Source organism: Clostridia bacterium, assembly GCA_024653205.1.
In the GTDB taxonomy this organism is placed as follows: domain Bacteria; phylum Bacillota; class DSM-521; order Neomoorellales; family SLTJ01; genus JANLFO01.
The window spans coordinates 1-112,357 of the sequence record JANLFO010000005.1 but is presented as its reverse complement, the minus strand read 5'-3'; the positions used below and the strand labels follow the sequence as shown (position 1 = coordinate 112,357).

At 65.3% G+C, this 112,357-nt stretch carries 118 protein-coding genes, 5 tRNA genes and 6 pseudogenes (1 of these 129 cut by a window edge); 101 read left to right on the top strand and 28 right to left on the bottom strand.

Features of this window, described 5'->3' with window-relative positions; genetic code table 11:
• Positions 1–66, top strand: the 3' portion of a protein-coding gene (locus tag NUV99_04185; GenBank protein ID MCR4419320.1) for a type II toxin-antitoxin system RelE/ParE family toxin. The gene continues 243 nt to the left of window position 1, outside the view; only the last 66 of its 309 coding nucleotides appear in the window; its start codon lies off the left edge, out of view; it ends in the stop codon at positions 64–66.
• 579 nt (positions 67–645) lie between these two features.
• On the opposite strand, the gene NUV99_04180 is transcribed toward NUV99_04185, so the two are convergent.
• A complete protein-coding gene (locus tag NUV99_04180; protein MCR4419319.1) occupies positions 646–1,092 on the bottom strand; it encodes a type II toxin-antitoxin system VapC family toxin in 447 nt (148 codons plus the stop codon).
• Positions 1,082–1,348 (bottom strand): type II toxin-antitoxin system Phd/YefM family antitoxin, encoded by a 267-nt coding sequence (locus NUV99_04175; GenBank protein ID MCR4419318.1) that lies wholly within the window; start codon positions 1,346–1,348, stop codon positions 1,082–1,084. Before NUV99_04175 ends, NUV99_04180 begins: the two co-directional genes overlap by 11 nt.
• A 915-nt stretch (positions 1,349–2,263) precedes the next feature.
• On the opposite strand from NUV99_04175, the pseudogene NUV99_04170 reads away from it, so the two are divergent.
• Together NUV99_04170 and NUV99_04165 are read left to right on the top strand one after the other, a co-directional pair.
• A pseudogene (locus NUV99_04170) lies at positions 2,264–2,425 on the top strand (chitin-binding protein).
• Positions 2,426–2,451: 26 nt separating this feature from the next.
• On the top strand, positions 2,452–3,096 hold the full coding sequence (locus NUV99_04165) for a hypothetical protein (GenBank protein MCR4419317.1): 645 nt from the start codon (positions 2,452–2,454) through the stop codon (positions 3,094–3,096).
• 120 nt (positions 3,097–3,216) lie between these two features.
• Here NUV99_04165 and NUV99_04160 read toward each other — a convergent pair.
• Both NUV99_04160 and NUV99_04155 read right to left on the bottom strand, forming a co-directional pair.
• Positions 3,217–3,292 (bottom strand) — tRNA-Val (locus NUV99_04160).
• Between the two features lie 11 nt (positions 3,293–3,303).
• Positions 3,304–3,379 (bottom strand) — tRNA-Ala (locus tag NUV99_04155).
• A gap of 437 nt (positions 3,380–3,816) precedes the next feature.
• Between NUV99_04155 and NUV99_04150 the strand changes: the two genes are divergently transcribed.
• The 13 genes and pseudogenes from NUV99_04150 to NUV99_04090 all read left to right on the top strand — a co-directional run bounded on the left by NUV99_04150 (position 3,817) and on the right by NUV99_04090 (position 13,976).
• A complete protein-coding gene (locus tag NUV99_04150) occupies positions 3,817–4,128 on the top strand; it encodes a hypothetical protein (protein ID MCR4419316.1) in 312 nt (103 codons plus the stop codon).
• A complete protein-coding gene (locus tag NUV99_04145) occupies positions 4,103–4,402 on the top strand; it encodes a hypothetical protein (protein ID MCR4419315.1) in 300 nt (99 codons plus the stop codon). The genes NUV99_04150 and NUV99_04145 overlap by 26 nt, the downstream gene beginning before the upstream one ends.
• Positions 4,389–4,772, top strand: a complete 384-nt coding sequence (locus NUV99_04140) for a hypothetical protein (GenBank protein MCR4419314.1) — start codon at positions 4,389–4,391, stop codon at positions 4,770–4,772. The genes NUV99_04145 and NUV99_04140 overlap by 14 nt, the downstream gene beginning before the upstream one ends.
• A 169-nt stretch (positions 4,773–4,941) precedes the next feature.
• Complete coding sequence (locus NUV99_04135; GenBank protein MCR4419313.1) at positions 4,942–5,364, top strand: EamA family transporter; 423 nt, start codon at positions 4,942–4,944, stop codon at positions 5,362–5,364.
• 58 nt (positions 5,365–5,422) lie between these two features.
• A complete protein-coding gene (locus tag NUV99_04130; protein MCR4419312.1) occupies positions 5,423–7,033 on the top strand; it encodes a hypothetical protein in 1,611 nt (536 codons plus the stop codon).
• 15 nt (positions 7,034–7,048) lie between these two features.
• Positions 7,049–7,402, top strand: a pseudogene (locus NUV99_04125) (copper ion binding protein).
• Positions 7,403–7,750: 348 nt separating this feature from the next.
• Positions 7,751–9,544: a copper-translocating P-type ATPase gene (locus NUV99_04120; GenBank protein ID MCR4419311.1), complete on the top strand. Its 1,794-nt coding sequence runs from the start codon at positions 7,751–7,753 to the stop codon at positions 9,542–9,544.
• Positions 9,545–9,707: 163 nt separating this feature from the next.
• Positions 9,708–10,028, top strand: a complete 321-nt coding sequence (locus NUV99_04115; GenBank protein MCR4419310.1) for a hypothetical protein — start codon at positions 9,708–9,710, stop codon at positions 10,026–10,028.
• Between the two features lie 172 nt (positions 10,029–10,200).
• Positions 10,201–10,866, top strand: coding sequence for a nitroreductase (locus NUV99_04110; GenBank protein MCR4419309.1), 666 nt, complete (start codon positions 10,201–10,203; stop codon positions 10,864–10,866).
• Positions 10,867–10,991: 125 nt separating this feature from the next.
• Positions 10,992–11,465, top strand: coding sequence for a hypothetical protein (locus tag NUV99_04105; protein MCR4419308.1), 474 nt, complete (start codon positions 10,992–10,994; stop codon positions 11,463–11,465).
• Positions 11,462–12,076, top strand: coding sequence for an accessory gene regulator B family protein (locus NUV99_04100; protein ID MCR4419307.1), 615 nt, complete (start codon positions 11,462–11,464; stop codon positions 12,074–12,076). The genes NUV99_04105 and NUV99_04100 overlap by 4 nt, the downstream gene beginning before the upstream one ends.
• A gap of 5 nt (positions 12,077–12,081) precedes the next feature.
• Entirely contained in the window at positions 12,082–12,216 is a 135-nt protein-coding gene (locus NUV99_04095) for a cyclic lactone autoinducer peptide (protein ID MCR4419306.1), read from the top strand.
• 77 nt (positions 12,217–12,293) lie between these two features.
• Entirely contained in the window at positions 12,294–13,976 is a 1,683-nt protein-coding gene (locus NUV99_04090; GenBank protein ID MCR4419305.1) for a diguanylate cyclase, read from the top strand.
• On the opposite strand, the gene NUV99_04085 is transcribed toward NUV99_04090, so the two are convergent.
• Both NUV99_04085 and NUV99_04080 read right to left on the bottom strand, forming a co-directional pair.
• Complete coding sequence (locus NUV99_04085; GenBank protein ID MCR4419304.1) at positions 13,973–15,547, bottom strand: benzoate-CoA ligase family protein; 1,575 nt, start codon at positions 15,545–15,547, stop codon at positions 13,973–13,975. The genes NUV99_04090 and NUV99_04085 overlap by 4 nt on opposite strands.
• A 128-nt stretch (positions 15,548–15,675) precedes the next feature.
• Entirely contained in the window at positions 15,676–17,013 is a 1,338-nt protein-coding gene (locus tag NUV99_04080; GenBank protein MCR4419303.1) for an NCS2 family permease, read from the bottom strand.
• A gap of 271 nt (positions 17,014–17,284) precedes the next feature.
• Between NUV99_04080 and NUV99_04075 the strand changes: the two genes are divergently transcribed.
• From NUV99_04075 to NUV99_04065, 3 genes are all read left to right on the top strand, one after another.
• A complete protein-coding gene (locus tag NUV99_04075) occupies positions 17,285–17,833 on the top strand; it encodes a flavodoxin family protein (protein MCR4419302.1) in 549 nt (182 codons plus the stop codon).
• Positions 17,834–18,091: 258 nt separating this feature from the next.
• Positions 18,092–19,252, top strand: coding sequence for an FIST C-terminal domain-containing protein (locus NUV99_04070; GenBank protein MCR4419301.1), 1,161 nt, complete (start codon positions 18,092–18,094; stop codon positions 19,250–19,252).
• Positions 19,253–19,256: 4 nt separating this feature from the next.
• Complete coding sequence (locus NUV99_04065) at positions 19,257–21,494, top strand: diguanylate cyclase (protein ID MCR4419300.1); 2,238 nt, start codon at positions 19,257–19,259, stop codon at positions 21,492–21,494.
• Positions 21,495–21,536: 42 nt separating this feature from the next.
• Here the strand turns inward: NUV99_04065 and NUV99_04060 are convergent, their stop codons facing one another.
• Positions 21,537–23,609, bottom strand: coding sequence for a molybdopterin-dependent oxidoreductase (locus NUV99_04060; GenBank protein ID MCR4419299.1), 2,073 nt, complete (start codon positions 23,607–23,609; stop codon positions 21,537–21,539).
• Positions 23,610–23,965: 356 nt separating this feature from the next.
• On the opposite strand from NUV99_04060, the pseudogene NUV99_04055 reads away from it, so the two are divergent.
• The 10 genes and pseudogenes from NUV99_04055 to NUV99_04010 all read left to right on the top strand — a co-directional run bounded on the left by NUV99_04055 (position 23,966) and on the right by NUV99_04010 (position 33,296).
• A pseudogene (locus NUV99_04055) lies at positions 23,966–24,331 on the top strand (ATP-binding protein).
• A pseudogene (locus tag NUV99_04050) lies at positions 24,328–25,167 on the top strand (4Fe-4S binding protein). Before NUV99_04055 ends, NUV99_04050 begins: the two co-directional pseudogenes overlap by 4 nt.
• A gap of 317 nt (positions 25,168–25,484) precedes the next feature.
• Complete coding sequence (locus NUV99_04045; protein MCR4419298.1) at positions 25,485–25,637, top strand: hypothetical protein; 153 nt, start codon at positions 25,485–25,487, stop codon at positions 25,635–25,637.
• Positions 25,638–25,646: 9 nt separating this feature from the next.
• Complete coding sequence (locus NUV99_04040) at positions 25,647–25,997, top strand: DRTGG domain-containing protein (protein MCR4419297.1); 351 nt, start codon at positions 25,647–25,649, stop codon at positions 25,995–25,997.
• An 8-nt stretch (positions 25,998–26,005) separates the two neighbouring features.
• On the top strand, positions 26,006–26,749 hold the full coding sequence (locus NUV99_04035; GenBank protein MCR4419296.1) for a PHP domain-containing protein: 744 nt from the start codon (positions 26,006–26,008) through the stop codon (positions 26,747–26,749).
• 355 nt (positions 26,750–27,104) lie between these two features.
• Entirely contained in the window at positions 27,105–27,578 is a 474-nt protein-coding gene (locus NUV99_04030; GenBank protein MCR4419295.1) for an NAD(P)H-dependent oxidoreductase subunit E, read from the top strand.
• Positions 27,578–28,135 (top strand): ATP-binding protein, encoded by a 558-nt coding sequence (locus NUV99_04025; protein MCR4419294.1) that lies wholly within the window; start codon positions 27,578–27,580, stop codon positions 28,133–28,135. Before NUV99_04030 ends, NUV99_04025 begins: the two co-directional genes overlap by 1 nt.
• Positions 28,128–28,490 (top strand): (2Fe-2S) ferredoxin domain-containing protein, encoded by a 363-nt coding sequence (locus NUV99_04020; protein MCR4419293.1) that lies wholly within the window; start codon positions 28,128–28,130, stop codon positions 28,488–28,490. The genes NUV99_04025 and NUV99_04020 overlap by 8 nt, the downstream gene beginning before the upstream one ends.
• A gap of 22 nt (positions 28,491–28,512) precedes the next feature.
• Positions 28,513–31,548 carry an NADH-quinone oxidoreductase subunit NuoF gene (gene nuoF, locus NUV99_04015; protein MCR4419292.1) on the top strand — a complete coding sequence of 1,012 codons (3,036 nt, stop codon included), beginning with the start codon at positions 28,513–28,515 and terminating at the stop codon, positions 31,546–31,548.
• A gap of 23 nt (positions 31,549–31,571) precedes the next feature.
• A complete protein-coding gene (locus NUV99_04010; protein MCR4419291.1) occupies positions 31,572–33,296 on the top strand; it encodes an NADH-dependent [FeFe] hydrogenase, group A6 in 1,725 nt (574 codons plus the stop codon).
• A gap of 443 nt (positions 33,297–33,739) precedes the next feature.
• Here NUV99_04010 and NUV99_04005 read toward each other — a convergent pair whose 3' ends face one another.
• Positions 33,740–33,994: an iron-only hydrogenase system regulator gene (locus NUV99_04005; protein ID MCR4419290.1), complete on the bottom strand. Its 255-nt coding sequence runs from the start codon at positions 33,992–33,994 to the stop codon at positions 33,740–33,742.
• Between the two features lie 260 nt (positions 33,995–34,254).
• On the opposite strand from NUV99_04005, the gene NUV99_04000 reads away from it, so the two are divergent.
• The gene (locus NUV99_04000; GenBank protein MCR4419289.1) at positions 34,255–34,641 is read left to right on the top strand and encodes a hypothetical protein; all 387 of its coding nucleotides are present in this window, start codon (positions 34,255–34,257) and stop codon (positions 34,639–34,641) included.
• Between the two features lie 147 nt (positions 34,642–34,788).
• On the opposite strand, the gene hydE is transcribed toward NUV99_04000, so the two are convergent.
• The 5 genes from hydE to NUV99_03975 form a co-directional block, all read right to left on the bottom strand.
• Positions 34,789–35,874 (bottom strand): [FeFe] hydrogenase H-cluster radical SAM maturase HydE, encoded by a 1,086-nt coding sequence (hydE, locus tag NUV99_03995; GenBank protein ID MCR4419288.1) that lies wholly within the window; start codon positions 35,872–35,874, stop codon positions 34,789–34,791.
• Complete coding sequence (hydF, locus tag NUV99_03990) at positions 35,855–37,165, bottom strand: [FeFe] hydrogenase H-cluster maturation GTPase HydF (protein ID MCR4419287.1); 1,311 nt, start codon at positions 37,163–37,165, stop codon at positions 35,855–35,857. Before hydF ends, hydE begins: the two co-directional genes overlap by 20 nt.
• A gap of 222 nt (positions 37,166–37,387) precedes the next feature.
• Complete coding sequence (hydG, locus tag NUV99_03985) at positions 37,388–38,791, bottom strand: [FeFe] hydrogenase H-cluster radical SAM maturase HydG (protein ID MCR4419286.1); 1,404 nt, start codon at positions 38,789–38,791, stop codon at positions 37,388–37,390.
• 506 nt (positions 38,792–39,297) lie between these two features.
• Entirely contained in the window at positions 39,298–40,662 is a 1,365-nt protein-coding gene (locus tag NUV99_03980) for an SLC13 family permease (GenBank protein MCR4419285.1), read from the bottom strand.
• A 235-nt stretch (positions 40,663–40,897) separates the two neighbouring features.
• Positions 40,898–42,025 carry a hypothetical protein gene (locus NUV99_03975; GenBank protein ID MCR4419284.1) on the bottom strand — a complete coding sequence of 376 codons (1,128 nt, stop codon included), beginning with the start codon at positions 42,023–42,025 and terminating at the stop codon, positions 40,898–40,900.
• A 220-nt stretch (positions 42,026–42,245) separates the two neighbouring features.
• On the opposite strand from NUV99_03975, the gene NUV99_03970 reads away from it, so the two are divergent.
• The 5 genes from NUV99_03970 (at position 42,246) to NUV99_03950 (ending at position 46,683) form a co-directional block, all read left to right on the top strand.
• Positions 42,246–43,550, top strand: coding sequence for a nodulation protein NfeD (locus NUV99_03970; protein ID MCR4419283.1), 1,305 nt, complete (start codon positions 42,246–42,248; stop codon positions 43,548–43,550).
• A gap of 41 nt (positions 43,551–43,591) precedes the next feature.
• Positions 43,592–44,353 (top strand): slipin family protein, encoded by a 762-nt coding sequence (locus NUV99_03965; protein ID MCR4419282.1) that lies wholly within the window; start codon positions 43,592–43,594, stop codon positions 44,351–44,353.
• Between the two features lie 119 nt (positions 44,354–44,472).
• A complete protein-coding gene (selD, locus tag NUV99_03960) occupies positions 44,473–45,516 on the top strand; it encodes a selenide, water dikinase SelD (GenBank protein ID MCR4419281.1) in 1,044 nt (347 codons plus the stop codon).
• Positions 45,517–45,623: 107 nt separating this feature from the next.
• Complete coding sequence (gene trxA, locus NUV99_03955; protein ID MCR4419280.1) at positions 45,624–45,971, top strand: thioredoxin; 348 nt, start codon at positions 45,624–45,626, stop codon at positions 45,969–45,971.
• A 142-nt stretch (positions 45,972–46,113) separates the two neighbouring features.
• On the top strand, positions 46,114–46,683 hold the full coding sequence (locus NUV99_03950) for an HDIG domain-containing protein (GenBank protein MCR4419279.1): 570 nt from the start codon (positions 46,114–46,116) through the stop codon (positions 46,681–46,683).
• A 42-nt stretch (positions 46,684–46,725) separates the two neighbouring features.
• Here NUV99_03950 and NUV99_03945 read toward each other — a convergent pair whose 3' ends face one another.
• Complete coding sequence (locus tag NUV99_03945; protein ID MCR4419278.1) at positions 46,726–48,222, bottom strand: glycosyltransferase; 1,497 nt, start codon at positions 48,220–48,222, stop codon at positions 46,726–46,728.
• Positions 48,223–48,653: 431 nt separating this feature from the next.
• On the opposite strand from NUV99_03945, the gene NUV99_03940 reads away from it, so the two are divergent.
• The 14 genes from NUV99_03940 to NUV99_03875 all read left to right on the top strand — a co-directional run bounded on the left by NUV99_03940 (position 48,654) and on the right by NUV99_03875 (position 56,547).
• Positions 48,654–49,622 carry a zinc ABC transporter substrate-binding protein gene (locus NUV99_03940; protein ID MCR4419277.1) on the top strand — a complete coding sequence of 323 codons (969 nt, stop codon included), beginning with the start codon at positions 48,654–48,656 and terminating at the stop codon, positions 49,620–49,622.
• A 5-nt stretch (positions 49,623–49,627) separates the two neighbouring features.
• A complete protein-coding gene (locus NUV99_03935; protein MCR4419276.1) occupies positions 49,628–50,341 on the top strand; it encodes an ATP-binding cassette domain-containing protein in 714 nt (237 codons plus the stop codon).
• Positions 50,320–51,183 (top strand): metal ABC transporter permease, encoded by an 864-nt coding sequence (locus NUV99_03930; GenBank protein MCR4419275.1) that lies wholly within the window; start codon positions 50,320–50,322, stop codon positions 51,181–51,183. Before NUV99_03935 ends, NUV99_03930 begins: the two co-directional genes overlap by 22 nt.
• Positions 51,167–51,610 carry a transcriptional repressor gene (locus NUV99_03925; GenBank protein MCR4419274.1) on the top strand — a complete coding sequence of 148 codons (444 nt, stop codon included), beginning with the start codon at positions 51,167–51,169 and terminating at the stop codon, positions 51,608–51,610. The genes NUV99_03930 and NUV99_03925 overlap by 17 nt, the downstream gene beginning before the upstream one ends.
• Positions 51,611–51,654: 44 nt before the next feature.
• Positions 51,655–51,730, top strand: a tRNA-Ala gene (locus NUV99_03920).
• A 221-nt stretch (positions 51,731–51,951) separates the two neighbouring features.
• Entirely contained in the window at positions 51,952–52,077 is a 126-nt protein-coding gene (locus NUV99_03915; protein MCR4419273.1) for a hypothetical protein, read from the top strand.
• A gap of 92 nt (positions 52,078–52,169) precedes the next feature.
• A complete protein-coding gene (locus NUV99_03910; protein ID MCR4419272.1) occupies positions 52,170–52,385 on the top strand; it encodes a hypothetical protein in 216 nt (71 codons plus the stop codon).
• Positions 52,363–52,803, top strand: a complete 441-nt coding sequence (locus NUV99_03905; protein MCR4419271.1) for a PIN domain-containing protein — start codon at positions 52,363–52,365, stop codon at positions 52,801–52,803. Before NUV99_03910 ends, NUV99_03905 begins: the two co-directional genes overlap by 23 nt.
• A gap of 43 nt (positions 52,804–52,846) precedes the next feature.
• Entirely contained in the window at positions 52,847–52,978 is a 132-nt protein-coding gene (locus NUV99_03900) for a hypothetical protein (GenBank protein MCR4419270.1), read from the top strand.
• Between the two features lie 95 nt (positions 52,979–53,073).
• On the top strand, positions 53,074–53,553 hold the full coding sequence (locus NUV99_03895; GenBank protein MCR4419269.1) for a helix-turn-helix domain-containing protein: 480 nt from the start codon (positions 53,074–53,076) through the stop codon (positions 53,551–53,553).
• A complete protein-coding gene (locus NUV99_03890) occupies positions 53,490–53,867 on the top strand; it encodes an IclR family transcriptional regulator C-terminal domain-containing protein (GenBank protein MCR4419268.1) in 378 nt (125 codons plus the stop codon). The genes NUV99_03895 and NUV99_03890 overlap by 64 nt, the downstream gene beginning before the upstream one ends.
• 87 nt (positions 53,868–53,954) lie before the next feature.
• Positions 53,955–54,539 carry a 2-oxoacid:acceptor oxidoreductase family protein gene (locus tag NUV99_03885; protein ID MCR4419267.1) on the top strand — a complete coding sequence of 195 codons (585 nt, stop codon included), beginning with the start codon at positions 53,955–53,957 and terminating at the stop codon, positions 54,537–54,539.
• Complete coding sequence (dctP, locus tag NUV99_03880; GenBank protein ID MCR4419266.1) at positions 54,442–54,999, top strand: TRAP transporter substrate-binding protein DctP; 558 nt, start codon at positions 54,442–54,444, stop codon at positions 54,997–54,999. The genes NUV99_03885 and dctP overlap by 98 nt, the downstream gene beginning before the upstream one ends.
• Positions 55,000–55,617: 618 nt before the next feature.
• Positions 55,618–56,547 (top strand): TRAP transporter large permease subunit, encoded by a 930-nt coding sequence (locus NUV99_03875; GenBank protein MCR4419265.1) that lies wholly within the window; start codon positions 55,618–55,620, stop codon positions 56,545–56,547.
• A 156-nt stretch (positions 56,548–56,703) separates the two neighbouring features.
• Here the strand turns inward: NUV99_03875 and truD are convergent, their stop codons facing one another.
• Complete coding sequence (gene truD, locus NUV99_03870; protein ID MCR4419264.1) at positions 56,704–57,921, bottom strand: tRNA pseudouridine(13) synthase TruD; 1,218 nt, start codon at positions 57,919–57,921, stop codon at positions 56,704–56,706.
• Positions 57,922–58,074: 153 nt separating this feature from the next.
• On the opposite strand from truD, the gene NUV99_03865 reads away from it, so the two are divergent.
• The 6 genes from NUV99_03865 to NUV99_03840 all read left to right on the top strand — a co-directional run bounded on the left by NUV99_03865 (position 58,075) and on the right by NUV99_03840 (position 62,599).
• On the top strand, positions 58,075–58,782 hold the full coding sequence (locus NUV99_03865; protein ID MCR4419263.1) for a GntR family transcriptional regulator: 708 nt from the start codon (positions 58,075–58,077) through the stop codon (positions 58,780–58,782).
• 25 nt (positions 58,783–58,807) lie between these two features.
• On the top strand, positions 58,808–59,479 hold the full coding sequence (locus NUV99_03860; GenBank protein MCR4419262.1) for a cobalamin-dependent protein: 672 nt from the start codon (positions 58,808–58,810) through the stop codon (positions 59,477–59,479).
• The gene (locus tag NUV99_03855) at positions 59,476–60,891 is read left to right on the top strand and encodes a DUF1638 domain-containing protein (GenBank protein ID MCR4419261.1); all 1,416 of its coding nucleotides are present in this window, start codon (positions 59,476–59,478) and stop codon (positions 60,889–60,891) included. Before NUV99_03860 ends, NUV99_03855 begins: the two co-directional genes overlap by 4 nt.
• Before the next feature lie 295 nt (positions 60,892–61,186).
• Positions 61,187–61,402, top strand: a complete 216-nt coding sequence (locus tag NUV99_03850; protein ID MCR4419260.1) for a hypothetical protein — start codon at positions 61,187–61,189, stop codon at positions 61,400–61,402.
• A gap of 61 nt (positions 61,403–61,463) precedes the next feature.
• A complete protein-coding gene (locus NUV99_03845) occupies positions 61,464–61,877 on the top strand; it encodes an RDD family protein (GenBank protein MCR4419259.1) in 414 nt (137 codons plus the stop codon).
• A gap of 101 nt (positions 61,878–61,978) precedes the next feature.
• Complete coding sequence (locus tag NUV99_03840; GenBank protein ID MCR4419258.1) at positions 61,979–62,599, top strand: YckD family protein; 621 nt, start codon at positions 61,979–61,981, stop codon at positions 62,597–62,599.
• A gap of 189 nt (positions 62,600–62,788) precedes the next feature.
• Here NUV99_03840 and NUV99_03835 read toward each other — a convergent pair whose 3' ends face one another.
• The 5 genes from NUV99_03835 to NUV99_03815 all read right to left on the bottom strand — a co-directional run bounded on the left by NUV99_03835 (position 62,789) and on the right by NUV99_03815 (position 66,843).
• Positions 62,789–63,967, bottom strand: coding sequence for a class I SAM-dependent rRNA methyltransferase (locus NUV99_03835; GenBank protein ID MCR4419257.1), 1,179 nt, complete (start codon positions 63,965–63,967; stop codon positions 62,789–62,791).
• On the bottom strand, positions 63,900–64,865 hold the full coding sequence (locus NUV99_03830; protein ID MCR4419256.1) for a PHP domain-containing protein: 966 nt from the start codon (positions 64,863–64,865) through the stop codon (positions 63,900–63,902). The genes NUV99_03835 and NUV99_03830 overlap by 68 nt, the downstream gene beginning before the upstream one ends.
• A gap of 69 nt (positions 64,866–64,934) precedes the next feature.
• Positions 64,935–65,669 (bottom strand): IclR family transcriptional regulator, encoded by a 735-nt coding sequence (locus tag NUV99_03825; protein ID MCR4419255.1) that lies wholly within the window; start codon positions 65,667–65,669, stop codon positions 64,935–64,937.
• An 84-nt stretch (positions 65,670–65,753) separates the two neighbouring features.
• Positions 65,754–66,113, bottom strand: coding sequence for a YbjQ family protein (locus tag NUV99_03820; protein MCR4419254.1), 360 nt, complete (start codon positions 66,111–66,113; stop codon positions 65,754–65,756).
• A 40-nt stretch (positions 66,114–66,153) separates the two neighbouring features.
• Positions 66,154–66,843, bottom strand: a complete 690-nt coding sequence (locus NUV99_03815; protein MCR4419253.1) for an MBL fold metallo-hydrolase — start codon at positions 66,841–66,843, stop codon at positions 66,154–66,156.
• Positions 66,844–67,290: 447 nt separating this feature from the next.
• Here NUV99_03815 and NUV99_03810 point away from each other — a divergent pair, with 447 nt between their 5' ends.
• The gene (locus tag NUV99_03810) at positions 67,291–67,446 is read left to right on the top strand and encodes a hypothetical protein (GenBank protein MCR4419252.1); all 156 of its coding nucleotides are present in this window, start codon (positions 67,291–67,293) and stop codon (positions 67,444–67,446) included.
• Here the strand turns inward: NUV99_03810 and NUV99_03805 are convergent.
• Entirely contained in the window at positions 67,443–68,072 is a 630-nt protein-coding gene (locus NUV99_03805) for a hypothetical protein (GenBank protein ID MCR4419251.1), read from the bottom strand. The genes NUV99_03810 and NUV99_03805 overlap by 4 nt on opposite strands.
• Before the next feature lie 406 nt (positions 68,073–68,478).
• Here NUV99_03805 and queG point away from each other — a divergent pair, with 406 nt between their 5' ends.
• Complete coding sequence (queG, locus tag NUV99_03800; protein ID MCR4419250.1) at positions 68,479–69,540, top strand: tRNA epoxyqueuosine(34) reductase QueG; 1,062 nt, start codon at positions 68,479–68,481, stop codon at positions 69,538–69,540.
• 46 nt (positions 69,541–69,586) lie between these two features.
• Here queG and NUV99_03795 read toward each other — a convergent pair whose 3' ends face one another.
• Positions 69,587–70,324 (bottom strand): glucose-6-phosphate isomerase, encoded by a 738-nt coding sequence (locus tag NUV99_03795; protein MCR4419249.1) that lies wholly within the window; start codon positions 70,322–70,324, stop codon positions 69,587–69,589.
• A gap of 228 nt (positions 70,325–70,552) precedes the next feature.
• Between NUV99_03795 and NUV99_03790 the strand changes: the two genes are divergently transcribed.
• From NUV99_03790 to NUV99_03695, 20 genes and pseudogenes are all read left to right on the top strand, one after another.
• Positions 70,553–72,520 carry a protein prkA gene (locus NUV99_03790; protein ID MCR4419248.1) on the top strand — a complete coding sequence of 656 codons (1,968 nt, stop codon included), beginning with the start codon at positions 70,553–70,555 and terminating at the stop codon, positions 72,518–72,520.
• Positions 72,435–73,580: a DUF444 family protein gene (locus NUV99_03785; GenBank protein MCR4419247.1), complete on the top strand. Its 1,146-nt coding sequence runs from the start codon at positions 72,435–72,437 to the stop codon at positions 73,578–73,580. The genes NUV99_03790 and NUV99_03785 overlap by 86 nt, the downstream gene beginning before the upstream one ends.
• The gene (locus NUV99_03780; protein ID MCR4419246.1) at positions 73,571–74,836 is read left to right on the top strand and encodes a SpoVR family protein; all 1,266 of its coding nucleotides are present in this window, start codon (positions 73,571–73,573) and stop codon (positions 74,834–74,836) included. The genes NUV99_03785 and NUV99_03780 overlap by 10 nt, the downstream gene beginning before the upstream one ends.
• 28 nt (positions 74,837–74,864) lie before the next feature.
• Positions 74,865–75,962, top strand: coding sequence for a histidinol-phosphate transaminase (gene hisC, locus NUV99_03775; GenBank protein ID MCR4419245.1), 1,098 nt, complete (start codon positions 74,865–74,867; stop codon positions 75,960–75,962).
• A 137-nt stretch (positions 75,963–76,099) separates the two neighbouring features.
• Positions 76,100–76,720: a GerMN domain-containing protein gene (locus NUV99_03770; GenBank protein ID MCR4419244.1), complete on the top strand. Its 621-nt coding sequence runs from the start codon at positions 76,100–76,102 to the stop codon at positions 76,718–76,720.
• Between the two features lie 416 nt (positions 76,721–77,136).
• Positions 77,137–78,153, top strand: a pseudogene (locus tag NUV99_03765) (SH3 domain-containing protein).
• Between the two features lie 153 nt (positions 78,154–78,306).
• Positions 78,307–78,741, top strand: a pseudogene (locus tag NUV99_03760) (N-acetylmuramoyl-L-alanine amidase).
• A gap of 479 nt (positions 78,742–79,220) precedes the next feature.
• Entirely contained in the window at positions 79,221–79,802 is a 582-nt protein-coding gene (locus tag NUV99_03755) for a DUF1850 domain-containing protein (GenBank protein ID MCR4419243.1), read from the top strand.
• A 132-nt stretch (positions 79,803–79,934) separates the two neighbouring features.
• Entirely contained in the window at positions 79,935–80,723 is a 789-nt protein-coding gene (locus NUV99_03750; GenBank protein ID MCR4419242.1) for an IclR family transcriptional regulator, read from the top strand.
• A 212-nt stretch (positions 80,724–80,935) separates the two neighbouring features.
• Positions 80,936–82,834 carry a TRAP transporter permease gene (locus NUV99_03745; protein MCR4419241.1) on the top strand — a complete coding sequence of 633 codons (1,899 nt, stop codon included), beginning with the start codon at positions 80,936–80,938 and terminating at the stop codon, positions 82,832–82,834.
• Between the two features lie 45 nt (positions 82,835–82,879).
• Entirely contained in the window at positions 82,880–83,911 is a 1,032-nt protein-coding gene (locus NUV99_03740) for a TAXI family TRAP transporter solute-binding subunit (GenBank protein ID MCR4419240.1), read from the top strand.
• A 238-nt stretch (positions 83,912–84,149) separates the two neighbouring features.
• Positions 84,150–85,085 (top strand): CoA transferase subunit A, encoded by a 936-nt coding sequence (locus tag NUV99_03735; protein MCR4419239.1) that lies wholly within the window; start codon positions 84,150–84,152, stop codon positions 85,083–85,085.
• Positions 85,086–85,108: 23 nt separating this feature from the next.
• Positions 85,109–85,978 carry a glutaconate CoA-transferase gene (locus NUV99_03730; protein ID MCR4419238.1) on the top strand — a complete coding sequence of 290 codons (870 nt, stop codon included), beginning with the start codon at positions 85,109–85,111 and terminating at the stop codon, positions 85,976–85,978.
• A 155-nt stretch (positions 85,979–86,133) separates the two neighbouring features.
• A complete protein-coding gene (gene murI / locus NUV99_03725; GenBank protein ID MCR4419237.1) occupies positions 86,134–86,976 on the top strand; it encodes a glutamate racemase in 843 nt (280 codons plus the stop codon).
• A gap of 14 nt (positions 86,977–86,990) precedes the next feature.
• A complete protein-coding gene (locus tag NUV99_03720; protein MCR4419236.1) occupies positions 86,991–87,785 on the top strand; it encodes an MBL fold metallo-hydrolase in 795 nt (264 codons plus the stop codon).
• A 319-nt stretch (positions 87,786–88,104) separates the two neighbouring features.
• Positions 88,105–88,890: a ribonuclease PH gene (rph, locus tag NUV99_03715; protein MCR4419235.1), complete on the top strand. Its 786-nt coding sequence runs from the start codon at positions 88,105–88,107 to the stop codon at positions 88,888–88,890.
• Positions 88,853–89,497, top strand: a complete 645-nt coding sequence (gene rdgB / locus NUV99_03710) for an RdgB/HAM1 family non-canonical purine NTP pyrophosphatase (protein MCR4419234.1) — start codon at positions 88,853–88,855, stop codon at positions 89,495–89,497. The genes rph and rdgB overlap by 38 nt, the downstream gene beginning before the upstream one ends.
• Before the next feature lie 160 nt (positions 89,498–89,657).
• Complete coding sequence (locus NUV99_03705) at positions 89,658–90,224, top strand: Uma2 family endonuclease (protein MCR4419233.1); 567 nt, start codon at positions 89,658–89,660, stop codon at positions 90,222–90,224.
• Between the two features lie 446 nt (positions 90,225–90,670).
• Positions 90,671–90,744 (top strand) — tRNA-Gly (locus tag NUV99_03700).
• A 61-nt stretch (positions 90,745–90,805) separates the two neighbouring features.
• Positions 90,806–90,883, top strand: a tRNA-Arg gene (locus NUV99_03695).
• A 64-nt stretch (positions 90,884–90,947) separates the two neighbouring features.
• On the opposite strand, the gene NUV99_03690 is transcribed toward NUV99_03695, so the two are convergent.
• Positions 90,948–91,040, bottom strand: a complete 93-nt coding sequence (locus NUV99_03690; GenBank protein MCR4419232.1) for a hypothetical protein — start codon at positions 91,038–91,040, stop codon at positions 90,948–90,950.
• Positions 91,041–91,144: 104 nt separating this feature from the next.
• Between NUV99_03690 and NUV99_03685 the strand changes: the two genes are divergently transcribed.
• Together NUV99_03685 and NUV99_03680 are read left to right on the top strand one after the other, a co-directional pair.
• Entirely contained in the window at positions 91,145–91,384 is a 240-nt protein-coding gene (locus NUV99_03685; GenBank protein ID MCR4419231.1) for a DUF433 domain-containing protein, read from the top strand.
• Positions 91,381–91,740, top strand: a complete 360-nt coding sequence (locus NUV99_03680; protein ID MCR4419230.1) for a DUF5615 family PIN-like protein — start codon at positions 91,381–91,383, stop codon at positions 91,738–91,740. The genes NUV99_03685 and NUV99_03680 overlap by 4 nt, the downstream gene beginning before the upstream one ends.
• A gap of 105 nt (positions 91,741–91,845) precedes the next feature.
• Here the strand turns inward: NUV99_03680 and NUV99_03675 are convergent, their stop codons facing one another.
• Positions 91,846–93,126: a M20/M25/M40 family metallo-hydrolase gene (locus NUV99_03675; protein ID MCR4419229.1), complete on the bottom strand. Its 1,281-nt coding sequence runs from the start codon at positions 93,124–93,126 to the stop codon at positions 91,846–91,848.
• Positions 93,127–93,553: 427 nt separating this feature from the next.
• On the opposite strand from NUV99_03675, the gene NUV99_03670 reads away from it, so the two are divergent.
• Complete coding sequence (locus tag NUV99_03670; protein MCR4419228.1) at positions 93,554–94,363, top strand: GNAT family N-acetyltransferase; 810 nt, start codon at positions 93,554–93,556, stop codon at positions 94,361–94,363.
• Between the two features lie 14 nt (positions 94,364–94,377).
• Here NUV99_03670 and NUV99_03665 read toward each other — a convergent pair whose 3' ends face one another.
• On the bottom strand, positions 94,378–95,820 hold the full coding sequence (locus NUV99_03665; GenBank protein MCR4419227.1) for a sigma 54-interacting transcriptional regulator: 1,443 nt from the start codon (positions 95,818–95,820) through the stop codon (positions 94,378–94,380).
• 422 nt (positions 95,821–96,242) lie between these two features.
• Here NUV99_03665 and NUV99_03660 point away from each other — a divergent pair, with 422 nt between their 5' ends.
• The 4 genes from NUV99_03660 (at position 96,243) to NUV99_03645 (ending at position 99,692) form a co-directional block, all read left to right on the top strand.
• Positions 96,243–97,619, top strand: coding sequence for an NAD(P)/FAD-dependent oxidoreductase (locus NUV99_03660; protein ID MCR4419226.1), 1,377 nt, complete (start codon positions 96,243–96,245; stop codon positions 97,617–97,619).
• 32 nt (positions 97,620–97,651) lie between these two features.
• Positions 97,652–97,987, top strand: a complete 336-nt coding sequence (locus NUV99_03655) for a 4Fe-4S dicluster domain-containing protein (protein MCR4419225.1) — start codon at positions 97,652–97,654, stop codon at positions 97,985–97,987.
• Between the two features lie 40 nt (positions 97,988–98,027).
• Positions 98,028–98,273 (top strand): hypothetical protein, encoded by a 246-nt coding sequence (locus NUV99_03650; GenBank protein ID MCR4419224.1) that lies wholly within the window; start codon positions 98,028–98,030, stop codon positions 98,271–98,273.
• A gap of 255 nt (positions 98,274–98,528) precedes the next feature.
• The gene (locus NUV99_03645) at positions 98,529–99,692 is read left to right on the top strand and encodes a geranylgeranyl reductase family protein (protein MCR4419223.1); all 1,164 of its coding nucleotides are present in this window, start codon (positions 98,529–98,531) and stop codon (positions 99,690–99,692) included.
• 616 nt (positions 99,693–100,308) lie between these two features.
• Here NUV99_03645 and NUV99_03640 read toward each other — a convergent pair.
• Together NUV99_03640 and NUV99_03635 are read right to left on the bottom strand one after the other, a co-directional pair.
• Positions 100,309–101,055 carry a DUF1287 domain-containing protein gene (locus NUV99_03640; GenBank protein MCR4419222.1) on the bottom strand — a complete coding sequence of 249 codons (747 nt, stop codon included), beginning with the start codon at positions 101,053–101,055 and terminating at the stop codon, positions 100,309–100,311.
• A gap of 107 nt (positions 101,056–101,162) precedes the next feature.
• On the bottom strand, positions 101,163–101,849 hold the full coding sequence (locus NUV99_03635; protein ID MCR4419221.1) for an MBL fold metallo-hydrolase: 687 nt from the start codon (positions 101,847–101,849) through the stop codon (positions 101,163–101,165).
• Between the two features lie 285 nt (positions 101,850–102,134).
• On the opposite strand from NUV99_03635, the gene NUV99_03630 reads away from it, so the two are divergent.
• From NUV99_03630 to NUV99_03550, 17 genes are all read left to right on the top strand, one after another.
• Entirely contained in the window at positions 102,135–102,638 is a 504-nt protein-coding gene (locus NUV99_03630) for a Na+/H+ antiporter subunit E (protein ID MCR4419220.1), read from the top strand.
• Complete coding sequence (locus NUV99_03625) at positions 102,635–102,892, top strand: monovalent cation/H+ antiporter complex subunit F (protein ID MCR4419219.1); 258 nt, start codon at positions 102,635–102,637, stop codon at positions 102,890–102,892. The genes NUV99_03630 and NUV99_03625 overlap by 4 nt, the downstream gene beginning before the upstream one ends.
• Positions 102,893–102,941: 49 nt before the next feature.
• Positions 102,942–103,274, top strand: a complete 333-nt coding sequence (gene mnhG, locus NUV99_03620; GenBank protein ID MCR4419218.1) for a monovalent cation/H(+) antiporter subunit G — start codon at positions 102,942–102,944, stop codon at positions 103,272–103,274.
• A complete protein-coding gene (locus tag NUV99_03615) occupies positions 103,271–103,516 on the top strand; it encodes a DUF4040 domain-containing protein (protein MCR4419217.1) in 246 nt (81 codons plus the stop codon). The genes mnhG and NUV99_03615 overlap by 4 nt, the downstream gene beginning before the upstream one ends.
• Positions 103,517–103,786, top strand: coding sequence for a hypothetical protein (locus NUV99_03610; GenBank protein MCR4419216.1), 270 nt, complete (start codon positions 103,517–103,519; stop codon positions 103,784–103,786).
• A gap of 5 nt (positions 103,787–103,791) precedes the next feature.
• Entirely contained in the window at positions 103,792–104,286 is a 495-nt protein-coding gene (locus NUV99_03605; GenBank protein MCR4419215.1) for a sodium:proton antiporter, read from the top strand.
• Positions 104,273–104,623 carry a sodium:proton antiporter gene (locus NUV99_03600; GenBank protein MCR4419214.1) on the top strand — a complete coding sequence of 117 codons (351 nt, stop codon included), beginning with the start codon at positions 104,273–104,275 and terminating at the stop codon, positions 104,621–104,623. Before NUV99_03605 ends, NUV99_03600 begins: the two co-directional genes overlap by 14 nt.
• A 1-nt stretch (position 104,624) precedes the next feature.
• Positions 104,625–106,196, top strand: coding sequence for an NADH:ubiquinone oxidoreductase (locus tag NUV99_03595; GenBank protein ID MCR4419213.1), 1,572 nt, complete (start codon positions 104,625–104,627; stop codon positions 106,194–106,196).
• Complete coding sequence (locus NUV99_03590) at positions 106,197–106,529, top strand: hydrogenase (protein MCR4419212.1); 333 nt, start codon at positions 106,197–106,199, stop codon at positions 106,527–106,529.
• Positions 106,530–106,541: 12 nt separating this feature from the next.
• Complete coding sequence (locus NUV99_03585; GenBank protein ID MCR4419211.1) at positions 106,542–106,988, top strand: NADH-quinone oxidoreductase subunit B family protein; 447 nt, start codon at positions 106,542–106,544, stop codon at positions 106,986–106,988.
• Between the two features lies 1 nt (position 106,989).
• The gene (locus tag NUV99_03580; GenBank protein ID MCR4419210.1) at positions 106,990–107,511 is read left to right on the top strand and encodes an NADH-quinone oxidoreductase subunit C; all 522 of its coding nucleotides are present in this window, start codon (positions 106,990–106,992) and stop codon (positions 107,509–107,511) included.
• 9 nt (positions 107,512–107,520) lie between these two features.
• A complete protein-coding gene (locus NUV99_03575) occupies positions 107,521–108,774 on the top strand; it encodes a nickel-dependent hydrogenase large subunit (GenBank protein MCR4419209.1) in 1,254 nt (417 codons plus the stop codon).
• Entirely contained in the window at positions 108,753–109,766 is a 1,014-nt protein-coding gene (locus NUV99_03570; protein ID MCR4419208.1) for an NADH-quinone oxidoreductase subunit H, read from the top strand. Before NUV99_03575 ends, NUV99_03570 begins: the two co-directional genes overlap by 22 nt.
• Positions 109,767–109,785: 19 nt before the next feature.
• Positions 109,786–110,184 (top strand): 4Fe-4S binding protein, encoded by a 399-nt coding sequence (locus NUV99_03565; protein ID MCR4419207.1) that lies wholly within the window; start codon positions 109,786–109,788, stop codon positions 110,182–110,184.
• A gap of 232 nt (positions 110,185–110,416) precedes the next feature.
• Positions 110,417–110,953 carry a hydrogenase 3 maturation endopeptidase HyCI gene (locus NUV99_03560; protein MCR4419206.1) on the top strand — a complete coding sequence of 179 codons (537 nt, stop codon included), beginning with the start codon at positions 110,417–110,419 and terminating at the stop codon, positions 110,951–110,953.
• Between the two features lie 48 nt (positions 110,954–111,001).
• Positions 111,002–111,238 (top strand): AbrB/MazE/SpoVT family DNA-binding domain-containing protein, encoded by a 237-nt coding sequence (locus NUV99_03555; GenBank protein ID MCR4419205.1) that lies wholly within the window; start codon positions 111,002–111,004, stop codon positions 111,236–111,238.
• Positions 111,210–111,653 (top strand): type II toxin-antitoxin system VapC family toxin, encoded by a 444-nt coding sequence (locus NUV99_03550; GenBank protein ID MCR4419204.1) that lies wholly within the window; start codon positions 111,210–111,212, stop codon positions 111,651–111,653. The genes NUV99_03555 and NUV99_03550 overlap by 29 nt, the downstream gene beginning before the upstream one ends.
• A gap of 300 nt (positions 111,654–111,953) precedes the next feature.
• Here the strand turns inward: NUV99_03550 and NUV99_03545 are convergent.
• The coding region (locus NUV99_03545; protein ID MCR4419203.1) for a transposase at positions 111,954–112,357 on the bottom strand (404 nt) is incomplete at its 5' end.

Below are 112,357 nucleotides of genomic sequence, written 5' to 3'. Positions count from 1 at the left end.
GATGTCTATTGGGCAAGAGCCGCTAAGCCGTCTATCCGGCCAAGGAAGAGCCACCGAAACTGTTAGGGGGAGAGGAGTAGGGTGGCCCAGGTATAAAGGCCGTTAGTTAATCTTCTTAAGTCAAGGTGGACATAAGGGAAGCAGAAGGACGTGGCGAAACAGGGAATACTGCTCAAGAACGTTAAGGCGGTGACGCGCAATATCGCCATTGCCGGTAAGCAGCGCTCACCGTAGCCAAGGCGCAAGTGTGTCACCAGGCTGGCACCCTGGCGGTCTTTTTATTGCGGGTTAGAAGGGTTGCGGCCCCGGGGCTTTCGGTTCCGGTTGCATCACGGTTGCATCAAACCGGCTCCTGGGGACTGTTGGCAAACCCGCAAGCCCTTGACTTTCCTGGTGGGGCTGACAGGATTTGAACCTGTGACCTCCTGGATGTGTAAATTCCCCCTGGTATAATTTCCTGCCTGCTGGGACGCCGGCCGAGGCCGCTACCGCTACTCCGGCCCCGCCGCCCGGCCCGCGACCTGCCCCACTCCCTCCCGTCCTGGGGCGGCGGTTTGGGCACGCCCTACCTGGACTGGGCCCGCCCCACCTGGAAAGGCCAAGATTGGGACGCCATCCGGCGCGGGGGGAAGTAACATCCTATCCCTACCTCCATTCTTCGCCGTAACGTTCCAGAGGCACGACAAACGGGAGGCCGTTTCTCACGGCGTTGTAGAGCCCGCGGTCGCCGGTGACCATCCTGCACCCCAGGATTTTCGCCGCGGCCACGTAGGCGGCGTCGTAGGACGTAAGGCCGTACTCCTTCGCGAGCGCAAGCACCTGCCGGGCGTTCTTTTCCACGCCGACCCAACGGATTTCCAGGGCGAGGAAGTGGTCAACCAGGTTGTCGAGGAGGGGGTCACCGATGCGGCTTCGTCTTCTGGCGACCAGGCAGGCGTTGATAAACTCCAGAGCCAGCAGCCTCGGCGCCCAGAGGTCCACCCTGCCGGTGGCGTAGTCTTCCATCAGCCGCAAGGCCTGGGGAGCCTTTTCGTCGGGGAAGCAGGCGGCCAGGATCACGCTGGCGTCTACTACCAAGTCTTTAGTGCTCATGGGTGCCTCTGGTTTCAAGCTCGCGCCGGGACTCCCGGTAGATTTCCTCCGCCGTCAGCCCCGTGCCCGCGGCGATCCGACGGAGCCTGCGCAGGGCCAGGTAGCTCTGGATTCGCCTCATTCTGGCGTATTCCCTGTAAGGAACAACGGCGGCCACCGGGACACCCTTCTTTTCGACGATGGCACCCTCGTTATTCTCGGCGCGCCGGACAAGCTCCAGAAACCTCGCTTTCGCCTGGCTTACGCTTATGGTCATCACGGATGACCACCTCCAGTAAAGGCATTATACCCTAACTTTCAGGCAAAAGCAAGCGCGCTAAGTGGAACCGGCGGTTACAGGTGTTACAGCTTCCTCCAACAACGTCAAGGCGGTCACGGTCCCCCTGCGGGAGACGGCCCCCGTCCCCATAACTGAACACCTCATTCGCGTCTTCGTGCCCTACCCGGACCGGCTTTCCCGGTCCGGTCCGAATGGGCAGGTTAAGCGGTCCTGAAGGACCGCCGGACACACGCGCGGCAGTGCCGCGCGCAGCTTAGTTAATTTAGGGCGGACATTTTACCGGAATATAAGTCATGCGGGCGGGAATTTGACCGGACAGTATTCCGACACGTCCTGCCGTTTTTCGATATTCATCTCCGGAGGTGATACCGGACATGCGGCAACATGGGAGGTTTAAGCGCCGCCTAGACATCTGGATGACCGACGACCTTTACGTTGCGCTTCAGGCCGAAGCTACCCGCCGGGGTTTATCGGTGGCGAACCCAGCGCGGGATTTTCTCGCCCAAGGCCTGGCGGAGCGCGCCGTAATAGAAGGACGGGACGCGTTGGACCGTGCCATAAGGAGGGCGATTAAACCACCGAAGACACCCTGCGGCAGGGCAACCAGGAGGAGCTGGCCCAAAAGCTTGCCGCTTTGGCCGCCGCCATGCCGGGGAAGGGCCGCGCAGCCCTGGCCTACATGCCCGAGCCGGTCAAAGCCCGGGCCAGGGAGATCGCGGACTGGCTGCTCCGGCAACCCGGCTTCGCCAAGTCTGCCAACCGGTACGCGGAGCTGGCCCGCGAACTCGCGTCGCACTACTCCCGGAAGCCTCAGACTTTGGATCAGGCGGCCGAAAAAGCCTATACCGACCTTCGGAATCGGGTGGCGCAGAGCGTAGTCCGGGCCGCTGCGGCCCTCAACCGGGCGGGCCGGGAGGACCGGGCGGCCCAGGAGCCAATCAGCCGGTCCCTCTGGCGCGCCGCCTGGCGCGGGATCGAGCGGGAGCGGCTGCGCGCGGAGGCCCAGGCGGAGCTGGCAAGCGCTCGCGAGGCGGCCCGGGCGGAGGAGAGGGCCCGGGAAGAAAGAGGGAGGTGAGGATATGCCTTTCGTGTTACCGTTTTTGCTTTGGCCGTTCGCCCTGCTTTTCCTTCTGGTATGGCTGGTCAGGCGCAAGGTGCTGACCTGGCAGCGGGTCCTGGTACTATGGCCGATCTTTGCGATCATGATAGCGGACCTGGCGCTCACCCCTGTTTTGTATCTGCTTCCGAAAACCGTCTGGCCGCCGTTGAAACCCGCCATGCGCTACCCGGAACTCCTGGCCTATCTGGCCAAACCTTTGGCCGACGGCCGGATGCGCATATGCCACATGGTATGGGATCTATGGCGGGAGCACCCGCCTGGCTTCTGGTTCACCCAGATTCCCTGGGCGCTGGTCGCCTTCCCTCTCCTGCGCTGGGCCTGGCGGAGCGGCTGGCCCGCCAAGCGCGGGGAACCCGAGGCGGCTAAAGTGGCCACGCACGGGTCCGCCCGCTGGGCGGCGGCCCAACGAGCTCCGCGATACGCTGCAGCAGGTGAGCTGGGACAAGCCCGCCGCGGCGGGTGTAGTAGTGGGCTCAAAGATCGGCCGGGCCTGGGTGACCCGTTGGTTTATCACCACTACATCCCGGAGAGGATCGACCAGAAGGAGGCGGAACGCCTCAACGCCTACCTCTTCGGCAGGTCTTCCAAAAAGAAAACCCGGTAGGTGCGTTCCACCGGGCAAGCGGGCTTTGCGGATTTCGGTGACGAAAATGTGACGAATTCCCAGTTTTTACCTTTATCACGATCTACCGAAACCGCGAAGCCTTGACATTGCTGGCTTTCCTGGTGGGGCTGACAGGATTTGAACCTGTGACCTCCTGAATGTGAGTCAGGCGCTCTCACCACTGAGCTACAGCCCCGTGTGCCTTCCTGGTGGACGTGACGGGATTCGAACCCGTGACCTCTAGAGTGCGATTCTAGCGCTCTCCCAGCTGAGCTACACGCCCACCGCGCAGCTTCATTATAGTGCACTGCTCAGGCCGAGTCAAGCTTTCCCGCCTACGAGCGGCCAAGGCTTCTTCCTCGGAGGTGAGCTTCCGGCCGGCCGAGCGGTAGCCAGCCCGCTACTGTAGGCCTACTCACTCTATTCCCTCTTGGGCGCAGGCTTCGGCTCAGGCGGCTTCAGTAGGGGGGCGCTTCTGCCATTATCCTAATCTGTCCTAGATGACCCTGGAAGAAGCGGACGGATCATACTTAAAAGGGTCCCATTATGGTTTCGTAGGTCTTGGTGGCCAGCAGCAACTCCCGTATCGTATCGTGGTTGAGGGCCGCACCAAAGGCATCCCGGTTCATGGCCGACCACCTTCGGCCGGTCCGAAGCAGGAATACCCCCTAGCACAGGGAATAAGAAGGACAGAAGAATCTTTTGAAGGGGGTTACAGCCTTGGATATCCGGGAGATAAGGGCCGCCATGGACGAAAGAAGGCTGGCCGCTTTGGAAACCCTGGGCGCCGTGGTCAAGTGGCTTAAGGAGACCAAGCCTTCCGAGATCTTCTACATCGAAGGCGAGGGCAAGGGCAAGACGCCGGCACCCACCATGAGCGACGAGCACCTGCGGGTGATCTGGCAGCGCTGGGTAGCCAAGGCCAGCGACGTGCTGGAGCGCAGTGCCGTCATTCCCGACCTGCTGTTGGGTGATTTGGAGAAGCTTTTCAAGGAGAAGGATTCCGGTGCCCCGCCGACAGGAGCACCTTAAGGCGGCCCGGGCCCTCCTGGGTCACGCTGACCCCTTGGTCCACCTTCTGATGGACCGGGCCATCGAAAGGCTGGGGCCGCGGCACCGGTACGTCAGCCATAACGCCGAATACGTCCGGATGATCCGGCACCTCCTGGGTGAAGAAGCCGCCTTGGAGGCCACCTTGCACCTCCTCCAGGACTGGGGTTTGGTGGATCCCCAGGACTACGCCTTCTTCTCTCCGCCGCGCCGCCGCAGCCTTGCCGGGCACCGAACTCGGGGTGGGCGAGGGTGAAGACGGGCCGAAGGCCACGGGGCGGAAGCCGCGACGGCGCCGTCACCCACGGCGGGAACTGTTCGGTCCCCGGAGCGGGAACGGTTACGCCGACCTGGCCGCCTACGATGCCGACGGTAACGGGTGGATAGACGAGGCCGATCCGGTGTTTACCCGGCTGCGCCTCTGGTGCTGGGACGGCACGGGAGAGGCCAGGTTCCTGGCCCTGGGAGAAGTGGGGATAGGGGCCATTTACCTCGCCTACGCGCCCGGCGCCTTTAACCTCCGGGACGGCCAGAACCAGGTACAGGGAAGAATCCGGCGAACCGGCATCTTCTTCCGGGAGGACGGCACCGCCGGCACCACCCACTGCCTGGATCTCATAGTATAGGACGGGGTTAGACGAGGTGGCGGGGACCTCCTTTCCCTTCTCCCCATCCGTTCGCCACAGGTTCCTGAGGGTTTCCGTGGTCGGCCTTTTAACCTTTGAGGGGTCTGAGAGCCGTTGTTCGTCGCCGGCCCCCCGTTTCCGAAGATTCTAGTGCGGGGTGAGGCGGAAAGTGACTTGGTTTACGTGGGCGATACTGGCCGCGTTCTTTTGGGGTCTGGGGCCGGTTTTTGCCAAGATGGGCTTGGTCAAGAGCGACCCGTTCGCCGCCCTATTCGTGCGGACCTTGGCGGTCCTGGCGGCCCTATCGGTGGTCGGCGCGGCCACGATGAGCCTCGGGGGCCTGAAGAACCTTGATTGGCGCATCTGGGCCTTGCTGGCGGCAGAGGGGTTGGCCGCGGCGCTGGTGGGGCACTTTGCCTACTTCCAAGCCCTCAAGGTGGGGCAGGTGGCGAACGTGGCCCCGGTGGTGGCCGCCTACCCCCTAGTAGCTATGATGTTGGCGGTGCTGTTGCTGGGCGAGAAGATAACCTTAGGCCGGGGCCTGGGAGCGGCGCTGATCGTTCTGGGTATATGGCTGATCGGGAGGGGCTAGGCCGGGGAGGCCTGGAAGTGGTGCCAGGCATCAGAAGAACTGGGCAGGGGGGTTTTTCATGACCAAGGATACCGGCGGTACTTTGGGGCCTACGGCGGGCGGGAGCCGGACAGGCCGGCGAGATTGGCTTTGGCGGCGGCGGGCCTGGCTGGTAGCCCTAGAAATAGCGGTCCTTGCGCTGCTGCTCTGGTACCTGCGTACCTGGTGGCACGCGCCGCTCATGTTCTGTTATACCCATCCGGCCGTTTTCGAGGCCCTCGCCATCTGGCTGGCGCTCCACTTCCTCTGGTTTCGCCGGCGCTGGACCGGCGTCAAGATTTGGGAGTACGAAAAGAAGGACGATAAAGGCCGGAAGACCGGGGAACGGGGACAGATGCGCTTCCGCACCCTCTGGCTTTCCTACTGGGTAGTGCTGCCGGTCTTGTTGATTTTTCTGCCCCTGCTGGCCCAGGTGGCCCGGCAGTTGGACATCGTTTCCCGGGTGGAGTATCACCGGATCGAGCGGTTGCCCGACGCCACCGCGAACCTGCGGCTCATGCCCGAGGTGGTGGCCCGCCGTTACGCCCGCGACGCCCTGCAGTTGAGCCAGTACAAGCTGGGGACCGAGCACATAGCCCGGATCAACGGCAAGCTTTGCTATACCTTTCCGCTGGTGCCGGACGGCCTGGTGCTGGTATTCACCGCCAAGAACGCCGGCATGGCCTACGTGGACGCCACCACCCAGGAGCGCAACTCGCAAATGGTTTGGAAGCAAATGCGGATCGGCGAGGGGATGAAGGTCACCGACAGCCTCTGGTGGAACCTATTCCGGGTGCGCTACTGGGTCAACACCGAGGAGACGTACTATATTCCTAAGGACGGCGAGATCTATACCGTAGCTCCCGCCATCGCCTATGACTACGGCTTCCGGTGGGGGCTGGTCTACGCGGTGCCGGTTTTCGCCGGCTCCTTTGTGGTGGATACCCAGGGCCACATCGCCCTGGTGCCGCCGGCGGAGGCGCTCTCCCACCCGGTGCTCCAGGACAACTTGATTTTCCCCGAGCATCTGGCCCGCACTTACGTGGATGCCTACCAGTACAAAAACGGGGTTATCAACCGCTTCTTCCTGCACCGGGACCAGATTGAGATCCAGGACGTGGGGGAGAACAAGCAGCCCTTCCTCCTGGATACCGCGGAGGGCCTGAAGTGGTTCATAAGCACCGAGCCCTACGGCCAGAGCCACGGCATTTTCAAGATCTTCCTGGTGGACGCGCGCACCGGCCGGATCGAGCTTTTCGAGCTGCCCGAGGACCAGGTGCTCACCGGCCCCATTCGGGCCCTGGACTACGTGCGCCGGGCCAACCCCCTGGTGGACTGGAGCCTCTTCAACATGGTGGAGCCGCTGCCCGTGGTCAAGGAGGGCGTGCTCTATTGGAAAACGGCGGTTATCCCCCAGGACTACGCGGGCGTGGCCTATCAGGCTTTTGTGGACAGCCGGAACAACAGCGTGGTGGAGCTAGAAACCGATGCCGAGGTGGCCGCCTTCCTGGCCGGAAGGCCGGTGCCGCCCTCCGGTCCGGCCGGGGCGGTGCCGGAGGCCCGAGAGGATTTGGTGCGCCAGATACAGCAAAAGCTAGAGGAGATAGAGCGGTTGCTCGAGCAACTGAAAGCGAGAGAGGATGAACGCTGAAAGCAGGTGAGCTATATGGCCGAACCCCGTAAGGTGATCGTTCCCGTGCAGGGGATGCACTGCGCCGCCTGCGCCGCCCGGGTGGAGAAGGCCCTGGCCAAGCTGGAGGGCGTGGAGGAGGTCAGCGTTAACCTGGCCACCGGCAAGGCGGCCCTGACCGTCGATCCCCGCCGTCTCGAGACCGGCCGACTGGTGAAGGCGGTGGAAGAGGCAGGCTACCGGGTGCCCGAGGAGACGGTGGTGCTTAACATCGGCGGGATGCACTGCGCCGCCTGCGCCGCCCGGGTGGAAAAGGCCCTGGCCGGGCTGCCGGGAGTGGTGCGGGCGGGGGTGAATCTCGCGGCGGGTAAGGCGGCGGTGAGCTTTGTTCCCGGAGCGGTGGCAGATGAAGACCTGCGAAGGGCGGTGACCGAAGCCGGCTACCAGGTGTTGGAGGCTCCTTCGGCGGCTTCGGCGGAAGGGGGTAGGGAGGGAAAAGCGGCGGAGGATGAGGCGGAGCTTAGGATGCGGGAGGCCCGCTTCCGCCTGCTGGCGGCCTGGGGCTTCACCCTTCCGCTGATAATCTGGATGCTCCCGGAAATGTTCTGGGGGATCGCCTGGCCCAGCGAGGCCGCCTTTCGCCTGGGCATGATCCTGCTCGCCCTGCCGGTGCTGGTCTGGGTGGGCCGGGATACCTACCGGCGCGGTTTCGGGGCCCTGCGGCGGGGCTACGCCAATATGGATACTCTCATCGCGCTGGGCACGTTGGTATCCTGGCTGACCGGTCCGGCCTCTTTCTTCTTCCCCGTGGCCAGCTACGCCGGGGTGGCGGCCATGATCATGGCCTTCCACCTCACCGGCCGCTACGTGGAAGAGGTGGCCAAAGGCCGCTCCTCCCAGGCCATCCGCCGGCTGCTGGAGGTCGGGGCCAAGACCGCCCGGGTGCTCCGCAACGGGTCGGAAGTGGAAGTGCCCGTGGAAGCGGTGGCGGTGGGCGATCTTATGGTAGTGCGGCCGGGGGAGAAGATCCCCACCGACGGGGTGGTGGCGGAGGGCGAGGGCGCGGTGGACGAATCCATGGCCACCGGCGAGCCCTTACCGGTCTACAAAAAGCCGGGGGATGAAGTCATCGGCGCCACCATCAACCGGGAGGGGCTGCTTAAGGTGCGGGCCACGCGGGTGGGCCGGGATACCTTCGTGGCCCAGGTGATCCGGCTGGTGGAGGAAGCCCAGGGCTCCAAGGTGCCGGTGCAGGAGCTGGCCGACCGCATAACCGGGGTTTTCGTCCCCGTGGTGCTGATGCTGGCGGCGGCCACGCTGGTTCTCTGGCTGGCCTTTCCCCAGGGCATGTCCTGGTTTGCCCGGGCGGGGGCCTTTCTTCCCTGGGTCAACCCGAGTCTGGGCACGGTAACTTTAGCGGTAGTAGCGGCGGTGGCGGTGCTGGTCATCGCCTGCCCCTGCGCCCTGGGCCTGGCCACCCCCACGACGCTCTTGGTGGCCACGGGGCTGGGGGCGCAGCACGGCATACTCTTTCGCTCCGGGGCCGCCCTCCAGGCCCTCAAGGGGGTTAAGGCGGTGGTCTTCGACAAGACCGGCACCCTCACCCGGGGCGAGCCCGAGGTGACGGACCTGGTTCCCCTGCCGGGCGGGGACGAGGCCTCCCTCTTGCGTCTCGCCGCCTCGGCCGAGGGTGGTAGCGAGCACCCCCTGGGCCGGGCGGTGGTGAGGCGGGCCCATTCTGAGGGGCTCAGCCTGTCCGAGCCCACCGAATTCCGGGCCTTTCCCGGCAAGGGCGTGGCGGCCCGCCTGGAGGATCGCCGGGTAGTGGTGGGCTCCCGGCCGTTTCTGGAAGAGCAGGGAGTGGAGGTTGGCGAGCTCCTGCCCCGGGCGGAGGCTCTGGAGGCCGAGGGAAAGACGGTGCTGTTTGTGGCGGACCTGGACCCGCAGCCGCGGGCGCTGGGCCTGGTGGCGCTGGCCGATACCTTGAAGGAAGACGCCGCCGCCGCGGTGGCCGAGCTGCGCCGCCTGGGCCTGGCCGCGGCCCTGGTCACCGGCGATAACCGGCGTACCGCCGAGGCCGTGGCCCGCCGCCTGGGGATCGAGCGGGTAGTGGCGGAGGTGCTGCCGGACGGCAAGGTGGCGGAGATAAGGAAGCTGCGGGAGGAGTTGGGCCCGGTGGCCTTTGTGGGCGACGGCATTAACGACGCCCCCGCCTTAGCCCAGGCGGAGGTGGGCATTGCCCTCGGCACCGGCACGGACGTGGCCATCGAAGCCGGGGAGGTGACCCTGGTCCGGGGAGAGCTTTCCGGGGTGGTGGAGGCCTTAAACCTTAGCCGGGCGGCCTTCCGCAAGATCAAGCAGAACCTCTTCTGGGCCTTCTTCTACAACCTAATAATGATCCCCCTGGCGGTCGTCGGCTGGATGCACCCGCTCTTGGCCGAGGCGGCCATGGCGGTTTCTTCGGTAACGGTGGTGACCAACGCCAACCGCCTGCGCCGGGTCGACATCCGCCCCGCCTATTTCCGGCGGTAGATCCGCCTGGCCGGCCTTGCTTTCACTCGGCCGGCGGGGCAGGCATGAGAAGGGGATGACGGAGCCGGCCTGCGGCCGCCGCGAGCTGGGGTCCGGTGCTGTCGACACGGGAGGGCACCGTTCCCGCCGGGCTGGCATATTAATCCAGCGGGGAGGTGCGGCTGTGGGCTGGTGGAGGAAACAGGCCGGCCGGCGGCGAGACCGGTCCCCGCAGCCCCCGGTGGGCGTGGCGGTGCCGGAGCCGGGCGGGGAGGCCAACTGGGACGAGGTGGCCATCCGGGTGGGGGAGGTGTGCCTGCTCCTGCGGCGCCGGATCGTTCGCGACCTGCCCCACGAGGTTTCCGCCTACGTGCCCCGGGCGGAAATCCGCCACCGCCGCTACGCCGACGGCAAGCTGGTGTCCGAAGAGGAACTGGTAGTAAACAGCCTGACCATCGTTCACGCGCCCCGGCACCCTCCCGCCGGCTCCCCGCAAGAGCAGTAGCCCGCGCGACCCGGGCCCCTCGGCCCGAAAACGCCCGACGAACCGAGCATGACCCCGAATCGAATAGGAAAAGCTTGACAAGACCCCTTGAAGGATTTATCTTATTATTAAGGCAGTAAGGAGCGAAGCCGACGAACGCCGTCAAAGGACGGCAACCGGGAGGAGGAAAGCCGTGAACGTCGTCGAGGCCATTCTTTCCCGGCGAACTATCCGGGCCTTTCGGCCCGATCCGGTGGACAAGGATACCGTGATGCGGATTCTGGAGGCGGCCAACCAGGCACCCTCTTGGGCCAACACCCAGCCCTGGGAGGTCTTCGTGGCCACGGGCGAAGTCCTGGAAAGGCTGCGGGCCGGCTATCTGGCCCGGCTGGAGCAGGGAGTAGCGCCCAGGTTCGATCTGGAGCCGGTGCAGCACTGGCCGGCCGCCCACCAGAAGCGGATAGAGGCGCTCCAGGGTACGCGGTTAAAGCTCCTGGGGCTCGACCCCGAGGCCCCGGAAACCAGGCAGGCCATAGCCCGGTACAACTACTCCTTTTTCGGGGCTCCGGTGGTGGTCTATCTCTGCATGGACCGCAGCCTCAACCCGTGGTCCCTCTTCGATTTGGGGTCTTTCGCCCAGAGCCTGATGCTGGCCGCGCGGGAGTACGGGCTGGATTCCGCCCCGGCGGTCAACCTGGTAGCCTACCCGGATCTGATCCGGGCCGAGTTGGGCATTCCGGAAGAGCTGGCCGTCGTGATCGGCGTGGCCCTCGGTCGGGCCGATGCCGACGCGCTCATCAACCGCTTCCGCAGCACCCGGCGCCCCCTGGCGGAGGTGGTGCGGCTCTTCGGCTGGTAAGCCGGGCGCGGCCCGGCCGGACATGGAAAATGCCGGCGATGGAGGAGGAAATTCTGCCCTGTCCGTCGAATGTACCGGAAGGAAGGCGCCCGTATCGGTGCCGTTGCCCGACGGGCAGGGCGGAGGTGCAGGAGTTGGTAGAAGAGCGCTTTCCAGGCTTGCTCTACGCACTGGCGCTGCAGGATTTTCCGGAAAGTTTGGTTATGACCCTGGTTGTGCTCAGCTTCCTCAACTATCGCCTGCTGAGGCCCCGGACCTTCTACATTGCCCTGTTGCAGACCGCCACCAATCTGGTGCGCCTGTTGCCCGTAGTGCATACGGTGGTGTTGGTGGTTTCGTTGGCCCTATACACTTGGGCCTTTACCAGGGCACGGATGGCGCGAGTCCTTTACGCTGTCCTACTCTGCTTTGCCATCACCATCGGGACTGAGTTCTTATATTTGAAACCCCTATTGAGCGTGACCAAAATGACTTATCAGGAAGTATTTGTCAACCCCTTCTATCGGGCTCTCTTTGCCGCACCCTACGAGGCGGTGCTCCTGGCCGTGGCCCTGGCGGTCAATGCTTACAACCGGAGGCGGGGTACGTTGGTGCCGTGAAGCTGGAGTTCGTGCGGCCGGCGGCCTCCGGCCTGGCGCGGAGGCTGGAGCTGTCCCCGGCGGAAGAAGAGGTTATCCGTTACGGGCTCCAGGTGCTGGTGTATACGGCCGCAGACTGGGCGGCGGTGGCCCTGGCCGGTTGGCTGGCCGGCGCCCTGGCGGGCGCTCTGGTGGCCACGGTGGGGACGAGCACCCTGCGCCTCTTCAGCGGCGGCGCCCACAGCCGCTCGCCCCTGGTCTGCTGCCTGGTGGGAGCGGTCGTGGCCGCGGGACTGGGGCGGACGGCCCGGGAACTGGCGGATCTGCCCCCGGCGGCGATTGCGGCAATCGTGGGCGCGGCTCTGGTGTGGACGGCGGTAGTGGTGGCCACGCTGGCGCCCGTGGATACGCCCGCCCATCCCGTAAGGTCGGCGGAAAGGCGGCGCCGCCTGCGGCGGCTGTCGCTCTCGGCGCTCGTCCTGCTGGGCGTCGCGTCCCTGGCGCTGCTCCCGTGGCGCGCGGATCTGGCCTTGGCCCTCGGCGGCGGCCTCTGGTGGCAGGGCCTAACCCTTACCCGGGCCGGCCACCGGCTGGTCGCGGCCGTGGATAATCTTGCCATGGGAAAGGGGTGATAGGGTTGAAGAGGCTGTTGGCGCGCCTGCTGCCGGTAGTGGGCTCCATGCTGGCGTTGGTGGCGGTGATCGGGGTAAGACCTGCGTGTGTCATGTTGTTGTATCAGCCGGAAGTGCCCTCCGCTCTGGTGGAGGAATAAGGGGCTTCTGGAACGTCTGGGCCCCCACCGAGGAGGTGGCTGGGCCCAGACGCCTCTGGCAGGAGGGGAGGCCAGCCATGGGCAACTGGATAAAGAGAAGGGGCCGCGAGGTTTCCGACATCCTGGTAATCTTCAATGCTTTTTGTTTTCTGTTCTTTGCCTGGATGCTGGGGAGTCTCTATGGCACTCGCCTCGGTGGCAACATAGACTATCCAAGCTATGTTTCCAGCTACATTAGTCTTTTGCCATTCCTAGCCGTGGCCGCCCTGTACGTCGGTCGGAAGCTCCTGATCCAGGTTCCCTCCCTGGGAGCGCCGCGCGTGGACGAAATCCTGTTGCTGGTGGTGGTGCTTCCGCTCGCTGCGGCGCTGCTGTGGCACAGCCACGGCTACGAGGGCGCCAAGGTGGTGCTGATCGTTCCCGCCGTGGTTTCCGGCGTGGTCCTGGGGCCGGTTTGGGGAACCCTGGTGGCGGCCCTGGCCGGCAGCCTGGTTTTCTGGGTGGACTACCGGGCCCTGGGAGGCATCTCCCCCGAAGTATTCCGGGTGGACGCCATAGTCCTCGGCGTGACCGTGCTGCTGGCCTGGCTGGTGGCCAGCCTCATCCGGGTGGAGCGCCGGACCCAGGCGGAGCTGGCCACCCTGGCCGACCGCGATCCTCTCACCGGCCTGCTCAACGACCGTCGCCTCCTGGAAGCCCTGGGCCGCTCCCTGGCGGAGGCCGGCCCCCTGGGAAGTCCCGTAGCCCTGTTGCTTCTGGATCTCGACCAGTTCCGGCATTACAACGCCCGCCTGGGTTTCCAGAGGGGCGACGAGATGCTCACCCTCATGGCGGAAGTGGTTAAGCGCGCGTTACCGGCCGGAGCTTACGCCGCCCGGTCAGGTGGAGCCAGGTTTGCCGTGGTGCTCCCGAAAACGGCGAAGATGGAGGCGGTGGAAGTGGGCGAGGACCTATGTCTCCAGGCCGAACAGGTGCTCAAGGAGTACCTGGCCCGCCAGGAACCCGAGGCCCTCGTCCTGCGGCCGGCGGTGAACTACGGCCTGGCTGTTTATCCCACCGATGCCGCCGAAGCCGGGGCCCTCTACCAGGCGGCAGATGACGATCTCTTCCGCGTTAAGTACAGCCGGGGCAAGACCTACCTCTACAAGTCCATCCTGGGGCAGCTCGACACGCTACGGCGGGAGGACGCCTTCGGCGCCCTGCAGGCTTTCGTGGCCCTGGTAAACCTGCGCGACCGCTACACCTTCGGCCACTCCGAGCGGGTGGTGGTGTACACCCTGGCGCTGGCGGACAAGCTGGGTCTTTCGGAGGAAGACAAGACCGTCCTGCGCCACGCCGCTTACCTGCACGACATCGGCAAGCTGGAGGTCCCGCACGAGATCCTCACCAAGCCCGGCCGGCTGGACGACGAGGAATGGGAGGTCATGAAGCGTCACCCGGTATGGGGCAGCGAGATGCTGGGAGTTCTCCCCGCCTTCCGGCGGGCGGCGGAAGCGGTGCGCTCTCACCACGAGAACTACGACGGTTCCGGCTACCCGGACGGGCTGCAGGGAGAGAGCATAAGCCTCCTGGCCCGTATCATCAGGCTGGCGGACAGCTTTGACGCCATGACCAGCAGCCGGCCCTACCGCCGGGCCCTGACCACCTCCGAAGCCCTGCAGGAGATAATCCGCAGCGCCGGCACCCTGTACGACCCGCAGCTGGTGCCGGCTTTCGTCGGCGCGGTGCGGGAGCGCGAGCGCGCCGGGCTGCTGGCCTAAGCCTCCGCCCGCGCGGCCGCAGCCTCGTCGCGCAGCCGGAAGCGCTGGATCTTCCCGGTGGCGGTTTTCGGCAGGTCGGAAACGAACCGGATCCAGGTAGGAACCTTATAACCGGCCAGGCGGGAGCGCACGAAGGCCCTGAGCTCATCCGCCAGGGTTTCCGAGGCTGCGAAGCCCGGCTTCAGCACCACGAAGGCCATGGGTTTGAGCAGCCCGTCCCTGTCCTCCACTCCCACCACTCCGCTTTCCAGCACCGCCTCGTGCTCGATGAGCACGTTCTCTATCTCCACCGGTTCCACCCATTCTCCCCGGGACTTGAAGGCATCGTCCGACCTTCCGGCATACCAGAAGTAACCTTCTTCGTCCCGGTGCCACCGGTCGCCGGTATTGTACCACTCCCCAACGATTTGCGCCTTGGTCTTCTGGTGCTTGTTCCAGAAATACGGGGTAACGCTCTCCCCCCGCACCCACAGGGTCCCGGTTTCGCCCAGGCCCAGTTCCCGCCCACGGTCGTCCAGGATGCGCACGTCGTAGCCTTCCACCGGCTGGCCGCAGCTTCCGGGCTTTACCCGTCCCGGCCGGGAGGAAATATAGATGTGCAAAACCTCCGTGCTGCCGATTCCGTCGAGGATTTCCACCCCGAAGCGCTCTTTCCAGCGGGTGTACACCGCTGCGGGCAGGGGCTCGCCGGCGGAAACGCAGAGCCTCAGGTGGCGGAGGGGATACTTCTTCTCTATGTCCGGGATGGCCAGCGCCAGGGCGAAAAAGGTCGGCACCCCGTAAAAGAGGCTGACCCGGTTGCGCTCGGCGGCGGCCAGGAAGGGCTCGGGGCGGGGTACGTCCGGGTAGAGCACGGTGCAGCCGCCGACGTAGAAGGGAAAGATGAGCACGTTGCCCAGCCCGTACGCGTGAAAGCACTTCGAGACCGAAAGGGAAACGTCCTCGGGCGTAATTCCCAAAACCCCTTTGGCGTAGAACTCGCAGCAGTGGATCCAGTCGTGGTGAAGGTGTACCACTCCCTTGGGAAGCCCGGTGCTGCCGGAACTGTACAGCCAGAAGGCCACGTCGTCGCGGTGGGTGTCGGCGGGGTCCAGGTCCGGCGAGGCGGCGGAAAGAAGCTCGTGGAAGCCGAGGTAGCCCGGCGGGGCCGGGCCCACCACCAGGGCATGCTTGAGGTACTTGAGCTGCGGGCGGATGGATTCTATGGCGGGGAGCAGTGCCTCGGCGAGCACCAGCACCTTGGCCCGGCTGTCGTTGAGGATGTACAGGTAGTCCTGGGCGGTGAGGCGATTGTTCACCGGCACGGGCACGGCCCCGATTTTCATGGCGCCGAAGAAAGCGTAGACCAGCTCGGGAGAGTCGGGCAGGAGCAACAGGACGCGGTTCTCCATCTCTACTCCCAGGGAGAGGAGGACATTTCCGCAGCGGTTGACCATGGAATATACCCGGCCGTAGGTGATCTCCTCATCACCGTAGCGTATGGCCACCCGGTCGGCACGCCCGGCCTCCACGTGGCCGTCCACAAAGGTGGTGACCGCATTGTACCTTTCCGGCAAGTCCAGGGTGATCATGGCGAGAATCCCTCCTTAGTCTAGGCGACGAGAAGCTTGACCGGAAAGAAGCCGGACACGGCGGGCGAAGGGCACCGCCCGTGCCGGAAGAACCGCTCCCGAACCCACGCAAGGGCCGCTTTTCTCCCCTAGCGCACGAAGGCAAAGTAGAGGGCAAAAAGCACGGCCAGCGCGTACATGAGCCAGTGTACTTCCCGGGCCCGGCCCACCAGGAGGTTGACCAGGGCGTAGGCTATGAAACCTACGGACAGGCCCAGGGAAATGCTGAAGGTCAGGGGCATGAGCAGGGCGGTTAGGAAGGCCGGGAAGGCCTCGCGGAAGTTGCGGAACTCGATCTCCACCAGGCTGGCGGCCATGAGCACGCCCACGATGATCAGCGCCGGCGCGGTGGCCTGGCCGGGAACCGCCAGGGCCAGGGGTGAGAAGACCAGGGCCAGCAGGAACAGCGCTGCCACCACCAGTGAAGTCAGGCCGGTGCGGCCCCCGGCGCTCACCCCGGCGGCACTCTCCACGTAGGTGGTGGTGTTGCTGGTGCCCAGCAGGGAACCGAAGATGGTGCCCAGGGAGTCGGCGAACAGGGCCCGGTTGCCGCGCTTGAGCCGTCCCTGCTCGTCGATCATACCGGTCCTGCCGGCCACGCCCACGAAGGTGCCGATGGTATCGAAGAGGTCGGCGAAGAACAGGGAGAAGATGGTGGGGAGCAGCGCGACCTTGAGCGCCCCCACCACGTCCAGCTTGAACAGGGTGGGGTCAAGACTGGGAGGCAGGCTCATGACCGCCTCCGGGACCTTGGTAGCGCCCATGGGTATACCGATCAGGGCGGTGATGATTATTCCCAGGATGATACCGCCTTTGACCTGCCGGGCCACCAGCACGGCGGTGATGACCAGGCCTATGGTGGCCAGGAGTACGCCGGGATCGCGGAAGTTGCCCAGGTCGACCAGGGTATTGGGGTTATCCACGATGATTCCCGCGTTCTTGAAGCCGATAAAGGCGATGAACATGCCGATGCCGGCTCCCACCGCGTGCTTGAGCGGGGCGGGAATGGCCTTGATAAGAAGCTCGCGCAGTCCGGTCAGGGTGACGATTACCGCCACCACGCCGGAGAGGAACACCGCTCCCAGGGCCACGGTCCAGGGCAGCCCCATGGCGCCGCACATCACGTAGGCGAAAAAGCTGTTCAGGCCCATACCCGGCGCCAGCGCAAAGGGGTAGTTGGCATACAGCCCCATGAAGGCGGTAGAGATGACCGTGGCCAGGATGGTGGCCACGAACACCGCACCCTGGTTCAGACCCGCGTCTTTTAGGATCAACGGGTTAACCAGGATAATGTAGGCCATGGTAACAAAGGTAGTGAGCCCCGCCAATACCTCGGTGCGGACGTTGGTACCATTCTCCGCCAGGTGGAACCATCTTTCCCACAGACCTTCTGCACTTACTGCCGCCGTTTCGCCTTCTCTCGACACTTGCCACCCTCCTCGTGTCAATATCCTACCCAGTTCGTCTCTAATTCTGCTTTGCCCCAGGCAATTCCTTCCCGCTTGCCGGGCAGAAGACCCGAAGGACTCCGGCCGGGCGGGGGCCGGACTACGAGCGGTCGAAGTAACCTCCCTGAATGCCGGTTTTTTGGCGACCGCGCCCGCGGGGAAGGCACCAGGGGTCTTCCACATCCTGGGGACAGGAGTTATATTAGAAACGTCCAAATCGTTCCCGGTAGAGAAAGGAGAGGGTAGCAGGATGAAGGTGGTAGGAGTTGTAGGCAGCCCGCGCCGGGGTGCCAACTGCGAGACCCTGGTACAAAAGGTGCTGGAGGGAGCCGCCGCGGCGGGAGCCCAGACGGAATGTTTCATTCTGAACGAGATGAACGTCCGCGGCTGCCAGGCCTGCAACTACTGCAAGGAGCACAATCGCTGCCGGCAGGAGGACGACATGCAGCGGATCCTGGACGCGCTCCTGGGCTGCGACGGCCTGGTTCTGGGCACTCCGGTGTACATCGACTACGTGAGCGCCCAGACCAAGCTCTTCATGGACCGGCTCTTCGTCTTCCTCCGGCCCGGAGTGGGGAGCACCTTCCCCAGGGGCAAGAAGATGGTCATGGTATACTCGCAGGGCATGGGAGAGAGCCGGCAGATGGTCGAAGACGTGGCCCGGCACGTGGCCCGGGCGCTGAACATGGAGCTCAAGGGAGTTGTGGGCGGCAACCAGATGAACGATCCCAACACGGTGAAGAGCCGCCCGGCCCTGCTGGAGGAGGCGTTCCGCCTGGGCAAGGAACTCCTGGCCTAGAAAGGCGGAACCGGTTCCCGCAGCCACCCCGGCGGCGCGCCCCGGCACCGACCGGCCGCGCCGCCGGCTGCGCACCCTGCCCGGTTGGGCCTCCTGAGGGCGGTGCCGGGCCCTCGGAGCGTCGAATTGCCTCGAGAAGGAGGTTGCCGCGAGCGCAGGGAAGAAATTTGGCGCCTGGAAGCCGCCCAAAGCAGGGTTTTGGCGGGTGTGCGCCGAAAGAATCTCGCCTGTTTGCGGGCAGCGCAGGGGAGGGCGAGCATGTCGGCAAAAGCCACACCCGACCTAAAGGTAGGCATCGGCTTCGGCGACCACCCGGAGCCGGAGCCGGCGGTCCGGATCGCCCTGGAGCAGGCGCTGGCTTCCGCCGGACCGCCGGTCCTGACCGTAGTACTGGTGGCGGGCGAATACAATCCGGAGGCAATCCGAGCCGCCGTCTGCAGCCTCCTGGGCGATCGGCCGTTCGTGGGTACCTGGGCGGCGGGTATAATCATCGGTTTCAAGGTCCATGACCGGGGGGTAGGGGTTCTGACCCTTGGGGGAGGAGCGGTCGATGCCGCCACTTACCTGGAACCGGGTGCGGCCGAGGATCCGTTCCGCAAGGGCGTGGAGGCCGGTCGGGCGCTGGCGGCCGCAGCTGCGGCCGGGGGGAGGCCGGGCACGGTGCTTGTTTTTCCGGACGCCCGCTGCGCTAACGTTTCCGAACTGCTGCGGGGCCTGTACGACGCCCTGGGGCCGGACTACGCCTACCTCGGCGGCGGCAGCGGAGACCACCGGCGGCTGCCCTGCGGCTTTCAGTTTACCCAGGCCGGGTGGGCGAGCGGGGCCGCGGCTGTGGCCCTGCTCGGCGGGCTGCGGACAAGCCAGGGGCTGGAGCACGGCTGGATTCCCACCGGGGAGCCGCTGGCCGTAACCAGAGCCGAGGGTCGGCGGGTCTACGAAATCGACGGCCTGCCGGCATTGGTGCGCTACACCGAGGTGGTGGAGGGATGCACCCGCGAAGCCTTCCCCTGGTGGGGGATGCGCTATCCCCTGGGCCTTCCCGCCGTGGGAGGGGAATTCATCATCCGCGATCCGGTGGAGGCGGGAGAGGACGGGAGCCTACTATTTGTGGCCGAGGTCCCGGAGAACAGCATCGCCACGGTAATGAAGGCCGATGCCGCAGGGATTGTGGCTGCGGCCCGGCGGGCGGTGCGGACGGCCCTGGCGGCTTCTCCGGGCCCGAGATTGCTTCTGGTTTTGGATTGCGTGTCCCGCCTGCGGCTGTTGGGCCAGGAGGCACAGAGGGAAATCGCCGCCGTGGCGGAGCAGGTGGGGCCGGGCCTGCCGGTTTTCGGCATGCTTACCTTCGGTGAAATCAGCAGCCTCTGCGGGGTGCCCCTGTTTTACAACAAGACCGTGATAGCGGCGGCGGGGTGGTAGGGCGGTGGGTTTCGACCTTTGGGAATTACTTGCCATTTATGAGCTGGCCAGCTTTTCTTTTCCCCCTACCTATCAGGATTTGGTGCGGGAAGCGGTGGAAAAGGGAGCCCGGATATTGGGCCTTCGCCGACTGGCCATAACCTTGGAGGATAACGGGAGGGCGGTCGACCTGGGGCACTGGGGCTTCGCGGGCCGCGCTCCTACGCCGGAACAAATCCGACAGGTAGGGGAAGAGGCCCTGGTCCACGCGATGTCCCGCGGGGTGAAGGGGATGGTATACCTGGAGCCGGCCCACCGGCCGTCGGCCCGGGAACGGCGGCTCTTAAAGCTCTTCGCCCGTCGCCTGGAGGACGTGATCGCGGTAAAGGAGATGGAGCGGAAAACCCGGCAGTCGGAGCGGGCTTTCCGCGCCATCCTTAATAACGTACAGGAAGCGGTTTTCATTTTCGAGCCCGGCGGCCGGGTCCTGGAGATAAACCGCTCGGTGTTGCGGCTGTACCGGCTGGCCGACCGGGAGGGGGCTTTGGGCCGGTGCTTCTGGCAGGATTATTCCGGCCCCGGCTGCCCTCGGGAGGACGTGGACCGATGGTGGGCGGAGGAGGCGGAGGAGGAGAGCCTCTACCTGGAATGGCCGGCCCGGCGCCCGGCCGACGGGTCTACCTTCGACGCTGAGGTCTACTTTACCAAGATGGTCTTCTCCGGCCGGGAGGCCCTGCTGGCCACGGTGAGGGACGTGAGTGAGCGTCGGCGCCGCGAGGACCTCCTGCGCAGCACCTTCGAGCACACGCCCATCGGCATGTACATAGTCAGCGGAGGCAAGTTCGAGACGGTAAATCCCCAGTTCGAGCAGCTTTCCGGCTACACGCTGGAGGAATTGGTCGGCCGGGACTCTCTGAGCCTGGTTTTTCCCGAAGACCGGGAGAAGGTGCGTCAGGAGGCGGTGCGCATGCTCAAAGGCGGCGAGGCCCGGCCTTACGAGTTCCGGCTGGTCACCAAGGGCGGCGGCCTGCGCTGGGTAGAAGAAACCGTCGCTTCCTGGGAGCACGAGGGCCGGAGGGTTACCCTGGGCAGCGTGATCGACGTCACCGAGAAAAAGCGCTTCGCGGAAAGGCTGGAGTACATAAGCCTTCACGATCAGCTTACCGGTCTCTACAACCGGGCTCACTTCGAGGAACAGCTTGGTCGGTTGGCTCGGCCGGAAGACTTCCCGGTGAGCGTGATCATGGCCGACGTGAACGGGCTGAAGCTGGTCAACGACAGTCTGGGCCACCACCGGGGGGACGAGCTCTTGGTGGCCTGTGCCCGGATTCTGCAGCACACGCTCCGGCGCTCGGACGTGGTGGCCCGGGTAGGGGGAGACGAGTTCGTGGCCCTTCTGCCCAACACCGACGAGGCCACCGGAGCGGCAATAGTAAGGCGGTTGCAGGCGGCAATAGAGGAATACAACCGACGGCATACCGATCTGCCCTTAAGCGTCTCATTTGGGCTGGCTACGGCGCATACGCCGGGAGAATCGCTGCGGCAAGCCTATCGTCAGGCCGACGACCGGATGTACCGGGAGAAGCTCTCCCAGGGAACCAATGCCCGCAACCAGATCGTGGATGCTCTGCTGGCGGCGCTGGCAGAGCGGGATCGTTTCGCCGAGGGCCACGCCCGCCGCCTGGCCTACTGGTGCCGGCTCCTGGCGGAACGCCTGGGGCTACCCGCACGGCAGAAGGACGACCTGGCCCTCCTGGCCCAGGTGCACGACATAGGCAAGGTGGGCATTCCGGACACGGTGCTGCTTAAGCCCGGGCTTCTCGGCGAGGACGAATGGAAGGTTATCCGCCAGCACCCGGAAAAGGGCTACCGCATCGCCCTGGCCACTCCGGAACTGGCCGGAGTGGCGGACCTTATCCTCAAGCACCACGAGCGATGGGACGGTTCGGGCTACCCGTTGGGGCTGAAGGAGCAGGAGATCCCCCTCGAATGCCGTCTCCTGGCGATTGTGGACGCCTTTGACGCCATGACCAGCGATCGTCCCTACCGGAAGGCCAAGAGCGTGGCCGAAGCCGTCGAGGAGATCCGCCGCTGCGCGGGCACCCAGTTTGACCCCGACCTGGCGGCGCTTTTCTTAGAGGTGCTCTCCGAGCGGGGATGGACGGAGGTAGCCGCCGAGGCCGAGAGGGGGGCGCCGGCGGCGAAATCTAGGCCTCAGGAGAGAGGACAGATCAGCTGTGCGTCTGGCTTGCAGATAAGCTGAGGGGCCCCGTTACCGCACGGGGCCCCCTGCTTGGCTACTTCCCTACTCCTGATACGGAATGATCGGCTCCACCCGGCAGAGCAGGGCCTTGAAGTCGGGATAGCCGGTGATGGGGTCGCGGTCCTGCATGTCGGTGAGCAGGTTGACGTTGGCCTGCGCCCAGCCGTGAGGCAGGCTCACGATGCCCGGCAGCATGTCCGGGGTGGTCTTTACCCGCACCCGGAGGCTGCCATTGCGGGTGGAGAGCTTGGCCCAGTCGCCGTCGGCCAGGCCGTAGCGGCCGGCCGTGGCCGGGTGCATCTCCGCGAAGGGCTCGGGTCTGGCGCTGCGCAGCCCGGGTATGTGCCGCATCTGGGTGTGGGTGAACTCCTGGGTGCGCGCGCCGCTGATGAGGATGAGCGGGAACTGCTTGGCCAGCTCGGGGGTGCTTACCGGGCTCTGGGCGGGTTCCACGTACTTGGGCAGGGGATCGTAGCCGTGCTCCTCCAGGGTCTTGGAGTAGATCTCGAACTTGCCGCTGGGAGTGTAGACCTTCTTGGTCTTGTAGGCGTAGTACTCCTTGGTCTTGTCTGCGTAGTACGCGCCGATTTCCGCCTCTTTGAGCTGCTGCAGCACCCCGCTGGGCTCGAGCAGGTGATCGATCACTTCCTCCTCGGTCTTCCAGGGGAAGTACTCTTCCAGGCCCAGGCGCTTCGCGATCTCGGTCCAGATCCACCAGTCGGGCCGGGACTCGCCCACCGGCTCGATTACCTGGCGGTGCAGCATGGCGTAGGTCTCGCCGTGCACCACGCCGTATACGTAGCCGACGCCGCCCTTCTCCAGGAAGGTGCAGGCCGGCAGCACCACGTCGGCGAGTTCCGCGGTCTCGGTCATGAAGGGGTCGATTACTGCCATGAAGTCCTGGGACTTGAAGGCTTCGGTGAAGGCCTGGGCGTCGGGGAAGGACACCACCGGGTTGGCCGCGGCCACGATGCTGGCCCGGATGGGATAGGGCTTGCCCTCCAGCGCCGCCTGGGGGAAGAGGGTGGCGATGCCGTAGGGCGATACCCGGCCCCAGAGCTCGTAGAACAGCGGGTACTGGTCGGCGCCGATGGGCTTCTCCTCGATGGGGATGCGCAGGTCGGCCAGCCGGATGTAGGGGATGGTCACCCAGCTTCCGGGCTTGTCGATGTTGCCGGTCACGATCTGGAGGATGGAGAGCAAACGGGAGTTCTGCAGCCCGTTCACGTGCTGGTCCAGGGTGTTGATGCCCTGGACGATGCAGGCCGGGCTGGCCTGGGCGTAGATGCGGGCGCAGGCCTTGATGTCCGAAGCCGGCACCCAGGTTACCTGCTCCGCCCACTCCGGGGTGTACTGCTGCACGTGCTGCTTCAGTTCCTCGAAGCCCACGGTGTAGTTCTCAACGAACTCGCGGTCGTAGAGGCCTTCATTGATGATAACGTTCAGCATGGCCAGGCCGATGGCCGCGTCCGTGCCCGGCCGCGGTGCCAGCTGCAGCGCCTTCTCCGACAGCCGGATGCGGCGCGGGTTGATCACGATGAGGGTGGTTTCCTTCTTGTCCACCTGCTCGCGGATCATGTCCGCCAGCATGCCCTTGGAGCCGTCGGGGTTGTGGCCCCAGAGGACGATGCACTTCGCCCCTCTCGGGCTGTCCATGGGGTAGCGGCCGAAGGTCATCTGCCGGGCCAGGATGCGCGTGCGGTAGCAGATGTTCTCCACCGAGAGCAGGTTGGGGGTGCCGAACGCGCCCTTGAAACGCTGGGCAAAAGCCGCCACCTCGATGTTCTCTACCCCTACCGAGCCGCAGAAGATGGCCAGCGACCTGGCCCCGTACTTCTCCTTCACCTTGGCCAGCTGCTCGGCGGTGAAGTCCAGGGCTTCATCCCAGCTCACCCGCCGCCAGCCGCCGTCGGTGCGGCGCATGGGGTAGAGCAAGCGGTTGGGGGAGTAGACGTACTCCGGCAGGTTGGCTCCCCGGGGGCAAATGTAGCCCTTGCTTATGGGGTGCTCAGGTAGGCCCTGCACCTCGACCAGCCTGCCGTCTTCCACCCGGGCCTTAATCCCGCAGTCCCAAACGCACAACATGCAGTCGCTGATGACCGTTTTGCTAGCCATTGGCGCTCCTCCTCGCAGCGGTTTCTGCGGCGGCCGGCAAGAAAAGGGACCAGGGGCGGGTTTCCGCCGCGAAACTCCTCCTTTGGAACATAAATATACCATAAGCATGACGAAGTAAGTGTTAATTAAATTACCGACAATAGGTAGCAAAGACTACGCAAGAATTTTAGCCGCACCGGTAGCAGGTGTTAGCAGGAGACGGTTGCCCGACGACGAATAGAAAACAACAGGGTAAATAAGCGAAAGATTTCACATGCACTTTTTCACGGGGGTTAGGAGGGTCTGGCTCGCTAGAGTTCCGTTTCTCCCTCAAGCGCGGAGAGTTCCGCGCCGCCGGAGACGCGGCGACGCATGTCCGCCGAACCTTGCACCAGGCCGGGTTGCCCCCGGATTTGGCCCGGCGGGTAGGAGTGGCGGTCTTTGAGGCCGCCCTGAACATCGTCATTCACGCCTACACGGGCGAGGTATGGGTTAGGGCCCGGCCGGGTCAGCTAGAAGTGGAAGCAGTGGACCGGGGGCCGGGCATAGCCGATATTGAGTTGGCCATGCAGGAGGGTTACAGCACCGCCCCCCCGGAGGTACGGGAAATGGGCTACGGCTCGGGTATGGGTTTGCCCAACATCGCCCGGAGCGCGGACGACTTAGAGGTGACTTCGGTAGAGGGTGAGGGCACTACCGTCCGCGCCCGTTTTTTCTGGGAGACGGGGACGCGATCACAGTGACCGCCTACTTTCATTCCGTTCGGCTGGACCGCGACAAGTGCAAAGGCTGCACCAACTGCATCAAGCATTGCCCGACGGAGGCCATCCGGGTCAGGGAAGGCAAGGCGCGGATCACCGAAGAGCGGTGCATAGACTGCGGCGAGTGTATCCGGGTCTGCCCCAACCATGCCAAGGTGGCTTCGGGCGACGCCCTGGAAGACATCCGCCGGTTTACCTACCCGGTCGCCCTCCCGGCTCCCTCGCTTTACTCCCAGTTTCCCGGACGGGGGATAGACCGGGTGCTCGGCGGCCTCGTGGGGCTGGGGTTTGCGGCGGTATTCGAAGTGGCCCTGGCCGCCGAGGTGGTTTCCTGGGCGACCGGGCGGTTTCTGGCCGAGTACACCGGGCTCCGGCCCTTGATCTCCAGCGCTTGCCCGGCGGTGGTGAGCCTCATCCAGGTGCGGTTCCCCGCCCTGACCGAACAGGTTTCGCCCGTGGAGCCGCCGGTGAACCTGGCCGCCCGTCTGGCGCGCTTGGAGGCCTACGAGCAGGGCCGCTCCAAAGAGGAAGTGGGAGTTTTCTTCCTTTCTCCCTGCCCCGCCAAGATCACCGCCGCCCGGCAGGCCCAGGCGGCGGGCGAGGCCGTACTGGACGGGGTAGTCCCCGTGGCCTCGGTCTACGCCGAACTCCGGGCCGCCATAAAGCGTGCGGACCCGCTGCCTCCCCGGGCCGGCCGGGCCGGCGTCGGTTGGGGAAGGAGCGGCGGCGAAGGGGCGGCGCTGGGCGAGGCAAGGGTGCTGCGGGTGGACGGCATCCACCACGTGATCGGCGTTCTGGAAGCGATCGAGAGAGGAGAGCTGGAGGGGTTCGACTTCGTGGAGGCCCAGGCTTGCCCGGGCGGTTGCGTGGGCGGGGCGCTGATGGTGCAGAATCCCTTTGTTGCCGGCGAGGCCCTGCGGAATCTCCTGGGGCAGTTGCCGCCCGCCGGTCTGGCGGAAGCCGAGCTGGCTACCCTGGCCGAGCGCGGCCAATGGCGGTCCCGGCATAAGCTCGAGCCTCGTCCGGTCTTCCGCCTGGCCCCGGACGCCGAGACCGGTCTGGTTAAGGTGCGTCAGGTGGAAGAGACCCTGGCCACGCTGCCGGGACTGGACTGCGGGGCCTGCGGTTCCCCTACCTGCCGGGCTTTGGCCGAGGACCTGGTGCAGGGAGAGGCCGCGGAAACGGACTGCATTTTCCTGCTCCGGGAAAAGGTGCGGGTGCTGGCCGAAGAGGTGGCCGATTTGGCCAGGAAGTTGCCGCCGCCGCTGGCGGGGCCGGAAAGGAGTAACAACGGGGAATGACGGTTGCGGAAATCGCCCAAGCCCTCGGGCTGCGCCTGCTGGCCGGGGCCGGGGGACTGGACCGAGAGGTTAGGTACGGCTACGCATCGGATTTGCTGAGCGACGTGGTGGCGCGGGCGCCAAAGGGCTGCCTGTGGCTGACCCTGCAGACCCACGAGAACGTGGTGGCGGTGGCCCTGCTGGTAGACGCCGCCGGGGTGGTAATCACCGGGGGCCGGGAACCGGGGGCAAACATCTGCTCCCGCGCGGAGGCCGAGGGGCTTCCCCTGTTTGCCTCGCCCGCCTCTACCTTTGAGCTCAGCGGGCGCCTTTACGCTTTACTGGCCGGAGAGAAGCGGGGCGCCTGACCCGGGCCATGCGCTGGTATGCGGCCGACCTCCACCTGCACACCGCCCTGTCGCCCTGCGCCGCGGAAGATATGACGCCGCTGAAGATCCTGGCCGCGGCCCGGCGCGCAGGATTGGACCTCATAGCGGTAACCGATCATAACAGCGCCGGCAACGTCGCAGCGGTGCAGGAGGCCTCCTTCCGGGAGGGCGGCCCGGCGGTCCTGGCGGGAATGGAGGTACAGACCCGGGAGGAGGTGCACGTGGTCTGCCTCTTCGGGGGGGTTGAGGAGGCTCTGGCCTTGGAGAGGGTAGTCTTCGCGCACCTGCCTCCGCTCGGCAACCGCGAAGACCTGTTCGGACCGCAGATCCTGCTCTCCGGCCGGGACGAGGAGATCGGCCGGGAGGAACGCCTGCTGCTCCAGAGCACCGATCTGGCCCTGGAGGAAGTGGTAGAGCGGGTGGAGCGGCTGGGAGGCGTCGCTATCCCCGCCCACGTGGACCGGCCGGCCTACGGTCTGCTGGGGGTGCTGGGAGTACTTCCCCCGCGGCTTGCGGTGCCGGCCCTGGAGATCAGCCGGCCCGAGCGCAGGGACGAGGTGAGGCGCGCGCTGGGAGGAAGCGATATCACCCTGATTTGCTCCTCCGACGCCCACTACCTGTCCGATATCGGGCGCTGCCGCACCCGGTTCTTCCTTAAGGAACCTGCCCTGGCCGAGGTCCGTCTGGCTCTGGCCGGGGAGGGCGGCCGGAGGGCGGTGATAGATGGCTAGCCGGTCAGACGGGCTAAGGCCCGAGTTGGCCCTCGGTTTCCGCCGGCGGTCCTGGTTTCCCCTCGTACCGGTCGCTTAGCCGGCCGAACTAGGGCTCGAGCTTCGGGCTCCGGCGGGCTCCCCGCTTAGGCGCCTTCCATGGCGCCGGCGCGGCTCCGGCCATCCATGGCCTCCGGCCCGCCTTCACCCTCGCTCTCGCCGAGTTCGGTGCCCGGCACGCTTTAGGTACTCGGTGAAACCAGGACCGCCGGCGGAAAGCGGGGATAAGTCGAGCTAATATCGGGAGGCGAGAGTTGGGTATGGCCGGGAGAAGCCCGAGGATGACGGAAATCTTGGCGTAGGGGAGGAATGAAAAGTGGAAGCCTGCAAGTGCGAGGAGATTTGGAACCAGCTAGAGAGAATAATCGCCGCCCACCGGGGGCAGCCCTCGGCGCTCATTGAGGTGCTCCACCAGGCTCAGGACCTGATCGGGTATTTGCCCAAGCCGGTCCAGGTGGCCATTGCCGAGGGCCTGGGAGTCTCTTTAAGCGAGGTCTACAGCGTGGTATCCTTCTACGCCCGCTTTACGGTAAAGCCCAAGGGGAAGTACCAGGTGTCCGTGTGCAAGGGCACGGCCTGTTACGTTAAGGGCTCTCCGGAAATCCTGGAGCGGCTTTCCAGAGAACTGGGAATCAAGCCCGGCGACAGCACCGACGACGGCAAGTTTTCCCTGGACGTGGTGCGCTGCCTGGGCGCCTGCGGTTTGGGACCGGTGATGACCATAAACAACCGGGTGTACGGATTGCTCAAGCCGGAAACGGCGGTGGCGGTACTCCAGACCTACGACTGATGGACGAGTTGGCCCTGTACCTCTTAGAGCTGATGGAGAACTCGCTTACCGCGGGGGCCACGCGGCTGGAGCTGGAGATTGAGGAGGATCCCCAGGCCAACCTGCTGACGGTTCGGCTTAGGGATAACGGGCGGGGAATGACCCCGGAGGAGGTAAGCCGGGCCACCTCCGCCTTCTACACCACGCGGACTACCCGGCGGGTGGGGTTGGGTCTTTCCATGATCAAGGCTTTGGCCGAAGAGTGCGGCGGGAGTTTCGAGCTCGGTTCGGAACCGGAAAAGGGAACGGCGGTCGTATTTGCCGTGCCCCTGAATCACCTCGATTGCCCGCCGCTGGGGGACATGGGGGCTACGGTTGCCGCCTGCTTGAGCCGGGATCAACCGGTGGACCTGCTTTACCGGCACCGCCGGGGAGGGCAGGAGTTTTGCTTTTCCAGCCGTTGGCTTAAAGAGTTTCTGGGAGAAGTGCCCGTAAACCTGGCCCCGGTGCTGGCCTGGGTGAGGGGCTACGTTAACGCCGGCCTAGAGAAACTGGCGGGAGGGAAGGAAGTTGGTTAAATCGCTGGAGGATTTAAAGAGACTTAAGGAGGAAGCCCAGCAGTCGCTCGCCCTCAGAGAAGGGGGGGAAAAGGTAAAGGTAGTGGTGGGTATGGGCACCTGCGGCATTGCCGCCGGGGCGCGGGAGGTCATGGCCGCCATCCTGGATGAGCTGGAAAAGAGGCGCCTCACCAACGTGGCGGTCACCCAGACCGGCTGCATCGGTCTTTGCGCCCAGGAGCCGCTGGTAGACGTTTATCTCCCCGGCCGGCCGCGGGTTACTTACGGCAAGGTGAACGCCCAAAAGGCACGACAGATTGTTGCCCAGCACATCGTCAACGGCCTACCGGTGGCCGAGTGGATCATAAACCGTTAGGGGCCTGGGGAGGGACGGTCAGATGCAAATATATCGCGCCCACGTCTTGGTCTGTGCCGGCACCGGCTGCACGGCGGCGGGAAGTCAGGCCACGCGGGAGGCCCTGGTCCGGGAGGTAGCGGCCAGAGGGCTGGAGCGAGAGGTAAGGGTGGTGGAGACCGGGTGCTTCGGTTTCTGCCGCTTTGGTCCTAACATGATGATCTACCCGGAGGGCGTATTCTACTGCGGCGTCAAGCCCGAGGACGTGCCGGAGCTGGTAGAGGAGCACCTGGTCAAGGGCCGGGTGCTGCAGCGCCTGCTGTACCGCTGGCCGGAAACCGAGGTTACGGTGGCCGAACTGGAGGAGATCCCCTTCTTCCGGCACCAGCTGCGCATTGCCCTGAGGAACTGCGGGCTTATCAACCCCGAGGTCATCGACGAGTACATCGCCCGGGACGGCTACCTGGCCCTGGGCAGGGTGCTAACCGAAATGAAGCCGGAGGACGTCATAAACACCATCAAGAAGTCGGGCCTGCGGGGCCGCGGGGGCGGCGGGTTCCCCACGGGAGCCAAGTGGGACTTTGCCTACCGGGCGCCCGGCAAACCCAAGTACGTGGTCTGCAACGCCGACGAGGGCGACCCCGGCGCCTTCATGGACCGAAGCATCCTGGAGGGCGACCCCCACGCGGTGCTCGAGGGCATGGCCATTGCCGGCTACGCCATCGGCGCCAACCAGGGATACGTGTACGTCCGGGCGGAGTACCCCATTGCCGTGCGCCGGCTGCGCATCGCCATCGAGCAGGCCCGCGAGAAAGGCCTGCTGGGCCAGAACCTGTTCGGCACCGGCTTTGACTTCGATATCGACATCCGTCTCGGGGCGGGAGCCTTCGTCTGCGGAGAGGAGACGGCGCTTCTGGCCTCCATCGAGGGCCGGCGCGGCGAACCGCGTCCCCGGCCGCCCTTCCCGGCCCAGAAGGGGCTCTGGGGTCAGCCCACGATAATCAATAACGTGGAAACCATGGCCAACGTGCCCACCATCATCCGCAACGGGTGGGAATGGTTCGCCTCCATCGGCACGGAGAAGAGCAAGGGCACCAAGGTATTCGCCCTGGCGGGCAAGATCAACAACAACGGTCTGGTGGAGGTGCCCATGGGCACCAGTCTGGGCGAGGTCATCTACGACATCGGCGGCGGCATCCCCGGGGGCAAAAAGTTCAAGGCGGCCCAGACCGGCGGTCCCTCCGGGGGATGCATCCCGGCCGAGTACCTGAACGTGCCCATCGACTACGAATCCCTTACCGAGCTCGGCACCATCATGGGGTCCGGCGGTCTCATCATCATGGACGAGGACACCTGCATGGTGGACCTGGCCAAGTTTTTCCTGGACTTCGTCAAAGACGAGTCCTGCGGCAAGTGCACGCCCTGCCGCATAGGCACCACCCGCATGCTGGAGATCCTGGACCGGATCACCAGGGGTGAGGGACGGGAGGGCGACATCGAGCTCCTTGAGGAGATGGGCCAGCAGATCAAGGATGCCGCCCTCTGCGGCCTGGGACAGACCGCGCCCAACCCGGTATTGAGCACCATCCGCTACTTCCGGCACGAGTACGAGGCCCACATCCGCGACAAGCGCTGCCCGGCCTCGGTATGCGCGGCGCTTTTCACCTCCCCGTGCCAGAACACCTGCCCGGCCAACGTGGACGTGCCCATCTACGTGGACCTCATCCGGCAGCGCCGTTTTGCCGAGGCCTACGAGGTGGTGCGTCAGGAAAACCCCTTCCCGGTGGTGTGCGGCCGGGTGTGCCATCACCCCTGCGAGGGTAAGTGCAACCGGGGCAAGCTGGACCAGCCCATAGCCATTCGCGAGCTCAAGCGCTTTGCCGCCGACTACGCCCTCTCCCTCAACGGCCGGCGGCCTAAGCCCTCGCCCGCTCCGGCTAACGGCCACAAGGTGGCGGTAGTGGGCTCCGGTCCGGCGGGACTGACCGCAGCCTACTACCTGGCCCTGAAGGGCTACGCCGTGACCGTGTTCGAGGCCCTGCCGGTGGCGGGCGGCATGCTGGCGGTGGGCATTCCCGAATACCGGCTGCCCAAGAAGCAGCTGGCGGCGGAGATCGATACCATCGCCGAGGCCGGGGTGGAGATCCGCACCAACGCCGCCCTGGGCCGCGACTTCACCCTGGAGGACCTGCAGCAGCAGGGCTACGAGGCGGTATTCGTGGCCGTGGGCGCCCACCGGGACCAGAAGCTGGGCGTGCCGGGCGAGGAGCTGGAGGGAGTGTACTCCGGCATCACCTTCCTGCGGGAGCTCAACCTGGGCCGGCCGGTGGACGTGAAGGACAAGGTGGTGGCCGTGGTCGGCGGCGGAAACGTGGCCATGGACGCGGCGCGTTCGGCCCGTCGGCTGGGCGCCAAGGAAGTGCGCATCCTCTACCGCCGCACCCGGGACGAGATGCCCGCCCTGCGGGAGGAAGTGGAAGAGGCGGAGAAGGAAGGCATCATCCTGGACTGCCTCACCAACCCGGTGGAGATCTTGGGCGAGAACGGCCGGGTCCGGGCGGTAAAGTGCCGGCGGATGCGGCTGGGCGAGTTCGACCGTTCGGGCCGGCGCCGGCCGGTGCCGGTTGAGGGCTCGGACTACGTCCTGGAGGCCCAGGTGGTGGTGGCGGCCATCGGGCAGGCGGTGGACGAGGCCGGGCTGGCCGGAAAGGTCTCCTTCACCCGGGGCGGCACCATCGCCTGCGACGAGAAGACTCTGGCCACCGACCTGCCCGGCGTGTTTGCCGGCGGCGACTGCGTGAGCGGGCCGGCCACGGTGGTGGAGGCCATTGCCATGGGCAAGCGGGCGGCGTCGGCCATCGATAGTTACCTGGGCGGCGACGGCCGGGTGGTCCCGGTAGTACCGGTGGAGCGGCGGCGCACGGCGCCGGTAATCGAGGAGCGGACCGCCCGCGAGGAGGCCGCCAGCCTGCCGGTGGAGGAGCGCCTGCGCGGCTTTGCCGAGGTGGAGCTGGGCTACGACGAAGACCAGGCGTTGGCGGAGGCGGCGCGCTGCCTGCGCTGCGACGTGCGGGAGTAAGGCGAAGGATGGGGGGCAGACACATGGGCGACAAGGTAGCCTTGACCATTGACGGCCTGAGGGTGGAAGTGGAACCGGGCACTACCGTGCTCAAGGCGGCGCAGCTGGCGGGCATCCACATCCCCACCTTGTGCTATCTGGAAGGGATTAACGAGATCGGCGCCTGCCGCATATGCCTGGTGGAGATAGAGGGAGCGCGCAATCTTTCCGCCTCCTGCGTCACCCCGGTGAGCGAGGGAATGGTGGTGCGCACCAACACCCCGCGGGTGAGGGCGGCGCGGAGGTTCAACCTGGAACTGTTGCTTTCTAACCACAAGATGGAGTGCCCCACCTGCGTGCGCAACCTCAACTGCGAGCTGCAGGACCTGGCCCGCGCGCTGGGAGTGCGGGAGGTGCGCTTCGAGGGCGCGCGGGTAAGCTACCCGCCCGACACCTCTACTCCGGCCCTGGTGCGGGACCCGGAGAAGTGCATCCTGTGCCGCCGGTGCGTGGCGGTATGCGAGAAGGTCCAGGGCGTGCGGGCCATCGCTCCCCTGGAGCGCGGCTTTGAAGCCGTCATCGGGCCTGCCTTCCAGGCCCCGCTGATGGACGTGGCCTGCGTGCAGTGCGGGCAGTGCATCCTGGTGTGCCCGGTGGGCGCCCTCTACGAGAAGGACTATACCGAGGAGGTCTGGGCGGCGCTGGCCGACCCGGACAAGTTCGTGGTGGTGCAGACCGCGCCCGCCACCCGGGTCTCCATTGGGGAGGAGTTCGGCCTTTCTCCGGGCGCCATCAGCACCGGCAAGATGGTGGCCGCGCTGCGGCGCCTGGGCTTCGACCGGGTTTTCGATACCGACTTTGCCGCCGACCTCACCATCATGGAGGAAGGAAGCGAGTTCATCGAGCGCTTCAAGAAAGGAGAAAGGCTGCCGCTTCTGACCTCCTGCAGCCCGGGCTGGATCAAATTCATCGAGCACTTCTACCCCGAGCTTTTGCCCAATCTCTCCACCTGCAAGTCGCCGCAGCAGATGTTCGGGGCTATAGCCAAGACCTACTACGCCTCTAAGGTGGGAATAGATCCTTCCCGGATGGTAGTAGTCTCCATCATGCCCTGCACGGCCAAGAAGTTCGAGGCCCAGCGTCCGGAGATGCGCTCCAGCGGCTACCAAGACGTGGACTACGTTCTCACCGTCCGCGAGCTGGCGCGCATGATCCGGCAGGCGGGAATCGACTTCGCCCGCCTGCCTGAGGAGCAATACGACGACCCCCTGGGCGAATCCACCGGCGCGGCGGTGCTCTTCGGCGCTACCGGCGGCGTCATGGAAGCGGCGCTGCGCACGGCCTACGAACTGCTCACCGGCAAGGAACTGCCCACCCTGAGGTTCGAACCCGTGCGCGGGCTGGAGGGCATCAAGGAGGCGACGGTGGAGATAAACGGCACCCCGGTGCGGGTGGCGGTGGCCCACAGCCTGGGTTACGCCCGGCAGTTGCTAGAGCGGGTAAAGGCGGGCGAGCAATTCCACTTCATCGAGATAATGGCCTGCCCCGGCGGCTGCCTGGGCGGCGGCGGCCAGCCCATCCCCACCAATACCGAGATCCGGGCCCGGCGCATGGCCGGCATCTACACCGCCGACGAGCGCATGGTGATCCGCAAGTCGCACGAGAACCCGTCCGTCCAGGCCCTGTACCGGGAGTTCCTGGGCCGGCCCCTGGGCGAGAAGTCGCACCACCTGCTACACACCCACTACACGGCCCGGAGCAGGTACTAGAGGAGCCGGGAATCCCGGTTGCCCCGGCCGGCCGGGGAGGCCAGGTTAGAAGATTAGGCGTTGCCGTCCCCAGTTTCTGTCGGCAGGGCAAACTGGGATCCGCCAGATCGGACAGGACTTGACGCAGGAAGAGGCGGCAAACGAAAGGAACGGGCGCCGGTCGGGATCTGCCCCGGGCCGGCGCCCGCCTTCGCTTGTCCGGTCGTCAGGCACTTGTCCGGCCATCATTTCAGGGCTTGGGGTTATCACCGGTTGGTTCGGGCGGGCCGGGTTTCCGCTTTCGTCACCCTGCGGGCAAGAGTCGGAGCGGTGCTGGGTCTTACGGCGGGCTTTCGGTGCGGCCCGTGGCGCCATGAGGTCGGCGGCCCTCCTGAGTTCCGGGGCCCGCGGCGAACTCGCCTAGGTTCGGTGTTCTCGGTCCCTAAGGTGTGTCCGCCAGCGAGCTAGTCTAGTTCTCCGGCCAGGGCCGCCCGCACCTTCACCCCGGGCAGGCTGCCCAGCTTGCCGGTCATGGCGCCGATGGTGTCGCTGTCCCCGTCCACGATCAGGGCGATCACCGCCACCCCTCTTTCCCGGTAGGGCACGCCCAGCCGGCCCACGATGACGTCGGCGTAGCTGCTGAGAATGGAATTAACCTGAGGCGCCACTCTTTCTCGGTCGGTGATGATTATGGCCACCACCCCTATGCGTTTCTCCACTCTTCCTTCACCCCCTTTCCCCTTGCCGGGGGTAGATTGTACTCTTGCGGGTTCTGTCCGCGGGTATACCCGCCAGGGCGCGATGTTCTCCACCAGAGGGGAAACTTCCTGCCCGAGCTTAACAGGTGGGAGCGCCCGCCCGAGCCGGGTGCGCGGACCGCTGAGTTCGGGCCAAACCAGTGTGGGCGGGCCGGCGGGCAGGTAAGCATTGCCTGCATTGCTGTGAAAGTAGTACAATAGGGCCGGGGAGGGGAGGTAGAGTGGTTATGGTTGAAGACGAAACCAAGAAGCAAGTGGCTGCCGGCAGTGAGGAGCAAGGGTTCACCTTCCGCACCTCTTTTGACCCGTTTAATCTCATCATGCAACAGCTGGCCCGGTTAGATGATAAGCTGGGACGGTTGGACGAAAAGCTGGACGCCAGGATTGATAAGCTGGACGCCAGGATTGATAAGCTGGACGCGAAGATCGAAGACCTGCGCAAAGAAACCGACGCCAAGATACAGAGACTGGAGGCTCGGATCGACCGACTAGACGTTAAGACCGAGGCCCTGCACCAGGAGCTGCACAACACCACCCGCTGGATAATCGGTACTATCGTGGCCGTGGCCGGGGTGGCCGTAGGCCTGGCCTCCTGGCTGGTCCGGTGAACTTGGTGGCCTTTCCTCTTTAGACGGCCGACTCAACCACCTCTCGTAGCCGGCCACGCAGACGGACGTGACGCCGCACCTGACCAGCGCCGGCCGTTCTCGGCAGCCTGAGACCTGGCGCCCGTTCTTCCCTCGCCGTGGCCGAGCTCAGTTCCTGGCGAACTCCCAAAGGGCTGTACTCGTCCTTCCCCGGCCGGGGGCGTGGCCCGGGCCGCTGGCGATCCGGCGGCCCAAGGACAGTATCATTTCCTTTACCGCCAGGACCGCCTCCTCCACCTCCCGGTAGCCGCCGGCCTTGCCGGGGTAGATCTGGTAATAGTAGCGATAGGGAGCCGGAGTAATGTCCGGCATGATCACGTTGGCGCCGAAGCGCAGGCCTAAGCTGCGGCCCTGGGGGTGAACGGTGCCTAGGGCGGTGGTGGCCGGCAGGTGCGCGGTGGGAAGCAGGAGCCTGGCCACGGCCAGGACTTTCAGGGTGAGCTCCGGCGTGCCGCCGGCTTCACCCGCCAGGGGGGTTTGGGGATGGGGGATGAAGGGGCCGATGCCCGCCATCTCCACCTCTAGTTCCTTCAACAGCAGAAGGTCCTCGGCCAGGCTCACCAAGCTCTGTCCCGGGAGGCCCACCATGTTGCCCGAGCCCACCTGGTAGCCCAGCTCCCTTAGCCACGCCAGGCACTGCAGGCGGCGGCGGTAGCCGGTGCCCGGCCGCAGGCGGGCGAAGAGCTCCTGGTCGGCGGTCTCGTGCTTCAGAAGGTAGCGGTCCGCCCCGGCCTGCCGCCACAGGGCATAGTCCTCCCGGGACCGCTCGCCCAGGGAAAGGGTGACCGCCTGTACCCCTATCTCCCTTTTCAGACCGGCCACGATCTCGCCTATGACCGGCCCGCCGTAATGAAGGTCCTCTCCGGATTGCAGCACCACCGTGGGCAGCCCCAGCTCCACCGCCTTTTTGGCCACCGCCAGGATTTCCTCCGGCTCCATACGGTAGCGCGGCAGGTCGCGGTTGTCCCGCCGCAGGCCGCAGTAGAGACAGTTGCGGCGGCAGTAGTTGGAGAACTCGATAATGCCGCGCAGGTGCACCTCCGGACCCAGGTATTGCTCGCGCACCTCGTCTGCGGCGCGGCCCAGGGCCCTCATTTCCTCGCCCTCGGCGGACAGCAGAGCAACTATCTCCTCCCGGGTGAGGTCGTGGGTTTCCCGGGCTTTGGCCAGGGCGTCAAGAAACTCGCGGCGCATGCCGGCCTCCCGCTTCCCGTTCCGGCAGCCCCTGCTCCGCCGGCGGCCCGTCTTCGGTTTGGGTGCCCTCTTCCAGCAGGGCCTGTACCGCCGGAAAGGGGGAGAGCGCCCGCTTCAGTATGCCCTGCAGGTAGGCTATGATCACCCCGTAGTTCACCACCGGCACCCCGGCCTGGCGGGCCTGGAGCAGCCGGTAGAGCATTTCCCGGCGGTTGAGCATGCAGGCCCCGCAATGCACCACCAGCCGGTAGTTGGTCAGGTTCTCAGGCAGGGGTCCGCCGCCGGCCACCGTGTCTATGACCAGATCGCCGCCTACCCTCTGCTGCAGCCACCGGGGGATCTTTACCCGGCCGATGTCGTCCTCCAGCGGGTGATGGGTGCAGGCCTCGGCGACGAGTACGCGGTCGCCCGGTTTCAGGCGCTCTACCGCCATGGCCCCCTCTACCAGGGTGAGCAGGTCGCCCTTGTAGCGCGCGAACAGGATGGAGAAGGAGGTGAAGGGGATATCCGCCGGGGTATCCTCGGCCGCCTTGCGGAACACCGAGGAGTCGGTTACCACCAGCGCCGGCCGGGTGGTGAGGCCGGCCAGAACCCGCGGCAGTTCCCGCTCCTTGGCCATGACGGCCACGGCGTCGTGATCCAGCACGTCCCGGATCACCTGCTGCTGGGGCAGAATGAGGCGGCCCTTGGGCGCGGCCTTGTCGATGGGTATGACCAGCACCACTGCCTCCCCCGGCCGTATGAGGTCGCCCACGATGGTAGGCAGGGCCCAGTCCCTGGGCGCGTGCTGCACCAGGGTCATCTTCAGCTCATCTATACCCCGGCCCAGCCGGGCGCTGACCGCCACCCACGGGACATCGAGTTCCCGGCGCCAGGGCCGCTCGGCGGCCTCGGGAAAGAGGTCGGTCTTGTTGATCACCCCTACTACCGGCACCCCGGTCTGTCCCGCCCGCCGCACCACCTCGCGCTCGTACTCTCCCAGGCCCTGGCCCGGGTCTACCACCAGGACCGCCAGGTCGGTGCGGGTGAGCACCCTTAGGGTAGCCTTGATTCGCAGCTCGCCCAGCGGGCCGGTATCATCTAGGCCGGCGGTGTCGATGATCATCACCGGGCCAAGGGGATGCAGCTCCATGGCCTTGCCCACCGGGTCGGTGGTGGTGCCGGGCACCTCGGAGACGATGGCCACCTCCTGGCCGGTCAGGGCGTTGATAAGGCTGGACTTGCCCGCGTTGCGCCGGCCGAAGAGGGCAATATGGAACCTTTCTCCCCGTGGTGTAGCGTTGAGGCTCAACCGAATCACCTTCTCGCTTTAGAAGACCCTGCGGATTATGATCGGCGCCGGGCCCTGACTCATCCCCACCTTTCGGAGGGCAGTCCCGGTTTCCCCGAGTACCTAAAGCGTGCCGGTCGCTAAGCGACCGGTACGAGGATGAACCAGGACTGCCCCGGGGCTAATAGGGGATAAGTCAGTACTGGGCCGCGTTGGCCGACAAGCCCGATCGCCGACTGAGACTCAGAAGTACAGGTCGCGTTCACCCTGTCGGATGCGCTCCAGGCGTTCCTCGGTCTGCCGCCGCACCGTGGGGCTGGGGATGCTCTCCAGTTGCTCCGCCAGCATTCTCTCCCCCGCCTCCCGGGTGGCCGGAGAAGCGTAATCCAGGAGGTATTCTTCGAAGGTGAGGATGGCGTTGGGCTGGCACACGTTCTGGATCTGGCCGGTCTTGGCCAGAGCCATGAAGCGCTCGCCGGTGCGCCCGCGGCGGTAGCAGGCGGTGCAGTAGCTGGGCAGGAATCCCCGGCGGCAGAGGTCCAGGATCACCTCGTCCGGCGAACGGGTGTCCTCCAGCTCGAACTGCGGCGCCCGCTCTTCGGCCGCCTGGGCCCGGCGCCGAGAGTAGCCGCCCACGCCGGTGGAGGAGCCGGCGCTGAGCTGCGAGATGCCCAGACCGAAGAGTACGGACCTCAGCTCCGGGGACTCCCGGGTGGAGATGATCATGCCGGTGTAGGGCACGGCAAGGCGTATTACGGCCACTATCTTGAGGAAGTCCTCGTCCGGCACCAGGTGGGGGAAGTCCTCCAGCGAGACTCCCAGGGCGGGCCGCAGCCGGGGCACGGAGATGGTGTGCGGTCCCACGCCGAAGGTTTCCTCCAGGCTGCGGGCGTGGAAGAGCAAAGCCAGCACTTCGAACTTGTAATCGTAAAGGCCGAACAGCACCCCCAGACCCACGTCGTCCAGGCCCGCCTCCTGGGCGCGGTGCATGGCGGTGGTGTGCCACTCGTAATCGGACTTGGGCCCGGAAGGGTGCATGTAGGCGTAGGTGGCCCGGTGGTAGGTCTCCTGGAAAAGGATGTAGGTTCCGATCCCCGCCTTCTTCAGTTCTCGGTAGGCGTCCACGGTGGTGGCGGCAATGTTCACGTTCACCCGGCGGATGCTGCCCTGGTCCTGGGTGATGCGGTAGATGCGGCGGATGGTTTCCACCACGTAGTCCAGGGGGCAGTGCACCGGGTCCTCACCGGCCTCCACGGCCAGCCGCTTGTGACCCAGGGATTCCAGTATCCTTACCTCTTGCTCCAGTTCCTCCCAGCCCAGCCGGCGGCGGGGAAACCGATTGGAGCGGCGGTAGCCGCAGTAGCGGCAGTCGTTGACGCAGTAGTCGCTGATGTATAAGGGCGCGAAAAGCACCATGCGGCGGCCGTAGATCTTCTCCTTCACCTCCCGGGCCGCGGCAAAGGCCTGCTGCCAAACTCCCGGGTCCTCGGTCTGCAGCAGCACCGCCGCCTCGTAGGGCTCCAGGCCCCGGGCCCGGCGGGCTTTCTCCACTATTCGCTCTGCCTGCTCCGGCCCGGCTTGCGCGGCCTCGGCCAGCAACCCCTCGATTTTCGCCTCGTGGATAAAGTCGGCCCGGTAAGTACTCACGTTCTCACCCCCCGAAAACAAAGCGGCCGCCCGTCGGGATGGCACTACTTTCGACGAACGGCCTTGGCATGCCCGCCTGATTACCTCCCCCGGCTGCGGGCTTGAACCCCCAGCCGCAGTCTCTTTTCGCCCCCGGCCGGACAGGCCTTACCTCCCCGGTCGGGCCAGGAACGTATTCTTTTGTTCCGTATATATCATCCTCCAGAGCTTGCTTTCTGTCAAGCCTCTGGAGCCGGTGTTCTTCCACCTTAATCCTTACCGGCAGCCCCGGTCCCACCTGGTACCGATCGCCTTGCCGGTCGAGACGGCCTTGCTAAGGCCGCCGGCACCGCCGGCCCGGGAACCCGCCCGTGATGTGATGCCGGCGCGGTTCCGCCCGTCCCGCCGGCCGCCGCCCCTCATTGCTGCGGCCCCGCCCGGTTCGGTACCCGGCAAGGCTTGACGCACTCGATGAAACCGGGGTTGCCGGTTACGCGCTGCACTGCCCCGGCCCGGCACCGGGACGGCTACTTGGCGAAAGGTAGAACCCAGACAACCACCGCCAGGACAAAGCAAATGGCCAGGGATGAAAGCACAAAGGGCCCGCTCCATCCGAGGAACTCCTTAAAGTCCACCTTGCGCCCGTCTTCCTTTTCGGCCATGTTCACGGCCACGAAGAGCGCCGGGGCTCCGGCCACGGTGAGGTTGCTGCCCAGGGTTCCCGCCCACAGCAGGGCCCAGTAAAGGGGCCAGGGGTTTAGCTGGGTGGTGGCGGCCAGATCGCGAATCACGTAGAGCATGGTAAGGATGTAGGCATCGTGTTCGACGATGCCCACGATAGGGGCCGTGACCCAGTAGAGCAGGGTTGTCCCCAGCAAGAGGCTCTGGTGCAGGTAGGGAACGAGGGCGTCGGCAATAGCTTTGATAATGCCCGCGTGCTCCAGCCCGCCCACCAGGGCAAACAGGGCGGCGTAAAAGAAGATGGCGTCCCACTGCAGCTCGGCCAGGAGTTCCTCCAGGCTGGGAACATTAAGATGCCAGAGCTTTCGCAACACTTCCAGCATCAGCATTAAGGCCACCGCCCCCACCAGGGCCAGGAACCCGAGCCGATACCCGGTCAAATGGCGCAGGCTCATGAGCACGATGGTGCCGGCAAAGGCACCGCAAACCAGAAGGCCGAACCGCTTGTCCATGGGCTGGGATTCAGTTTCCTCCGACGTGCTTTCCGATACGGGCAGGGCTCCCACGTCCGCGGTGGCGGCAGCTTCCGCCCGCCCGGCATACTGACGCCGGAAACGGCGGTAGAAGATCGCCACGACTATCAGATAGGTAATGGTGAGGATTATGAACGAAGAAGGCCGGCCGGAGTGCCACACGAACCCGCCGAACTCAATGCCGCTCACGCTGTGCAGCATCTGCGGCGGCAGGTCGCCCAGGAGCAGGGCCGTGCCCATGAAGTTCGCGCAAAGGCCGACGAACAGCAGGGGACCGAAGGTCTTGAATTTGAACTGCCGGGCGATGTGGAAGAGCACAGGGGCCATCATCAGCACGACTACGACGTTATCGACGAACATGGAAATGAAACCGGAGAGCGTGCCCAGCAGGGTGACGAACACGGCCACGTTACCCCGGGAAAAGGCCAGAACCTTTGCCGCAAGAAACTCAGGGATGCCCGTTTTGCCGAAATAAGTAGCGATGATCCATACGCTCACCAGGATGGCGATAACGTTCCAGTCTATGAAACCGAACGCCTGGAGATCGCTCATCACACCGGCGAGTACCATAGCTACTACACCCAAGAGGGCGGCCACCACGCTGTTGATAACCCGGGTCACCACCAGGGCGATAGCTACCAGGAAGGTTGCCACCGCCGCTACCTGGACAGACGCCATAAATCTCGCCTCTCTCCTGAAATGTGGTGTCGCTTCCGCGCTGACAAACTCGGCATCCAGACCTCCTCGCTCTGCAGTTGTCCGGGGCCGCGCCGGATGGCGCGGTGATGCTGAAAGCTAGGCCGATCCGATCGATCACCGCCTCCTTCGTGGATTGTCGCCCTGATATGGCCGTAGACCTGCAGCCGGGCGACTGACCCTAGCGGTACTTTACGGTGACGGCGAGGCCGGGTGATCAGATACCCGACCTCGCCGGCTCTTTGCGGCAGCGCGAAGCTTCCGTCCGGAGGATTCGCTCCGTGACCTCTTGCCGCAGGGCGTCTATGGAGGCGAAGTCCATGCCGGGAACGTAGAGTTGCTCGAGGGCGTCGTGGATCTCTTTGGTGCGGGCGATAAAGCCCACGCCGCGGCGGATGGCCGCTTCCAGCCCTTCTGCGGCCGCTTCCAGATCCTTCTGGTAGGCGGCCGGAATTCTAGCTTCCAGCTCTTGGTCCAGGTCAATCACCCGGCAGCCGGCAGAGACCGGGAAGGGATGGTAGGGGTTGGAGGTCACTACCGCCGCTCCGAGTTCCGGGAGGAAAAGGTGCTCCAGATATTCCGGCAATAGGCCGCAGTGGAAGGCTTCCACGTAGCAGCCGCGGTCCAGCGCCTCCCGGTAGATGCCTTCTATCAAGGAGGCCCCGAGGTGCTTGCCGCACCCCCTGATCACCACCACCCGCCTTGCTTCTCCAAGGGCGTCGGACAGCCGGTTTACCACGCCCCGGGGAGTAACGGCCGAGGCGAAGAGGTGGCGGGCGGCTCCCTCACCCTGACCGTGATCCTGGCCGAGCAGAAAACTGCCCATCTCTTGCCGAAGCCGCCTGAGCGCGGCGGGTTTGACGGCGTCGGTATAGTAGGTTTCGATTTCCTGCACGTAAAGTTGGGCGTGGGCAAGACAACGGTAGGCCAGGCGGAACAGGCGCGCTATTTCGCCGTTCAGTTCTCGGATCTCCTGCCTTTTCTCCCGGAGCCGCGCCCCGTCCCAGTACGCGCCCAGGTTGATTATTTCCCCCGCCGCGCCCGGCGCCGTAGGGTCCACCACGTGCGGGGCGGTGCCGTCCAGAAAGGCCACACCCAGCGCGGGTATGCTCACCCCATCGAGGGAGTCGGGGTCTGAGGAGCAGTGGAAGAACTCTACCCCGTACCCTTTCTCCAGTAGGGTTTCGGCTATGCGGCCCATGAAGGTGGACTTGCCCACCCCGGGGCCGCCCTTGAGTATGAACCGCCAGTCCACCCCGGGCCCGGCCAGGTAGTCGAAGAAAGAATGAAACCCGCGCGCGGTGTTGCTTCCCGGAAAAAGCCTCCTCGGCTTTCCTGCAGTCACGGCTTTCCCCTCCTTGCTCGTGGGCTTTCTTCTCCTTAGCATATGTCGCCCGCCTCCGGCCGGTTTCCCCCGCCGGAGGAGCAGGGTATTGGTAACTTCGGAACCCGCAGAGGATGAAAGAGGGGTGTCCTTGGGGCAGCGGGGCAGGCGAAGAGCGTAAGGGGCCGGGTGGCCGGCGTATGGTATAATGGGCTTAAAGTTCGCTAGAGGGGGCAGGTATATGCCGAGGCGGGTGACGGCGTTATTCTTTATCCTGCTGTTGGGGTTGGTTCTTGCCGCTCCCGGTCCCGCCCTGGCGGCGGAGGTGCACGTGCTGGAGGTAGACGGCCCCATCGTGCCCGTGGTGGCCGAGTACCTGGACCGGGGCCTGACCAAGGCCGAGGCTGCGGGGGCGGTGTGCGTCATCGAGCTCAATACTCCCGGGGGTCTGTACGAGACCACGCAGAAGATCGTCGCCCGCATTCTCAACGCCCGGGTGCCGGTAGTGGTTTACGTTTCTCCTGCCGGCGGATGGGCGGCTTCGGCCGGCACCTTCATTACCCTGGCGGCCCACGTGGCGGCCATGGCTCCCGGCAGCCGGATCGGCGCCGCCCACCCGGTGGCCATGGGCGGCTCCCAATCCCAGCCCTCTTCTACCGAGGTGGAAAAGATCACTGAAGACGCCGCCGCCTGGGTGCGGAGCATTGCCCAGGCCCGGGGGCGTGATCCGGCCAAAGCCGAGGCGGCCGTGCGGGAGAGCCGCTCCTTCACCGACGGGGAGGCCCTGGAGGGCAAACTGATCGACCTGCGCGCCAAGGATCTCTCCGATCTCCTGACCCAACTCGACGGCCGGCGGGTTACCCTGGCCGACGGCCGGGAGGTTGTGCTGGAGACGGTCCCCGCCGTGCCCCGGCGGACTCCCATGACCTGGGTGGAGCAGTTCCTGCTGACCGTTACCAATCCCTCCATAGCCTACGTGCTCATGACCGTGGGCCTCCTGGGCATAGTAATGGAGCTTTACCATCCGGGGGCGATCTTCCCGGGAGTGATCGGAGGGATCAGCCTGCTGCTGGCCCTCTACGGGCTGGGCACCCTCAACGCCTACTGGGGCGGAGTGCTGCTGATCATCCTGGCCTTTGTCCTCTTCGCCGCCGAGGCCTTCACTCCCAGTTTCGGCCTGCTCACCGCCGGAGGCATCGCCTCTCTGGTGCTGGGCTCGCTGATGCTCTTCAGCCGGGGTTCGCCGTTTCCGGAGATCAGCATAGGCCTGATCGTGGGCATGGCCGTTACGGTGACCGCCTTTTTCGTTTTGCTGGTGGGTGCGGTGGTGCGGGGCCAGCGGCGTGAGGTGGTTACCGGCAGGGAGGCCATGGTGGGAGCCGTGGGCCGAGCCTTGACCGACCTGGCTCCGGAAGGTACGGTATTGGTGGAGGGGGAACGCTGGCATTCCGCGGCCGAGGGGGGATGGATAGAAGCCGGGGCGGAGGTGGTGATTACCGCGGTAGAAGGCTTAAAACTGCGGGTGCGGAGAAAGAATACTGGATAGACCGGCCTGTTCGGCGCCGGGTACGGTTAGGAGGGACGAAAATGAGTCTGCCCGTCATTACCGGTATAGTAATCATCGTGGTGATCCTGCTTTCCACCAGTATCAAGGTGGTGCAAGAGTACGAAAGAGGAGTAATATTTCGCCTGGGCCGCTTTGTGGGCGTGCGCGGGCCGGGTCTTTTCATCCTGATCCCGATCATCGAGCGCATGCAGAAGGTGGACCTGCGCACCATTACCATGGACGTGCCCACTCAGGAGGCCATCACCCGCGACAACGTCACCGTCAAGGTCAACGCCGTGGTGTACTTCCGGGTAATGGACCCGGCCAACGCGGTGCTTAAAGTAATGGACCACATTTACGCCACCTCCCAGCTGGCGCAGACCACCCTGCGCAGCGTGCTGGGGCAGTCGGACCTGGATGAACTGCTGGCCCGGCGCGAGCAGATCAACCAGCGCCTGCAGCAGATCATCGACGAGGGCACCGAGCCGTGGGGGGTAAAGGTGAGCCTGGTGGAGATTCGGGATGTAGAGCTGCCGCAGGCCATGCAGCGGGCCATGGCCGCCCAGGCGGAGGCGGAGCGGGAACGGCGGGCCAAGGTCATCCACGCCGAGGGCGAATACCAGGCGGCGGAGAAGCTGACCGAGGCGGCCCGCATAATCTCCTCCCAGCCGGCCTCGCTGCAGCTCCGCTACCTGCAGACCCTTACTGAAATTGCCAGTGACAAGGCCACGGTGGTGGTCTTCCCCTTCCCCCTGGAGCTGGTGCAGCAGTGGCTGGCCCTGGGGCGCAAGGAGGGCTCCTGAGGCGCGGCCGATCCTCGTACCGGGGCCGGAGCCTGCCATTCGTCGGTAGCACCCGGAAGGATGCGATAGGGGTCTTGTCGAAGCAGATCATTTAGGGCGGCGCCGGGGAGGTGAACGGGATGGAGCGGGTACGGTTGACGCAGCTTACCTGCAGCGCGGGTTGAGCGGCCAAGGTGGGTCCGGGGACCCTCAGCAAGATCCTGGCCGACCTGCCGGCCATGCCTTCAGACCGGCTCCTGGTGGGGCACGGCACCTACGACGACGCCGGGGTTTACCTGCTGGACGAGGAGCGGGCGCTGGTCCAGACGGTGGACTTCTTTACCCCGATAGTGGACGACCCCTACCTCTTCGGCCAGATCGCCGCCGCCAACGCCCTGAGCGACGTCTATGCCATGGGCGGCACGCCCCTGACCGCCCTGAACATCGTCTGCTTCCCTTCCCGCAAGCTGGACCCGGCGGTCCTGCGGGAGATCCTGCGCGGCGGAGCGGAAAAGGTGCTGGAGGCCGGGGCGGTAACGGTGGGCGGGCACACGGTGGAGGACGAGGAGCCCAAGTTCGGTCTGGCGGTGACCGGGCTGGTGCATCCACGGCGGGTGATGACCAATGCCGGGGCGCGGCCGGGGGACGTCCTGGTGCTGACCAAACCGCTGGGCACCGGGGTGATCGCCACCGCGCTCAAGGGGGAAATGGCGCCGCCGGAGGCCGTGGCCGAGGCGGCTGCCGGCATGGCCCGCCTCAACCGCGAGGCCGCTGAGGTGGCGGCAGAGCTAGAGCTCGTCGCCTGCACCGACGTCACCGGCTTCGGCCTTCTGGGACACGCGGCGGAAATGGCCCTGGCCAGCGGGGTGGGTATGCGCTTCTGGGTGGAGGCCGTTCCCCTTTACCCCCACGCCCGGGAGCTGGCGGCAATGGGGCTTTTGCCGGGCGGGGCCCACGCCAACCGGCAGCACTTCGGGCGGCTGGTCAGGTTTGACCCGGGCGTGGCGGAGGTAGAGCAGGACCTGCTCTTCGATCCCCAGACCTCGGGCGGCCTGCTTCTGGCGGTTCCCCCCGACAAGCAAGAGCAGTGCCTGGCGCGGCTGGCGGAACGGGGAGTGGCGGCCGCAGCCGTGGGTGAGGTGGTGGCGGCACGGGAGATCGCGGTGGTGCGCCGCCGGGAATAGGGCGGCGATGCGCGGGCAACACCCAGGCGTTGGAGGGTGCGGCCGGCGGTCTGCACCCTCGGAATCGGCCGTCTGGCGACGTTTCTTACCAGAACAACCCGATCATGATGGAGGGGATCGCCTTGGCGGAAATCCTTCACGTCAACGACGACAATTTCATCAGCGAGGTCTTGGCTTCGCCGGTTCCGGTGGTAGTGGATTTCTGGGCCGAGTGGTGCGGCCCCTGCCGGATGCTGGCTCCGGTGCTGGAAGAAGTGGCGGAGGAGTTGGCGGGCGAGGCAAAGGTGGCCAAGCTCAACGTGGATGCCAACCAGGAAACCGCCGCCTCCTACGGAGTCATGAGCATCCCCACCCTGGTCATCTTCAAGGGCGGTCAGGAAATAGGCCGGCTGGTCGGCTACCAGCCCAAGGCGCAGCTGTTGACCAACATTCGCCGGGCCCTGACGAACGGTTAAGCGGACCGACCCGAAACCTGCCGGGTGGTTCTCGTCCCGCGATGCGGGTGCGACTGCGGGCCGGCAGGTTCGCTCTGGCCGTGCCGGCTTGGCCTGCGGGCAAGGCGGCCCCGTAATTCGGTTCGAGGGGAGGCAAGTGGGCGTGGCCTGGGACGCGGGAAGAGAGGAAGAACTGCGGCGGCTTTTTGAGGAGAAGGTAACCCAGGAAAACCTGCGCAAGCACTGCTACGCCACCGAGGCGGTAATGCGCCGCCTGGCGGAGCGGCTGGGCCAGGACGCGGAGCTCTGGGGCTGGGCCGGGCTCTTGCACGATCTGGATTTCGAGCAGACCAAAGACAACCCCTCCCGGCACGGCCTGGAGAGCGCGGCCTGGCTGGAGGCCTGCGGCGCGCCTCCGGAGCTGATCCAGGCGGTTAAGGCGCACAATGCGGAGGCTCTGGGCCTTACGCGCCGGACCCTCCTCGATTACGCCCTCACCTGCGCGGAAACCATTACCGGGCTGATCGTCGCCACCGCCCTGGTACAGCCGGATAAAAAGCTGGCCGGCGTGAAGGCCTCGTCGGTGCGCAAGCGGATGAAGGAAACCGCCTTCGCCCGCAACGTGAACCGCGAGCACATACTGCTCTGCCGGGAACTGGGCTTGGATCTGGAAGAGTTCATCGCCCTGAGCCTGGAAGCCATGCAGGGAATTGCCGGCCGGCTGGGGCTGTGAGCCTTACCGGAAAGAGGGCGGCGGGCCCGGCAAACGGCCGTATCAGGACCGGCGGGCCGCTTCCCCGGTCCCCATGGCCAGCCGCCCGGCGGTATGTACGGGTATGGCCGGGGGAACGGCGGCTTCCCGGGTGCGGGGGGTCTTGACCCAGGTCTTTGGAGCGCGCCCGAGAAGCTTCAGGATCATGGCCCAGGTATAGGGTAGGGGAAAGAAGAAGCTGGCCACGGGCAGAAGCAGCAGCTCGACCGGCGCCAGGAGGCGGGAAAGGAGCCTGCCGCGCGGAGGGCAGCCGTTCATGTAGGGGCGGTAGCGGTACCAGAGGTAGAAGGTGAATCCGTAATAGAAGATTACGTTTAACCGCAACCAGGGATTGATCCAAAGGGGCACTCCGGCGGTGAGGTCCACCCAGCCGGCCAGGGCAACCGGTATCAGGGCCACCGGGAGTAGGCAGGCCATCTGGTAGAAAGTCCACTCTACCTGGCCCTTAAGGAGGAGCCGGCACAGAACCTGGCGGCGTTTTCTTTCCGGGTAGGCACGGGTTTGGCGGAGCTTCTCTACGACCTGCAGGTGGCCGCTGGCCCAGCGGAGACGCTGGCGCAGGAAAGCGCGCAGCGCCTCCGGGGTTTGCTCGGTGCTGTAGAAGGGGACGTACTGCGGCCAGGCGTTGGCCGCGAGGTAGGCGCGGACGCCTAAGTCCAGGTCCTCCGTCAGGGCCTGCGGGTCAAACCCGCCGATTTCCTCCAGGAGGCGGCGGGAAGCGTAGAAGTTGGTGCCGCCTATGAAGGGCAGGCGCTGCATGAGCGCGGGATAGTACCACTCGTGCGCCAGAGCCTGGTACAGGGCGGCCACCTTGGTGATGGGCCCCAGGGCGAAGAAGTTGCGCACCTGGAAGACCGGGCCCTGCCACAGCTGCTCGCTTCCCCCGGTGATCAGCCACCGATAGGCAATGTACAGGGGAGCCTGGGGCTCGGGATGGCTCTCGGCATCGTAAAAACCGCAGATCTCCGTACGCGGATCTAGGAACTCCAATCCGTAATTAAGGGCCCGGGCCTTGGTGGAGGGCACTTCCCGGCCGGTGCACCCGCCCCGGAAACGGCCGCTGAAGTCGTAGGGCACGATCACGTGTTTGAGCTGCGGCTTGCCTCCCGCCGAACGCCATTCCCGTTGCTTGGCTTCTACCATCTGCTGGGTGGTAAACCCGGGGTGTTCTCCCCGCTGCCGGGCCAGCAGCTCCTTTTCATCGGTGATGACCACGATCTCGTAGCGTTCCCGGGGATAGTCCAACCCGGCAAGATGCTCTACAGTATTGGCGATGACTTCGGCTTCGTTACGGGCCGGTACCAGAAGGGAGATGAAGGGTAGGTCGCGGCCTTGGCGGTTAGCCAGTTCCTGCACCAGCGGAATGCTGAGTATCGGGCGCCTCCGCCAGTAATGCCGGTCGGCGAAGTACTTCCACCAAAAAAAGCGAAAAAAAAGAGCCAGGAAGATAAAATAAAGGGCAAGCAAGACCTGGCCGGCCGTTATGTCCAAGCCTAACACCTCCCGAGGCTCGATTATAGCATAACCAACCGTCGGTGTTAATAAATGCTAGGAGTAGACATCCGCAGGAAAAGAAAGCCCAGCCGGAACTCTACCGCGACGGAAAAAGCCACAGCCTGTAGAGATGACCCAAACCGGCCTACAGGGCCCAAAATCGCCCGCCAGAAGAAAAGATTGCCACTCGACCGCAAGAAAGGAAGTTGGCGGGAGGGGCTTCCGGCCTCGTCCCCGGTTTGCCTCCGGTGCCGGGTGCCCCCTCAGTACCGTCACCTCGCCGACCGAACCGGGCTCGACCTTCCGGCGTAGTGGCTTCGGCGCCCGCCCGACAAATAGGACAAATAGGGGGTTGCAAGGCTCAAGACCGGAAACTATAATCATAGATGCAGATGCAAAGCATTTGCAATTCCTATCAGGTGGGGAGGCACCCCTAAATGTATCGGGTCCCTGGCCGGCCGCACCTCGTTCTGGTGCTGCTCCTTGCGGTCTTCCTGGCGGTTTCCGGCTGCGGCTCCAGGACGGCCTCAACCGGGTTCGCCGAGAAGCCTCTGGTCTGCGCTACCATCTATCCGCTCTACGATTTTGCCGCCAAGCTGGCGGGCGATCGGGCAACGGTCAGGTTGCTCCTTCCGCCCGGGGCGGACGTGCACGAGTGGGAGCCGGGGGTGGAGGTGCTTCGGGCTTTGCAGCAGGCGGACCTTTTGGTGTACAACGGCGCCGGCCTGGAACCCTGGGTGGAGCGGGTGGTGGCCTCGGCCGACAGCCCCAGGCTCAGAACGGTAGAGGCCTCAAAGGGCATAGAACTTCTACCCCTGTCGCAAGAGGAGGCCGGTGCCCAAGAGGCAGATTCTTCCGTCCGGGAGGCCGGGGCTCCGCTCGGGCGCTACGATCCCCACCTCTGGCTTGACCCTCGGCGGGCGCGGCAGCAGGCGGCCAACATCCTGGAGGGCCTGGTGGCGGCCGACTCGGCGGGGAGGGACTACTACACCGCCCGTTACCGGGTGCTTGCCCGGCGGCTGGAGCAGCTTGACTTCCTCTATCGCACGCTGCTTGAAGGGCGGAACCGGCATACCTTCGTGGTTTCGCATGCCGCCTTTGGCTATCTCGCTTCCCGCTACGGTCTGGAGCAGATCGCGCTCACCGGGGCTCACGCCGAGGCAGAGCCGGGGCCCAGAGAGCTGGTGCAGGTGGTGGACCTGGCGCGCAGGCTGGATCTGAGGTACGTGTTCGTGGACGAACTGCACGGCCGGCGGGTGGCCCAGGCCCTGGCCCGGGAATTGGGGGCCGAAGTGCTGAGCCTACACCCCTTGGCCAGTCTCACCGCCGAGGAGCTGGCCGCAGGGGAAGATTACTTTTCCCTCATGGAGGAAAACCTGGTGCAGCTCTACCGGGGTTTGGAGTGAGAGGCATGGAAAGCGTACTGGAGGTCAAAAACCTGGAATTCGGGTACAACGGCCGGCCCCTATGGCAGGGGGTGGAATTCGCCCTCGGTCCGGGCCAACTGGTACTGGTGACCGGTCCGAACGGGGTGGGTAAGAGCACGCTGTTCAAGCTGATCCTGGGCTTGCTGCAGCCGTGGCGGGGGCAGATCCGGCTCTTCGGCGGGGAGGGCTTCCGCCTGCGGAGGCGGGAATGGCTGGGATTCGTGCCGCAGGGCACCGAAGGGACGCTTCACCGTTCTTTTCCCGCCACCGTGGCCGAGGTGGTGTCTACCGGTCTGCGCCTGCCTCCCTGGCAGGGCCTGTGGCCGTCGCCGGCCTTGCGGCACCGGGTTGCCCGTAGCCTGGCAGCGGTAGGGTTAGAGGGGCTGGCCGAGGAGCCGGTGGGCTTTCTCTCCGGCGGACAGCAGCGGCGGGTGCTCCTGGCCCGGGCCCTGGTGGGTGATCCCCGCCTGCTGCTTTTGGATGAGCCGCTGGCCGGCCTGGACCCGGAGGGGGCCTCGCTGGTGGCAGGACTGATCCGGAGCCGGCGGAGCGAAGGGCTGGCGGTGGTGGTGAGCGGCCACGGCGAGACCATTTGGGAAAAGGAGGCCACGCGGGTCTTGAACCTGGAGGAGTTTGTCAGGGAGAGGAAGAACTTTGCAGAAAAGGAGCAGGAGCAGTGCTGGCGCGCCTTTGGCTAGATCTTGCCGAACTGGGTTTCCTGCAGCGGGCCTTTCTCGCCGGGGCGGTGATCTCCGCCGTTTGCCCGGCCGTGGGCCTGTTCCTGGCCGTGCGGCGGCTTTCCATGCTGGGCGAGTGCCTGGCGCACGTATCCCTGGCGGGTGCGGCCCTGGGCGCCCTAGTTGGGGCCAACGCCAATCTCAGCACCATGGCCGCCGCCGGAGCCGCCGCCGGGGCCCTGGAGTACATGCGGCGCGCCTATGCCCGCCACACCGACCTGGCCATTGCCGTGGCCACCGCCGCCGGCCTGGGGGTAACGGCACTGGTGGTGGGTCTGGGGCGCCTGAATCTGAGCGTGGTGTCGGGTTATCTGTTCGGCAGCCTGGTAGCCATCACGCCCGCGGAGTTGGGTCTGATAGCCGCCGTGGGGATGGGACTGCTGGTGGGCCTATCGCTTGCCTACCGCCCCCTGTTTTTCCTCGCTCTGGACGAAGAAGGGGCCAAGGCGGCGGGGGTCCCGGTGGAAGCACTGAGCCTGGGCTTTCTGGTATCGGCCGGGCTGACGGCGAGCCTGGCCATGCGTCTGGTGGGGGCCTTGCTGCTGGCCTCATTGATGATCCTTCCGGTGGCCGCTGCGCTCTCCTGGGCGCGCAGTTTTCGGCAGGCCCTGCTGGGAAGCGTGCTTCTGGGTGAAGTTGCCACCTTGGGCGGCCTGGTCCTGGCCTATTACTTCAACACCGCGCCGGGGGGCACCGTGGTGCTGACGTCACTGGCAATTCTGCTGCTGGCCCTGGCGGCCAGGGCGCTGATAAGGCAGTGGCCGCAGGCAGGGGAGGGATCGGATCGTGTCTGCTCCGACTAATGTGGCCAGCCTGCCGGAGCTGGAGCAATACCTGGCGGACAAGGGCTTCAAGCTTACCGGGCCGCGCCGGGCGCTTCTCAGAGTACTGTGGGAGGCGGACTGCGGCCTTACCGCCGAGGAGCTGTTCCGGCGGGTGAGCCGGACCCGACCGGGCACCAATTTTTCTACGGTTTACCGGAACCTGGAGGCTCTGAACGGCCTGGGGGTAATCTGCCTGGTAAAGAGCGGCCAGCAGGCGGGCGCCTTCGAGCTCAACCTCACCGGGCGGCACCATCACCACATCATCTGCCGGGCCTGCGGCCGTACGCGGCGCATAGACTTCTGCCCGTTCGAGCAGTGGCCCGGGGTGGAGGGGTTTGTGAGCACCGGCCACGCCTTTGAAGTCTACGGCTACTGCGAGGAATGCCTGGCCCGAAACCGCAAATAAGGCTTGCATTCGGGCCGCGATTATGGCATAATACAATCCGACGTGGGGCCATAGCTCAGCTGGGAGAGCGCTTGAATGGCATTCAAGAGGTCGGGGGTTCGACTCCCCCTGGCTCCACCAGCTTATCAGAAATGCGGAGGCCCTGAGGCAGTTCCATCTTGAGCACGAGCTGGACCGCCTCGGGGTTTACTTTTGTCTCCCGCACGGCCAGGTTCACGATTACCTGCCGGACTTCATCGTGCGTCTCAAAGGGAAGGCCGGCCACCTCATCTTAGAAACCAAGGGGGTACGACGAGCTGGCCGAGGTCAAGGCGCAGGCCGCCAGACGCTGGGTGGTGGCGGTGAACGCCGAGGGCTCCTTCGGCCGGTGGCACTACGCCGTGGTGAAGCGGCCGGAGGAAATACCCCGGGTGCTGGAAAACCTGGTTATGGCCGCCGATTGGCCGGGCCTCCGGCAGGCGGAATGAGGTTCTGGCTCCGGCCGGTTCGTGGGGCTTATAATAGGGGTAGGAGTACGGGTGCGTCCTAATCCGGAACCTTACCAAAGGGGGAAACGCACGTGGCCGTTAACCGGCTGCTCCAGGAGATAAGGAAACTTAGCCCTAAGGAACAAAAGGAGCTTTTCCGGAAGCTAGGCTTAGTTCCGGCGCAGGCTGCCCGGCAGAGGGGAGGCCCGGGTGACCCCTTCATCCGGCTCATTGGCAAGGTAGACGGGCCGGGTACCGGGTCGCGCCATTACGAGGAGGAGCTCTATGGCGGGAAAGCTACCCGCTAGGCTATTTGTCGATACCGGAGCCTTTATTGCCTTGTGTGACCGGAACGATGTCTACCACCGGGAAGCCGTCGCTTTCTACACCTCACTTACGAAGGAAACCAGGCTTTTCACCACCCTGCTAGTGGTCTCGGAAACGTACACCTGGCTTCGCTACCGGGTGGGCTATTCCGCCGCCAGCCTTTTTCTAGAGGTGATCAAGGACGCTGTTCTTGGCGAATGGCTCTCCCTCGTATATCCGGATGAGGCGATTTGCAAGAGCGCAGAAACCCTTCTGCACCGCTTCCGCGACCAGGACCTGTCCTATAGTGATGCCGTCAGTTTCGCCGTCTTGAAGGCCAGAAGTATCGGTGATGTCTTCGGCTTTGACCACCACTTTTATCTGGTCAAGAAAAATCTATGGCCGGGCGGTGCCAGGTGACTTTGGCCGGCCGCGAGGTGCCGGGTCTGAGAGGTGACCATTGGTGCCGTGCGTGCTTTGTGGAGGCGAGCTTGAAATCCGGCAGGTGACCTTTACCCACGAACAAGAAGGGAAGTACCCGGTACGGAAGGTAACGGTGCCCGTCTTCGACTTTGGCGGGCGGGAGAGGGTATAGGTAAGGAGAAAAGGCGAGGAACGGGCCGCAAGGAAGCGGAACGCGCGGGTAGGAAAGTTGAGGCCCTGCTCTTGCCCGAATAGACAAGGTGACTTATGGTTACCCACCTGCCGCGGGCCAGGTACCGGCTTAACTCCGTAGATAATGCCTTACAAATACTAGAAGCCCTGGCCCGGCCGGAAGCAGAGCTGAACGCGGGCGAGTTGGGGGCCCTACTGGGCATCAGCCGCAGCAGCGCTTTCCGCCTTTTGGCCACCCTGGAGCTGCGCGGCTTTGTACGCCAGAATCCGGCTACCGGCCGGTATCGCCTGGGCCTTAAGCTGCTGCACCTGGGCGGGGCGGTCCTGAAGAGTCTGAGGCTCAACGAGGAAGCACGGCCCGTGCTGCGGGAGTTGGCGGCCCGATCCGGGGAAACGGTTCACCTGGGGGTTCTGGACACGGGCGAACTGGTCTTTATCGAGAAAATCGAAAGCCCCGCCCCTTCCGCATGGGATCGTACGTGGGAGCGCGCATGCCCGCCTACTGCACGGCCACCGGCAAGCTTCTGCTGGCCTACCTCCCCGAGGACGAACTGATGCACTACCTTCGCACCGCCGAGTTGCGGCGGTATACCGCCCGGACCATTACCGATTCCCGCGAACTGGCGGGGCACCTGGAGGCGGTCCGCATAAACGGGTACGCGGTAGACATGGAGGAGTCCGAGGAAGGCCTGATGTGCATCGCGGCTCCGGTGTGGGGGCCGTCTGCCAAACGGGTATTGGCCGCCGTCAGCGTCTCCGGACCGATAGGCAGGCTTGAAGCGCGCCGGGAGGAACTCCTCGCCCTGGTGCGCGAGGCGGGGGCGGCGATATCCCGGGCCATGGGACACGAGCGGTTCAGGCCGGCCTAAACCGGGCCCCGACTTGAGGGGTTGAGGTGACCCGGTGGTCCACTGTAGCGGGGAAGCCGTGAGAGAGGGGGAAGGCAATTGCTGGAGATGGTCCTCTACGGTCGCGGCGGTCAGGGGGTGCAGCTCGGCGGCCGGATAATCGCCACCGCGTTATTCAAGGCGGGTTACTGGGTACAATCCTTCGCCTCCTTCGGCGCGGAAAAGCGGGGAGCCCCGGTGGTTTCCCAGGTACGGGTCGACCGGAAGCCCATCCGCCTCCGGTCCGACGTGAGAACCCCCGACCTTCTCGGCATCTTCGATCCCAGCCTGGCCGGTGAGGTCTTGGCCCAGTACCGGCTGCGCGAAGCGGGCGTTATCGTGGTCAATACCGGCGGCGGGTCGGACGAGCTCGGTCTTGAAGGGCACCGGCTGGTCGCGGTAGACGCCCTGGAGGTTGCCGGCCGTTTCGGACTGGGTCGACTGATTAACTCCGTCATGGTGGGCGCGATAATGGGTACGGCCGACCAACGGGGTGTACGACTTCTTCAACCGCATATTCCAGGAAAAGGCCAACGCCGTCTATCTGGGTCGGGGCATGCCGGGGGTGGCTTTACGTCTTTACACCTCCGTGCCCATCGCACATATGAGCGACTTCAAGGGCAAGCCCATCCGGGTGACCCCCAACTATCGTGACTTCGTACAGGCCTTGGGAGCCTCACCCGTGACCACCGATCCGGGTGAGGTCTATTCGGCCATGGAGCGCGGAGTGGTAGTTGGATACGGCTGGCCGGTCTTCGGGATTTCGGACTGGGGCTGGGACGGGGTCACCAAGTATGCCATCGATCCCGGTTTCTACCAGGTTGACACCATCGGTCTGATCAACCGCGACAAGTGGAACTCTCTTTCCAACGAGGTCAAGAAACTCCTAACCGATACGGCGATCGCCATGGAACAGGAGATGCAGAAGTATTTCAAGGACCTGATCGCCGCCGACGCCCAGAAGCTGGCCGAGAAGGGCATCAAGATCGTGCAATTGCCGCCCGACGAAGCCGAGGTGTACCTGAAGACCGCCTACGACGCGGTATGGCAACAAGTTCTCAAGGCCTGTCCGGAAAACGGGCCCGAAATGCAGAAGCTGTTGACCAGGAAGTAGCCGACCCCGATAGGCCACCGGACCCGTGTTCCGGTCCGGTGGCCTGCACCGACTTAAGGGCTACCCGCAACTATTCCTGAACGGGGGGGGGGGGGGGGCCGGTGAAAGCTTACCTGGGCCTGATACGGGCTTTGGCAACCGCAGCCCTTATCATCGTTCTCTTTCTGGCCTTATCCATTACCGCAGGAGCGGTTTCGCGTTACGCCTTCAGCCGTTCCCTTGCCTGGGTCATAGAGCTGAGTACCTATGCCCTTCTCTACATTGCTTTTCTGGCCGCTCCCTGGGTGCTGCATCAGGACGGCCACGTCAAGGTTGACTTCCTCAATTACTTTGTGGGTCCGCGAACTCAGGCCCGGCTGGAGGTGGTGGCCTCGGTGCTGAGTGCCGCCCTCTCGGCCTTCCTGACCTGGATGGGGATTCGCGCCGTGTACCAGAGCTACCTCGCCCACGAGGTGGTGGCCAACATTCTCCAGACGCCCATCTACTACCTTACCTGGGTAATCCCGGTGGGCATGGCCTTGCTTACGGTGGGCTTCATTCACCGGATGTTCGTCTATCTCAAGAAGGCCGCCGCACCCCCGCCGGGTGACCCCGTTTCACCGGAGGCGGGCGGTTCTGGTGCCGGAAATGCTCCGGCGGGGATATCACAAGTCGCTGATTACCGGTCCCATCACCGCCTCCGGCACTCTGGGCATGCTCATCCCGCCCAGCACCATTACCGTGGTCTTTGCCAGCATCGCCGGTATCTCCGTGGGGAAGATGCTCATAGCCGGCATATTGCCCGGCCTGTTGCTGGCCGGCCTCTTTATCGCTTTCATATGTGCGGCCTGCGTCCTGCGGCCGGGGCTGGCCCCGCCCCGGGAAGAAAGCGGTGTGCCGATGCGAACCCGGTTAGTGGTGCTGGCCAGGGATCTCCTGCCCCTCCTGCTGGTGGCCGGGGTAGTGGTGGGCACCATTTTTCTGGGCGTGGCTACGCCTACCGAGGCGGCAGCCTTTGGCGCGGTGGGGGCGGTAGTCCTGGCCGCAGCTTACCGCAAGCTGACCGTGTCCATCGTAACCAAGTCGCTTCTCAGCGCGGCCAGCATCACCTCCATGGTTCTGCTGATTGTGGCCGGTTCTACGGCCTTCAGCCAGGTCCTGGCCTACTCGGGAGCCAGCCGTAAGCTCCTGGAGGCGGCGCTGGGGTTGCCTTTTTCGCCCACGGTCTTGGTACTCTGGATGCTGATAGTAGTATTCGTCTTGGGTTTGTTCCTGGAGGAAATGGCCATCATCATGATCACCACGCCCATCTTCATGCCCTTGATCGAGGCCCTCCAGGTGGATCCCATCTGGTTCGGTACTCTCATGCTGTTGATGCTGGAGAACTCCTTGCTTACCCCGCCGGTAGGCATGGTGCTGTACGTGATGAAAGGGATGGTTCCGGAGAGCATCTCTATGATCGACATCTGGAGGAGCGTGATACCTTATATTGTATTGGGGTTTGCCGTCGTAGCCCTAATACTCTTCCACCCGCCTTTGGCCACCTGGTTGCCCGGATTGGCCCGGTGATTCGCCTACTGCTTCGTGCACTCGGCGGCCGTACGAGTGCGCATAGAAGACCGTGTTGAAGAAGCAGTCGCTGTGATGGATTCCGGCTACGGCGGGGTAGGTGGCCAGCACCAGCAGGAATCGGGGGCTGCTCCTTCTGCGCGCCGATAACGGCGCTTACTCGTTTTGAGCGTTCGGGAGGCAGCCGCCCCGGCTGCGGGCCCGGCGCCCGGCCGAGCGGAGGGTGAGCCGCTTGATCAGAATGGTGGCATAGCTTCCGCGCGGGAGGCGAAAGGCGAGCTCGAGCTTCATCCGGCCCGGATAGAGCTCGTCCGGCTGCGGCGAACCGATATGGAGACCCTCGGGAAACACCACCGCCTCGCGGGGGGAAGACTTGAAGAAGGCCTGGCGCACCTTGCGCAGGTTGAAGTTCGGCCTGCGGATCCCCCTTTCCTCCAGAATCTGGTCGAAAAGGGCGGCGGTCCGGCGGTCGGGAAAGGCCATGCGGCTGGCCGCCAGGGGCAGGCGCAGGCCTCGGAGGTAGGAGAGCCGGTCGGCATCGAGACGGCGGTAGAAGTGGTACGGTCCCGCCACTCCGGGGACGGAAAGCAGTTCCACACCCAGGTCGGCCAGGAGGCGCCGCAGCAGCTCGTTGAAGAGGAAGCTCTGGTAGGCGGAGAAGAGCAGGGACAGTTCCTCGGCCGGGATCATCTGCAGGGCCTCCACGAAGGCTTTGGGCCGGCCGACCAGCAGGGAGAATACCCTCTGCTCCATGGCAGTTTTGGCCCGGGAGAGGCAGACCGGCCAATCCCCCCAGTGCTCCCGGAAGAAGCGCTTGCGCTCCTTGGCCGCCTTCTTCTCCTCGGGATAGATGCCGGTCAGGTAGGCCTGAAGGCTCCCGTTGTAGTGGCCTTTCAGCAGTCTCTCCGCCATGAAGCCCAGTTCCCGGTCCAGGCTGCCGAAGCGCTGATCGTCAAAGTAGTTGGGAAAGCCGAATTGGCCTGCCTCGGCCGCAGCCGAGCTCAGGGTCGAGATATCCCTCGCCTCCAGATGCCGCAGAATCACGCGAAAGCGGTTGCCTTCCAGGAGGTCCGGCCCCATGGGCCGTTCCAGGCGGCCGAGGCAGCGAAAGGAAAAGCCCTTCCCCTCGGTGCTGAGGTCGGCCTGATGGCGCACGGTGACGTACTGGAAGGTGTGGGCGTGCCGGTCCTTCAGACCGCCGTAGGCGAAGAGCCGGAAGGGCAGGCCGTGCTCCCGGGCCAGCCGCAGCAGGAGGTCCACCGTATTCCAATTCTTCTTTTCCAGCAGGTATACCCGGTAGGGACCTTTGCTCTTTAGGGGCAGTCGGGCTACCTCTTCCACCACGAAGTCCTCGGGTTTCACCTTGATTTTCACGGCCGGCCTCCATGCGAGAACATTTTTGCCGAGAGCGCGGGCAAAAGGCCGAAATAATTATAGTACGGTCTATTGACAACCGCCAAATCCAGAGTTAAGATGTCTATACAAGTATAGACCGTCCAGGCGGGTTTGGGGGCATTAGCAGAAATCATGAGAATATCCAAGCAATCAGCCGTGCCGATCTACCATCAGATCGCCCAGGCCATAGGCGACCGCATCAAGAGCGGGGAGCTCCGGCCGGGCGACATGATTCCCTCCGAGGCCCAGCTCTGCCGGGAGTACCGGGTGAGCCGCATGACCGTGCGCAGGGGCCTGGAGCTTCTGACCGAGGCCGGGTATCTGGAGACCGCCCGGGGCAAGGGAACCTTCGTGGCCCGGCCCAGGCTGGAGAACCTGACCGTAGATTTGGCCATGCTGCAGCGCTACCGGGTCAGGCTTCTCGCCGCCGAGGTGGTCCCGGCGGCAGAAGAGGTGGCGAGCCGGCTGGGGCTGGAACCCGGAGGCAGGGTGATCTGCGTCCGGCGGCTTTACTCTGGCGAGGAAGGCCCGGTGGCCCTGGACCGGAAGTGCCTGCCCTATACCAAGGGGAAGCCGGTTCTGGAGGCGGACATGGCCTATGCGGAGTTGCCGGAGATGGCCCAGATACATACCGACGTGCTGCCGGTGAGAAGCGAACTGGTTATCTCCGCCCGGGCACTGGGACCGGGCGAGGCCGAGGTCCTGCGGGAGGAACCGGGCGCGCCCGCGCTGGTAATCGAGCAAACGGTTTACGCCCAAGGCGGCAGGCCCATCGGTTCCGGTGTGCTGGTGTGTCGGGGAGGAATTCTTCGCCTTAAGGCCGTTTCCCGGCCTTACTAAGAGCGCAGGACTGGGAGGGCAAGCGGTGCTGCGAACCAGATACCTTATAACCAAGGCCGTAGCCCAGATAGACGAGGTCCGGGCGCTGCGGCTGATCCGCAGGGGTCTGGACATGGGAGCCGACCGCCTCATGCTGGTGGACGCGGTGCGCGAGGGGATCGAACGGGTAAGCGAGAAGTACCACCGGGGCGAGTATTTCCTGGCCGACCTGATCATGTCGGCGGAGATCTTCAAGACGGTCGTGGAGATAGTTAACGATTACGATCCGCCTCTCCTGGTGGACGCCCCGCCCATAGTGTTCGGCACCGTGGAGCAAGATATCCACGATATCGGCAAGAACATCGTCATCGGCCTGATGCGCTGCCGGGGGCTGCGGGTGCTGGATTTGGGCGTGGACGTGCCGGCGGCGAAGTTCATCCAGGCGCTCAAGGATACGGGCTCGCGGGTGTTGTGCCTTTCCGGCCTGGTAGCCTCCGCCTACGACTCCATGCGCCATACCGTAGCCGTCCTGGAGGCGGAGGGCCTGCGCGAGAGCACGGTGGTCATCATCGGCGGCCTGGTCAACCCCACCATTGCCGAATACGTGGGAGCAGACCACGCCACCACCGACGCCTTCAGCGGCGTGGAGCTCTGCCTGGAAACCCTGCGGCGGCTGTACCCCCAGCCCGGCACCCGCACGGAGGAGGGCGGCCGGTGAAGGCGGTGGTCCTGGCCTGCCGGACCATAGCCGAGGAGCTCAGCGCCGCCGTGGCCTCCACCGGCGTGGACTACCCGATATTCTGGGTGGAGTCCGGGCTGCACAACTATCCCGACCGGCTTCGGCGCCGCATCCAGGAAGAGCTCAACCGGCTGGCCAACGTGGATACGGTCCTGCTGGCCTTCGGTTCCTGCGGCAACGCGCTCCTGGGGGTCAGTTCGCCGACCGCCCGGCTGGTGTTCCCGCGGGTGGAAGACTGCATCTCCCTGCTTCTCGGCTCTGAGGACGTCCGCCGGAAGCTTTCCCGGGAGGTGGGGACCTATTACCTGACCAAGGGCTGGATGGATTACGAGACCAGCCTCTGGAGCGAGTATCACCACTGTCTGCGCAAGTACGGGCCGGAGAAGACGGCCCGTATCATGCGCCTCATGCTGAAGCATTATCGCCGCCTGGTGCTGATCGACACCGGCACCTACGACCTGGCAAAGTACCGCGGCCAGACAGAGGAGCTGGCAGCGGCGCTCGGTCTGGAGCACCGGGTGGTCCCGGGTTCTTCCCGCTTGTTTGAAAAGCTCCTGCTGGGTCCCTGGGACGAGGAGTTCGTCCTGGTGGAACCGGGGGAGGCCGTCGGCCTGGCCCACCTGATGGGTGACGGGGCAGGGGTGCAGCTGGCTCTGGGTCACGGCCCGGCTTCCCTGGCGACCGGCCTCGCCGGGTTACCGGTTAGGATTGACCTGGCGCAGGAACTGGGCGAGCTGAACGAAGAGGCGGTGCTGGAGGGTGTGCGCCGAAAGAAACAGGAAGGGGAAGGGGTGTTGGAGATCCTCGCGGAGCTGCAGGAGGGGATGAACCTGGTGGGGCGGCGCTTCCAGGAAAAGGAATACTTCCTTTCCGAATTGGTGCGGGCCGCCGACCTGTTCACCCGGGCCGTAGACCTCCTGGCCCCCTCACTGACCCGGGAACGGCTCCCGGAGGCGGGCAGGCTGGTCATCGGTACGGTACGCGAGGATATCCACGATCTGGGGAAGAACCTGGTGGTCACCATCATGTCCTGCCACGGCTTCAAGGTCTACGACCTGGGGGTGAACGTGGCGCCCGAGCGGTTTGTCGAGGCCGCAAAGGAGCATCGCCCGGATTTCGTGGGCATATCCTGCTCTCTGACCAGCGCCATAGAAAACCTCAGGGAGACGGTGCTGCACATCGAGCGGGCGGGCCTGCGCCGCGCGGTGAAGGTGCTGGTGGGCGGCGGACCGATTGACGCCGAGGTGTGCCGGTACGTGGGCGCGGATTTTTACTGCCCCACGGCCCAGGCGGCGGTAGACTTGTGCCGCCAAATCATGGGTGGGAAGGTTGGTGGCCCGGTCGCCGGGCCGCGGGAGGCGTTCGCGGCGCCCGGTCGGAAGAGGGTGTAGCCAGAGGTCGGGAGGCAACGGCGGGGCCGGTTTCTCCGCCCGCACCCGGGGGCGCCGGACAGGCAGCCGTTGCCCCGCATTCCGGCCGGGTGCCGGTTACTCCCGGCATGAACCATTTCGCGGAGAGTCCCTTCGGACCGCTCTCTTTTCAAGCACCAACCGAATGAGGTTAGACCGATACTCCGGTCCAAGGCCGGCGGCTGCGCTCCCTGCTGCTTCGGCGACCGGCGCGAACGGCGGTTGCTCGGAAGACATAGACTAGAATGGTAAACCTTGGAACGGGAGGGCGCAACCGATGTCACCCAGGGATGACGACCTCGACCGGGCCCGCCGGGAACAACTGGTCCGCGAGGCGGCGGCGCTGATGGATGTTTTCCGTCTCATTGGCTCAACCTTCTATTTTATCACCGCCCTCATTCCCTTCCTCCTGGGTGTGGTGCCGTTCATGCCGCCGGGACCCGCTTCTGGAGACTACCCGGCGCCCCGGGGCCGGTACCGGGTCGGAGGCTAGGATTTTCTTGCCTGCGGCGGGGGTAACTGGTATAGTGGAGGCAGGACGGGGGTGAGGCAGAGTGACCAAGGCGTGGATCGTTCATCGGATACTGGCCTACTTGGTCGATGCCGTGGTGGGAGGCGTGCTGTCGCTGATCCCGTTTATCGGCAGTATTATAGGCTTCTTCTACTTTCTTCTTCGGGACGGCATCGGCGAGGGCCAGGGGGTAGGAAAGCGGCTGCTGGGCTTGCGGGTATTGGAGTATCCCGGCGGCCAGGGGATTTCCTACGGGGATTCGGCCCGCAGGAACCTGGTTTTTGCCGCCCCTATGCTGCTGCTGCTGATCCCGGTCTTGGGTCGCATAATGTACGTGGTGGTCATGGTTCTGGTGTGGGCGTTGGAGATTTATCTGGTTCTTACCGATCCGCAGGGCCGGCGGCTGGGCGACCGCTGGGCGGGCACCGTGGTAACCGATACCCGGAGGCCTTCCTGATTTCTTAGTGAGTCTTTAGCTTCCTTTAAGCTTTTCTTAAGCTCCCCGGCCTACTCTAGACTCCGGGAGACACAACAACGGGTAGCCGGGAGGTGAGAAGAGTGGGCAGCAAGAAGCTGCGGTGGACGATCCTGGCCCTTACCCTGGCCCTGGCCTTGGCAGCCGGGGGTGTGGCCCTAGCCCAGGAACAGGGCACGGGCTCGCCCGCGGACCTGCCCGAGATCTTCTGGTCCAAGCTGGCCGCGGCCCTGGGTGTGGACGAGGCCAGGCTTCAGGAGGCGGTCAGGTCCGCCGCCGACCAGACCATCGACGAGGGCGTGAGGCAGGGGATCCTGCCCGAGGAGAAGGCGCAGCGGCTGCGTGAGGGCCTGGAGCAAGGCGTCTGGCCCGGTCCGTTCTTCGGCGGACAGCGGGGCTTCGGTGGTAGACGCGGCGGCTTCGGGCCGGAGGTGGCGGAGATCCTGGACATGACGCCGCAAGAGCTGCACGAGGCGTTGCAGAGCGGCAAGACCCTGGAGCAGATGGCGGCGGACAAGGGCCTGACCCTGGAGCAGCTCAAGGAAAAGGTCCTGGAGGCCAGGAAGGCAGAGCTGCAGAAGCTGGTAGAGGAAGGCAAGTTGACCCGGGAAAAGGCAGACGAGATACTGTCCAGGCTGGAAAATATGGATCTCACCAAGTGCCCGCCCCCCGTACCGAAGGGCAGGCCCCAGGCCGAGCAGTAGGCAGCCTGGTTTATTCCCACTTTCGGGCGGCAGTCCTGGTTTTTCCGAGTACCTAAAGCGTGCCGGGTACCGAACTCCTGCTGTGGTAGTTCGGTCGGCGAAGCGGCCGGTACGAGGGGAACCAGGACTGCCGGGGGGCAAACTGGGAACACATCAGTTGGGCAGCCCGGAGTTGCCGGCGGCCTTTCCTTAGAATACCTGCAGGATCAGGCATTTGAGATAGTAGGACTCCGGGTGGGTGGGCAGGATGGGGTGGTCCCGGGCCTGGCGCCGCAGTTCCACCAGGCGCAGGGTGCGGCGGGCATCCCGGGCGGCCGCCAGCACCACCTCCAGGAATTGCTCTTCGGAAAGGTGGTAGGAGCAGGAGCAGGTTACCAGGAATCCCCCCGGCGGAAGCAGCCGCATGGCCCGCAGGTTGATTTCCTTATAACCACGCAGGGCCCCCTCCAGGTTTTCCTTGCTCCTGGTGAAGGCGGGAGGATCCAGGATTGCCAGGTCGAATTTCTCGCCCGCCCGCTCCAGGTTCCTGAGTTCGTCAAAGGCGTTGGCGGTGCGGAAGGAGCAGCGCCCGGCCAGGCCGTTCAGCCGGGCGTTGGCTTCGGCCAGGGCGACGGCCTCGGCGGAGAAGTCTATGCCCAGCACTTCCCGCGCACCGTAGGCGGCGGCATGCAGGCTGAAGGCGCCGGTGTAACAGAAGGCATCCAGCACCCGGCCGCCCTCTACCAGACCGCGCAGGGCGGCGCGGTTTTCCCGCTGATCCAGGAAGAAGCCGGTCTTCTGCCCGTGGGCCACGTCTATGTAGAAGGAAAGACCGTGTTCGCGCACGACCACCGGGGCTTCCGGCTCGCCCCTGATCCATCCTCGGCGCAGTTCCAGGCCCTCACGGGCGCGCACCCCGGCGTCGTTGCGCTCGCAGATACCCTTGGGTCTGAGGGCCTCTTCCAGCAGCTCCACCAGCGTGGACTGCCACCGGTCCATTCCGGCGGTCAGGGTCTGAACCGCCAGGTAGTCGCCGAACTTATCCACCACCAGCCCGGGCAGAAAGTCCGCCTCGGCAAAGACCACCCGTACGGCGTCGGTGTCCAGGGCGGGCAGCAGCCGCCGCCGGTATTCCCAGGCCCGCAAAAGGCGGCGGGCGAAAAAACCGCGGTCGATCGTCTCCCGGCGGCGGGTAAGCAGGCGCACGGCAATGGTGGAGCGGGGGTTGATGTAGCCCCGCCCCAGGAAGCGGCCCCGCTCGTCCACCACCTCTGCCAGGTCGCCCGGCCGGCAGGCGCCGTCCACGCTCTCGATTTCCGTGTCATATACCCACGGGTGCCCGGCCTCCACTCTCTTCTGCCGCCGGGGGCTCAGTCGTACGGTTACCATACTCGCCTGGCAGCGCCTCCGGGAGATTCTGGATGGAATAGGCGGCCGAAGGCCGGGTGGGACGCCCCGAGGGGACGTTACCGCCCCCGCCGCCACGCAGGAGGGCGGCGAAGCGCCGGCCGGCCTTCACCATCCGCTTATAGTTTACCGCCAGGCCCACCATCCACCTGGCGCCGGACAATTCGGCCAGACCTGCCCGGCCCTGCCTGATCGCCGAGGCTACGGCGGTAAAACCGGCCGGCCCCGCGGGCAGCACCGTGGCCCGGGTGCCCAGCTGGAGGACGTGGTGGGCGTCGCTCCCGCCCACTACCGGCAGCCCCAGGCGCTGCGCCAGGCGGAGGATGCGGTCCGGGGGATCCAGGTCGCGGCCGTTGGCCTCCACCGCGTCCAGCCGGGCCAACATGGGGAGTACCTGTGGGGGGAGACCCGAGCTGCGGAAGGGGTGGGCGGCGATCAACAGGGCTTCCGTGCCCTCGGTATGTTCCAGAAGTTCGGGCAGGGCGGGGTGATGACCGGCGGAGAGCGGCCGGGGAAAGGAATGGTCCAGATCGTACAGTCGCTCCGGGGGAGCCAGGATTACCAGGTGCTGGCCCTCCTGGAGGGAAACCTCGCCTCCGCTCAGGAGGAAAAAGCCTTCCTCCACCCGAAACACTCCGTCGCGGCAGGGGAAGAGGCGGAAGAGGGCGTCGTACATGGCCCAGAAATCGCGGGCGTGGAAATGCTCGGCCACGGCAAACCCTTGCAGACCCAGGCTTCGGGCCCGGTTGATCAGACCGGCCAGTCCTTCTCCCCGGAAGATATCCCCTTTGCTGAGCTTGAGGTGAACGTGCAGATCCAGGACGCGTACCGGCCGGCGGGCCAGTCCTTCGGGCCGCCACCTCACCTTTATGCGGCTCATGTTTTCCTCCCCCACGTTGCGGCGATTCTTAACCCCTGCTTTCGTTGGCCCGGTCCGACCGAGGCCCGATCAGACGAAGGTAAGCTGTCTCAATTCGTCGGCCACCCGCTTGCCCGCGGCCACCGCCTGCTGCATCTTTTCGGGGGTCAGGGAACGGCTGAAGCCCACCACCCACAGCGCCGACGGCTGCGTGCGCCCGGCAAGGGGCAGCAGAACGCACACGGCGTTGACGCCGCGCAGGTACTCTTCGCAGTCCAGGGCGTATCCCTTCTCCCTGGCCTCTCTTACCTGGCGGACGAATTCCTGGGGATCGGTGATGCTATGCTCGGTAAAGCGGGGTAGGGGTTTTTCGGTGAGGAGGGCGGCCACCTCTTTTTCGTCCCTGGTGCTCAGAAACACCTTGGCCGTGGCTCCGGCCAGGAGCGGGAGCTTGGTGCCCACCGGAGCGGTGAGTTTGAATTCTTTCGGGCTGTCGGCCTTGGCAGTGATGGTGATACCCTGGCCGTTGCAGGTGCCGAGGAAAACCGTCTCCTCCAGTTCGCGGCTCAAAGCCTCCAGATAGGGCTGTACCAGAGCCTCAAGGCTCAGGTTCACCGCCGCCACCCGGCCCAGGCGGTAAAGCCGCGGCCCCAGCCGAAAACCCCTGTGATCCGGGCCGCGGACCAGGGCCTCTTGCTCCAGCAGTACCCTCACCAGACCGTGTACGGTGCTTTTGGGCAGCCCCAGGCGGCGGGCCAGTTCGCTGATGCCCAATCGGCCGGGTTCCTTGGCCACCTCTTCCATCAAGGCAAAGGCCTTGACCACTGCCGGTGCTCGATATGCGGTTTCATTAGCGTGGGTCATGGCACTCTAAATATAACCTCTCCCTCCGGGGCGGTCAAGCCGCGCCTACGGCGCCCGGACCTCGGCCTGCCGGGAAACCGCGGCGGATCGGGGTGCCAACTTTACCGCCGTGCCGTAGACCAGAATTTCTGCCGCTCCCTGCATTACGGAAGAAGTGCCGAAGCGCAGGCCGATGACCGCGTCCGCGCCCAGGGAACGGGCCTCTTGAGCCAGACGCTGCATAGCTTCCTCGCGGGCCTCGTTGAGGAGTTGGGTATAGGCTTTGACTTCTCCACCTACCAGATTGCGGGCAAAGGCGGTGAAATCCCGACCTATGTTCCGGGCCCGTACCGTGTTACCCCGGACCAAGCCCAGTACTTCGACCACCTCGTATCCCGGGACCTCTTCCGTGGTGGACAGCAGCACGCTCCAGTCCCCTTTCCCCGTTTCGTGGCGTACGACCCTTTCAGATGTACATGAAGTACGTGTCCATGACCACCCTGAAGTTATTCTTTATCGCCTGCCGGCCCCGGATCATCTGCATGTGCCCGGGAAACAGGTACTCCGCGTCCAGATCGGCCAGGCGCCGGATGCTGGCCTTGAGCTGCTCGCCGTCGCCCTGGGGAAAGTCCGTGCGCCCCAGGCTGGCGGCGAAGATCACGTCGCCGGTGAAGAGAGCCTTGGCCTCGGCCCAGTAGAAGGTGAGCGATCCGGGCGAGTGCCCGGGGGTATGCAGCACCTGCAGGCGGATGGGGTCGGATTCGCCGATCACCAGCTCCCCTTCCTGCAGGTAAAAGTCGGCCTCCGGCTGGCCGAAGGGCTCCCGTCCGGGATGCAGCAGGCGGAACATGGCCAGCCAGTGCTCCTCCTCCGCCGCGTGCATGGCCACCCGGGCGCCGCTTCTTTCTTTTATCGCGCCGGCCGCTTCCGAATGGTCGGGATGGGAGTGGGTGAGCAGGATCAGGTTCACGTCTTCCAGGCGCAGGCCGTCCCCGGCCATGCTGCGCGCCAGGTAGTCGAGGCAGGGCTCGCCGAATTCGTTGCGAACGTGCCCGGGGTCGATCAGGATCAGTTGCTCTCCCTTCAGGCAGTAGCTGTTGCAGTTGTTGCCCGCCCCCTGCCAGGGATACACGTAAAGGCGAGAGCTCAGCCGCATGCCTAAGGCTCCTTTCCGCGAAAAGCTGGCGGTTTTCGCTGCCATCATATCATATGCCGCAGGCCCGGACAAGGAGCCCCGCGGGCCGAGTTGCTCGCGGCATCCGCCGACAGTCCTGGTTTTACCGAGTACCTAAAGCGCGCCGGGCACCGAACTAGGCGAGAGCCAGGGTGGAGGCGGGCCGAAGGCCACGGACGGCCGAAGCCGCGCCGGCGCCACGGACGGCGCCTAAGCGGCGTGCCCGCCGGAGCCCGCAGCTCAAGCCGTAGTTCGGTCGGCGAAGCGACCGGTACGAGGGGGAACCAGGACTGCCGGCAGGGAGAGCTGTGGATCGGCCACGTCTTCTGCCCGAAAAGCGGACGCCGGAGCCCGGAGGTGTAGCCCCTCGTCCGGCAGGGCAGACTAAGCCTGGTGTATTACGGCATACGAAGCAAAGGAGGGACCGCCTTGCACGCGGCCGAGAACGCTCCCCGCAGCTTCAAGTGCAGCCGTTGCGGCACGATCTTCACCGCCCGGGGAGCAGAATCCGCCTGCCCCATATGCCATCACCTCTGCCGTCCGGGAGAGTGCGAGGTTCTGGAGGCCTCGGACGAGGATTACTAGAGCCGGCCGGCCACCTTCACGATCCGGCCCGCCGGGGAGGGGCGTCCGGTAGCAGGATCCTTCCAGGGCAGCAGTTTCTTTGCCGCTTTATCCCGCTGCCGGGAGTCCCAGCACACGAGCTCCCGCACCCGGCGGAAGCGCATCAGCAGCCGCCAGGCCTCGGCCACGGCCCGAACGAAGCCGTGCTCCAGCGGGTAAGCTCCGGTGAGTAAAGGGCAGCGGTAGGGCAGGGCCAGGGTTTCCCAGATGATCACCAGGTGGCCGTCGGGAAGGCAGTGGGCGGTCAAGGGGAAGAAGCGGCACTGCAGGGGACGGGAAGAGCGGGGACAGGTGCCCCGGCAGCGCACGAAGTAGACCGTACCCTCCCACCCCGGCGGGAAGTCGTATTCCTCGGCCCGCTGCTCCGTCCACTCCAGCCATTCCTCGTCGCCCCGGAAAAGGGCTTCCTCTCCCGGCAGCAGGTAGATCCCGGTGTCCGGCCGGTCGGGCCGGCAGCAGAGCCTGCCGCAGAGCAGTCCGCAGTCTTCCCGCAGGGGGGTGGCCTCTTCCAGCAGCCGGTACACCTCGAGGTAGGTTTCCCGGTCCGGAACCTCGGCCAACTCCTGGATTTGGCATCGCCCTGACATGCTTCGCGGGGCCCGCCTGAACCGCCCTTTTGCCGCGTCGTCCCCGGTTCCTTGCCGGTAAGGCCCACCGGAGACCTGCCGGGCCCTTCCCCCTTCCTCTATCTTTCTGAACGCACTAAAGTTCTAGCCGGGGGGCTGCGCTTCCTCCGCCGCCGGCGCCACGGATGGCGCCTAAGCGGTGTGCCCGCCGGAGCGCGAAGCTCGAACCCTAGTTCGGTCGGCTAAGCGACCGGTACCAGGGGAAACCAGGACTGCCGGCAAGGCAAAGTCGGCAGAGTGCCCTATCGGGCAGACTGAGGGCGGATGCGCCGGGTGCCGGCGGGCCGGCGGTTTGACTCTTGGCTCGGGCCTCTGCTACCATGGAGCGGCGGGGGTAAGGGGCATGTGGTGGGAGCAGGCAAAAGATATGGGTATCCTGGTGGGCGTCACCCGGGCGGAATACGACCCGGCTCTGGCCCGCCTGCTTGAGACGCGCCGGGAGCAGGGACGGTACCCTCCGTTTGTGCCGGCAGACCCGCAGCTGCGGGCCGATCCCCGCCGCTACTGGCCCCCCGCCCGCACCCTGGTTTGTCTGGCCCTTCCCTACCCGGCCAGCGACGGAGACCGGCCTCCCGACGGCCTCCGGGGACTGGTGGCCCGGAGCCTGGCCGGCCCGGACTATCACCGGGTGGTAGAGGCAAAAATCCGAACGGTGGCAAACCTGTTGCTGGATGCCGGAGTGCGGTTCTCGTACCGGGCCTGGGTGGACGCCGTCCCGCCGGTGGAGAGGGCCCTGGCCGCCAGGGCCGGGCTGGGCTTTTTCGGCCGCAACTCCTGCCTGGTCCACCCCGAACTGGGCTCCTGGTTCTGGCTGGGGGAACTGGCGCTGGATGCCGAGTTGCCGTCCTCGCTCGTCCCCCCGGCGCAGGTTTTCCCCTCCGATCCCTGCGGCTCCTGCCGCCGCTGCCTTGAGGCCTGCCCCACCGGCGCCCTGGTCGCTCCTTACGAGCTCGACCCCTACCGCTGCCTGTCCTACCGGACGCAGGCGCGGGGGGTGATCCCCCGCGAGTACCGGCCGCTCATCGGCGAACGTCTCATGGGATGCGACACCTGCCAGGAGGTATGCCCGTACAACCGGCCGCGGCGAAAGGAGAGGCCCTCTTCTCTCCGGTGGTGGCCCCTGGAAAGCCTGCTGGACCCGGGGTCGGCCGAACCGGCGGCAGGTACCGCCCTGGCCTGGCGGGGGAGGGGGGTGCTGGCCCGCAATGCCGCCGTGGTGCTGGGCAACGGCGGCCGGCCGGAAGCGGTTGGGGCGCTGGCGGCCGCGCTCGAGCGTCACCCCAGCCCGGTGGTCCGGGCGCATGCGGCCTGGGCCCTGGGGCGGGTCGGCACCCGAGCCGCGGCCGAAGCCCTGAGGACGGCCTGGCGCCGCGAGCGGGACGACCGGGTGCGGGGAGAAATCCGCCTGGCCCTCGAACCGGGAACCTAGGCGGAGGCCAGCGGCTTACGGATACCGGAGGGAGCGATCCGGGGATCTAGGTCAGGAACCGGAAGGCCTCCGGGGCCTCCAGGAAGGCCTGGTAGAGGCCCTTGTGCTTCACCAGATCCGTGGGTTGACTCAGGTTGGGCGCGGGTACCAGCTTCAGTCCCACCGAGTTCCGGTAATTGGGGTTGCGCACGAATTCGGTCCGTCCGGTTTCACCCTCGATGCAGTAGTAGGCCGCGCCCTTCTTTATCTGGAAGGGCTCGTAAAGGGAGGGAAAATCGGCGGCCACCAGGTTGGCCATAACCAGGAAATCCTCGGTGGGATTCACGGTGACGTGGCCGTAGTTGGGAGGGACGTAAACCTTGTCGCCCTTCTTGGCCTCCACGGCCATGATCTCCTCTACGTCGCCGTCCCGTTTGTTCTTCTGGAGCAGGTAAAGGGCTTCGCCGGCCAGGACCTCGTAGTACTCGGAAAAGGTTTCCTCCTGGTTGGCCGGCTTGGGGGAGTGAAAGTGCCCCACGGTCTTCACGAATTCCCGGCCTATTTTCACCGGAACCAGCACGGTTATGTCGTAGCGCAGGCCGTAGAGGTGAAAGATCTCTATCTTATCGGCGTGGGCAACCCCCCGGTACATGTAGTAGAGGGGCTGGCCGGTGGGTTCGACGTTGTCCAGGAAGACATCCACCGCGTCGGCCAGGCGGCGTACTTCAGGCTCGGGGGCCAGAATGCCTTCGGCAAAAGCCAACAACCCGTTAGCCTGAAGGTGAAAATCCACCCCCAGCAGCATGAGTTAACCTCCTCCCAAAGGTTTGGCGCCGCGGAGCCGGCGCGCACCACCATTATAACACCAGAATAGCGCAAAAACAAAGCCTGTAAAGCTTTGGTTTTGGGGGCTGTGGCTGTAAAGCATTGGTATTTATGTTTCTCCTTCCACCTTCATACACCTTAGACGGAGCGGGCCCGGGCCGCCACAACGAGAGCAGGGGAGGTGGTCCAGGTGAGGCAGGTGAGCCGGGTGAGCTGGAGGGAATTTCCGGTCGGGTGGAGAGAAGAGGAGGGGCAAAACGTCTGGGAAGGGACCTTTGCCGACTATCTCTCCCTGGTAAAGGCCGATCCGCGGCTGGCCCGCAGCGCCCACACCCGTATGTACGACATGATCGTGCGGGCGGGGGTGGAGAGCACTCCCCAGGGGAAGCGCTACGCCTTTTTCGCCGACAGCCTCTTCGGGGTAGAGGCCGCGCTGGAGCGGCTGGTGGAGGAGTACCTCCGGCCCGCCGCCCGGGGGCTAGACGCGCGGCGGCGCATCCTCCTGCTGGTGGGGCCGGTGGCCTCGGGCAAGTCCACCCTGGTGGCCCTGCTCAAGCGGGGCCTGGAGGAATACTCCCGCACGGACGAGGGCGCGCTGTATGCCCTGAAGGACTGCCCCATGCACGAGGAGCCGCTTCACCTCATTCCCGCCTCCCTGCGGCCGGAGTTCTTCCGGCGCTGCGGCATCCGGATCGAGGGGGAGCTGTGCCCTTATTGCCGGCTTATGCTGCGCGAGGTCTACGGCGGCCGGATAGAAGACATGCCGGTGCGGCGCATCTTCATTTCCGAACCGGACCGGATCGGCATAGGCACCTTCGTGCCCTCCGATCCCAAATCCCAGGACCTGGCCGAACTTACCGGAAGCCTGGACTTCGCCCGCATCACCCGGTACGGGTCGGAATCCGATCCCCGGGCCTACTGCTTCGACGGCGAGCTCAACAGGGCCAACCGCGGCCTGATGGAGTTCCAGGAACTGCTGAAGGTGGACGAACGCTTTCTTTACCTGCTGCTCTCCCTGGCCCAGGAAGGCAACTTCAAGGCCGGCCGCTTCGCCCTCATCTCCTGCGATACCGTGGTGGTGGGCCACACCAACGAGGCCGACTACCGGCGCTTTCGCGCCGATCCCAGGAATCAGGCCCTCTGCTCGCGGCTGTTCGTCCTCCCCTTTCCCTATACCCTGCGCGTGGATGCCGAGGTGCGGATCTATCACCGGCTGCTCTCCCAGGGTGATCTCCGGGCGCACCTTGCCCCCCGGGCCCTGCGGGCGGCGGCAGTGTTCTCGGTGCTCTCGCGGCTGGAGGCCCCCCGCTTGCCGGACGCGGACCTGCTTAAGAAGCTCCGCCTTTACAACCGGGAGGAGGGAGCGGCGGAGCCCGGTTCTCTGACGGCGGAAGATCTCGCGGTCGAGACGACCCGCGAGGGCATGAGCGGAGTGGACCCGCGCCTGGTCTTCGAGCGGCTGGGCAGCGCCGTGGTGGCGGCGGAGGAGGGGGGCTGCCTCACGCCCGGGGCGGTGCTGGATTCCCTGGAGAAGGGGCTGAGGTCGTACCCGGGGCCTTCGGGACCGGAAAGGGAGCGCCTCCTGGACCTCCTAGGCCTGGCCCGGGAGGACTACCACCGCGAGGCATGCCGGGAGGTGGGGCGGGTGCTGGCCGAGGAGTTTGCGGCCGAAGCCCGCGGCCTCTTTCAACGGTACGTGAATGAGGTTCGCGCCTACCTGGACCATCGGGCCGGCGGGCAGGAGGCGGACGAGGAGTTCCTGCGCCGCCTGGAGGCATACCTGGGAATAGAACCGGCCGGCCGTCGCGCCTTCCGGGAAGAGTTCCTGCGCTGGTGGGACAGTTTTGGTCAGGGGCAGGGCTTCGACTACCGGCAGCATCCGGAAATGCGCCAGGCGGTAGAGGAAATCCTGCTGTTCGAGCTCGGAGGCCGGCTGCAGGCGCAGGAGGAACCGGCCGAGGCGGCCGGGGGGCGGGCAGTGATAAGGCGGCTGGTGGAGGAGCGGGGATACTGCCCGGTGTGTGCCGCCGAACTCCTGCACTGCGCGGCGTCCGCCCCGGCCGGCGAGGTGGAGGGGGGTGAACCCGCAGGTGCCCACCGTGCGCCGCTCCCCCCCGGGCATGGGCCCGGCGGCGGAGGCCGCCCGCCGTCTCTTTCGGAAGCGCCTGCGGAATAGCCTCCGGGAAAGGCTGCCGGAGCTGCTGGCCGAGGAACGCCTGGTGGCGGGAAGGCCCGGGAGCGGGGCGGGAGTGGCCCTGCCGGTGCTCGCCTGCCCGGGTCTGGTCCACGACCCCTACCGTAGTCCCCGGGTGGGCCAGGGAGAAGGGGGTACGGTCCGGGGCCGGGTGTTGGGGGCGGTAGCGGCGGGGATGGAGGATCGCCCCGGCACCCTTCCCGGGGAGGAGGTCTACGAGGAGGTGGTTGGGGTAGAGGACATCTCGAACCTCTTGCGGGAAGAACTCCTCCTTCCGCCCCCGCTCCCGAAGGGTCCGGAAACCGCCGCCGGGTGGACCTGGGAGTTGGCCCTCACCGGCACCAAGGGGGGGCTGGACCGGCGGCGCACGCTGGCGGCCCACTGCCGGCGGCGGGCCCGGCTGGGACTCGTCTTCCCGGGGCCGCTGGAAAGGCCAGACCTGCGCTTTCGCCGGCCCGGGGAGGGGCCGGATCCGGACCGGGCGGGGGTGGTGCTGGCCCTCCTGGACTGCTCGGGCTCCATGGGGTGGCCGGCGAGACACCTGGCCCGCTCCTTCTTCTTCTGGACCCTGCGCCTTCTGCGTTCGGCCTATGCGCGCCTGGAGACGGTGTTCATCGTCCACCATACCGAGGCCCGGGAGGCGGCGGAGGAGGAATTCTTCGCCCGGGCGGGCTCGGGCGGCACCCGGTGTTCCTCGGCCTACCGCCTGGCCCTGGAGCTTCTGGACCGGCGCTACTCGCGAGGGGAGTGGGACCGGTACGTGGTGCACCTGAGCGACGGCGATAACCTGCCTTCGGACAACCGGGAATGCCTGGCCCTGGCGCGGGCCCTGCTGGCGCGGGGGGCCCTGGTGGCCTACGGCGAAGTGGGGGAAACCCGGTTCGGCCGGCCCACCCTCGGCCAACTCCTCCAAAAAGTGACCGGCGAACCCGGCCCGGTGACCTTCCGGCTGGTCCGGCCGGCCGACCTCTACCCGGCCCTGCAGTTCCTGTTCGCCCGGGTGGCGTCCGCTCCCGAGGGCGGGGATAGGGCATGGACCTAGGGCTGGAGCACCTGCGCCGGGCGGTAGAGGAAGTGGGGGCGGCGGCGCACGAACTGGGACTGGACTGCGGGGAGATGCAGTTCGAGCTGGTCTCCCCCAAGGCCTTTCCCGCCCCGGCCGCCGGCGGCTTCTTTTTCCCCTTTCCCCACTGGAGTTTCGGCCAGGCGTACTACCTCCTGCGGGCGCGCCACCGTTACCGCTTCGAGCGGACCTACGAGCTGATCCTGCCCACCCGGCCGGCCACCGCCTACATCATCGAGTCCGCCCGGGTTCAGGCCCTGGCGGCCGTGGCCCACGCCGTGGCCCACGCCGACTTTTTCCGCCACAACCGCCACTTCCGCTTCCCGCCGGCGCCCAAACCGGAGGTGCTGGCCGCCCAGGCGGCCTGGCTGCGGCGCTGCGAGCGGCGTTACGGCGCCGGTACGGTAGAGAGGCTGCTGGACGCCGCCCTGGCCCTCCTCCCTCACGTCCACCCCTCCGGCCGGGACGACCTTCTCGCCCTGGTGGCCCGGTGCGGGCCGGGCCTGGCCGACTGGCAGCGGGAGGTGGTGGAGCTTGCCCGCCGGCAGGGTCTTCACCTGCGCCCGCTTATCCTGACCCGCCTGGCCAACGAAGGCTGGGCCACCTACTGGCACACCCGGATAATGCGCCGGCTCACCCTGTCCGGGGAAGAAGCTGTAGAGTGGGCCCGCCTCCAGGCCCGGCTGCTCTGCCCCCGGCCGCCGGGGCTCAACCCCTACCTGGTCGGCCTGAGGCTCTTCGAGACCGTGGCCGAAAGGGAGGACCGCGAGGGGCTGTTCCGGGTGCGGGAAGCGGCGGACGACGCCTCGCTGGCAGAGCGCTACCTCACTCCGGAACTGGTGGCCGAGCTCGACCTCTTCGTCTACCGCGCGGAGGGCGGGCGCTGGGTGGTAAGCGCTGCGGCCGGGGAGTGGGAAGAGGTTCGCCGGGTGCTGGTGCGGGAACTGGCCGGCGGTGGGATTCCCCGCCTGAGCGTGGCGGACGCGGACTACCGGGGCCGGCAAGAGCTGTACCTGCGCCACCTTTACGACGGCCGGGTACTGGCCGCGGGCAGCGTGGAGCGCGCGCTCCGGCACCTCCGCCTCCTGTGGGGCCGGCCGGTGCACCTGGAGACCGTGGCCCCGGAGGGGAGGGTGGTATACACGTACGACGGGGATAAACTTGAGGTCGCCCTCGTCCGCGGGGAGCGGCCGGCAGGAAAAGGCGGAGAAGCGTGGAACTACCACCCCATATAATCTGCGCGCGGCGGGAGTGACGGAGACGATGCAAGACCTGGTTCGATCCTGCGTAGCCGCCATTAAGCCCTACGAGCCCGGCAAACCGATAGAGGAAGTGCAGCGGGAGCTGGGGCTTACCGACGTGGTCAAGATGGCCTCCAACGAGAATCCCCTGGGACCTTCGCCCCGGGCACTCCGGGCCGTGGCAGAAGCCCTCCCGGACATCTTCTACTATCCCGAAGGGTCCGGCCGCCGGCTGCGGCACGCCCTGGCCGAACGGCTGGAGCTCGCCCCGGAGAACCTTATCCTGGGTAACGGCGCGGACGAGCTGCTCAAGGTGATCCCCCTGGCCTTCCTGCGCGAGGGGGAGGAGGTCATCATCGCCGAGCACAGCTTCACCGAATACACCCTGGTAACCCGCCTCCTGGGCGGGCGTCCGGTATACGTCCCCCGCCGGGGGCTGCGCTACGACCTGGAGCGCATGGCAGAAGCGATAAGCGGGCGCACCAAGCTGATCTTCGTCTCTAACCCCTGCAACCCCACCGGAACCATGGTCGGCCAGGCGGAAGCCGAGGCCCTCCTGGCCCGGGTGCCGGAAAGGGTGCTGGTGGTGTTCGACGAGGCCTACCGGGAGTTCGCCTCGGCACCGGACTTCCCCGACTTGCTGCCCCACATCCGCTCGGGCCGCAGGAACCTGATCGTGCTGCGCACCTTCTCCAAGGCCTACGGCCTGGCCGGCCTGCGGGTGGGCTACGGCATCGCCCACCCGGAGCTGATCGGCTGGCTCAACCGGGTGCGCGACCCCTTTAACGTAAACTCCCTGGCCCAGGTGGCGGCCCTGGCCGCCCTGGACGATCAAGAGCACGTGGAAAAGACCCAAAAAATCGTGTGGGAGGGAAGGGAGTACCTTTACCGGGCCCTGGAGGCCATGGGTCTCAGGTACGAGCCCACCCAGGCCAACTTCATTCTGGTGGACGTGGGCAGGGACTGCCGCCGGGTCTTCCACGAACTGCTGAAAGAAGGGGTCATAGTCAGGCCGGCGGACATCTTCGACCTGCCCACCTGCGTGCGGGTCACCGTCGGCACCGCGGAGCAGAACCGCCGCTTTATCGAGGCGCTGGGGCGGGTCCTGGACCGGGTCTAGCCGGAGGCATCCTCGCCTTTCGAAGGGCAATGCCGCTGGCTTTCCCGGGTATCCGGAGCGCCGGCACCGGCTATTAGTAATATTTACCTCCTTCCGGCCATAACTATGGGTAAGACTATCCGGAAGGAGGTTTCTTGATGCGCGGCAAACGGTTGCTGGTAACCCTTCTGGTGTTGGCCCTGGGACTCAGCCTGGTCTGGGCCGGGGGTTGCGGACTGCTGAAATCGGGTTCGGAGGAAACCCCTGGCGAAAGTACGGGCGCCGAGGCAGGGCAGGAAGGCACCCTTCCCGAGGAGACTCCGGAGACCGCAGAACAGGTGCCGCCCGGCCCCGGCGAGACCACCACCGTCACCCTGTACTTCGCCGACCCCACGGGTCAGTACCTGGTGCCCGTGACCCGGCAGATCCCCAAGGTCCAGGGCATAGCCCGGGCCACCCTGCAGGAACTGATCCTGGGCCCCGACGCCCAGAGCGACCTCCTGCCTACGGTGCCGGTGGGTACGGTGCTGCGGGACATCAACATCAAGCCGGACGGCCTGGCCATCGTGGACTTCAGCAAGGAACTGGTGGCCAACCACCAGGGGGGCACCATGGGAGAGATGCTGACCGTCTACTCCATAGTCAATACCCTGACCCAGTTTCCCACCGTGAAGAAGGTGCAGATCCTGGTGGACGGCCAGTACCAGCAGACCCTCGCCGGCCACCTGGACATCCGTGAGGCGCTGGCCCGGAACGAGGGCCTTATCCTGCCCAAATAAAGTCGGCCCACCCCTGCCACTATTTGGCAAGAGGATATCGGACAAGTTTCGAGAACTATCTTCTTGCCGAGACAGCAGCAGACAAGCTGTTGTCGACCCGGGTTAGAAGTTCTGCCGGCAGCCTGGTTTCACCGGCGGTGGAGGAACCGGATCTGCCGGTAGATAACCCTGGGACCCGCAGGTAATCCGGGGGCGGGGGTGGGTTCGTGCCTTTCCGGCGCTCGATCGGCCGGCTTCTGAAAAGCCGGTTTTGGACGGTTTTGGTCGTAACCTGGATTTTCTGTCTGGCAGCCGGCACCGCGTGGGCTCAGAGTTCTTCCTCCGCGCCGGAGGTGAGCCTGCGGCTGGAGGGCCGGCTCCTGAGCTCCAAGGGCTACATAGACCAGAACGGCCGCACCCTGGTTCCGGTGCGGGTGGTGGCCGAAGAGCTGGGCTACACGGTTGAGTGGCAGGCCTCGGCCCGGCAGGTCACGGTAAGGAACGGCGGCACCGAAATCCGGCTATGGATCGGCCAGCGCCGGGCGGTGGTGGCCGGACGAGAAGTGAGCCTGGATACGGCCCCGGCGATCTGGAGCGGCCGCACCCTGGTGCCCCTGCGTTTCGTGGCCGAGAACCTGGGCCTGACGGTCGGGTGGGACGCGGCCGGCCGCACCGTCTACCTTTCCCGTGGCGGGAGCGGGCAAGGCCTCCCCGGCTGGGTGGAAGTCAAGGAGCGCGTGGTAAACGTGCGCTCGGGCCCGGGCACCAACTACGCCCGGGTGGCCCAGGTGACTCTGGGCACCAAACTCCCCACCCTGGAGCGGCGCGGAGACTGGTACCTGGTGGTACTGCCCTCCGGAAGCACGGGCTGGGTGGCCGGCTGGCTGGTGGCCGCAACCCAGGCCCCGGCGCAGGAGGAGGCCCTCCAGCGGGTGGCAGTGGTTACCGCCGACGGGGTGAGACTCCGGGCCGGTCCCGGTACGGACTATCCCATCCTGGGCCGGGTCAACCGGGGCGCGCGGTTTGAAGTTTTGGGGCAGTACGGTTCCTGGTACCAGGTAGCCTACGGCGACCAGAAGGCCTGGATCGCCGGATGGCTGGTAGCGGTTCGGGTTGCCGACGGCGGCTCCCGCAGTGAGGAACCCGGAGAAGAGCCGCCGGCGGAGGGCGAACCGGAAACCCCCCTCCCGGAAGGGCAGGGAGAGCCGACCACCATTCGGGACCTTTCCTGGTCCCTGGAGGAAGGGCAGCTGGTGGTGCGGCTTACGCTTGTCGGCCGGCCGGTATGGTACCCGGGCCGGCTCACCAGCCCCGACCGGCTCTATCTTGACCTGGCGCCGGCGGTGCTGGCCTCCGAATGGGCGGACCGTCAGGAAGACCTGCCCGAGGGGCCGGTGGCGAGGCTCCGCACCGGCCAGTTCACGGAGACTACCGCACGGCTGGTATTCGAGCTGCGCGAAAAGGGCGTCACCTGGCGGGTGGTCAGCTTCGACCCCGACGCCGGCGAACTGGTGCTGGCCGTGGGGCCGGTAAACCTGGCCGGCCGGGTGGTGGCCCTGGACCCCGGCCACGGCAGCGTGCAGACCTGGGGCTCGGATCCGGGAGCGGTGGGCCCCAGCGGCCTCAAAGAGCGGGACGTGGTGCTGGCCGTGGCCCTGGAGGCCAAGGCCCTGCTGGAGGAGAAGGGGGCCCGGGTGGTGCTCACCCGCAGCGGCGAAACCACCGCCTTAAGCCTCTACGACCGGGCCAGCCGGGCCAACCAGGAAGGGGCCCAGGTTTACGTCAGCATTCACGCCAACTCTTCTACCTCTAGTTCGCTGGCCGGTACCTCAACCTACTATTACGTGCCCACCTACCTGGAGTACCAGCGCGAGGCGCGGCGCTCCTTGGCCTTTGCCCTGCAGCAGGCACTGGTGGCCCGGCTCGGCCTGCCCGATAAGGGGGTGCGCCAGGCCAACTTCGCCGTCCTGCGCGCTACGGAGATGCCCTCGGCGCTGGTGGAACTCGCCTTTATTTCCAACCCCTATGAAGAGCAGCTCCTGGCTGACCCCGCCTTCCGGAGTCTGGCCGCGCGGGCCCTGGTAGAGGGCATCGTGGACTTCCTGGCCTGGCACTGACCGCCGGCACGAAGGGAGCGGCGTTTCCGGCCGTCCAGCTTGGCTTTCGTCGAGTTCAAAGCCCGCACGCTTTAGTTAGTCCGTGAAACCCGAACTGCCCGGACCGAGACTCTGGCTGAGTTATCCCCAGTTCGTCCCGGGGCAGTGCTGGTTTCCCCCTCGTACCGGTCGCTTCGCCGACCGAACTAGGGTTCGACCTTCGCGCTTCGGCCGGCTTCCCGCGCAAGAACCCGTCCATGGCGCCGGCGCGGCTCCGGCCATCCTTGGCCTCCGACCGGCCTCCGCGCTCGCTCTCACCCAGTTCGGTACCCGGCACGCTTTAGGTACTCGGGCAAAACCAGCACTGCCCTCAAAGAAGTGGGGATCCGTCAGGGACTCTGGGAGTTGACATTGAGAACTGTTCCATGGTAATATATTGTAAGATGGGATGCAGTTTCCTGCCGAAGAAACTGACTTTGGCCGGTCTTGTCCTGGCGGTGGCCTTCCCGGCAGGCATGTGGTTGCTTCAGCCCCGACCGGCACTCGTGGTGGAAGAGACACGCGGCGCCCGTACGGTCTGGGCCGTGCCCGCGCGAGAGGGAGAGACGTTCTATCTTCGCTACATCCATTCGGTAAACCGGCGCCGGGTGGAGGATACCTATAGGGTATTGGGAGGAGAAATCGTTCTTACGGAAACGCGCTTTGAAGCCCAGGGGGCCGGCCTGGGGTACATGGGCGAGGGCGTGGAGAGTGCAAGGAACGGTTGGACGATCATCAGCGGGTTGCATCGGAGGCTGCCGGTGCTGTATTTGCGAGTGGGTTCGATAGCCGATCATTGCCTCGTCATTCGAGACACCGAGTTCCATCTTTGGGACCGCGTGCCACCGTTTAGCCTGGTGGCGATCAGAGTGCGCCCGCTTGATCGACTCCACTGTTGGGTGATCAGTTGGCGTGGTCAACCCGGGGGATATGGCGGGGCGCAGGCAAGTGGTTTTTTATTGCGGTAAAATGAAACACTGTTTCAACTAATGAAACAAATGGAGTAGGAGCAGCGGAAAGGATGGAAGGCCTTGAGAGCGGGTGTTGGCCGTAGAGTCGTCACCGGGTCAGGTCGGGGCAAAGAACCCGGCGTACGAGCTGTGGAGCGCGCTGCCGAAGTGCTTCTTTGTCTCGGTCAGCAAGAGAGTACTTTGAGTGAGCTGAGCCGACAGACCGGCCTTAGCAAGGCTACCTTGTTTCGGTTGCTGCTCTCCCTGGAAAGGAAGGGCTTCGTGGAGCGGTTCGGAGAAGCCGGCCGCTATGGACTGGGACCGGCCCTGAGAGCTCTGGTTTCCGGCGCCTTGGGGCAGGGGCAGAGTCTCGCCCAGGCAGCGGCGCCGGCAATGCGCAGGCTGGGGGAATTGACCGGCGAAACCATTACTCTTTACGTTCGCCAGGGAACGAGCCGGACCTGCATTGCGGAACTGGTAAGCCCTGAGCCGTTGCGCTATTCGGTAGGCGTCGGGGTCAGTGTTCCGTTGCATGCCGGTTCTCCGGGCAAGCTCCTGCTGGCCTACTTGCCCTCAGACGAACGCCGCCGAATCTTGGACAGCCTGGGTCTGGCGCCGCTGACCAACCGTACTATTACCAACCGCGCTGCTCTGGAACAGGAACTGGACACGATTCGGTCTCGTGGTTGGGCAGTCAGCTTCGGCGAACGCATCGAGGGGGTGTCCAGCCTTTCGGTTCCGGTACGCGACCTGGGGGGGCGGGTAGTAGCGGCTCTCAGTATCCTGGGCCCCTACACCCGGCTAGGACGTGATAAGCTCCTAAGCTATTTGGCGGCCTTGCAGCAAGAGGCGGAGGGTATCCACGCGCATCTCGGCGTGCTTTCACCTTCTTACCTGACCGGAGAAGAACGGGGCGGGAGAACACTAGGGGAGGGTTAAGATTCTTGGCGAGTTCAGAAGATCATGACCAGCCTGTGAAAAGAATTCGAGGCTATCAATGGCTGGCGTTCTCTATGGGTGCCGAAGGATAAAGGTGGCAGACGTTGGCCGGCAGGAGGGTTCGCCTGCTGGTCCCGGGAGGTGATAGGGCCCTCGGTAAGACGCGCTGGGTAACCCTCTGGCAGCAAGTTAAGGAAGGAGGCGCGGGACAAATGTCTGGCAGCGGGAGAGGCGTTAGTATACCCACAAGGCATGCCGTGATGGTTGTCTCCTTTGCCCTGGCGGCATTCCAGCTTTATACCGCCGGCGTGTCCATGTTGACCAGCTGGGTGCAACGAGACGTGCACATCATGTTCATAATGCTGCTTACGCTCATGATCTTTCCCTTCACCAAACGAGGGGAAAAAGAAAGGATTACTCTCCTCGATCTGGTATTCATAGTCCTTACCCTATCGTGTACCTGGTACATTCTGCTCAACTATCAGCAAATCGTCCTCCGGCTGGGAAGCCCTACCATCTGGGACATAGTCTTCGGAATAATCATGGTACTGATGCTGACCGAGGTATGCCGCCGGTCCATGGGATGGGTCATAGTTGTCATAGCCTGGGCATTCATACTCTACGTCTTCGCAGGCCCTTGGATCCCCGGCCTGCTCGGGCACCGTGGTTATTCCATTTCCCGGTTAATCTCGCAGCTCTACCTCACCACGGAAGGGATCTTCGGTCTGCCCCTGGGAGTTTCGGCCAACTACATCTTTCTCTTTATCTTCCTGGCGGCGTTGCTCTCGTCTACCGGCATGGGCAGGTTCCTGCTGGACCTGGCCATGGCAATAATGGGGCGGTACACCGGCGGCACGGGCAAGACGGCGATTTTTGCCGGCGGACTGATGGGCACCATTACCGGCAGCGCCGTAGCTGATATTGCCGGTACCGGGAGTATCACCATTCCCATGATGATCCAGACGGGGTACAGCAGAGTGTACGCGGGAGCAATTGCCGCGGTCGGCTCCAGCGGCGGTCAGATCATGCCCCCGGTGATGGGCGCGGCGGCCTTCATCATTGCGGAATTCCTGCAGATCCCGTACATCGAGGTATGCATTTGCGCTTGCATTCCCGCCTTGTTGTATTACTTCGGCGGCATTATGGCAGTGCATTTCCATTCGGCCAAGAGCGGGCTGGTGGGAATGCCGAAGGAGCGGTTGCCGCAGCTCAAGGCCGTGCTCAAAGAAGGCGGCCACCTGTTGATCCCCCTGGCCATTCTGATTTACTTCCTGGCAATTGCTCGTGTCACCCCTATACGGGCGGGGTTCTACGCCGTGCTCAGTATCTTCTTGGTGGCATTCTTCCGGCAGAGTACTTACCTTACCTTGCCCCGGCTGGTGAACGCCGTAGTGGAGGCAGCAAAGAACACTATAAGTGTAGCGGTAGCCTGTGCCATGGCCGGGATCGTTATAGGGGTGTTCAACCTGACGGGACTGGGATTGCGACTTTCCTCGGCTATCGTTGACGTGTCCGGAGAGAATCTCCTGATAGCCCTGCTGTTGACCATGGTGATATGCCTTATCATGGGCATGGGTGTACCCACTACGGCTGCGTACATTATTGTGGGAACCATGGTGGCGCCTGCGCTGGTGAAAATGGGGCTGTTGCCCATAGCCGCCCACCTCTTCGTATTCTACTTTGCGATTATTTCCGCCATTACCCCTCCGGTAGCGCTGGCCGCCTACGCGGCCGGAGGGATTGCCCAGGAGAATCCAATGCGCATCGGCTGGACGGCCTGTCGCATTGCCATTCCGGCGTTTATCGTACCCTTCCTGTTCTGCTATAACCCGGCGATAATCGCTCAGGCAGGGATCCTGGAAATTCTGTGGCGCGCCTTTATGTCAGTTGTGGCGGTAACTGCCTTGGCGGCTTGTATGGAGGGATTTTTTGCCAGGAGCTGTAACCGGGTTGAAAGGCTGATGTTCGGTGCCTCGGCGATTCTCCTGATCTTCCCGACGATCTTAACCGATATCTTGGGCGTGGCCTTGTTGGCCGGTGCAATTGCACTGAACCTGCGGGGAACACCCGGCAGGAAGGAGATTCAGGTGAGTTCGGTGCAAGCCTCCTAGTCGGGGGTTGCCGATACCAGAAAACTTCTGGAGGTGCGTTTTGCTATGAGGCGCGGGAACAAGAGGTTATTGGGGGCATTGCTCAGCGCGCTGTTGCTGGCCATGCTAGTCTCGGGAGGCTGCGGCAAGAGCGGGGAGAGTGGTGCCGGAGGTGGTCAAGCGGGCGGGGCGGTTGTGCGTCTGTCGCTCGGCACGGGCGGTACCGGGGGAACGTACTATCCTTATGGCGCGGCAGTAGCTAAGATAATCAATAACTACGTGCCGGGGGTAGAGGCGACTGCGGAAGTCACGGGCGCTTCGGTCGAGAACTTGCGGCTGGTTGGAAGTGGTGAAATCCAGATGGGCTTAGCCATGGACGACGCAGTATATCATGCCCTGAAAGGCATCGTGGAATTCAACGCGCCGGTAAAGGTGTACACTCTGTTTGAAATGTACCCCCACTTCTTACACATGGTGGCGTTACACGATACTCCTGTTGATAAGGTAAACGATTTAAGAGGTAAGAAGGTTTCGGTGGGCGCACCAGGTAGCGGCACGGAGGTAATGAGCAGGCAGGTCCTGGAGTCTCTGGGTATTACTTATAACGACTTCACCGTACACCGACTATCTTTCTCCGAAAACACAGAAGCCTTGCGGGACAACGTCATAGACGTGGGCATTTGGTCGGTAGGCCCGCCCACCTCCTCGATCATGGATCTGGCTACCACTCACAAGATAAAGATGATCGGACTTAGCCAGGAGGAGATACAAAAGGTGACTTCACAGCACCCCTACTACCACGCAATGGAGTTGCCGGCCGGGACTTACCGAGGCGTGGATTCGGCAGTTCCTGGGCTCTCCGTATGGAATACCTGTGTAGTCAGCCCGGAACTTTCCGAAGACATGGTGTACAGCATCGTTAAGGCGCTCTTTGAGCACGTCAACGAGCTCATTGAAGTCTACCCCGGTGCAAAGTGGACGACGCCCGAAAGCACCGTTAAGTATGCTACCGCCCCCCTGCACCCCGGTGTGGTCAAGTACTTCCGGGAAATTGGCATAGAGGTGCCGGAACGGCTTCTGCCAGAGGAAGTGAAGTAGCCTAGCCTCAATAGGGAGGCCACACAAGGAACGTTATTAACCAGCAAAAATGAAACGCCGGTTCACTACATGAAACAGCCCGGCTGGTCCGGCGATCAACATTGTTCCTGCGGACCAGCCGGGCCTTCCCGAGGGCAGAAGCTTGATTAAGACCGGCAGCAAGATCCCGGACATGAGCAAGGCTGGGAACAGATAAAGCATCGTAAAGCAGGATTATGCCGGAAGGGGATGGTATTTGATGGAAGCGAGCAAGGAGCAGAGCCGGCGGAGGACCGACAAGGTTACGACGTTACAACAGGCGGTACGCGACTATATCCACGATGGAGCGACCATTTGTTTCGGCGGATTCATCGGGCGCGATTCCGTAGCCGTAGCCCACGAAATAATCCGGCAGGGCAGGAAGAATCTAACCTTCCTGGACGATAGCCGGACGGATACGGGGGATATGCTCATTGGCGCGGGATGCGTTACCAGGTGGGAAGGGGCCTACCTCGGTTACGGGGCCGTTGGCCTGGCGCGCAACTTCCGCCGGAGTGTAGAGGCCGGTGTTCCCCACCGCGTGGAGGTGGAGGACTGGTCCAACGCCGCCATCAGCATGCGCTATTTGGCGGCGGCACTCAACGTGCCGTTTATGGCTACCAGATCTCTGCTGGGTTCGGACATACTCAAGTACAACCAAAAGGTGAAGGTAATAGAAGATCCTTTCGAAGGCCGACCGGTAGCGTTGGTGCCGGCGGCTCGGCCCGATGTGGCCGTAATCCACGTTCACCGTGCGGATCCGGCCGGCAACGGCCAGATTTGGGGGTTTGTCGGCAATGACGAAAACAAGGTGCGGGCGGCACGGGCGGTGATCCTCACCTGCGAGGAGATCGTCACGAATGAAGAAATAAGGCAGCAGCCCAACGCCACGCTCATACCCTTCTACTGCGTGGATGCCGTCGTGCACCTGCCTTTCGGATGCCACCCCCAGTCCTGCTACGGTTACTATGCCTACGACGTCCTATTCTGCGCCGACTATCACGAGCAAGCTGGAACCAGGGATGGCTTCTTGCGCTGGCTCGACACTTATGTTTACGGCTGCCGCGACCACTTCGAGTACTGTTCCAAGGTAGGCTGGGATAGGCTTTACCGCCTTCAGTACCTGGAGCGTCAGTTTAACCGAGTTCGGGCGTAATGCCTCTGGTGGGAGGGGTAGAAATGAGCCACGATCTGCCGGCCGGTATTTCCGGGAAGTTAATGGCTCTGATGGCGGCCAAGGAGCTCAAGGATGGCGAGATTGCGTTCGTCGGCATTGGACTGACTCTCTTGGCGGGCATTGTCGCTCAGCTGCTGCACGCTCCGAACCTGACCATCGTGTACGAATCCGGCTGCATTGGGCCAAAGAAATGGCGGGTAGACTTCAACGTGGGAGACTCGAGCGCGGCTGACGGTGCCGTAGCGCTCACCAGCATGTGGCGCGTTTTTGGCGACCTCCAGGCTTGCTTCTACGACGTGGGCGTGCTTGGCGCCGCACAAATAGACAAGTACGGCAACATCAACAGCACGGCAATCTTCGGCACCGGCGATTACTATTCGCCGGAGGTTCGGTTTCCGGGCAGCGGTGGCGGCAACGATATAGGTTCCTCGGTGGGCCGGACGATTGTTATGATGAAGTTCCAGGCGCGCAGGTTCGTCCGCCGGGTGGACTATATGACCACCCCCGGCTACCTCGATGGCAGCCCCGGCGCCCGGGAAAGAGCGGGCCTGGTGGGAGGCGGTCCTACGACGGTAGTTACGGATAAGGCCGTTTTCCGTTTTGACCCTGTAACTCACGAAATGTATTTGGACGCCCTTTACCCCGGTGTAACGCCGGAGGAAATAAAGGAGGGCGTGGAGTGGGACCTCAAGCTCGCCCCGGAGGTCAAGACGGTTCCTTTGCCCACGCCTGAGGAGCTTGCTGCTCTAAGAAGAGCAGATCCCGCGAACCTGGTGATGGGCCGGCAAACGGCATTCCAGGAGATCGGCGGCGATATTCGACGGTACGTTTCCATTACCCTCTCTGCCAGTCGGGAGATTAGAGGTTACTAGTTGCCCGCCCCACAACCGCGTTCAGAGACCGTTGCCGCTGGCGTCGTTGACAGGACTCGCCGGCGGAGGCTAGAATCGTAAGCGCGCAAACTAAAGCGGCCGGGCGGTCTGGCCGCCGGCCTGCCGGCGTATACTCTTACCGGGGGTTGATAGCATTGCCCTCCAGGCGTCCGCTCGGGCTTTTCGATTCCGGCGTCGGCGGGCTCACGGTGGCCTCTGAGGTGTTCGCCCAGCTTCCTCGGGAAAGCATCCTCTACTTCGGCGATACTGCCCACGTGCCATACGGGGGGCGGCCGGCCGAGGAGCTGATACGGCTGGCCGACGCCATCAGCGCCTTTCTGGTCCGCCGGGGAGCCAAACTGATCATCGACGCCTGCAACTCCACGTCCTCCGTAGCGCTGGATTACCTGCAGGCCCGCTACCCCGTCCCCTTCGTGGGGGTGGTGGAGCCCGGCGTGCGGGCCGCCCTGGCCCGGACCAGGAACGGCCGGGTAGGGCTGATCGCCACCGAGGCCACGGTGCGCAGCGAGGCCCACCGCCGGGTGGCGGCCGAGCTGCGGCCGGAAGTCCGGGTCATTCCCCAGGCCTGCCCGCTCCTGGTGCCGTTGGCCGAAGCCGGGGCGGTGGATACCCCCGAGGCCCGGGCCGCCCTGGTGGAATACCTGGCGCCGTTAAAGGCCGAGGGAATCGACGTGCTGATCCTGGGCTGCACCCACTACCCCTTCTTTGCCCCGCTGATCCGGAGTATCCTGGGGCCGGAGACGGCCTTGATAGACCCGGCGCGGGAGACCGTGCGCGAGGCGGCGCGCACCCTGCGGCAGCGGGGCCTGGCCGCGCCTCCGGGGCACCGGCCCAGGCACCGCTATTTCGTGAGCGGCGATCCGGAGGCCTTCCGTCGCACCGCCGAAAAGCTCACCGGTCGCCCGTTTCCGGCGGTGGAGGCGGCCGAGCCGGGCATACCTCAGCGCCGTGCGCGCGGGCGAGGGGTGGCGCCTTGAGACCGCCGGGGCGGATGGAGCTGAGGGTCCTGGGCCGCTGGGCGCCGTTCGCGCCCCCCGGGGGGGCCTGCCCGGGGTACCTGATCGGCGACGGCTCCGAGTTCGTGCTGGTCGACTGCGGCCACGGGGTGATCTCCCGGCTGCTGGGCAGCGTAGGGCTCGACCGGCTGCGGGCGGTGCTGCTGTCCCACCTGCACCCGGACCACTGGTTCGACCTCCCCGCCCTGCGGCACGCCCTCCGGGCGCGGGCGGGCCGGGGCCACGGACAGGCCCTGCCGGCCCCGCCCCTGCCCCTCTACGCGCCCGCCCAGCCGGCAGACTTCTTTGCCCTGATTGCCTCTTACCGCGAGGCTTTCATCGCCCGGGCCGTTCCGGAGCTGGCTCCGCCCGGGGGGCCGGAACCCGGCCCGCCCGCGCCCCTCGTGGAGGTCGAGGTCGGTCCGGTAAGGGCGCGCTTCTTTGCCGCCCGCCACGCCGTCCCCGCCTGCTGCCTGGATCTCGTGTGCGCCGGCCGCAGGCTCTTCTACACCGGGGATACCGCCTGGTGGGAAGGTCTGGCCGAAATGGCCCGCGGAGCGGACGTAGTTCTGGCGGAAGCCAGCCTTCTGACCGCCGACCGCCCGCTTCTGCCGGACGATCACCTCACCGCCGCCCAGGCGGCGGAACTGGCCGGCCGGGCCGGGGCGCGGACCCTGATCCTCACCCACTTCTGGCCCGACTACGACCCGGAAAGCCTGCGCGCCGAGGCCGAATGCCGCTTCTCCGGGCAGGTGCTTCTGGCCGAAGAAGGCCGGGTGTACGGGTTCTGAGGGGAAAGCGCCGGATTGTCCCCGCCCTGCTTCGCGCGGGCAAGGGCGAACGCGGGCGGAAGGTCACGGATGGCCGAAGCCGGGGCGGCGCCACGGACGGGTTCTTGCGCGGGGAGCATGCCGGAGCCCGCGGCCTCGAACCCCGGTTCCGTCGGCCGAGTACCGGTACGGGGGAACCGGTACCACCCCGGAAACCGGGACCGCGACGGGCGGATTGCGGCCTTGGCAGACTCCGGCAGGTGTGCTAAACTTAGGCGGGACATCCTAGGCAGAAAGGAGCCAGACTGCCCCGGCGGGGGATGCCGGGGCGGGCAGACGAGTGCGAAAGGACGGTCGCCAGGCCGCGTACTTGCGGCCGGTACAGATCATACCCAACTATCTCAAGTACCCGGAGGGGTCGGTGCTCATCTCGGCCGGCGATACCCGGGTGGTGTGCACGGCCACCATCGAGGAGAAGGTGCCGCCTTTCCTCAAGGGCGAGGGCAAGGGCTGGGTGACGGCGGAATACGGCATGCTCCCCCGGGCCACCCAGACCCGCAACGTCAGGGAGGCGGGCCGGGCTTTCCTTTCCGGCCGCACCCAGGAGATCCAGCGTCTCATCGGCCGTTCCCTGCGGGCGGTAGTGGACCTGGCGGCCCTGGGCGAGCGCACCGTGTGGCTGGACTGCGACGTGCTTCAGGCGGACGGCGGCACCCGCACCGCGGCCATAACCGGCAGTTTCGTAGCCCTGGCCCTGGCCCTGGAGACCCTGGTGGTGCGCGGCCAGCTCGAGCGTTTGCCCCTCAAGGATTTCCTGGCGGCAATCAGCGTGGGCAAGGTAGACGGGCAGATCTTGCTGGACCTGACCTTTGAAGAGGATTCCCGGGCAGAAGTGGATTTCAACGTGGTAATGACCGGGAGGGGGCTGTTCGTGGAGGTGCAGGGCACCGCCGAGGGAACGCCCTTCTCCCAAGGAGAACTCTCCACCATGCTCGACCTGACCCGCCGGGGCATCGGGGAATTGATCGAGGTGCAGAAACGGGTGCTGGGCCCGCTGGCCGGAAGAATCGGGGAGAGGGAAGCAGGCCATGGAGCAGACGGATCTGGTAGTGGCCACGGGCAATAGCGGCAAGCTGCGGGAGTTTGCCTTCCTGCTGGCCGGGCTGCCGGTGCGGCTCCTGTCGGTGTGCGACTTTCCCGGGCTGACGTTGCCGCCGGAGGAAGGGAGAACCTACGCGGAGAATGCCCTGGCCAAGGCGCGGGCGGTCGCCCGGGCCACCGGACGGCTCACCCTGGCGGACGACTCCGGCCTGGAAGTAGACGCGCTGGACGGGCGGCCGGGAATACACTCGGCGCGCTTCGCCGGCGATAAGGCCGCCGACGACGAGAACAACCGCAAGCTCCTGGGGCTGCTCGACGGCCTTCCCTTAGAGGCAAGGCGGGCGCGCTTTCGCTGCGTGTTGGCCGTTCTCAGCCCGGTGAGAACCGGTTCTGCCGAAGCCAAGGAACCGGCATTTGAAGAAGTCCTGGTGGAGGGCACCTGCGAGGGTTTTATCGCTCTTGCGCCCCGGGGAGGAAACGGCTTCGGCTACGATCCTCTGTTCTACCTGCCCGAGTACGGCTGCACCCTGGCGGAGCTGCCGGAGGAAGTTAAGAACCGGGTGAGCCACCGGGGACGGGCGGTGGCCAAGGCCCTCCCCATCCTGCAGGCGCTCACGAACCCCCGGCCGTGACTTTCTGCATCTCCGGGTCCCCTCTGAGTGCATTGGCACCTCGCCGGGTACCGAGCTTGGCGAGGGCAAGTCCGCAGGCGGGCCGGAGGCTGCCGATGGCCGGGAGGCTTGGCGCTTGCGCCCATGCTTGAGCCGGGGTAAAATGTGCAGGGGGGTGCCTATGAGCCTGGCGAGAAAAGAAGCGGCGGCCGGGGGCCTAACTTACGAGGAATATCTCCTCCTGCCCGACGACGGGCGCCGCCACCAGCTCATCGGGGGGGAGCACTTCGTGACCCCGGCACCGACTACCGTGCACCAGCTGTTTCTCGGGAACCTGTACATGGTGCTCGGCGGATTTGTGTTGAAGCACCAGCTGGGTCAGGTTTTCTTTGCTCCCGTAGATGTGGTGCTGTCACCGCGCGACGTGGTCCAGCCTGACCTGATATTCCTGAGTAACGCTCACCTGGATCGAGTCACCAAGCAGAACATCCAGGGCGCGCCCGACCTGGTGGTTGAGGTCGTCTCGGAGGCTTCCCGGCAGATCGATAGAAAGCTCAAGCGCGCACTCTACGGCCAGCACGACGTGCTGGAGTACTGGATGGCCGACCCGGAGCTGCGCATTCTGGAAGTGTATCGGCGCGACGCCGAAGGCCGCCTGGTGAAGGTGGCGGAGCTGGAGGACGACGCGGTTCTGACCTCACCGCTGCTTCCAGGGCTGGAAATCCTTCTGAAGAACTTATGGCCGTAACCGGCCAGAGCCCCCCAGCTGGCCCGGACGCAGCGGCCGGTCCGGGGAAGCCTGTCAGGCCTAGGTTGAGACGGTACCGTGGAGAGACCGGCACACGCCGGGGCAGGCGGTGACAACTGAGGTCCAAAGGCTGACGTATCCCCAGTTTCCCTCAGGCGGTACCGGGTGCTCGCCTGGGTACATTGGCAACTCGCCGGGCACCGAACTTGGCGAGGGCGAGGGCGGAGGCGGGCCGGAGGCTATGGATGGCCGAAGCCGAGGGGCGCCATGGACGGCGCCTCCGAGGGAAGCCCGCCGTAGCGCGAAGCCCAAGCCCTAGTTTGGTCGGCGAGGTGACAGTACGAACGGGGAGCACCCGGTACCGCCAGCCAACTCAAAACTGGGGATAACTCGGGTCCAAAGGGCGTTGACCGTCGTGCGCTTTTGCGATATCATATCCACTGCGGGCGGGTGTAGCTCAGTGGTAGAGCCCTGGCCTTCCAAGCCAGTCGGGTGGGTTCGATTCCCATCACCCGCTCCAGAATAGAACGAGCCGGGCCGGAAACCCTGCGTTTCCGGCCCTATCTGAGTCCCACAGCCGCGCGCCCGTAGCTCAGTTAGGACAGAGCAACGGACTTCTAATCCGTGGGCCGCAGGTTCGAATCCTGCCGGGCGCGCCAATCTTTTCGGCAGCCTCTCGCTGCAGTCTGGGCGTGACGTGGGCGTACGTGTCGGCGGTGATAGCTATCTGCGAGTGGCCGAGAATCTCCTGCACGACCTTGAGTCCACGCTCTGCTCGAGGAGCCTCGTCGCGAAGGTGTGCCGAAGCGCGTGCAGGTTCGCGCTGATCCCGGCTCGCTTGCACAGATGGTAGAACTTGCGGTTGAGGTTCTGGATTCTCCGTAGGGGAACAGCGACAATCGCAGAGAGGGGCGTGCAGCATGGCGATGGCGAATCTGATCACGTCTAACCCCAGAGTCCTTATGGGGAAGCCCGTAATTGCCGGAACCAGGATACCGGTGGAACTCATCCTGGAGAAGCTTGCCGCAGGGGAAACGGTGGAGCAAATCCTAAAGGCTCACCCGCGCCTCACTGAGGAAGGAATTCGGGCGGCCCTTGCGTTTGCCGCGGAAGCCATACGGGCTGACGTGATCTATCCGGTACAAGAGGCGGCAGAATGAGATTCCTGGCCGACGAGAACGTAGATCGCGAGATCGTCGTTGAACTCCGAAGTCGCAGCCACGAGGTCGCATACGTGGCGGAGACGGAACCGGGTATTTCTGACGAGGAGCTCTTGAGCCAGGCTAACAGAAAACAGGCTGTACTGATCACGGCGGACAAAGACTTCGGGGAAATCGTGTTTCGGCAACGCCGCGCAATTGCCGGCGCCATCCTGATAAGGCTTTCGGGTCTGCCGCAGGAAGCTAAGGCCAGGTTGGTTGCCTCGGCTATCGATAGGCACCTCGCGGAACTCGCTGGCGCCTTTACCGTGGTCACCCGCAACCACGTCCGAATCAGGAAGGTAGGCGCTAAATAGTGGTCCAGCCAGACCGGCCGCGGTGCCAGGTCAACGGAGCCGTGTTCATTTCCATCGACGACCGAGAGAATGCGCATGGCAAGATTGTTATACACCAGGATCGCTCTAACCCAGGTAGGTCACGGCCAGCCGGTACAGGAACTCGGCGGCAAGGTTGAGGCTCGCGAGGTCAATGCGCTCGTTGGGCCCGTGAACGGTTTCCTTCAGGGCCGGCTCGAAGTCGGGCCGCCAGGGACATATGCCGTAGGCGGGTATCCCCATTTCGCGCAGGAAGCGGGAGTCGGTGGCCCCGGTGGAAAGGCAGGGCAGGCAGGCGGCGGCCCCGGTGGTCTCCAGCAGCACCTGCTGGATCAGCTCGCAGGCCGGCACCTGCGCCGGGGAACGGGTGGGCGGGTGGTAGGAGAAGACCTCTATTTCCGCTTCCGGCCCGGCCAGGCGGCGGAGCAGGGCCTCCGCATCCGCCCGGGTCTGCCCCGGCAGCAGCCGCACGTCCACCAGCAGCTCGCAGGCGTCGGGGACCACATTGACCCGGGTGCCGCCGTGGACCACGTTGGGCGACACCGTCATTCGGGTGAGGGCGCGTAGGTATTCGCGAAATCCCCGGTCCTCAAACCGCTCCAGGAACGGGTCCGGATCCCTCTCGGTGGGGGCGGGCACCCCCAGGTGGCGGGCCAGTTCCTCGAAGAGCACCCGCACCTCGGGCAGCAGCTCCACCGGCGGGGCCGATCCGGCCAGACGGCCGATGATCTCCGCCATCTTCGCCACCGCGTTCTCGCCCAGGGTGGGGGTGGAGCCGTGCGCCGCCTTGCCCCCGGTGCGGAGGCGGCTCTGGGCTATGCCTTTTTCCCCCACCTGGAGGAAGTAAATCGGCCGGCCGTTCACCATAACCGGTTCCGGCGCCCCCTCGTTTACGGCGAAATCGGCCTCCAGTACCTCGGGCAGGTTTTCGGCCAGGTACTGCAGACCGTAGCGCCCTCCTGCCTCCTCGTCTGCGGCGGCCACGAAGATGAGGGTGCCGTTAAGCGGCCGGCCCTCCTCGGCCAGGCGCAGGAACACGTAAGCCTCGGCCGCCACCAGAGACTTATCGTCCAGCGCCCCCCGGCCCAGTACGTAGCCGTCGCGGATCTCGCCGCCGAAGGGCGGGAAGTCCCAGCCCGAGCCGGCCGGAACCACGTCGGTGTGCGAAAGGAAGAGCAGGCGCCGGGTCCCGCGGCCCAGACGGGCAACGAAACTGGCCCGGCCCGGCGCGGACTCCACCACCCGGTGGGGAATGCCGTAGCGCCCGAACAGGTTCGCCAGGTAATCGGCCGCGGCCTTTTCGTTCCCCGGTGGGTTACTGGTATCGATCCGGATCAGGTCCGCCAAAATGCTTTCCACTCGTTCCACCGCCGATCCCCCTTCGCGTTCCGGTGTGCGGCTTGCGCCCCACCCTAGCAGTATTTCTTCTCTACCGCGAGTTTTCCCTTCCCCCAAGTTATGCCCGTTTTCCGCTGGTAGTTCCGGTTTCACCGCGTGCCTAAAGCGAACTCGGCGAGAGCGAGGGCGGAGGCGGGCGCACGAGCCACGGACGCGAAGCCGCGCCTGCGCCATGGGTTCTTGCCCCGGGGCGGCGGCGGGCGGGCAGGAGTCCGGCCTCAGGCCGTAGAATCCGGCAGCGGCAGGGTTAGGGAATCTCCGGTTGATCCGAGCACCTAAGGCCTCGCCGGGCACCGAACCCGGGGCAAGCGACTGTAGAGGCCGACAAGCAGGTAAGCGCAGGGTCGCCGGAGTATTCTTAAGGCCATCACGCAACTTTGGGGGTGGGAGGGTGGCGGTGGGGCTACAGCCCGAAATGGTCTTGCGCCTGGTTTTGGCTTTTGCCGCCGGGGCGCTGCTGGGTTATGAGCGGGCTCACCAGCACAAGCCCGCCGGCTCGCGCACCCACGCCCTGGTATGCTTGGCTTCGGCCCTGTACATGATAATTTCCCTCTATGGCTTTGGCGGGGGACCGGGCATTACCCGCGACCCTGCCCGGGTGGCGGCCCAGGTGGTTACCGGCATGGGCTTCATTGGCGCCGGCGTAATCTGGCGGGAGGGGTCCTGGGTGCGGGGCATTACCACCGCCTCCACGCTGTGGGTGGCCAGCGCCCTGGGACTGGCCATCGGCACCGGGCTCTACCTGCCCGCCTTCGTCACTCTGGGGCTGGCCTACCTGGGGCTGGAGTTCCCCAGCCTGCGGCGGCTGCTGAGTGGCGGCGAGGAACGGGCCCTGGAGGCCTTGGATCTGAGCCCCCTTAGGACCGAGCTGGAGCGCCTCTTCAGCCGGCCGGTCAAGCTTTCCGGGTTCAATGCCGGCGATCCCTACATGATTTCCTTCGGCTTCGGCCAGTCACCCTCCGATCGCTTCGCCCTTACCTTCTCCGTCAAGCGCCACACCGTTAACCTCACCCTCCTGTTTGTCCCCGAACCCCTGCGCGGCCGGGGTTACGCCCGCCGTACGGTGGAGGCCCTGCTGGAATGGGCGGAGGGACAGGGGTTCCAGCAGGTAGTTCTCACCTCTACCCCGGAATTGGTTCCCATGTGGGAAAAGCTGGGCTTTAGCCCGCTCGGCCCGGCCACCTTGGTGTATCGCCTGGGCAAGTAAAAATTATTGCCCACCTACGTGTACATCCTGGGAAGGTAGGTTCTTTGTAAGACGATGTTATACTTCCTTATCCGGCTGTACAGCGTGGCCCGGCACACTCCCAGTCGCCTGGCCGCGGCGGCTACGTTGAAGTGGCAGAGCTCCAGGGCGCGCAGGATGGCCTCCTTTTCCTCTGCCGCCACCGAGTCCGTTCCGGGGGGCGCCTCTTTCTCGCCGCGGACGGGGTCTTGGCCAATAATTCCTGGGCCGGTAGGACCCTGGTCTTCGCCGAGTACCGCCTTAACCTCCTCGGCGGTAACCACTTTTCGCTCCCCCACCAGACTGAGCCGGAGCACCACATTGCGGAGTTCCCGCACGTTGCCCGGCCAGTCGTACTCCATTAGGGCCCGGAGCGCTCCCGGGGAGAAGGAGATTTCTGCCCCGTGCTTTTCGGCCAAATGCCTGGTGAGAAGGGGGATGTCCTCCTTGCGGGCCCGCAAGGGCGGGACCTTGATTTCGATGATACTCAGCCGGTAGTACAGATCCCACCGGAACCTGCCCTGCCGGCACAGTTCCTTCAGGCTGCGGTTGGTGGAGGCCAGGATGCGGGCATTAAGCGGCAATAACTTGGTGCCGCCGACCCTTTCAAACTCCTTTTCTTCGATGGCGCGCAGCAGTTTGCCCTGTAGCCCCAGATCCATGTCGCCGATCTCGTCTAGAAGGATAGATCCACCGGAGGCCAGCTCGAATTTTCCCTTCTTGGCCGCTACCGCTCCGGTAAAGGCGCCCTTCTCGTGCCCGAAAAGTTCAGATTCTAACAGGTCGTGGGGGATGGCGGTGCAGTTGATTTTGATGAAAGGCGCAAAGGAGTTCCGGCGATACTCGGAATGAATGGCGCTGGCCAGTATCTCCTTGCCCGTGCCCGTCTCCCCGGTAATGAGAACCGGGTAGGGGCTTAAAGCCGCTCTCCTGCACTGGGCCAATAACTTCTTGACCACCGGGGTTTCCCCAATAAAGTCGTCGAAGGTATAGCTGGAGTCCAGACGGGCCAGAGCGTCGTAGGTCTGGTCGGGGTCGTATTCTTTCTTAGATTGTTCGACCAGACTGGCCAGAACCGCCTTCAGCTGACCCAGGCCGCGAAAGACCACTATCCCCAGCACGGCGATTACTTCGCCTTTCCAGGTGATGGGAACCACGTTGACTATGCATTTTCTCCCCGTCACCGACTTTACCAATTCTATCTCGGCCTTGCCGTTGCGAATGATGTGCTCGTACTTGGTGTCGGGGTGCAGAACGCTAATCGGCTGGCTCCGGAGGGCTTCCTGCGTTTGGCCGGCCAGCTCGGCCGTGCCCTTGCTGGCGTGAATTATGCGCCCCTGGCGGTCAACCAGAACGGCGGCATCGAACACCGCATCCATGAGTTTGTCCAGCACGCCGCCCCGGTTGGTCAGCTCCTCCATGGATAACTCTAGGCGCATCCTCGATCACTCCCCGTTATCCCGGCTGGTGCGTTCTCGGGACCAGGTTGGCAGCACTCCCTCGCGCCCTCTGCCGTTGTTTCGGGGGCGCCTCCGCTCGGCCCGAAATTTCCCGGCACCATCCTTCATTTCGCTCCCAAGGCCTTCATCCCTCCTCCTGCCGAGACTTGGGGCCGCTTGCAGCGCCATGTCTAGCCATATGTATAGCCAGCTGTCAATCTCCTGCCTTTCCCTTCGGCGGTGTTTCCGTCCGGGCCCGGATATTCCAAGAAGAATTCGCTGCCCATGCCTGGCATAGTTGTTGCTTTGCCCACAGCCGGGCCGTGAGTTCCCGCGGGGGATCAGTGACTCCGCGCAGGGCGTAACTTGTTCGTTCCCGAAACCTCTCTCAAACCGAATTCGGGAAAGGAGGAGGCGTGGCTGTGAGTAAGGGCTATGACTTAATCGTAGTAGGCGCCGGGCCGGGCGGTACTGCCGCCGCCAAGACCGCCGCCGACAAGGGTCTTAAGGTCTTGCTTTTGGAGCGCGGGAGAAACCCGGGCGACAAGAACATGTCGGGAAGCTCTTTGTGGCGGGGCATCTCCGAAGAGATATTCCCCGGGTTCTCCGAAGCTGCATGCAATAAGGACATGCCCCGCTTCAAGGGAATCGCCATGCAGTACGTGCTGGACAACGACGAAAAGATGTATACTCTGGGGCTGGCCCCTGGAGCGGACGTCTTCCGGAATATGCTGAACGTGTTCCGCAACGAGACCGATAAGTGGTTTGCCGACCAGGCGGTGAAGGCTGGTGCTGAGCTTAAAACGGCTTTGGCCCAAGACCTGATCTGGGAGAACAAAGGGACTGAACACGCCCGGGTGAGGGGGGTGGTTACCGACGTCGGCAATTTCGAGGCCCCGGTGACCATCGACGCCTCCGGGCTGCATTCCATTCTGGCCCGCAGGGCGGGTCTGGCCAGGTTCGGCATGGATAAGGTCATGCTGGCGGTAAAGTACGTCTACCGGTTGGATCCAGAGGTACTTCGGCAGAGGGTAGACCTCTACTGGGATACGGACGGAGTGGAGGTTTACGACTGGGGCGACACGCCGGTTCAGTTCGGCTCTACCCCGGAGTTTTTCGCCGCCCACGCCGTGGCCTATCCGGGCCGGGGCATTGTCGATATCACTACCTACCAGACCCTAAAAGAAATGGTGAGGGCCCGGGTCAACATCCACCAGCGGGCGCAATGGTACTTGAACCAGACCAAGGTCAAGAGGCTGATTGAGGGTGGGGAGTTCATCCAGTGCAACTTCCACTGTCTAACCTCGTTTGACACTGTGGGCTACGTGGCGAAGTCGTACCTGCCGGGTTTGATTTTGGTGGGCGATGCGGGCGGGTTTGCCAACCCGTGCGACAGCTGGGGGGCCAACGTGGCCCAGTGGCAGGGAAGGATGGCCGCCGAGCTGGCCGCGGAGATGAAGGCCAAGAACGATTACTCCGAGGCCATGTTCGCCAGGTACGAAAAGACCTGGCGCGAGTCCTGGGTGGGCGAGGACGAGGTCCACGAGATAAGCCGGTTCTTCAGGGACGGCAGCTTCGATAAGATCTGGAAGGCCTTGGATGAATTCAGCTCGTTTGCCATTGCCGGGAAGTTCGAGAATATGTCCTACGTTTCCCTCTTCATCGGCGGCCTGCCCAAGTTGCTCCCGGCCCTTCCGGCCTTCCTGGAGATGCCCATGACCATCAAGAAGATCAGCGAAGGGGCCGTGAAGAAGGCCGGTGGCCTGATGGGCCTGCTCAGCGCCTTGAAAGCTGAATGATGGGGTAGTCACAAAAGAGAGGGGGAGCCAAGATGGCAGACTACAAGCAGAACGATGCCGGTATCCTTTGCGGGCCGCAGATCGTGGGGGCGAAGGTGCGCGAGCTTCTCCAAGGCAAGTACGAGGTCATTCCCAAGACCAAAGAGCATATCAAGGTCGACCGGAACAAGTGCATCGGTATCGGCTGCCAGATCTGCTACATCATCTGTCCCACGGGCTCTTACGAGATGGAAGAGGGCAAGGCGGTATGGAAGCACGGTATGGCGCTCTGTGGGGAGTGCGGTGCCTGCCGTTATGTATGTCCCGTGGACGCCATCGACTGGTCTTACCCGGAGGCGGGAACCGGCATAGTGCTGAAGTACTCCTAAGGGCGGCCGGGGCCCTCGAATCTATGGGTGGCAGGACGAAATGAAACTTTACAGCAAGGACGGGCGGCCGCTGTTAGATATCACCTCCATAGAGCGGGAGGGGGAAAATCTGGTCTGCCGGGTAAAGGTGGTGGGCGCGATGAGTATGGTCGTGTATGTGCGCCCGGAAGAGGCCTGGGAAATCAAGAAGGTCCTGGGGAAGGGAGTGATCGGCTTCCTGCCCAAATTCTTGTGGAAGGGCTGGAAAGCCCGGCGGGCGGGGCGCAAAAACGCGGCGGCGCCATGAGGTATTTCATCGGGGATTGGGAGGGTGCCAAGACGAGGTCACGGCACCCTCTTTTGTATTGCGTCCGGGACCAGCTCTCACCAAGGTGACGCTTCCGGTAGCCGGGCTTTCCGGCGGCAGGATTCCGATCAGGCACCGTAGAATCCGCACCTCGCCGCAGATAATTCTGGTAGCCGGCCGGTAGGAGAGGGAACCAGGACTGCCGGCAGGGCCGACCGGGGTTCACCGGCTCGAAGACTGGGAGGGGGTTTGGGCTTGGACGATCCGGAAATGTGGGACGCAGCGGTGGTGGGAGGCGGGCCGGCGGGGGCGGCGGCCGCCTGGTACCTGGCCCGGGAAGGCAGGGAGGTGGTGGTGCTGGAGAAGGCCGCCCTGCCGCGCTACAAGGCCTGCGGGGGCGGGGTGACGCGCAAGGCCTGGTCCCTCCTGCCCGGCGAGCCGACCGAGGTGGTGGAGGACGAGATGCTGAAAATAGTCTTCTGCTTCGGCCGGGCCGAGCCGGTGGAGGTGCGTGCGGGAAGGCCGGTGGCCCGCCTGGTCATGCGCGACCGGTTCGACCAGTGGCTGCTGCAGCAGGCGCAGGCGGCAGGAGCCCGTATAATTTCCCGCTTTCGGGTCGAGAGGCTGATCCCGGGCGCGGCGGGAGTCACCCTCCTGGGCGGCGGCGGCCGGCAGCTGTCGGCCCGGGTGGTCGTGGCCGCCGACGGCGCTTTCAGCCGGACCGCGCGGGCGCTGGGCATCCACCTGCCCCTGCACCGGGGGGTGGCGCTGGAGGCCGAGCTGCCGCTAGAGGAAAAAGAAATCTCCGCCTATCGCGGCCGAGTATACATAGACTACGGAGCCGTGGAGCAAGGCTACGCCTGGATCTTCCCCAAGGCGCGGCATCTCTCTGTGGGAGTGGGGTCGTTCGGGGTTCGGGGCGGGCGGCTGCCGGCCGCGCTCGATGCCTTCCTGCGCTCCCGGAAGATGGAGCGGGTGCCGCGCGCCCCGGCGCGGGCGCACCCCCTGCCGATACTGCTGCGGGCGCCGCAGGCCTGGCACGGCACCTGGGGTCTCGCCGCCGGGGACGCCGCCGGCCTGGTGAATCCCCTTACCGGGGAGGGCATCTACTACGCCCTGCAGAGCGGGCTGTGGGCGGCGGAAGCGGTCATCGAGCACCTAAAGGGCCGGGCCGGAGCCCTGGAGGGATACAGCCGGCGCCTGCGCGCCCGGATGTGGCCGGACTTTGCCGCCGCCCGGCGCCTGGCCCTGCTGGTATACCTGTCGCCGGGCTGGGCCCACGCCTGGCTGAAAAGGCACCCGGAGGTGGCTTCCGTACTCATGGGGGTGGTATCCGGAGAGATCACCTACCGGGAGCTCCTGCGCCGCGTGGCCCGGCGGGTTCCCGACCTGGCCTCGCGGCTGAAGCCGGGAGCCTGACTGCTGCCGTTCGGGTACCGGCCCCGGCGCCCCCGCGCTACCCTATGTCCCGCCTGCCGAGGGCCAGGGCCTGCCGTACAAGCCCGGGCACGGCGCCTGTCAATACCCTTTGGACCTGACGGACGCTGCTGTTTCGAGGCCGGTGCCGGCCCTGCCCTCGTACCGGTATGCCCGGACCCCGATTAGCCCGAGATCCGGACCTCTTCCCGGAGCACCTCGGGCGGTAGCGGGTGCTCCCCGTTCGTACTGTCACCTCGCCGACCGAACTAGGGTTCGGGCCTCGCCCTCCGGCGGGCTCCCGGCGGAGGCGCCGTCCGTGGCGCCCCGCCGCTTCGGCCGTCCGTGGCCTACGGCCCGCCTCCGGACTTGCCCTCACCGAGTTCGGTCCCCGGCGAGGTGCCAATGTACTCAGGTGAGCACCCGCTACCGCCTCAGCTTTGGCTTCCGCGCTTGTTCTCACCCGGTTCGGTTGCCGGTAAGTCCTGGGTACGAGGAACAGAACCGGCACTGCCCCCGGACAAACCGGGGACGACCCCGCCTTTGGATCAGCCAGGAGCACCCGGTGCCGCCCAAGGTACACTGCGGATACGTCGGCCCCTCGGCCCGAAGGAGCCGGCTACGGGTGGTCCTGCTGCGCGGGGAGTTTCTTGGGGTCGGGAAAGCGGAAGTGGTGGGTAATGGGGGTGGGCCAGGAGAGCAGCGCGTCGGTTTCGGCGGCGCAGGGACCGGCGTTGTGGAGGAGGTAAGGTACGCCGTCCGGACGGCGGCGGTCGGACACCACGGCGATGTGCGCCAGCGGCGGGCCGAAGACTACGATGTCCCCGGCCTGCCACTGCTTCAGGTTTTCGGGGTCACCCGGTCGAACCTCGGTGGTCAGGGAGGCGGCGTGGCGTTCAAAGAAGACCACCAGGTTGGCCACCCGCCGAAAATCGATGTTGGGGTCGGGCTTGCCCCCCACCCGGGGGTACAAATCGGGGTGGGCGCGGATGTCGGCGTCCACCATGGCCTTGAGGTCGTAGCCGGCAGCCCGGAGGGACTGCCAGATAACGTCCGTGCACACGCCTTCGCCGGGAGGCGGGTAGCCGCCGGCGTAGTAGCCGTCGCGGTACCGCGGACGGGTGCGGACGTACTCCCTGGCGCCTTGCACCGTGTCGTCCAGGTCCGGGATGCCGTCGCCGTCCTGGTCGTGGTCGAGGACCACCTTTTCCACCTGCACTTCCGGCACCCAGGGCGCAGCCCTCTGCAGTTCCGCCGCCCAGTCGGCCGGAAGGCGCGCTCCCAAATAGAAACGAAACCCGGCCACCAGGCCGAGCAGGGCTAAGACTAACAGAACTGCGCCGAGATGTCGGTTCGGTTTGCACATGATCTCGTCCCCGGCGTGCAGGCCGGCACCGGGCCTGGGCCGCGTCCCCGAGCGGTCCGGCGCCGGCTTTGTGGCGCGTTATCGGCCGAGAGACTGACCTCCCGGCCCTACAAATCCCGGTAGGCCTCCAGCCACCTCTCAATGTAGGCCTGCGCCTTTTCCCGGGGGCGGAATACGCCGAAGTGCCCCTCGCAGAGGATGTCCGCCTCCAGCTCCAGGAGCATCCGCGCCGTGTGCCGCCACTGGGAAAGGTTCGAGCCCCAGGCGGGGTCGAAGGGCCCGTGGAGATCCTGGGCGAACAGCACCCGGGTGCCGTCGAAGTCGCCGTAGAGCACGATACTCCCCGGGGTATGCCCGGGAGCGTGCAGCACGGTCAGGGTGCGCAGCCCCGCGGTCAGGGTTTCGTGGGCCTGGGAGAAAACCAGGTCCACGCCGACGGGTTGGTAGGACACGCCGTAATAAGAAGCGGCGGTAAGCTCCGGCAGCCCCTCCTGTATGGAGCGCAGGTCCCCCTGGTGGGCGCACACCGTGCCGCCGGTGGCGGCCTTCAGGCCGGCCAGGCCGCCGATGTGGTCGATGTGTCCGTGGGTAGCCACAAGGTAGCGCACCTGGCCGGGGTCAAACCCCAGGGCGGCGATGTTGTCCAGGATTTGCGGGACGCTCGGCCCCAGGCCGGCATCGATCAGCACCAGCTCCCCCCCGCCGTCTACCAGGTACACGCAGCAGTCCTGCTCGTCGGTAACCTCCGGGCCGGCTACCCGCCACACCCCGGGGCAGATCATGTTTGCAGCCACTTGTTTCCTCACCTCAACCGCTTTTTAGGCCGCCAACCAGCCTCTGTTCTCCTTGCAAAGAGGGTGGCCATCCGGCTTGCCACCTACGATCAAACTGGATTCACCGGAGAGATTAAGAATCCTTCTTTGCATTTGATTTCAATTTCGGTTTTGGGAACGGCCACCTTTGGGGGTCCGAGTCGGGAAATGGCAAAATTCACTGCAGGAACCGGGGCGGCGCCGGCGTATTAGTTAGAACGATGTTGCGCGTTCTCGGCGATGACCGAAGCCGGAGGGGGTGTTGGCTTGACGTACGTCGTGACCGGGATCTTGGCCTTTCTGGCCTATCTGTACCTGGCCGCCGGCAGCGGCACCCTGCTGGGCGCCTGGAGCGGCGCCGAGCTGGTTGCCGGGGCGATCACCGGGGTGGCGGCCGGTATCGCGGGGGGAAAGCTGCTCTTCCCCGCCGGGAACTTCCGTATGCTCAACCCCCGGCGGTGGATCCTCTTCCTGCTCTACCTGTTCGGTCCTTTCTTCTTGGGCATGGCCAGGGCCAACCTGGACGTGGCCTGGCGGGTGATCACCGGCCGCATCCGGCCGGGCATAGTCAGGATCGAGCCCGGGCTTAAGAGCGATCTGGCCGTGACCCTCCTGGCCAACTCCATCACCCTTACCCCGGGCACGCTTACCGTCGAAGCCGACGATAAGGGCGCGCTGTACATTCACTGGATCTACGTGCAGGACGAAACCCCGTCCGTCGAGCAGGTGTGCGGGTCTTTCGCCTCCTGGGCGAGGAGGATCGCGGAATGAGCTCGATGTTTCTGGCCGTCGGCGCGCTGCTGGCGGTGCTGATCGGCGTGGTGGCGGTGCGCTGCTTTCTGGGGCCCACGGTCCCGGACCGGGTGGTGGGGCTGGACACGGTGAACACCCTGGTGGTGGCGGCCATGCTGGTCTTCGGCGCTGCGCGAAACGAAGTGGTGTTCATCGACGTGGCCGTGGTCTACGCCCTGCTCTCCTTCGTGGGCACGCTCTTTATAGCCAAGTACCTGGGGAAAGGGCTTTAGGCCGGAGGGGGGAAGGTTATTGAGTCCCTGGGAAGAGGTCATCCTGGTCATGCTGGTCATCGGCACGGTCTTCAACACCCTGGGCGCCGTGGCCCTGTTCCGGTTTCCGGACGTGTACACCCGGCTCCACGGGGCTACCAAGTGCACCACCTTCGGCTCCATATTCACCGGGCTGGCGGTGGTGGCTTACGGGGTGGTTCTCTGGGCGGGGACCGGGGAGGCCAAATTCGCCACCCTGGCCCTGCACGCCCTGCTGGCCGTGGTGGCGCTCCTGGTAACCAACCCCAACGGCGCCCACGCCCTGGCCCGGGCCGCCCACCGCAGCGGAGTGCTGCCGCAGCAGGCAGTGGTGGACCGGCTGGCGCAGAAAGAGGAGGGGTGAGCGTGGAGACCCTGGCCCACGCGGTGCTGTCGGTAGTGCTGATAGTAAGCGCCTGGCTGGCGATCCGGCTGAAAAGGCTCCTGGCGTCGGTGATCATGCTGGCGGTGTTGAGCCTGGTGCTCTCCCTGGAGTTCTACCTCCTCAAGGCGCCGGACGTGGCCATCGCCGAGGCGGCCATCGGGGCGGGATTGACTACCGCCATATTCGTCTTCGCCCTAAAGGGCGTGAGGGAGGAAGGCTGAGTGTCCGCCAAGTGGGTGTTCCCGTTCTTCCTGATTTTCGTGGCCCTGATTTTTGCCGGCGTGCTGGGAGTGCACCCCCTGGGCCAGCCGGTGGCTACCGGAATGGACGACTACTTCATCCAGAACAGCCAGCCGGAAACCGGGGCCAACAACGTGGTAACGGCCATCGTCTTCGACTACCGGGGCTTTGACACCCTGGGTGAGGCTACCGTATTATTCACCGCGGTCAGCGCGGTGCTGGCCCTGTTCCGGGGGGTGAAGGCCGGGTGAAGCCCATGTCCCGCATCGTCACCACCGTGGCCGGGGCCCTGGTCTGGTTCGCGGTGGTTTTCGGCATCTACGTGGTGGCCCACGGCCACCTCACCCCGGGCGGGGGTTTTCAGGGCGGGGCGGTGCTGGCCTCGGCGGTGGCGCTCATACTGGTGGCCCACGGCCGGGAGATCACGGAGAAGCTCCTGCTCAAGAAGAAGGAGGGCCTCTCCCTCTTTGAGAGCGTGGGCCTTTTGGGCTTCATCGGCCTAGGCTTTGCCGGCCTGGGCGCGACCTTCTTCTACAACCTCCTGGCCGGGCGGGGAGGACTCTTCGGCAATCCTGTGCCTCCCGGGATCAACCCCGGGGACCTCAATACCGCGGGCGTCCTTCCGCTGATGAACCTCACCGTGGGGCTGGAGGTCCTGTGCGGCCTCTCCCTGGTGGTGCTTTTCATGCTCTGGGGCCTGGAGCAGGACTTCGGCGCCGGCGAAGGGGGGCAGGGCGGTGGGAATCGCTGATCTTCCCCTGGTGGCGGTGGCGGCGATGCTGGCCATCGGCGTCTACGGCCTCCTGTTCGAGCGCAACCTGATCAAGATTGCCGTGGCCATGAGCGTGGTGGAATCCGGGGTGAACCTCTTCCTGGTTTCCCTGGGCTACCGTCAGGGCGGCACCGCCCCCATCTACACCATGGCGCCGGAAGGCACACCCATGGTGCTCCCCACGCCTCAGGCCCTGACCCTGACCTCCATAGTCATCGGCCTGGCCACGACCGCCTTTCTGCTTTCCCTGATCGTGGTCCTGTACCGGCACTACGGCACGCTCGACGTGCGGGAGATAAGGAGGCTGCGCGGATAAAGTGACAGCGAACCTGGCCGTTCACGCTCCCATACTGGTCGTAGCCGTGCCCCTTCTGGCCGCCTTTGCCACCCCGCTGGTGAGCCGCCTGGGGGAAGCCGCCCGCAAGACCTGGCTGATCCTGGCCGTGGCCGCCACCTTCCTCTGGGTGCTGGTGCTGCTGGACCGGGTCCTGAACCTGGGCCCGCAGGTGTACGTGTTCGGCGCCACCCACCCGGGCCTGGCGCTGCCCTCGGGCCTGCGCTTCCCGGTGCGCATAATCTTCGAAGTGGACGCCATGAGCGCCTTCATGGTTCTCTCCGCCTCGCTGGTGGCCCTGGCCACCGCCGTGTACAGCCTGCGCTTCATGGAGGGCTCGGACGGGCTGGACAAGTTCACCAGCCTCTTCCTGCTGCTGCTGGCCGGCATGCTGGGCATGGAGCTCACCGGCGACGCCTTTAACTTCTTCGTCTTCCTGGAGGTAAGCTCCATCGCCGCCTCCGCCCTGGTGGCCTTCTGGAGGCAGGAGCCCGAGCCCGCCGAGGCCGGCTTCAAGTACCTGCTCCTGGGCACCTTCGGAGCGCTGCTGGTGCTCGTGGCCGTAGGCATTCTCTACGGCCGCTACGACGCCCTGAACTTCGCTTCCCTGGCCGCCCAGTTGCGGGTGGGGCCGGTGGAAAAGCTGGCGCTGGCCCTGTTGGTGGCCGCCTTGGCCATGAAGGCCGGAGCCGTGCCCCTGCACTTCGTCACCCCGGACGCCTACTCCCGGGCGCCGGCGGTGGTCACGGCCATACTGGTCAGCGTGAGCCAGGCGAGCCTCTACGGCCTCTTCCGGGTGGCCTTCAGCCTTTACGGGCTTAACCTGCCCTCCACCGCCGTCCTGGGCTGGGTGATAATCGTCCTGGGCCTGCTCTCCATGTTCGTGGGCGTGACCATGGCCATTCCCCAGCACGACGTCAAGCGGCTCATGGCCTACCACGCCGTCTCCCAGACCGGCTACATGCTGCTGGGGGTGGGGGTGGGCCTGGCGGTGCTCGCCGATCCGGTGGCCTTCAGGGAGTACGGCCTCAAGGCCATGGAAGGCGGCATATTCCACATCATCAACCACGCCATGTACAAGGGGCTTCTGTTCCTCACCGCCGGCGCGCTATTCTACCGGACCGGCACCGAGGACCTCAACGTCATGGGCGGGCTGGCCCACCGCATGCGCTTCACCACGGTCTGCTTCATGATCGGCGCCGCGGCCATCGCCGGCCTGCCGCCCTTCAACGGATTTGCCTCCAAACTCCTGATTTACGAATCCGTCTACCGTTTCAACCCGGTGCTGGCGGTGATCGCCATGGTGGTGAGCATCCTCACCCTGGCCTCCTTCGTAAAGGTGTTCCAGAGCGCCTTCCTGGGGCCGGAGCTGCCCGCCTACCGAAAGGTAGAAGAGGTGCCGGCCGGCATGCGCGTCGGCATGGGCGTTCTGGCGGCGGTGGTGGTGTTCTTCGGCCTGTTCCCGCAGCTGATCGTCAACACCCTGGTCAGCCCGGCGGCGCAGGCCCTGGCCCAGCAGGCGGTCTATATTGCCCAGGTCATGGGGGGAAGGTAAGTGTTGGAGACCCTGGTTACCGGAAGCGGCTTCTGGCACCCTATTTTCTGGCTTGTGGCCCTGGCCCTGGCCCTGGCCATTACCCTCATTATCCGGGCTCTAGGCCGGGCGGGCTACCAGAAGGGAACCGAGCAGACCAAGCCCTTCTTGTCCGGGCAGCCGGAAAGGGAAAAGGAGCACCTGCGGGCGGGAAACATCTACTGGGGCTTTCTCGAAGCCCTCAGGGGTTACTACCGGCCGCTGCAGGCCGGGCACACCGGCATAGCCGCCGACTACCTGGCCTGGTTCGTGGCCGGGCTGGTGATCATAAGCATAGTTTTACTCTGGAGCTGAGGGGGGAAGGCCGTGAACCTTGCCTATCGCCGGGCGCTGTGGGTTTTTCACCTGAACACCGGTTCCTGTAACGGCTGCGACATCGAGATCCTGGCCTGCCTTACTCCCCGCTACGACGTGGAGCGCTTCGGCATCAAGCTGGTGGCCTCGCCCCGCCACGCGGACGTGCTTTTAGTCACCGGGCCGGTGGTGCGGGGCATGGACGAGCGAGCCCGCCGCATCTACGAGCAGATGCCCGGCCCCAAGGCGGTGATCGTGGTGGGCACCTGCGGCGCCAGCGGCGGGGTATTCCACCATTCCTACAACCTGGTCGGCCCGGTGGACAAGGTGCTGCCGGTGGACGTGTACGTTCCCGGCTGCCCGCCCCGGCCGGAGGCCGTAATCCAGGGCGTGGTCCGGTGCTGGGCCAAGCTGGAGCGGGCCGCGGCCAAGGGCCGGGCGGCAGAAGGGGTGGGCTGATATGGAAAGCCGGGAATTGATCCGGTTGCTGGAGGAGCGGCTGGGTCCGGCCTTTGAGGTAACGCGGGTGCAGAGTGTGAGCGCGGGCAGCAAGGGCTATACCTACGAGGTTATCTGGGCCCGGGTGGGGCGGGAAAGCCTGCGGGAGGCGGTGACGGCCCTGAAGGAGTGCGAGGAGCGGGAGGGCCGGCTGCCGCACCTGGCGGTGATCTCCGCCGCCGACCTGGGGGAGAGCATAGAGCTGGTCTACCACTTCGAGCTGGGCTGGGGCCGGCCCCGGGCCGCGGTGCCCCTCAATTTGAGCGTGACCGTGCCCAAGGAAGACCCCCGCGTGCCCTCCTTATCCGACCTCCTTCCCGGCGCCTTCATCACCGAGCGGGAAAAAGAGGAGATGATCGGGGTGGTGGTGGACGGCCTGCCGGAAACCGGCAACCTCTTCCTGCCCGAGGATTTCCCCGCCGGGGTCTACCCCTGGCGCAAGGACGAGCACGGCGTGCAGTCGCTGCTGCGAGAACTGGAGTGAGGACCGATTATGGCCGAGCATACCTACACCTACCGCATCCCCTTCGGGCCGGTGCACCCGGGGCTGAAAGAGCCGGTAAGCTTCGTCTTCGAGCTCGAGGGCGAGCGGGTCAGGTCGATGCGCTTCAAACCCGGCTGGGTTCACCGGGGCATCGAGTACATGGGCATGCAGAGGAACCCCATCCAGGTAATCTACCTGGCGGAGCGCATCTGCGGCATCTGCTCCGTATCCCACGCCCTGAACTTCTGCCTGGCGGTGGAATACGCCCTGGGCATAACGGTACCGCCCCGGGCGGACTATCTGCGCACCGTGGTAGCGGAGCTGGAGCGGCTGCACTCCCACATCCTCTGGGCGGGCGTGGCCGCGCACATGCTGGGCTTCGACTCCCTCTTTTACTACACCTGGCGGGTCCGGGAAGAGGTCATGGACGTGCTGGAGTACCTCACCGGGAACCGCGTGAACTACGGGTTTATGACCATCGGCGGCGTGCGCCGGGACCTTACTCCCGAGGGCGCGGCCAAGGTGCGGGAGAATCTGAAGCATTACCGGGAACTCTTTGACCGGCTGAAGCAGGCCTTCCTGGACGACCCCAGCATCCGCCTCCGTACCCGGGGGGTGGGGGTGCTGCCCGAGCGGGCGGCCTGGGAGACCGGCGCCGTGGGCCCCACCAAGCGGGCCTCGGGCATCCCCGCCGACCTGCGCCAGGACCTGCCCTACTGCGCCTACGCGGACCTGGCGGTGGAGGCCGTAACCCCGGCGAAGCTCGGCGCCGAGACCCTCGGCGACGTCTACGACCGCGTCCTGGTGCGGCTGGGGGAGGTGGCCCAGTCCCTCGACATCCTGGAGGCCTGCCTGGATAACCTGCCTTCCGGGCCGGCGGTGGCCGAGCCCAAACTGACCAGGCTGCTCAACAGCCTGAAGCAGGCCGGGGGCGAGGCTACCAGCGCCCTGGAGGCGCCGCGGGGGGAGGTCTACCACTTCGTGCGGCTGGCCGAAGGGGAGGAAAACGTGGCGGTGTGGAAGGTCCGGGCTCCCACCTACGCCAACCTGGCGGCCCTGGTGCCCATGATGGAAGGGGCGCAGATAGCGGACATTCCCATCATCGTGGCCTCCATCGACCCCTGCCTTTCCTGCACCGACCGGATGCTGGCGGTGAGAAGCACCCCGGCCGGCGGCCGCGAGGTGCTGACCGGGGAGGAACTGTTGCGCCTCTGCGCGGAAAAGACGAGGAGGGTGGTGCCGTGCTCGGCGCTTTATGGCTGATCGGCGGCGGTTTGGCGGCAATAGTCCTGGGACTGGTTCTGGCCTTGCTCTTTAAGGGCATCGACCGCAAGCTGGCGGCAAGGCTGCAGGGCCGGATCGGCCCGCCCGTCTGGCAGCCCTTCTGGGACCTGCGCAAGCTTTTGCTCAAGGAAACCATCGTTCCCGAGAACAGCATCCCCTGGCTCTTCAACTTCGCGCCGGTGCTGGCCCTGGCCGCCACCTTGACCGTGCTCTTCTACCTGCCTCTGGGCAACCTATGGCCCCTCCTGGGCCAGGAGGGCGACCTCATCCTCATCCTCTACCTCCTCACCCTGCCGGCGGTGGCCATGGTGGTGGGGGGCTTCGCCTCGGGCTCGCCCTACGCCGCCGTGGGCGCCCAGAGGGAAATGGTAATGATGATGAGCTACGAGTTCCCCCTGGCGGCGGTGATGATCACCCTGGCCTGGAAGCTGAGCCTCACCGCGGGCGCCGGGGCGGCCTGGGCCGGCGCGCCTCCTTTTTCCCTGGCCGCCTTCAGCCTCTGCCCGGTGTGGGGCACGGTAGAGCTGGCGGGCGGGGTAGGGCTTGTCCTGGCCCTGGCGGCGCTGGTCATGGTCACGCCGGCCGAACTCTCCAACCTTCCTTTCGACGCGCCGGAGGCGCACGAAGAACTGGCCGGGGGGCTCTTGGCTGAGTACTCAGGCCGCAACCTGGCCCTGTTCTACCTGGCCGACGCGGTCAAGACCCTGGTGCTGGCCGCCCTGATCGTGGCCCTCTTCTTCCCCTACGGCCTTTCCGGCCCCCTTTCCCTGGGCGGCTGGTGGGCAGTACTGGTGGACTTCGTCTTCTTCTGGGTGAAGGTGCTGGCGGTGATGCTGGCCGCGGTCACCTACTTCCGGGTGGTGCTGGCCCGCTTCAAGATCGACCAGATCGCCTACGCCTACTGGATGCCGGTGCTGGGCATAAGCGTGGTAGGGCTCGTTCTGGTGGCCCTGGACCACTTCCTAATCTAGGGAGCGGGGTGACGATCCGATGACCGTAATGGCCCGCGAGCTGATCAAGCAGCTCTTCCGCCGTCCCTTCACCAATCCTTTCCCGGTGCGGTACGCCCCGCGCTCGGTAACCCGGCTGCTGGAGGCGGTGGCCGAGGGCCGGGCCCGGATCAACCCGCCGGTGCCGGTGCCTCCGGACTTCCGGGGCTCCCTGGCCTACGATCCGGAGCGCTGCACCGGCTGCCGGTTGTGCCGGCGGGTGTGCCCCACCCGGGCCATAGAGCACCGGCCCGAGGAGAAGAAGATAAGAGTCTACCTCTCCCGCTGCATCGCCTGCGGCCAGTGCACGGAGATCTGCAGCCGCCAGGCCTTAAGCCTCACCCCCGAGTTCCTGCTGGCGAGCGAGGACAAGTATGCGCCGTCCCTGGTCCGCGGCTAGCGCCGGGGGCCCGCACGCCTCGCGGGCTGGGAAGGCCCGGTCGCGGCCGCACCGTAACGGCCCGTTTCCCCGCCGCTCCTCCTCTCTTGCTCCTCCTGCCGGGCCGTCGCGCGGCCCGAGCCGTACCTCTTCGGCGTTGACACTTCGGCTTTCACCGCCCCGCCCGCACCCGGGCGCACCGGGCCGGGTTCGGCCGGCTCCCGGCCGTTCTTCCTGCCGCCGTCGTCTGGCGATGGGCGGACCGGCTCCGCATCCCGGCGGCCGGAGCCGGGTACGGGCTGCGGCCCGGTTCGACCTGCTGCTGGGCGTTGGCAGCCCCTGGCTGGGGGACGACGGGGTGGGGCCCTGGCTCGCCCGCCGGCTCAGGCTACCCGGCTGGCAGGCTATAGACTGCGGGACGGCGCCGGAAAACTTCACCGGCCGGGTACGCGCCCTGGCGCCCCGGCGGCTGGTGGTGGTGGACGCCGCGGTCATGGGCCTGGTGCCCGGCAGCCTCCGCCGTCTGCGTCCGGAAGATCTGGCCGCCGCGGCCGTACCCGGCCACCGCCTGCCCTGGCCCCTGCTGGCCGGCTATCTTGCCCGACTCTGCTCCGAGTTCACCGTGGTTGCGGTCCAGCCCCTTAACCTCGAGCCGGGCGCGGGCCTTTCCCGCCCGGTGCTGCGGGCGGCGCGGCGCCTCACCCGGCTCTTGAGCGGCAACCGCCTGGATGCGCTTCCCCTATACGGTCCCGGCGGTCAAGGCCGTGGGTACGATCCGCGTGTCCGTTGACATGGATTTGCCTTACGCCTACAATGTAAGCAAGGAGGGAAGTAAGGCATGACCATAGTAACCGTGTCCTCAAAGGGGCAGATAATCATTCCCGCTGAAATCCGTAAGGCCCACGCCATTAAACGAGGAGACAAGTTTGAGCTCCGGGTGTCCGAGGGCAGGCTGGTGCTCGTGCCACTGCAGGAAAGGCCCTTTGTCTGTCTCTACGGCGCACTGAAAGGGGACTCCGGACTGGTCCGGGCGCTGGAGGAAGAGCATGCGCGCGAGCTCAAGAAAGAAGGCTGAAGGGATCTGCGTCTTGGATGCCTACTCCTTGCTCGCCTTCCTGGAAGCGGAAGAAGGTGGGGAGAAGGTTAAGGAACTGCTTGAGACCCCGGGCTTCCGCTTTTACGTTAGCGCTGTTAACCTGGGCGAGGTGTATTACATCCTCCTGCGCGAGCGAGGGAAGGAAGCCGCCGAGTCGGTGGTAGATGAATTGCGCCGCGCAGGGTCAATCACCGTGGTAGACGTCACCTGGGAACGGGCCCGGGCCGCTGCAGAGCTGAAGGCCCCGGGCGGTATCTCCTACGCGGACTGCTTTGCCGCCGCCCTGGCGGCAGAGAAGGGCGCCGCCTTGGTTACCGGCGACCGGGAATTCCGGCGCGTAGCCGACCGGGTAAGAATCCTCTGGATCAACCGCGATAAGGCCGAAAGGGGCTGAGCGTCGGCTCCGTCCCGGCCGGCCGGGTCCTCTACTGCCACCGATTCCCTTTTCCTTCGGAATACCTGATCCCTTCTCCTTGAGCTGGCGGCCTCGACCTGCCCCCTGCCGTTTCCACCCTTCCTTTCACCCCTTGGGCCCGGGTGAATAGCCTATGGGTATGAAAGACTCACGGTAAAAAGTCAAGCCCCAGAAACCAGTTGATGTAGCAGCACACACCTTAAAGAGACAATAATAACCTTGCCCAACTGCATGGTAGAAGTTGGCAACAAAGCAGCGGAAGGAGGTTTTAGAGCGGAACTAATCCACCACCGTCCCCTTATAGATTTGGCCTTTGCTCAGCAGGGCAAAGACCAGTCTGACCAGTTTGCGGGCGGTCAACACCAGCGCTCGTTTATGCTGGTGCTTGCTAGCCTCGCGGTACTTAGCCTGGTAGTAGGCCTTGTATTCTTCGTTGTGCACCCGCAACGAGTTAGCGGCCTGAACCAGGTAGTAGCGCAGGTAGCGGTTGCCGGTCTTGGTCAAGCGGCGTTCCTCGGCGTCGAAGTCGCCTGACTGGTAGCGGGTCCAAGTGAGGCCGGCGTACTGAGCCAAGGCAGCCTGATCTTTGAAACGGCTGATATCGCCGATTTCGGCAATAATGCCGGCGGCCGAAACCGGGCCCAGTCCCCTCGTGGTGGTCAGGGTCTGGGGTATGGCTTCTA

Bases quoted from the DNA above. Each gene is read 5' to 3' on its own strand.
- queG (MCR4419250.1), top strand. From the start codon at position 68,479: ATGGGTATCCTGGTGGGCGTCACCCGGGCGGAATACGACCCGGCTCTG.
- NUV99_03885 (MCR4419267.1), top strand. From the start codon at position 53,955: ATGGTCCTCTACGGTCGCGGCGGTCAGGGGGTGCAGCTCGGCGGCCGG.
- NUV99_04120 (MCR4419311.1), top strand. From the start codon at position 7,751: ATGGATACTCTCATCGCGCTGGGCACGTTGGTATCCTGGCTGACCGGT.
- NUV99_03795 (MCR4419249.1), bottom strand. From the start codon at position 70,324: ATGCTGCTGGGGGTGGATTTTCACCTTCAGGCTAACGGGTTGTTGGCT.
- NUV99_03685 (MCR4419231.1), top strand. From the start codon at position 91,145: ATGGCGATGGCGAATCTGATCACGTCTAACCCCAGAGTCCTTATGGGG.
- NUV99_03605 (MCR4419215.1), top strand. From the start codon at position 103,792: ATGTCCCGCATCGTCACCACCGTGGCCGGGGCCCTGGTCTGGTTCGCG.
- NUV99_04175 (MCR4419318.1), bottom strand. From the start codon at position 1,348: ATGACCATAAGCGTAAGCCAGGCGAAAGCGAGGTTTCTGGAGCTTGTC.
- NUV99_03560 (MCR4419206.1), top strand. From the start codon at position 110,417: ATGGGCGGACCGGCTCCGCATCCCGGCGGCCGGAGCCGGGTACGGGCT.
- NUV99_04090 (MCR4419305.1), top strand. From the start codon at position 12,294: ATGGGCAACTGGATAAAGAGAAGGGGCCGCGAGGTTTCCGACATCCTG.
- NUV99_03555 (MCR4419205.1), top strand. From the start codon at position 111,002: ATGACCATAGTAACCGTGTCCTCAAAGGGGCAGATAATCATTCCCGCT.
- NUV99_03730 (MCR4419238.1), top strand. From the start codon at position 85,109: ATGAGCCACGATCTGCCGGCCGGTATTTCCGGGAAGTTAATGGCTCTG.
- NUV99_03580 (MCR4419210.1), top strand. From the start codon at position 106,990: ATGGAAAGCCGGGAATTGATCCGGTTGCTGGAGGAGCGGCTGGGTCCG.
- NUV99_03770 (MCR4419244.1), top strand. From the start codon at position 76,100: ATGCGCGGCAAACGGTTGCTGGTAACCCTTCTGGTGTTGGCCCTGGGA.
- NUV99_03740 (MCR4419240.1), top strand. From the start codon at position 82,880: ATGAGGCGCGGGAACAAGAGGTTATTGGGGGCATTGCTCAGCGCGCTG.
- NUV99_03575 (MCR4419209.1), top strand. From the start codon at position 107,521: ATGGCCGAGCATACCTACACCTACCGCATCCCCTTCGGGCCGGTGCAC.
- NUV99_04180 (MCR4419319.1), bottom strand. From the start codon at position 1,092: ATGAGCACTAAAGACTTGGTAGTAGACGCCAGCGTGATCCTGGCCGCC.
- NUV99_03970 (MCR4419283.1), top strand. From the start codon at position 42,246: ATGCCGAGGCGGGTGACGGCGTTATTCTTTATCCTGCTGTTGGGGTTG.
- NUV99_03755 (MCR4419243.1), top strand. From the start codon at position 79,221: ATGGTAATATATTGTAAGATGGGATGCAGTTTCCTGCCGAAGAAACTG.
- NUV99_03815 (MCR4419253.1), bottom strand. From the start codon at position 66,843: ATGCGGCTGAGCTCTCGCCTTTACGTGTATCCCTGGCAGGGGGCGGGC.
- NUV99_03745 (MCR4419241.1), top strand. From the start codon at position 80,936: ATGTCTGGCAGCGGGAGAGGCGTTAGTATACCCACAAGGCATGCCGTG.
- NUV99_03665 (MCR4419227.1), bottom strand. From the start codon at position 95,820: ATGCGCCTAGAGTTATCCATGGAGGAGCTGACCAACCGGGGCGGCGTG.
- NUV99_04060 (MCR4419299.1), bottom strand. From the start codon at position 23,609: ATGGCTAGCAAAACGGTCATCAGCGACTGCATGTTGTGCGTTTGGGAC.
- NUV99_04070 (MCR4419301.1), top strand. From the start codon at position 18,092: ATGTCGGCAAAAGCCACACCCGACCTAAAGGTAGGCATCGGCTTCGGC.
- NUV99_04025 (MCR4419294.1), top strand. From the start codon at position 27,578: ATGGACGAGTTGGCCCTGTACCTCTTAGAGCTGATGGAGAACTCGCTT.
- trxA (MCR4419280.1), top strand. From the start codon at position 45,624: ATGGAGGGGATCGCCTTGGCGGAAATCCTTCACGTCAACGACGACAAT.
- NUV99_03565 (MCR4419207.1), top strand. From the start codon at position 109,786: ATGACCGTAATGGCCCGCGAGCTGATCAAGCAGCTCTTCCGCCGTCCC.
- NUV99_03905 (MCR4419271.1), top strand. From the start codon at position 52,363: ATGGCGGGAAAGCTACCCGCTAGGCTATTTGTCGATACCGGAGCCTTT.
- NUV99_03890 (MCR4419268.1), top strand. From the start codon at position 53,490: ATGCCCGCCTACTGCACGGCCACCGGCAAGCTTCTGCTGGCCTACCTC.
- NUV99_03835 (MCR4419257.1), bottom strand. From the start codon at position 63,967: ATGGTAACCGTACGACTGAGCCCCCGGCGGCAGAAGAGAGTGGAGGCC.
- NUV99_04085 (MCR4419304.1), bottom strand. From the start codon at position 15,547: ATGATCACCCTGGACTTGCCGGAAAGGTACAATGCGGTCACCACCTTT.
- NUV99_03655 (MCR4419225.1), top strand. From the start codon at position 97,652: ATGGCAGACTACAAGCAGAACGATGCCGGTATCCTTTGCGGGCCGCAG.
- rdgB (MCR4419234.1), top strand. From the start codon at position 88,853: ATGGAGCAGACGGATCTGGTAGTGGCCACGGGCAATAGCGGCAAGCTG.
- NUV99_04075 (MCR4419302.1), top strand. From the start codon at position 17,285: ATGAAGGTGGTAGGAGTTGTAGGCAGCCCGCGCCGGGGTGCCAACTGC.
- NUV99_04040 (MCR4419297.1), top strand. From the start codon at position 25,647: ATGACGGTTGCGGAAATCGCCCAAGCCCTCGGGCTGCGCCTGCTGGCC.
- NUV99_03720 (MCR4419236.1), top strand. From the start codon at position 86,991: ATGGAGCTGAGGGTCCTGGGCCGCTGGGCGCCGTTCGCGCCCCCCGGG.
- mnhG (MCR4419218.1), top strand. From the start codon at position 102,942: ATGCTGGTCATCGGCACGGTCTTCAACACCCTGGGCGCCGTGGCCCTG.
- NUV99_04035 (MCR4419296.1), top strand. From the start codon at position 26,006: ATGCGCTGGTATGCGGCCGACCTCCACCTGCACACCGCCCTGTCGCCC.
- NUV99_03650 (MCR4419224.1), top strand. From the start codon at position 98,028: ATGAAACTTTACAGCAAGGACGGGCGGCCGCTGTTAGATATCACCTCC.
- NUV99_03550 (MCR4419204.1), top strand. From the start codon at position 111,210: ATGCGCGCGAGCTCAAGAAAGAAGGCTGAAGGGATCTGCGTCTTGGAT.
- NUV99_03980 (MCR4419285.1), bottom strand. From the start codon at position 40,662: ATGGCGTCTGTCCAGGTAGCGGCGGTGGCAACCTTCCTGGTAGCTATC.
- NUV99_03965 (MCR4419282.1), top strand. From the start codon at position 43,592: ATGAGTCTGCCCGTCATTACCGGTATAGTAATCATCGTGGTGATCCTG.
- NUV99_04130 (MCR4419312.1), top strand. From the start codon at position 5,423: ATGACCAAGGATACCGGCGGTACTTTGGGGCCTACGGCGGGCGGGAGC.
- NUV99_03735 (MCR4419239.1), top strand. From the start codon at position 84,150: ATGGAAGCGAGCAAGGAGCAGAGCCGGCGGAGGACCGACAAGGTTACG.
- NUV99_03680 (MCR4419230.1), top strand. From the start codon at position 91,381: ATGAGATTCCTGGCCGACGAGAACGTAGATCGCGAGATCGTCGTTGAA.
- NUV99_04010 (MCR4419291.1), top strand. From the start codon at position 31,572: ATGGGCGACAAGGTAGCCTTGACCATTGACGGCCTGAGGGTGGAAGTG.
- nuoF (MCR4419292.1), top strand. From the start codon at position 28,513: ATGCAAATATATCGCGCCCACGTCTTGGTCTGTGCCGGCACCGGCTGC.
- NUV99_03830 (MCR4419256.1), bottom strand. From the start codon at position 64,865: ATGAGCCGCATAAAGGTGAGGTGGCGGCCCGAAGGACTGGCCCGCCGG.
- NUV99_03940 (MCR4419277.1), top strand. From the start codon at position 48,654: ATGTATCGGGTCCCTGGCCGGCCGCACCTCGTTCTGGTGCTGCTCCTT.
- hisC (MCR4419245.1), top strand. From the start codon at position 74,865: ATGCAAGACCTGGTTCGATCCTGCGTAGCCGCCATTAAGCCCTACGAG.
- NUV99_04165 (MCR4419317.1), top strand. From the start codon at position 2,452: ATGCCTTTCGTGTTACCGTTTTTGCTTTGGCCGTTCGCCCTGCTTTTC.
- hydE (MCR4419288.1), bottom strand. From the start codon at position 35,874: ATGCGCCGCGAGTTTCTTGACGCCCTGGCCAAAGCCCGGGAAACCCAC.
- NUV99_03865 (MCR4419263.1), top strand. From the start codon at position 58,075: ATGAGAATATCCAAGCAATCAGCCGTGCCGATCTACCATCAGATCGCC.
- NUV99_03850 (MCR4419260.1), top strand. From the start codon at position 61,187: ATGTCACCCAGGGATGACGACCTCGACCGGGCCCGCCGGGAACAACTG.
- dctP (MCR4419266.1), top strand. From the start codon at position 54,442: ATGCCGGGGGTGGCTTTACGTCTTTACACCTCCGTGCCCATCGCACAT.
- NUV99_03895 (MCR4419269.1), top strand. From the start codon at position 53,074: ATGGTTACCCACCTGCCGCGGGCCAGGTACCGGCTTAACTCCGTAGAT.
- NUV99_03640 (MCR4419222.1), bottom strand. From the start codon at position 101,055: ATGTGCAAACCGAACCGACATCTCGGCGCAGTTCTGTTAGTCTTAGCC.
- NUV99_03935 (MCR4419276.1), top strand. From the start codon at position 49,628: ATGGAAAGCGTACTGGAGGTCAAAAACCTGGAATTCGGGTACAACGGC.
- NUV99_03625 (MCR4419219.1), top strand. From the start codon at position 102,635: ATGAGCTCGATGTTTCTGGCCGTCGGCGCGCTGCTGGCGGTGCTGATC.
- NUV99_03805 (MCR4419251.1), bottom strand. From the start codon at position 68,072: ATGTCAGGGCGATGCCAAATCCAGGAGTTGGCCGAGGTTCCGGACCGG.
- NUV99_03780 (MCR4419246.1), top strand. From the start codon at position 73,571: ATGGACCTAGGGCTGGAGCACCTGCGCCGGGCGGTAGAGGAAGTGGGG.
- NUV99_03705 (MCR4419233.1), top strand. From the start codon at position 89,658: ATGAGCCTGGCGAGAAAAGAAGCGGCGGCCGGGGGCCTAACTTACGAG.